The organism is Streptomyces sp. NPDC052064 (assembly GCF_055585925.1).
The window spans coordinates 54,856-148,385 of record NZ_JBVJJE010000018.1 but is presented as its reverse complement, the minus strand read 5'-3'; the positions used below and the strand labels follow the sequence as shown (position 1 = coordinate 148,385).

The following is a 93,530-nucleotide window of genomic DNA, read 5'->3' as shown; positions in this document are numbered from 1 at the left end:
CCCACTCGTCATCTGTCAGATCGCCCCGCCCCATGCCCACCACAACGACCCGGGCACGAGGCGGTCACATGATCGCCCGGACAGCTCCTAGGCGAAAATCACAGTCCGCCGCCCATTGAGCAGAATCCTCCGCTCGGCATGCCACTTCACGCCCCGGGCCAGCGCCTGGCACTCCACATCGCGCCCGATCGCGACCAGCCCCTCCGGCGTCACGTCATGCCCGACCCGCTCGACCTCCTGCTCGATGATCGGCCCCTCGTCAAGATCAGCCGTCACGTAGTGAGCAGTCGCCCCGATCAGCTTCACGCCCCGGGCGTGAGCCTGGTGATACGGCTTCGCCCCCTTGAAGCTCGGCAGGAACGAGTGGTGGATGTTGATGATCCGCCCGGCCAGCGCCTTGCACAGGTCGTCCGAGAGCACCTGCATGTACCGGGCGAGAACGACCAGCTCGACACCCTCCTCACGCACGATGTCGAGCAGCCGCGCCTCCGCCTCCGGCTTCGTGTCCTTCGTCACCGGGATGTGGTGGAAGGGGATGTTGTACGAGCCCACCAGCTCCGCAAAGTCCGTGTGGTTGGACACCACACCCGCGATCTCCACCGGCAACGCCCCGGTCCGTGCCCGGAACAGCAGGTCGTTCAGGCAGTGCCCGAACTTGCTGACCATCAGCAGAATGCGCATCTTCTCGTCGGCCCGGTTGATCTGCCAGTCCATCTGGAAGGAGTCACCGATCGCCGCGAAGCTGGCCCGCAGCTTGTCCAGGCTCACCGGCGCCTCCGCCGAGAAGTGGACCCGCATGAAGAACAGGCCCGTGTCGTGGTCGCCGAACTGCTGGCTGTCCTCGATGTTGCAGCCGGTCATGAACAGATAGCTCGACACGGCGTGCACGATGCCCTTCCTGTCCGGACAGGAGAGGGTGAGGACGTACTGGTCGGCCGGGGCCTCGGCGCGGGTGGACTGCTCATTCATGCAGGACAGGTTCCCACAAGGACCGACACGACCGGCAATCGTCCCGCTAGGCGGACCTGGTCATGATCTGCAGTACTTCCAGGCTCCGCGGCGGCGTGTCCGGCTCCTCGCCGTCGCTCGCGGCCAGCCGCACATGCGCGTCCCGGGCCGCCCGCACCGCCTCCGGCCACGCCTGGTGCTCGAGGTACGTGGCGACCGGCGCGTCCGGCCCGACCTGGTGCATGATCCGCAGCACCCGCAGCACGGCGGTGTCGACGAGGGCCGCCTCCTGCGAGTCGCGGAAGATCGTGCCGACGTACTTCTCGGCGGACCAGTGATCCAGCCACGTGTCCTCCACCAGCCGGTACACCGCGTCGGTCACGTCGCCGTAGCCGTCCACGCCGGCCAGCCAGACGTCCCGCTGGAACACGGGATCGGAGAGCATGTGCAGCGCCGAGCGCACGTTGCTGCGCCAGCGCCACCACGGCATGTCATTTACGGGCATGCCGCCCATGGTGGATGAGCGACGGCCACGACGGGAAGAGTTCTCCGAAGCTTGCACGGTCATCGATCGTACGTTCCCCTCCACATCGGTCACACCGACCCCTGCAATTCACGTGTGCGTCACCAATTGTTGCCCTGAGAACACTCGCGGGTTAGCCATGTGGCGGAATCGTGCGGGGTCATGACCGGCAGGCGACACACCCGCAGCACATTCCTCCCCGGCCTCCTCACCCGTCACGCCAAAAACGGCGTCCTCTCCGCGGGCACGGCGGTCGCGTGCGCGGCTCTCGTCGCCGGCTGCGGGGTCGTCCCCGGTGTCACGGGGGGTGCCGGGGGCGACCCGATCACCGTCATGACCTGGGCGCCGCAGGACACCAAGGCCACCAACAAGCCCGGCATGCCCGCCTTCGCCCGCGCCTACGCCCGCTGGATCAACGCCAAGGGCGGGATCAACGGGCGCAAGCTCAACGTGCTGACCTGCAACGACCACAACGACAGCGTGGCCGCCGCCAAGTGCGCCCGGCGGGCGGCCAAGGAGAACGTCGTCGCGGTCGTAGGATCCTACAGCCAGTACGCCGACTCCTTCTTCCCGTCCCTGGAGGGCGCGGGCATCCCGTACATAGGCGGCTACGGCATCACCAACGCCGAGTTCACCAGCCCCCTGTCCTACCCCGTCAACGGCGGCCAGCCCGCGCTGCTCGCCGGTCTCGGCAGCGCCCTGGCCGGCTGCGGACCGGTCGCGCTCATCCGCCCCGACACCATCGCGGGCGACCAGCTGCCCCCGCTGCTCGACTCCGGCCTGAAGGCGGGCGGGCACTCGCCCGCGAGGGATCAGCGGGCGGCGGAGGACGCCACCGAGTACGACGGTCACGCCGATCTGGCGCTGCGGACGACGACCAGGGACGCGGGGGACGAGGGGTGTGTGGTGCCCGCGCTCGGGGACCGCAACGGCACCTTCATGGACTCCTTCCGCCGGGCCCGCGAGGACTACCCCGACGTACGGACGGCCACCGTGCTCGGCAGCGTCGACCAGACGGTGATCGACGCGACCGGCGGGGCGTCGGGGCCGTACGAGGGCTCGTACATCACCGGCTGGTACCCGGTGGCGAGCGATCCGCGCTGGGACGGGATGAAGCGGGTGATCAAGGAGGAGGCCTTCGACGACAACCGCATCGACCCCGCGGACGCCGGCGTGCAGACCACGTGGATCGCCTACACCGTGTTCCGCAGGGTCGTCGAGTCGCTCGGCGACGGGGAGGTGACCGCCGACACGGTCACGGGGGCCCTCGACGACGGCCTCAGGATCAGCACGGGCGGGCTCACGCCGACGCTTCGGTGGCGGTTCCAGGACAAGCTCGCCGCCGTCGGCTTCCCGCGCCTGGTCAATGCGAACGTGACCCTTCAGGTGGTGCGGGAGGGACGGCTGGTGTCGGCGCGGAAGGGCTTCGTCGACACGACGAAGCCCCTTGAGAACGCCGACGTGAACTACTGAGCCCCGGCTCAGCACTTCACGCCCGGGTCGGATCACCTCACAGCTGCGTCGGCTGTCGCTCGGTCAGGCCGTACGTCTTCGCGATGCCGTTCCACAGCTTGGCCGCCTTGGCCTTCTCGGCGCTCGCGACACCACTGGCCCGGTTGCCGGCCTGCGTCTGGCCGGTGACGCGGGCCTGGCCCTTCTTGCAGCCCTTCTTGCCGGCGGTCTGGTCGGCCCAGGCCGCGTAGTGGTTGTCGGCCGAGGCGGAGGCTTGCCACGCCTTGGTGAGGGCGGTGGTCAGCGCGGCGTGGTCGGGCAGCTTGTCGACGGTGATGCCGGAGAGCCGGGTGACCAGCCGGCTGCGCTGCTCGGCCGCGCCGCGCAGGTCCTTGGCCGCCTGGGCGAGGTTGTCGCAGCCCTTGACGTCGGCCACCGCGTTGATCACGGTGCTGCGGCTGTTGCCGCTGTCGGCGAGCAGCTTGTCCAGCTCGACCGCCTGTGCGCGGGCCGGGTCGGCGGACGGCGAGGCGGAACCGTCCTTCGCGGGCGCCGAGGCGGCCACGGTCTTGTTGTCGCCGCCCTCGTCGTCACCGCCTCCGCCGCCGGCGAGCAGCGCGCCGGCGCCGACGCCGAGGACGGCGATGCCGATACCGACGGCCGCGATGACCGGCACGCGCGAGCCGGTACGGCCACCGCGACCGGACCGGCCGCCACCGGAGGGATCGCCACCGGAGGGGCCGCCACCGGGCGGGGCGTAGGAGGGCTGGTGCTGCGGCTGCTCGAAGCGGGGCATCTGCTGGGTGGACGCGGCCGGGCTCTCGGCGCCGTGCTCGCTGCGGAAGAGGTTCTCGAACCCGGCGGGCGGCTGCTGGTCACCGCCGGTCACCGGCGCGATGTACTGCGTCGCCTCGGCGTCCGGGTTCGAGGCGGGCGGCAACGGCCCGGTCCCCAGGAACCGCGTCGCCTCGGAGTCCTGCTCGGCGGGCATCTCGGGCGGCAGCGCGCCCGGGCCCACCGGGGGTATGTACTGCGTCGCCCCCTCGTCGGCAGGGGCGGCGGCGACGGGCGGCAGGTACTGGGTCGCCCCCTCATCGGCGGCCGGGGGCAGGGGCGCACGTCCGGCAGCGGGGCCGTGTCCGTCGGCGGCCGGCGGCTGCGGACCACCCGCGGCGGCGGTGGACCCGTACGCGTCACTCTGCTGGGGCAGCTGCCCGCCGGCAGGCCCGTACGCACCGGAGGCCGGCGGCAGGCCGCCCCCGGCGGGAGAGCCGTACTGGGGGTCGCCCGCGGGCGCACCGTACGGACCGGCCTGCTGCGGCAACTGCTGCCCGGCGGCGGGGCCGGTCCCGTACCCACCGGTCCCCTGGGGGCCCGCTGCCCCGGCAGGGGCGTTGTACGCGTCGGCGCCCTGCGGCAGCGAACCACCCTCACCGGCGGGACCGTACGCACCGGAGGCCGGCGGCAGACCGTCCCCGGCCGCATTCCCGTACACGTCGGATTGCTGCGGGAGCTGCCCGCCCGCGCCCTCCGGAGGCAGCGGGGCTCCGCCCGCGGGAGCGCCGTACTGTCCGGCGTCGGCGGGCGGGAGCGCCGTGCCCGGGGCTTCGTACGTACCGGCGCCCGGCGCGCCGTACGGACCGGCGTACGGGTTCGGGGGCTGGGTGCCCTCCGGGGGCAGCGCGCCCGGGCCCGGTGTGCCGGGGGTGGAGTGCTGGGCGTCCCATGCCGGTGGCTCCGTCCATGGCTGGGGCGGTGGGGACTGCCAGCTCTGGCCGGGCTGCGCGGGCGGGGTCTGCTGGTCGGGGCCCCACGGCTGACCCCAGGTCTGGCCCTCGGCGGGCGCGGAGGCCGGGGCCTGGCCGGTCGGGGGCGGGCCGGGCCGACGGCCGGCGGGCGCGTCACCGGGTCCGCCCGTCATGCCCGGCAGCAGGGGCTCGCCACCGTCGGAGGGCAGCACGATGCCTTCGCGCGCGGGGCGCGCCGAGGGCTCCTCGCCCTGTCCACTCTGCGTCACCGGGACTCCTACTAATGGGGGACCTTGTGAATCGTCGGGTCACGCTACCGGGTCCCCGGAGCCCGGTGCCACGCAGCACAGGACGTGACCTCCTGCCCTGTGAGCGCGGTAACAAAACCGGGTCACGGCACGCCGCTCATGTCACCTCCTGCGCGTCAAGCGGCCGTTTCCCGCACGGTCACGCATTCGCAGACTCTGTGTTCACGCCGCCGTCTGAAGGTCCAGCCGCGCGCCGAACTCCCTGACCACCGCCTCGTCCCGGTACGGCTCCAGCCGCTGCTGGAAGTCCTCCAGATACTCGGCGCCCCGGTTGGAGCGCAGCCGCTCCAGCAGTTCGACGGCCTTCATGCCCGTGCTGCACGCCTCTTCGATCTCGCGCTGCTGCACCTGCGCCGTGGCCAACAGCACATAACCGATGGCCCGGCGGCGCGCCCGCGTCTCGGGATGCCCCGACAGCGACTCCTGCGCACACCGCGCCGCCGCCTCGGCCTGCCCCAGGTCCCGGTGGCAGTGCGCCAACTCGTCGGCGAGATAGGCCTCGTCGAAGTGCGCGATCCACGCCGGGTCGTCCCCGGTGTCCGGGTCGGCCGCCTCCAGGGCGCTCACCGCTCGCCCGGCGCTGGACTGAGCGGCGCGCGCGTCGCCCAGCAGGGCGTGCCCGCGCGCCTCCGCCGCGTGGAACATCGACTCCGCACGGGGCGTCACGCGCCCCCGCGCCCCCTCCTGCGCCGCCCGCGCCAACTGTGCGATCTCCCGCGGATTCCCGAGCTGCGCGGCGAGATGGCTCATGGAGGCGGCGAGCACGTACCCGCCGTAGCCCCGGTCCCCGGCCGCCTGGGCGAGCCGCAGGGCCTGGATGTAGTAACGCTGGGCCAGACCGGGCTGCCCGGTGTCCACGGCCATGTATCCGGCGAGCTCCGTCAGCCGGGCCACCGCGGCGAACAGGTCCCGCCCCACCGCCTCCCGGTACGACCCCGCCAGCAGCCCCGAGACGACGCTGTTGAGGTAGTGCACGACGACCGGCCGCACATGCCCGCTGCCGTACTGGTGGTCGAGGTCCACCAGCGCCTGCGTCATGGCCCGTACCGCCTGCACGTCGGACTGCCCGACCCGTGGCCCCGCCGAGCGCGACACCTGGCCGTCGGGTGCGGAGATCAGCCAGTCACGGCTGGGCTCGACCAGCGCGGACGCGGCGACGGAGGAGCCGGCCAGGAAGTCCCGCCGCCCCACGTCACTGCGCCACAGCTCGCAGACCTGCTCGATGGCTCCCACCACCGTCGGCGAGAACTGCAGACCGACGCCCGAGGCGAGGTTCTTGCCGTTGGCCATGCCGATCTCGTCGATCGTGACCGTACGGCCGAGCTTGCGGCCGAGCGCCTCGGCGATGATCGCCGGAGCCCGCCCCCGTGGCTGCTGCCCGCGCAGCCAGCGCGCCACCGACGTCTTGTCGTAGCGCAGGTCGAGCCCGTGCTCGGCACCGCACATGTTGACTCGGCGGGCGAGGCCGGCGTTGGAGCATCCGGCTTCCTGGATGAGCGCCTGGAGCCGTTCGTTCGGCTGCCTGGCGACGAGCGGCCTTGCGGCCATGGCGTACCCCCTGTGGCTGCGGTGCCTGCCCACGCACCGAGTTGACGTGTCTTCCGCGGCCGAGCCCCTTCACGTCCCAGCGAAAGGATCCGGCCGTGAAGATCAATGCCCCGCCGACCAGGCGAAAATGCGAGGCATGTGAGGATTGCCGGGGTAACGGCTGCTGCCGGCCCCACTCGTGGCTACCCAGCCCCGGCCACGGTTCCTCCTGCGCGCCCCCGCACATGCACCCATGCGCCCCGGCCCCAGGGGCGATGCTCCTCCCCGCGCACGCGGGCGGGCGTAACCCCTGGTGACGACCAGAGTTGTGTTCATCGTGGAAGAGACGATCGCCGGCACCGAAGCCGCTCAGATCCCGAAGCAGCGCGGGGAATCGCTGCTGGAGACCGCTGTCCGCTACGCCGAGGAGCGCCACTGGGACGTGTTCCCCGGCACCTGGCTGGAAGCCGCCGACGGCGCTCAGCGCTGCTCCTGCGGTGACGCCGCGTGTCCGGCCCCGGGATCGCACCCGGCGCGCCCGGACTGGGAGTCGCAGGCGACGGGCAGTGCGACCGTCGCGCGGCGGATGTGGCAGAAACAGCCGACGGCGTCGATCCTGCTGCCGACGGGGCGTACGTTCGACGCGGTTTCCGTGCCGGAGACCGCCGGGTTTCTCGCGCTGGCGCGGATGGAGCGGATGGAGCTGACGCTGGGGCCGGTGACGCTCACGCCGGATCGGCGGATGGAGTTCTTCGTGCTGCCGGGGGCGTCGGTGAAGGTGCCTGACCTGGTGCGCAAGCTGGGGTGGTCGTTGTCGTCGCTGGATCTGACGGTGCTGGGTGAGGGCGCGTACGTGGCTGCGCCGCCCACGCGGTTCGGGTCTCGGGGGGCTGTGCAGTGGGCCTGCCGGCCTACGCCTGCGAATCGGTGGTTGCCGGATGCGGAGGAGTTGATCTCGCCGTTGGCTTATGCGTGCGGCAGGGATCGCTAGGCGCCCGTTCGTCTGCCCGGTTGCCGTTGTGTGGCGGCTGCGGGTTGTCCGTGGTTGATCGCGCAGTTCCCCGCGCCCCTGAAGAACGCCACCGTAGGGTTCAAGGTGACGGAGGGAGATGCGGTGGGATCCAGCGCTGTGCGTGTACAGGGGCTCTGGAAGCGGTTCGGGCAGCAGGTCGCTGTTGCCGGGGTCGATCTGGAGTTGCCCGCGGGCAAGTTCATCGGGCTGGTCGGGCCGAACGGGGCCGGGAAGACCACCACGTTGTCGATGGTGACCGGGCTGCTCAGGCCCGACCACGGGACCGTCGAGGTGGTCGGGCACGACGTGTGGCGGGACCCCGTCGAGGTGAAGGCGCGGATCGGGGTGCTGCCGGAGGGGCTGCGGCTGTTCGAGCGGCTGTCGGGGCGGGAACTGCTGGCGTACACCGGGCGGTTGCGCGGACTGCCCGGTGCCGAGGTCGACAAGCGGGCCACGCAGCTCCTCGACGTCCTCGATCTGGCGGGGGCGCAGCACAAGCTCGTCGTCGACTACTCGACCGGCATGCGCAAGAAGATCGGGCTCGCCGCGGCTCTCCTCCACAATCCCGAAGTGCTGTTCCTGGACGAGCCGTTCGAGGGCGTCGATCCCGTCTCCGCCCAGACCATCCGGGGCGTCCTGGAGCGGTACACCGCCTCGGGCGCCACGGTCGTGTTCTCTTCCCACGTCATGGAGCTCGTCGAGTCGCTGTGCGACTGGGTGGCCGTCATGGCCGCCGGGCGGATCCGTGCGCACGGGACGCTGGCGGAAGTGCGCGGCGACGCGCCCTCGTTGCAACGGGCGTTCCTCGAACTCGTCGGGGCGCAGAGCCGGGACGCCGGGTCCGATCTCGACTGGCTGGGCGGCGGGTCCCGGTGAGCGACTCCACGATCACACCGGTCTTCGTACGGCTGAAGCTGTCGCTGCTGCGCAACGGGCTGCGGCAGTCCGGCGGGCGGAAGGCCGCCTACATCGCGTCGGCCGTGTGTGCTCTGTTGTTCGCCGCACTGCAACTGATCGGCCTGATCGCGCTGCGCGGGCACGCGCACGTCGAGTCGCTGGTCGTGCTGGCGGCGGCGGTTCTGGGGCTCGGCTGGGCGGTGATGCCGCTGTTCTTCCCCAGCGGTGACGAGACCCTCGACCCGACCCGGCTGGTGATGCTGCCGCTGCGGCCCCGGCCGCTGGTGCGGGCCCTGCTCATGGCGTCGCTGGTCGGCATCGGGCCGCTGTTCACTCTGTGCCTGCTGATCGGTTCCGTGGTGGCGGTGGCCCGGGGCGGGGCGGCGTTCGCGGTGGGGGCCGTCGCCGTCGCCCTGGCTCTGCTGGTGTGCGTGGCTCTCGCGCGGGCCGTCGCCGCCGCCAACGTACGACTGCTGACCAGCCGCAAGGGGCGGGACCTCGCGGTCCTGAGCGGACTGGTCATCGCGATCGGGGCGCAGGTCGTCAACTTCGGCGCGCAGCGGCTCGGGGCGTCCGGGCTGGGCGAACTCGACCCGGCGGCGGACGTGCTCCAGTGGGTGCCGCCCGCGTCGGCCATCGGGGCCGTGCACGCGGTGAGCGAGGGGTCGTACGGTCTCGCCGCCGCGCAACTGGCGCTGACCGCCGGCGCGCTGGCCGCGCTGCTCGCCGTGTGGTCACGGCACCTGACCCGGCTGATGACCTCGCCCGACGGGTCGACGCTGCCGGCCGCCGAGTCGGCCGCCCGCGAGCGGACGTCGACCGGGCTGGGGCGGCTGCTGCCCCCGGGCCGTACGGGCACGGTCATGGAGCGCAGCCTGCGGTACGTGTGGCGCGACCCCAAGACCAAGGCGGCCTGGGTGACATCACTGGCCATCGGGCTGATCGTGCCGGTGTTCAACGCCTGGCAGGGCACCGGGTCCGTGTACTTCGCCTGCTTCGCCGCCGGGATGCTCGGCATCCAGATGTACAACCAGTTCGGGCAGGACACCTCGGCGTTCTGGATGGTCGCGATGACGATCTCGTCGACCCGCGACGCCTATGTCGAACTGCGCGCCCGCGCGCTGGCCCTGCTGCTGATCACCCTGCCGTACGCCACGCTCGTGACCGTGGTGACGACCGCCATGCTCGGCGACTGGCGGCGGCTGCCCGAGGCGCTGGGGCTGTCCTTCGCGCTGCTCGGCGCGATGCTCGCGACCGGGGCGTGGACGTCCGCCCGCTTCCCCTACTCCATCCCGCAGGAGGGCTACAAGAACGTCGCCCCCGGGCAGACCGGGCTCGCCTGGATCTCCATCTTCGGCGGGATGATGGCCGCCGCCGTGCTGTGCGCGCCCGTCATCGCGCTCACGATCTGGCTGAACGTGAGCGCCGAGGGCGACGACTGGACGTGGCTGCTGCTGCCGGTGGGAACGGGGTACGGAGCGGTGCTCGCGGCGGTGGGACTGCGGCTGGCCGCTCCACGGACGGCCCGGCGGTTGCCGGAGATCCTCACGGCGGTCAGCAAGGGGTGACCGCGGGGCGTCAGTCGGTCCCGAGGGCGTCCAGGAACGGTTCGATCGCCGCGCGCCAGGCCTCCGGCTGGTCGTAGTGGACCAGGTGGCCGGCGTCGGCGACCTCCGCGTACTGGCCGCGGGGCAGGACGCGGACCATCTCCTGGGCCTCGGCCCGGCCCAGCTCGCCGTCGAGGCCGCGCACCACCAGGGCCGGGCACCGGACCTGGGCCAGCTCCTCCCAGTGCGCGTCGTACACCCAGGTCTCGCGGGAGCGGAGCATCTGCTCCGGGTCGAAGACCGGACGCCAGCCGTCCGGGGACTCGGCCATCACCTCGGCGTAGAACTCGCCGCGGGCCGGGTTGGGCCGCTCCACCCACGGGTCGTCCTCGCCGAACCACTTGCGGACGTCGGCGAGCGTGGCGAACGGCAGCGGCCAGGACTTGAACCACTGGTCCCACTCGCGCTGCGAGGCGGCGCCGAGCGCGGAGGCCCGCATGTCGCAGATGATCAGGCCACGGACCAGATCGGGGCGCTTGGCGGCGAGCTGCCAGGCGGTCAGCGCGCCCATGGCGTGGCCGATGAGGACGACCGGAGCGAGGCCGAGCTGTTCGAGAGCGGCTTCGGCGTCGTCGACGTAGGCGTCACGTGTGAAGGAGCCCTGCGGGGGCTTGTCGCTACGGCCGTGGCCACGCTGGTCGAGGGCGACCGCCCGGTACCGGCCGGAGAGCCAGCGGGCGGTGGACGCCCAGTGTGAGGCGCGGCCCATGAGGCCGTGGAGTAACAGCACGCCCGGGGAGCCGTCCGGCACGTCCCGCGCCGGATCGGATCCGGCCGGATCGGTCTTGGGCGGGTCGCCGAACTCCCAGGCCGCGAGGCGTACGCCGCCCGTCCCGGTCACGTCGATGCGTCGCGCCATGCCCTGGCACCCCCCAAGCTTCGCGCGGACCGTGGCCGTCTCGGGCCGGTCGGTCCTGTGAACCGTGTTCTGTCGCTGTGCCTGTTGCCGTTCCTTGTGGTTCCTGTCGGAGTGCACATCCCTGTAGCGCGCATTCCGGTTGGTTCGTCACCCGCAGGTTATCGAATGGCTATTCGAGGAGGCCGTTCTCGCGGGCAACACCCCTCGTTCGAGTGACCGCCCGCAAGGATTGATCGCCTCCACCGAGGGGAGATCTTCAGCGGGAGGCGGACCGCTCGGGGAAACCGGTCCGAGGGGAATGACCCTGAGAGCTCGGGGCTCCGGGTCAACACAGGGGAGGACAGGCCCCGGCGCCACACGGCGCCGGGGCTCTCCGCATCTCCACGGCACATCCTTCCGCCCCTTCCCCGGCCGGGCGACAACGCTGTCGGGCCGCGGCCAAGAGCCCTCAGGTCATATGCCTCACGCGACAGCGTCGCACGGGAAGCGAGCGAGCGCTGCCATTCGACGGACTGAATACCGGATTCGACGGGATCACGCCATCGCCACAACCGCCCCACCGGCAACGGAAGTTGGCGACCACCCCGGGACCGGCCGGCGACCGATCGGCTCGGACCGGGCTCGGGGCCGGGCTCCGGACCGGGTTCGTGGCCAGGCTCAGGGCTTGGCGACGAACACGTGGGAGGCGACGTCCGACTCCAGCTCGGCCGCCTCGCCACCGCTGCCGACCAGCACACCGCCCGCCGACTCCGTCACGCTCACCACCGAGCCGGGCTGCACCCCCGCCCGCCGCAGCGTGTACATCAGCTGCGCGTCCGTCTGGATCGGCTCGCCGATACGGCGCACCACGACCGTCTTGCCCTCGGCGCCCGGGTCCAGACTCGCCAGCGACACCATGCCCTCGTCCAGGAACGGGTCGGCGCCGTCCTTCTCGCCGAGCTCCTCCAGACCCGGGATCGGGTTGCCGTACGGCGACTCCGTCGGGTGCCGCAGCAGCTCCAGAACGCGGCGCTCCACGGCCTCGCTCATCACGTGCTCCCAGCGGCACGCCTCGGCGTGGACCTGCTCCCACTCCAGACCGATCACGTCGACGAGCAGACACTCGGCGAGGCGGTGCTTGCGCATCACGCGCGTGGCGAGACGGCGGCCCTCGTCGGTGAGCTCCAGGTGCCGGTCGCTGGCGACGGACACCAGACCGTCGCGCTCCATCCGCGCCACGGTCTGGCTGACCGTCGGGCCGCTCTGGTCCAGCCGCTCGGCGATACGGGCGCGCATGGGGACCACACCCTCTTCCTCCAGCTCGAGGATGGTGCGGAGATACATCTCCGTGGTGTCGATCAGTCCGGACATACGTGCCCCTCGAATGAGATCTGCCGGAGGCTGGACGGCTCACCGGCGTGTGCGCTGGCCCTGCACCCAATTCTGCCGGATACCACCGACAACCGTGCCGCAGGAGGGAAAGCGGGGATTACCCGAGCCCGCGGAGGGGTACAACAGAGCCTTTCACAGCCGTACGGAGCGCTCTCACCGCCCTGCCGAGCTTTTCACGTCCGTATTGACACCACACTGGTCCAGACCGCACCGTGATGCGCGACACTCGCCCTGGGCCAGCCTGAAGGGACTCCCGATGAGTGACCGTGCGCCGGCCGGCCAGTTCCTCGACGCCGCGATCGGTCTGCTGCGGCGGGTCCGCGACGAGGAGGCCGCCGGCATCGCGGCGGCCGGGACGCTCCTCGCCGACACCGTCGAGAGCGGCGGCCGCCTCTTCGCCTTCGGCGCCGGGCACTCCTCCCTCGCCGCGCAGGACCTCGTCTACCGCGCCGGCGGTCTCGCCCTGATGAACCTGCTCGCCGTGCCGGGTGTCGTCGGCGTCGACGTCATGCCCGCGCCGCTCGGCTCCGCCCTGGAACGCCTCGACGGCCTCGCCGGCGCCGTCCTGGACAGTTCCCCGCTCCGCGAGGGCGACGCCCTGCTGATCATCTCCCTCTCGGGGCGCAACGCCCTTCCCGTGGAGATGGCCATGAACGCGCGCGCCCTGGGCGTCAAGGTCATCGGCGTGACCTCGGTGGCGTACGCCTCGGAGACGAAGTCCCGGCACGCCTCGGGGACGTACCTCAAGGACCACTGCGATCTCGTCCTCGACTCGAAGATCGCGGTCGGCGACGCGGAACTCACCCTCGACAACGTGCCCGCCCCCTTCGCCCCCGCCTCCACGGTCGTCACCTCGGCCCTCCTCCAGGCCGTCATGGCGGCGACGGCCGCCACGCTCGCCGACCGCGGCGTCGAACCCCCGCTCCTGCGCTCCGGGAACGTCGACGGGGGCCACGACTGGAACGGGCGGGTGATGGAGCGGTACCGGGACCGGATCTTCTACCGGCACTGAGGCCAGATGGGCGTCGGCACGCCCTCACGCCTCGTCCGACAACCCCGCGAGATCCAGCGCCCCGGCGATCCGGACCGCCACGTCCTCCGCGTACATCGCGTCGGACCGCTCGAAGGCGCTGCGCCCCGCGCCCCTCAGGAACGTCACGACACCCAGTGTCCGCCCCCGGCTGCGCAGCACCGCGCACAGGGCGTGCACGGCGTCCGGCGGCCACTGGCGGGCCAGGGCCCACTCCCGGGCCTGCTCGGGCGAGACGGCGCCCGCGCTCGCCCGCAGCGCGCCGACCCGCTCCACGCACTGCAGGGCCGGATGCCCCTCGGCGTACCGCACGGGCAGGCCCGCGCGGTCGGCGAGCTTGCTCGGCCCCGGCGCGCCGGAGGGCGTCGCGGCGACCCGCACCAGCCGTACCGGCCCCTCGGTCTCCGTGTCGGTGAGCGCGCCGCCGGCCACCCGGTCGATCAGCGCGTGGTCGGCGAAACCGGCCAGGGCGAAGTCCAGGTGGATCGTCGCGGCCTCCGCCGGGGCCTCGCACTCGGCGGCGGCCCGCGACGCCCGGTGCAGCTGCTGCATACGGAACCGCAGCAGCGACGCCTCCTGCTCGGCCTGCTTGGCCTCCGTCACGTCCTGGAACAGCCAGCCCACGCCCAGCGGAACCGGTTCCTCGGCGAGCGGCGAGGCCAGCCGCAGGAAACCGCTGCGCCAGCACCGCCGCCGCTCCCCCTCGGACGTACGCACCGTCACCCACACCTCGGCGGGCGCGGGCGGCGCGCCCTCCGCCAGCACATGCTGAAGCGCGCTCTCCAGCTCCTCCACGCCCTGCGAGAGCAGCTCCCCGAGCGGACGCCCGAGCACGGACGTACGCCCCGTGCCCAGCGCCCGGGCCGCGTGCGCGTTCACCACGGCGGGCCGCAGGTCGACGTCCACGAGCACGACACCCCAGCTGGCGTCCTCGAACAGCGCCTCGCTCAAGGCGATCGACCGCTCCAGATCGATCTGCGCGTGCACCTCGCTGAAGGCGCAGTACACACCCGCGGGCTTTCCGTCCGGACCCCGCACGGCCGCCGACTGCGTCCGTACGAGCACCCGCCCGCCGTCCTTCGTCAGCAGCGCGAACTCGTGCACCTGGCGGCCCGGCGCGTGCATGGCGGACAGCAGCCGCCCCTCGACCTCCTCGGCGTCCGCGCTGCGCACGGCCCACCCTGCAAGGCCCCGCCGCCCCACGGCCTCGTCCGCGCCCCACCCCAGAATCCGCTCGGCCTCGCGGTTCCAGTGCGTCACGACCCCGTCGGCGTCGAAGGCGCACAGCGCCGCGTCCATACCGTCCAGCAGCGCGGCAAGCAGATCCGAACCATCCGAGCCGTCCCGCTCGGGCTCGGGCTCGTTCGGCCCCAGCTCGTCGGTGGTCCCACTACGCCGGGAAGCACTCACCTGGACCCCCTGCAGGCTGCGTCCGCACGTACGGCACGTCGGTTCGCTCCTTGCAATCATTCAACTGGAACGTGACCCAGCGCACACCGGGTTCCCGCAACATTGAAGGAATCGTTGTACGGCGGCGATCCCCACGTCAACGCCCGGAGGGCGCCCTGCCGCGGACTCAGTCGATCAACGACAAGGCCCCAGTACCACTCCCGCGCCGCGCGTACACCTCGATCTCGATCTTCATCCGGGGATCCGCAAGGCCGCACACCAACATCGTCGCGGCCGGCCGCACCTCACCGAAGCACTTCCGCAGCACCGGCCAGCACGGTTCGAAGTCCTCCCGCTCCGGAAGCAGGTACCGCACCCGCACGACGTCCGCGAACGAACACCCCGCCTTCTCCAGCGCCGCCCCTATGTTCCGCAGACACTGCTCGGCCTGCTCCACGACATCGCCGGAGATCGTCATGTCCGAGTAGTCGAACCCGGTCGTGCCCGACACATGCACCCAGTCCCCGTCCACCACGGCCCGGGCGTACCCGATCCGCTCCTCGAACACCGAACCGCTGAGAATCGCCTGTCGCTGCTTCATGGGGGTCAAGGTCTCAGAAAAACGGTTGCTCCGAGGGCGGACGGTTTCCTAGGGTTTCCGGTACACGAGAGAGGAGGTGGTTCGGCAGATGTATGAATACCGGACGCGTGAGGTGGCTGCGGGCTAGCGGCCCGACACCACACACAGTGCGGTGCCGGACCAGCACGCGAGCGAAACGTGCAGCCGGCCCAATCTCCAGCAGTCACCCGACCCGCGAGTCGCCGGTACGTCCGGCCGGCTCCTCCTTTGGAGGACCAGGCTCGCGGGTCGTCTGCGTTTTCGGGAGGGGGCGGTGGTGGGCGAGTGGCGCGACGATCGGATCGGCAGCGCTCTGCGGGGCGAGAATCCGGCCGTGATGCGGAGGCTGGACGCCGGGTTCGCGGTGATCGGCGATGTGCAGTTTCTGCCTGGCTACTCGGTGTTGCTGACTGATGATCCCGCGGTGGAGCGGCTGTCGGACCTGCCGCGGGGCAGGCGGCTGGCGTTTCTGGGGGACATGGAGCGGCTGGGGGAAGCCGTCGAGCGGGCCTGTCGGCGGGTGGAGTCGGGGTTTCGGCGGGTGAATCTGGAGATTCTCGGGAACGCCGACGGATTCCTGCACGCGCATGTGTGGCCGCGGTACGACTGGGAGCCCGAGGATCTCGTGCGGCTGCCCGTGTGGCTCTATCCGCGGGAGATGTGGAGCGAGGAGCGGTATGCGCTCGGGGCACGGCATGCCCCGTTGCGGGAGGCGATCGGTGAGGAGCTGGACCGGCTCGGCGGGTGAAAACGTACGGACGGCCGCCGCGCGGAGCCGGAGTCGCTCCGCGCGGCGGCCGTGAGGTGCTTTGGATCAGTGGGCGATGCCCTCGTAGCCCTCGATCTCGCGGGGGTCGCGGGAGCCGGGGCCCGTGTAGCGGGCCGAGGGGCGGACCAGGCGGCCCGTGCGCTTCTGTTCGAGGATGTGGGCCGACCAGCCGGCCGTGCGGGCGCAGGTGAACATGGAGGTGAACATGTGGGCCGGGACCTCGGCGAAGTCCAGGACGATGGCTGCCCAGAACTCGACGTTGGTGGCCAGGACCCGGTCGGGGCGGCGGGCGTGGAGTTCCGCCAGGGCCGCCTTTTCCAGGGCCTCGGCGACCTCGAAGCGGGGGGCTCCGAGTTCGCGGGCCGTGCGGCGGAGGACCCTCGCCCTCGGGTCCTCGGCGCGGTAGACGCGGTGGCCGAAGCCCATGAGGCGTTCGCCCTTGTCGAGGGTCTGCTTGACGTAGGCCTCTGCGTCGCCCGTGCGCTCGATCTCCTCGATCATGTGCAGGACGCGGGAGGGGGCGCCGCCGTGGAGCGGGCCGGACATCGCGCCCACCGCGCCGGAGAGCGCGGCCGCGACGTCCGCGCCGGTCGACGCGATGACCCTCGCCGTGAACGTGGACGCGTTCATGCCGTGTTCCGCGGCGCTCGTCCAGTACGCGTCCACCGCCGCCACGTGCTTGGGGTCCGGCTCGCCGCGCCAGCGGATCATGAAGCGCTCGACGACGGAGTGGGCCTTGTCGATCTCACGCTGCGGGACCATCGGCAGGCCTTGGCCGCGGGCCGACTGGGCGACGTAGGACAGAGCCATGACGGCCGCCCGGGCCAGGTCCGCGCGGGCCTGCTCGGCGTCGATGTCCAGCAGGGGTTTCAGGCCCCACACGGGCGCGAGCATGGCCAGGGCCGACTGGACGTCGACGCGGATGTCGCCGGAGTGGACGGGGATGGGGAACGGCTCGGCGGGAGGCAGGCCCGGGTTGAAGGCACCGTCGACGAGCAGGCCCCAGACGTTGCCGAAGGAGACGTGCCCGACCAGGTCCTCGATGTCGACGCCCCGGTACCGGAGTGCGCCGCCCTCCTTATCCGGTTCGGCGATCTCCGTCTCGAACGCGACGACTCCCTCGAGCCCGGGTACGAAGTCGGACATCAGGCGGCTCCTCGTGATGTAAGCGACAGATGGTGTTGTGGGGTGAGCGAAAGAACCATGTGTCAGTCAGCTTGCGAAGCGGGCGGCCGTCCAGTGGATCCACGGTCATGTGCGGCGACTCGCGGTCCTGGCCGGTCTCCCCTGTGATGCCCCGTGCGGCTGGCGGTCACCCAACCGGAACGGCACGGAAACGATATCCCCGAGTGCCACCGTTGGGGAGGGTTCGCGGCACTCAGTGCCAGGCAGTGACGAAGGACACCGTCCATACGGCAAGATGACCGGGTGACCGACCGCGACGCCGTCCCCTTCGACCTGGCCTCGATGCGCAAGCAGTACCGGGCCGAGGGCCTCTCCGAGACCGAGCTGGCCGCCACCCCCGTCGAGCAGTTCGCGCGCTGGTTCAAACAGGCCGCGACGGACGGCGGGCTGTTCGAGCCGAACGCCATGATCGTCTCGACGGCCGACGCCGAGGGGCGGCCCAGCGCCCGCACGGTGCTGCTGAAGCACTTCGACGAGCAGGGCTTCGTCTTCTACACGAACTACGACTCCCGCAAGGCCCGTGACCTGGCGGAGAACCCGTACGTCTCGCTGCTGTTCCCCTGGCATCCGATGGCCCGGCAGGTCATCGTGACCGGGGTCGCACGGCGTACCGGGCGGGACGAGACGGCGGCGTACTTCCGCACCCGTCCGCACGGCTCCCAGCTCGGCGCGTGGGCCAGTGCGCAGTCCTCGGTGATCGCCACCCGCGCCGACATCGACGGGTCGTACGCCGAACTGGCCGCCCGCTATCCCGAGGGCGAGCAGGTACCCGTGCCGCCGAACTGGGGCGGTTTCCGGGTCGCCCCGCAGACCGTGGAGTTCTGGCAGGGCCGCGAGAACCGGCTGCACGACCGGTTGCGGTACGTGGAGCGGGCCGACGGGAGCTGGCGCGTGGAGCGGCTCAGCCCCTAACGGCTGCCCAGCGCCTCCTCCAGCAGCCCCGCCCACTGCTCGACCACCCGTTCCCGGCGCGCCGCGTCGTCCGTGAGGAGGTTGGCGAGGCCCAGGCCGCGGGCCATGTCGAGGAGGCCCTGGACGGTTTCGCGGACGCCGGGGACGGATTCGTCGGCGGCCAGGAGGTCGACGGCTATGCGGTGGGTCTCGCGGCCCACGCGGGATTCGAGTTCGGTGACGCGGGGGCGGAGCTGGTCCTCGTTGGAGGCGGCGACCCAGAGGTGGAGGGCCGCGCGGAACAACGGCCCGGTGTAGAGGTCGACCAGGGCCTCGACGACCGCGTGGCGGTCTCCGGACGCACCCTCGGGGAACAGGGCCCGCAGGGCCGTGGAGCGTTCCTCGGCGACGTATTCGACGGCCGCCGTGAAGAGGTCCTCGCGGGTCGGGAAGTGGTGCTGGGCGGCGCCGCGGGAGACGCCGGCGCGTTCGGCGACGACGGAGACGGTGGACCCTGCCCAGCCGTGTTCGGCGAGGCAGGCCACGGCGGCTTCCAGGAGCCGCTTCCGGGTGGCCCGGCTGCGGTCCTGCTTGGGGACTCTCTCCGCGCGGTCGACCGTGCTCACACCGCCCATGTCCTCACACCACCCATGCCGGATCCCGTCGTTCGAGGAAGGCCGTCATCCCCTCACGGGCCTGCGGGGAGGAGAACAGCCGGGCCGAGAGCGCGGTCAGGCCCGCCGCGTTCCTGTCGAAGGCTTCCAGCACCCTAGCCGTGAGCAGCCGTTTCGTCTCGGCCAGGGCCTCGGGGGCGGATCTGCGCAGGCCGTCCAGGATGGGGGCCAGTGCCGTGTCCACGTCGTCGGCGTGGGTGGTGAGCAGGCCCGTGCGGGCTGCCTCCGCCGCGTCGAACCGTTCGCCGGTGAGGTAGTGGCGGGCCAGCGCGCGCGGGTCCGTGCGCGGGAGCAGCGGCAGGGAGATGACCGCGGGGGCGACGCCGATGCGTACCTCCGTGAAGGCGAAGGTGGCCTCGGTGGAGGCGGCCGCGATGTCGCAGGCGGCCAGCAGGCCGAGGCCGCCCGCGCGGACGTGGCCGGTGACGCGGGCGACGACCGGCTTGGGCAGTTCGACGATCTGCCGCAGCAGGCCGACCAGCGCTTCCGGGGGCGGGGGGTCACGGAGGTCGGCACCCGCGCTGAAGGTGTTGCCCGTGTGGGTGAGGACGACCGCGCGGACGTCGGTGTCCTGGCCGGCGTCCGTGAGCGCGCCGGCCAGTTCGCCGACGAGGGCCGCAGACAGGGCGTTGCGGTTGTGGGGTGAGTCGAGGGTGAGGGTTTCGACGGCACGTGCGCGTGCCCGGCTGACCAGGGTCATGGGCGCTCCCTGAGCTGTCGGCGGAGGATCTTGCCGGAGGCCGCCCGGGGGACGCCGTCGATGAAGGTGACGTGCCGGATCCGCTTGTCGGGGGCCACGCGCTCGGCGACCTGCGTCATGCCCTCTCCCTCGGTGAGGTCGAGGCCCTCGGGTGACGGTCGACGTGGCGCTCCGGGGCTGACCGCCGGATCGCCGGTCGCGCTGTCGCACACGAAGATCTCGCGTACGCCGCCCGCGAGTTCGGCGGCCCGGCGCGCGATGTCCAGCAGCGGTGAGACGGTGAACATGGTTCCTCCTCGCGCGCGGTCCGTCTCAGTACGACTTGGGCAGGCCCAGGGTCTGGTGGGATACGTAGTTGAGAATCATCTCCCGGCTGACCGGGGCGATACGAGCCACGCGCGCGGCCGTTATCAGCGAGGCAAGACCGAACTCGCGGGTGAGGCCGTTGCCGCCGAGGGTGTGCACGGCCTGGTCCACGGCCTTCACGCAGGCCTCCCCCGCCGCGTACTTGGCCATGTTGGCGGCCTCGCCGGCCCCCATGTCGTCGCCCGCGTCGTACAGCTCGGCCGCCTTCTGCATCATCAGGCGCGCGAGTTCGAGGTCGATGTGCGCCTGGGCCAGGGGGTGGGCGATGGCCTGGTGGGCGCCGATGGGGGTGTTCCAGACCTGTCGGTCGCGGGCGTACCCGACGGCCTTCGCCAGGGCGTAGCGGCCCATGCCGATCGCGAAGGCGGCCGTCATGATGCGTTCGGGGTTGAGGCCGGCGAAGAGCTGGAGGAGCCCTGCGTCCTCGTCGCCGACGAGTGCGTCGGCGGGCAGCCGTACCTCGTCCAGCGTCAGCTCGAACTGCTTCTCGGCGGCGTCGAGCTCCATGTCGATGGGGTGCCGGGTGAAGCCGGGTGCCTCGCGCGGGACGATGAACAGGCAGGGCTTGAGGCGGCCGGTGCGGGCGTCCTCGGTGCGGCCGACGATGAGGGTCGCGTCCGCGATGTCGACACCGGAGATGAAGACCTTGCGGCCGGTGAGGATCCAGTCGGAGCCGTCTTTTCGTGCCGTGGTGGTGATGCGGTGGCTGTTGGAGCCGGCGTCCGGTTCGGTGATGCCGAAGGCCATGAGGCGGGAGCCGTCGGCCAGGGCGGGGAGCCAGTGTTGTTTCTGGGCGTCCGTTCCGAATCGGGCTATTACCGTGCCGCAGATGGCCGGTGAGACGACCAGCATGAGGAGGGGGCAGCCCGCTGCGCCGAGTTCTTCGAGGACGATGGAGAGTTCGGAGATGCCGCCGCCTCCGCCGCCGTATGCCTCCGGCAGGTTGACGCCGAGGTAGCCGAGCTTGGCCGCCTCGGACCAAAGTGCTTCGCGGTCGTAGGCGCGGCCGTGGCGCTTGCCGAGTGCGGCGACGGCCGATCGGAGGGCCTTGTGCTCGTCGGTTTCGACCGTGGGCATGTGACTCCTTCGTCGTGGCTGGTCGCGCTCGCGCGGCGGTAGCCGCACATTGATACAGCCCCGCGCCCCTAAAGGGCCGCCGTCACCACCGCCAGGAGCGCCCCCGGCTCTACCTGTTGTCCGGGTACGACGCACAACTCACTCAGCGTTCCCGTGGTTGGTGCCGTGATTTTGTGCTGCATCTTCATCGCCTCCAGCCAGAGGAGGGGGGCTCCCGCCTTTACGGGCGTGCCTGCCGTCAGACCCTCGGCCACTCGGACGACCGTGCCCGGCATGGGGGCCAGGAGGGAGCCGGGGGCGTGCTGGGTCGTCGGGTCGGGGAAGCGGGGCAACGCCGTCAGGGTGGTGTTGTTCACGTGGATCCGGTCGCCGTAGGTCGCCACCCGGAACTTGCGCTGTACGCCGTCCACTTCGAGGACCACGAGGTGCGCGGCGGCGTGTACCACCCGTACGCCGTCCGCCTCCAGGCCCGTGCGCGTGTGCCGGTAGCGGACCTCGTGCTCCTGCCCCGCCATCGCGTACCGCTTGGTCTGCGGCTGTGAGGGGACGTTGCGCCAGCCGCCGAAGCGGGAGCGGCCCTGGGCGTCGGCGAGGGCGGCTGCCAGGGGGGCGTGCGGGTCGGGGGACGGCTCGGTCAGGTCCGGCAGGTGGCGGTCGTAGAAGCCGGTGTCCATGCGGGCCGCGGTGAACTCCGGGTGGCGCAGGGAGCGGACCAGGAGGTCGCGGTTGGTGACGGGGCCGTGGATCACGGCCCGTTCCAGGGCGGAGGCGAGCTTGCGGACGGCCTCCGTCCGCGTGGGGGCGTGCGCCACGGCCTTGGCGAGCATGGGGTCGTAGTGGACGCCGATGTCGTCGCCGTCGGTGTAGCCGGTGTCGAGGCGGATGCCTTCCGGTACGGACAGGCGGTGCAGGTGGCCGGTCTGGGGTGACCAGTCGCGGGACGGGTCCTCGGCGTAGAGGCGGGCCTCCACGGCGTGGCCACGCGCGTGTGGCGGGGTGTTTTCGAGGGGGTGGCCCTCGGCGACGCGGATCTGTTCGGCGACCAGGTCGAGTCCGAAGACGGCTTCCGTCACGGGGTGTTCGACCTGGAGGCGGGTGTTCATCTCCAGGAAGTGGGCCCTGCCGTCGGCGACGAGGAACTCGACCGTACCGGCGCCCACGTAGTCGACGGCTCGGGCGGCCCGTACGGCGAGGGCGCTCACCTCCTCCTGGAGTTCCCCGGAGAGCCCGGGCGCGGGAGCCTCCTCGACGACCTTCTGGTGGCGGCGCTGGAGGGAGCAGTCGCGGGTGCCGAGCGGCCAGACGGTGCCGTGGGTGTCGGCGAGGATCTGCACCTCGACGTGGCGGCCGTTCTCCACGTACGGCTCGACGAAGACCTCGCCGTCGCCGAAGGCACTCGCCGCTTCGGCGCGGGCGGCGGCCAGTTCGGCGTCCAGGTCCGCGAGGTGCCGTACGACGCGCATGCCGCGGCCGCCGCCGCCCGCTGCAGCCTTCACCAGGACCGGGAGGTCGGCCTCGGTGACGTCGGTGAGGGGCTTCAGTCCCATGAGCCGCTTGGCGCGGGTCTTGGACGCCATCGCCTCGATGGCGGCCGGGGGCGGGCCGATCCAGAGCAGGCCGGCGTCCAGGACGGCCCGGGCGAAGCCGGCGTTCTCGGAGAGGAAGCCGTAGCCGGGGTGCACGGCGTCCGCGCCGGAGGCGACGGCGGCCTTCACGATGAGGTCGCCGCGCAGATAGGTGTCGGCGGGCGCGGCCCCCGGAAGCCGTACGGCCGTGTCGGCCATGCGCGCGTGGAGGGCGTGCCCGTCGGCGTCCGAGTGCACGGCGACCGTGCGGATGCCCAGTTCGCGACAGGTGCGGAAGACACGGCACGCGATCTCGCCCCGGTTGGCGACGAGCACAGAAGTGATCACTGAAGGGCCCCTCACAGCATCGGTCACTGGTTCCCTCACATCCGGAAGACGCCGAAGCCGCCGCGCGCGCCCTCGTAAGGGGCGGTGTGGATGGCGGAGAGGCAGAGGCCGAGGACGGTGCGGGTGTCGCGTGGGTCGATGACGCCGTCGTCGTACAGCCGCCCGGACAGGAACATCGGCAGCGACTCGGACTCGATCTGCTGCTCCACCATGGCGCGCAGAGCGGCATCCGCCTCCTCGTCGTACGGCTGCCCCTTCGCGGCCGCCGACTGGCGGGCGACGATCGACAGCACACCCGCGAGCTGCTGCGGACCCATCACGGCCGACTTGGCGCTGGGCCACGCGAAGAGGAAGCGCGGGTCGTAGGCCCGGCCGCACATGCCGTAGTGGCCGGCGCCGTAGGAGGCGCCCATGAGGACGGAGAGGTGCGGGACGCGGCTGTTGCTGACCGCGTTGATCATCATCGCGCCGTGCTTGATGATGCCGCCCTGCTCGTACTCCCTGCCGACCATGTAGCCGGTGGTGTTGTGCAGGAAGAGCAGCGGGATGTCGCGCTGGTTGGCGAGCTGGATGAACTGGGCGGCCTTCTGGGACTCGTCGCTGAAGAGGACCCCTTGGGCGTTGGCCAGGATGCCGACCGGATAGCCGTGGAGCGTGGCCCAGCCGGTGGTCAGGCTCGTCCCGTACAGCGGCTTGAACTCGTCGAAGTCGGAGGCGTCGACGATGCGGGCGATGACCTCGCGAGGGTCGAACGGGCTCTTCAGGTCGCCGGGGACGATGCCGAGGAGTTCGTCGGCGTCGTACGCGGGGGGCTCGGCCGGGCCGGGATCGCCGTGCGCCTTGCGGTGGTTGAGGCGGGCGACCACGCGGCGGGCCTGCCGGAGCGCGTCGTGCTCGTCGACGGCGAAGTGGTCGGCGAGGCCCGACACGCGCGCGTGCATTTCGGCACCGCCCAGGGACTCGTCGTCGCTCTCCTCCCCCGTGGCCATCTTCACCAGCGGCGGACCGCCGAGGAACACCTTGGCCCGCTCCTTGACCATGATCACGTGGTCGGACATGCCGGGGATGTAGGCGCCCCCGGCGGTGGAGTTGCCGAAGACGACCGCGAGGGTGGGGATCCCGGCGGCGGACAGCCGGGTCAGGTCCCGGAAGATGGCGCCCCCGGGGATGAAGATCTCCTTCTGGGACGGCAGGTCGGCGCCCCCGGACTCGACCAGGCTGATGCAGGGCAGCCGGTTGGCGAGGGCGATGTCGTTCGCGCGCAGGGCCTTCTTCAGCGACCAGGGGTTGCTCGCTCCCCCGCGCACGGTCGGGTCGTTGGCGGTGATCAGGCATTCCACTCCCTCGACGACACCGATGCCGGTGACGAGGGAGGCGCCGACGGTGTGGTCGCTGCCCCAGGCGGCCAGCGGGGACAGCTCCAGGAAGGGCGTGTCGGGGTCGAGGAGCAGCTCGATGCGTTCGCGGGCGAGGAGTTTGCCGCGTCGCCGGTGCCGCTCGACGTACTTCTCACCGCCGCCCGCGAGGGCCTTGGCGTGCTCGGCGTCGAGTTCGGTGAGCCTGGCGAGCATGGTCTCGCGGTTGGCCCGGTGCTCGGGGCTGCTCGGGTCGAGCGCGGAGGTCAGGACGGTCACAGGAGGGCCTCCGGTATGTCCAGGTGGCGGGAGCGCAGCCATTCGCCGAGGGCCTTGGCCTGAGGGTCGAAGCGGTGCCGGTCGGCGACGCCCGCGCCGAGGAGCCCTTCGACGACGAAGTTGAGGGCGCGGAGATCGGGCAGGACGTGCCGGGTGACCTTCAGCGGCCGGCTCTCGGGGATCAACTCCCGGAACCGGTCGGCCGTCAGCTCGTGCGCGAGCCAGCGCCAGGCCTCATCCGTGCGGGCCCACACCCCGACGTTGGCGTCGCCGCCCTTGTCGCCGCTGCGGGCGCCCGCGACGAGCCCGAGGGGGGCGTGCCGGGTGGGCCCGGGCGGCAGCGGCTCCGGCAGGGGCGGCTCCGGCACCTCGTCGAGCACGGCGGTGTCGTGGGCCGGTGGCACGGGGACCCGGCGCCCGTCATGGAGGACGGCCACATGGTCGACGGCCCCATGGGGGACGTACACATCCTCGAAGACCCCATAGGGCGAGCCCTTTCCGGGTGGCGCAAGCACATGGAAGCCGGGGTAACTGGCGAGCGCCAGCTCCACGGCCGCCCCGCTCAGGGCCCGCCCGACGACCTCCTGGTCGGGGTCCCGCACGACGAGCCGCAGCAGCGCGCTCGCCGTCTCCTCGCTCGGGGCGTCGGGCCGGTCGGTGCGGACCAGCTCCCAGCGCACGTCGGCGGCCTTGCCGAGGGCGGGTTCCAGCTGCTCCCGCACCAGGGCGGCCTTGGCCTCGACGTCGAGGCCGGTGAGCACGAAGACGACCTCGTTGCGGAAGCCGCCGAGCCGGTTGAGCCCGACCTTGAGGGTGGGCGGCGGGGCCTGACCGCGCACGCCCTCGATCCGCACCCGGTCGGGCCCGTCCTGCCCGAGCCGCACGGTGTCGAGCCGGGCGGTGACGTCCGGCCCCGCGTACCGGGCGCCGGCCGTCTCGTACAGCAACTGGGCGGTGACCGTGCCGACGTCGACGAAGCCGCCGGTGCCGGGGTGCTTGGTGATGACGCAACTGCCGTCCTCGTGGAGCTCGGCGAGCGGGAAGCCGGGCCGGCGGACGTCGCCGTCCCGGAAGAAGGCGTAGTTGCCGCCGGTGGCCTGCGCCCCGCACTCCAGCACATGCCCGGCGACGACGGCCCCCGCGAGCCGGTCGTGGTCCGTCTCCCCCCACCCGAAGTGGGCGACGGCCGGCCCGGTGACGAGTGCCGCGTCCGTCACCCGCCCGGTGACGACGACGTCGGCGCCCGCCCGCAGGCAGGCCGCGATCCCGAAGCCGCCGAGGTAGGCGTGGGCGGCGAGGCTGTGGGGGTGGGCGGCGGTGAGGTCGTCGCCCTCGACATGTGCGACGCGTACGGGGACGCCGAGCCGGTCGGCCAGCGCCCGTACGGCATCGGCGAGTCCGCCCGGGTTGAGCCCGCCGGCGTTGGTGACGATCTTCACGCCACGCTCGTGGGCGAGCCCCAGGCAGTCCTCCAACTGCCGCAGAAAGGTGCGGGCATACCCGGCGGCCGGGTCCTTCAGCCGGTCGCGCCCCAGGATGAGCATCGTGAGCTCGGCGAGGTAGTCGCCGGTGAGGACGTCCAGGTCGCCGCCGGTGAGCATCTCGCGCATGGCGTCGAAGCGGTCGCCGTAGAAGCCGGAGGCGTTGCCGATGCGGAGGGTCACGGTGCGGCCCCTTTCGGGGAGCGGCCGCTGCCCGGCGGGCCCGCGAAGGCCTGGGCGATGTCCAGCCAGCGGTCGGCGTCGGGGCCGTCGGCGCGCAGGGCGAGGTCGGTGCGGTGGGCGCGCCGGGTGACCAGGAGGCAGAAGTCGAGGGCGGGCCCGGTGACGCGTTGCGGGGCGTCCTCGGGCCCGTACGCCCACACGTCGCCGGAGGGCGCGTCGAGTTCGACGCGGAAGGGCTCGGCAGGCGGAGTCAGCCCGTGCACACCGTAGGCGAAGTCCCGGGTCCGTACCCCGAGCCAGGCCACATGCCGCAGCCGGTCGGTGGGTGGGCGCACCACACCGAGTGCGTCAGCCACATCCTGCCCATGGGCCCAGGTCTCCATAAGGCGGGCCGTCGCCATGGAGGCCGCCGACATGGGTGGGCCGTACCAGGGGAAGCGCGCCTTGGGCGGGGCGGCCCGCAGCGCCTCCTCCAGCGCCGTACGGCCGTCGCGCCACCGCGCGAGCAGGTCGGCGGGCGGGAGTCCGGCGTCCTCCTCGGCGCCCTCGTCGACGAAGGAGCCCGGTGCGGCGAGGGCCTTCTCGACCAGGGCGCGGAAGCCGTCGGCGTCCGTGACGGCGAGCAGGGCCGAACGGTCCGTCCAGGCGAGGTGGGCGATCTGGTGGGCGACGGTCCAGCCGGGTGCCGGCGTGGCGAGCGTCCAGCGCGGCGTGCTCAACCCGGCCACGAGGCGGTCGAGTTCCTCGCTCTCCTCGCGCAGGTCGTTGATCACGGACGTCGGATCGGACACGGGCGCTCCCCTCGGGGCACGGCGGTGTGCGGGGTGGTGCGGCGTGCTGAGGAGCATGGCAGCGAGGCCAGAAACAATCAAGCGTGCTTGCATGAAAATGCGGGGGGCGACCGGAACCGGGCGGGCAGCCGCCGTAGACCGGCGCGGCGTGCAGCCCCACCCCGCCCTTTCCGGGCCTACCTGTCGACGTCGAGCACCGTCCCGTACAAGCGGTCCACACGACTTCGCCGCCCGCTCAGAAATTTCACGGCCGGCATCCGACCACCGTTAGTGTGGCTCGGCATGGGGGTCGGCGTGGGCATGGGGAACGAGATGGTTGCCGTCCCGTCAGGGCGGGTGACGCTGTCCGACCGGCGGACGCAGCGGAGTTGGGCGGTCGAGGTCGCGCCCTTCCGGCTGTCGGCGCTACCGGTCACTCAGGCGTGGTATGCCCAGGTCACCGGTGAGCGGCCGAGTGCCGTTCGCGGCGAGCGGCTGCCCGTCGAGGGCGTGTCGTGGTGGGACGCGGTTCGGTTCTGCAATGCGCTGTCCCGGGCGGAAGGGCTGACGCCCGCGTATCGCCTGGGCGGTGACTCCGGGACGGTCGACTGGGACGTCTGCGGTGACGGGTACCGGCTGCCGACCGAGGCCGAGTGGGAGCATGCCTGTCGGGCCGGCAGCAGTGGGCCGCGGTACGGGCGGCTCGATGAGGTCGCCTGGTATCGCGGCAACTCGGAGGAGCGGATCCGTTCCGTGGGCGGCAAGCGGGCCAACGCGTGGGGCCTCTACGACATGCTGGGCAACGTCTGGGAATGGTGCTGGGACGTCTACGACGCCGAGGTCTATGGCACCTACCGGGTGCTGCGGGGCGGTGGCTGGGCCGACGAGCACTGGAGTTGCCGTGCTTCGGTTCGGCGCCGCAGTCATCCGACGTTCCGGATCGACGACGTGGGATTTCGCGTGGCGCGGGCGTACCAGCCGCGTTGAAGGCGCCTTGGGCTATCCCTCCAGCCCCGTGCCCTCCAGCGCCGCCGTCTTCCGGCGGCCGCGGCCGACCTGGGTCCGTACCGCCCCCATGCTCGCCGCGATGACGAGGGCGATCGCGGCGGCCTCCATGGCGGTGAGGGTCTGGTCGAGGAGGAGGAAGCCGGCCGTCGCGGCGATGGCCGGTTCCAGGCTCATGAGGATCGCGAAGGTGGAGGCGGGCAGGCGGCGCAGGGCGACCAGTTCGAGGGTGTAGGGCAGGACCGAGGAGAGCAGGGCCACCGCCGCGCCCAGGCCCACCGTCACCGGGTCGATCAGCTTCGTACCGGACTCGGCGATGCCCAGGGGCAGGAACAGCACCGCCCCCACCGCCATCGCCAGGGCCAGGCCGTCCGCCTGCGGGAAGCGGCGGCCCGTACGGGCGCTGAAGATGATGTAGGCCGCCCACATGGCGCCGGCACCCAGGGCGAAGGCCGCTCCTGTGGGGTCGAGGCCGCTGAAGCCTCCCCCGCCGAGGAGGAAGACGCCGGCGAGGGCGAGTGCCGCCCAGACGACGTTGATCGCACGGCGGGACGCCAGAACCGACAGGGCGAGCGGGCCGAGGACCTCCAGGGTGACCGCGGGGCCCAGCGGGATACGGGCGACGGCCTGGTAGAAGAGGCCGTTCATGGCGGCCATGGTGATGCCGAAGACGACGACCGTGCCCCAGTCGGTGCGCGAGTGGCCGCGCAGCCCCGGACGGCAGACCAGCAGCAGGACGACCGCCGCCACGAGCAGCCGCAGCGCCACCACCCCGAGGGCACCCGCCCTCGGCATCAGCATCACGGCCAGCGCACCACCGAACTGCACCGAGATCCCGCCCGCGAACACCAGGCCCACCGGCCCGAGCGAGCCCAGTCGGCCCGGCCCGGCGGCCGGTGCGGCGGCAGCGGCGGTGGTGGTCGCGGGCTGGTGCGTGGTGACGCTGTCGGGGGTGGTCACGGGCGGTCCTGTGCTCGGCTCGGCGGCGTACTCGGGCTGCGTACGTACACCGTCTTGCGTGCTCATGTGCATCACGATGTACTGTCGAGTCCAGAGTAATGGACTCGGTCAGGCGCGTAAACCGCTTATGCCACTGTCTCGGAATGCGGATTCTCAGCGGCGGGCGAGGTACAGGTTCAGCGCCTTGTACAGCAGCCGGTTGAGCGGGAAGTCCCACTCACCGAGGTACTCGACGGCCTCGCCGCCGGTGCCCACCTTGAACCGGAGCAGGCCCAGCAGGTGGCTGGACTCGCCCAGGGTGTCGGTGATGCCGCGCAGGTCGTACACGGCGGCTCCGAGTTCATGGGCGTCCGTCATCATGCGCCACTGCACGGCGCTGCTCGGCTGGACCTCGCGTCGCCGGCTGGTGGAGGCGCCGTAGGAGTACCAGACGTGGTCGCCGACGGTCAGCATCGTCGCGGCGGCGAGCACCTCGCCGTCGTGGTACGCGAGGTAGAGCCGCATCCGGTCCGGGTGCTCGGCGGTGAGCGCGCTCCACATGCGCTGGAAGTAGGGCAGCGGGCGCGGGATGAAGCGGTCCCGCTCTGCGGTCTCGCAGTACAGCTCGTGGAAGGCGGGCAGATCCTCGTAGCCTCCGCGTACGACCTTCACGCCGGCCTTCTCCGCCTTGCTGATGTTGCGCCGCCACTGCTGGTTCAGGCCGCCGCGGATGTCGTCCAGCGACCGGCCGGCGAACGGCACCTGGAAGACGTACCGGGGCTGTCCCGCGGCGAAGCCGTCCTCGCCGCCGGGTTCGGTCTGCCGCCAGCCCATGCGACGCAGGGTGTCCGCGACCTGGCCGGCACGCGGTTCGAACGACGTCGCCCGCACGTCGCGCAGCCGCCGGGCGGCCGGGTCCGCGATCGCCGCCTTGACCGCCTCGGCGCTCCAGCGGCGCACCACGACCGGCGGGCCCATCCGCACCGCGAAGGCGCCCCGTAGCCCGAGGTGGGCGACCATCGGCTCCAGCAGACGTTCGAGGCCGGGCTCGTGCCAGTCGATGAGCGGGCCCTCGGGCAGGTACGCCAGGTACCGCGGCAGTCCGGGCAGCTTCGGCCCGGGCAGCGGGCGCAGCAGCACCAGTCCCGCGCCGACGAGCTGCCCGGCCTCGTCGAACCAGCCGAGGCTCTCCGCCCGCCAGTCGGGCTTCACCTCGCCCCAGGAGGGGATCTGTGTGTGGCTGGCGGAGGGGCGGGCCGCGACGAACGCGAGATGCTCGTCGCGGGTGATCGGCTGGACGCGGACGCTCATGCGCGGGCTCCTTCGAGTGGCTGGTGGCGTGAGCCTAGGAGCGGCTCCGCCCCTCCCCCGGCTCAGACACTCGGGTCCGCCCGTCCCGTGGCCCGAACGCCTCAAGCGCGTCCACGCCGCCCGCGCGGGCGTCGAGGTGGTGGTCGGCCCAGGCGGCCGGGTCCGGGTACGGCCACGGTTCACCGCTCGCCCCCCGGGTCATTCCCTGCTCCTCCCTCCAGCGCCGCCGCCAGCACCTCCGCCAGATGCCTCCCCCGCACGCCCGCCAACTGCTCCAGCTGCGTGCGGCAGGAGAAGCCGTCCGCCAGGACCAGCGTGCCGTCGGGGGCGTCCCGTACCGACGGCAGGAGCTGTTCCTCCGCGCAGGCGGTGGACACCTCGTAGTGGCCCTTCTCGAAGCCGAAGTTTCCCGCGAGACCGCAGCAGCCGCCGCTCAGTTCGCCGGAGAGCAGAGCGGCTCCGCGCAGCCGGCGGTCGGCGGCGTCGCCCAGCACCGCGTGCTGGTGGCAGTGGGTCTGGCCGGCCACCGGGCGGTCGACGCGCGGCGGTGTCCAGCCAGGGGCGTGGCGTTCGAGGGTCTCCGCGAAGGTGAGGACCTTGGCGGCGAGGCGGGACGCGCGCGGGTCGTCGTGCAGCAGCTCGGGAACGTCCGTGCGAAGCGCCGCGGCGCAGCTCGGCTCCAGGACCACGACCGGGGCGTCGGTCTCCAGCACCGGTTCCATCAGGTCGAGCGTGCGGCGCATGACCGCTCGGGCACGGTCCAGCTGCCCCGTCGACACGTACGTCAGCCCGCAGCAGACGCGCCCCCGGCCCCGCAGCAGGGACAGCGGGTCGAGCGCGACCGTCCTGCCGTCGCCCACCGGCGGTTTCGCCAGATGCACGGTCGGCGGAAGCGCCACCCGCAACCCGGCCGCCTCCAGCACCCGCACGGCGGCCTGCCCCACGGAGGGCGAGAGGTACTCGGTGAAGGTGTCGGGCCACAACACGACGAGGTCGCCGCGCCCGGCGGCAGCCCCCTCCCTCCGCCGCCGTTCCCACCACCGGCTGAACGTCCGTGTCGCCACCCGTGGGATCTCCCGCTCGGGGGCGATCCCGCCCAGCCGTTTCGCCGCCCAGGCGAAGGGGCGCATCCGGGCGAGGGCGTTGACCAGCGGCGTCGTGTGCGTACGGGTCACGGCCCGGAGCCACACCGGCAGCCGGCCCATCGCGTAGTGCGCGGCCGGGCGGCGCCGGCCGGCGTAGTGGTGGTGGAGGAACTCCGCCTTGTACGTGGCCATGTCGACCTCCACCGGGCAGTCCGACCGGCAGCCCTTGCAGGACAGGCACAGGTCCAGCGCGTCCCGCACCTCCGTGGAGCGCCAGCCGTCGGTCACCACCTCACCGGCGAGCATCTCGTGCAGCAGCCGGGCACGCCCGCGCGTGGAGTGCTGCTCCGCGCCGGTCGCCCGGAAGGACGGGCACATGACGGAGGAGCCGGATGCCGACTCCGTGCGGCACTTGGCGACGCCCACGCAGCGCCGCACCGCCGCCGAGAAGTCACCGCCGTCGGAGGGGTAGCCGAAGACGACGTCGACGGGCTCGCGGGGGAGGACGGAGAAGCGCAGGCCGGCGTCCAGGGGCGCGGGGCGGACCAGCATGCCGGGGTTGAGGAGGTCGTCCGGGTCCCACACCCCTTTCACCCGCTCGAACAGGCCCACCATCTCCTGCCCGTACATCTTCGGCAGCAGCTCCGCCCGTGCCTGCCCGTCCCCGTGTTCCCCGGACAGCGAGCCGCCGTGCGCCACCACCAGCTCCGCGAGCTCCTCCGAGAAGCGGCGGAAACGGGCGATGCCGGGCTCCGTCAGCAGGTCGAAATCGATACGGACATGGATACAACCGTCCCCGAAGTGCCCGTACGGCGTGCCGCGCAGCCCGTGCGCGCCGAGCAGCGCCCGGAAGTCCCGCAGATACGCCCCGAGCCGGGCGGGCGGCACCGCGCAGTCCTCCCACCCGGGCCACGCCTCCCTCCCGTCCGGCATCCGCGTCGCCGTACCGCTCGCGTCCTCCCGGACGCGCCACAGCGCGCGCTGCCCCGCCGGGTCGGTGACCACCAGGGCGTCCACGACATCGGCCGCCCGCACGATCGCCTCCGCACGCGCGCGTGCCTCCTCGGCCGACTCCCCGCCGGTCTCCACGAACAGCCAGGCCCTGCCCCGCGGCAGCGCTGCCGCGGACGGCACCAGGTCCGCCGCCATGCCCTCCACCGTCAGCGGCCCGAACGGCAGCAGCCCGGCAGCGGCCTCCGCCGCCGCGCCCTCGTCGGCGTAGCCCAGCACGGCCAGGGCACGCGCGCGTGGTGCCTCGACCAGTCGTACGACCGCCTCCGTCAGCACGCCCAGTGTGCCCTCGGAACCGCAGAAGGAGCGGGCCACGTCGGCGCCCCGCTCGGGCAGCAGGGCGTCCAGCGCGTACCCGGAGATGCGGCGGGGCAGCTCCGGGAAGCCCGTGCGCAACCGGGCCAGTTCGCCGTCCACCAGCTCCCGCAGGCCGTCCGGCGCGCCGGCCCAGTCCTGCCCGAGCCGCAGCCGCCGCCCGCGCGCGGTGATCACGTCCAGCTCGCGCACACTGTCCGCGGTCGTCCCCCAGGCCACCGAGTGCGAGCCGCACGAGTTGTTGCCGATCATGCCGCCGAGCGTGCACCGGCTGTGCGTCGACGGATCCGGCCCGAACCGCAGCCCGTGCGGAGCCGCCGCCTCCTGGAGCCGGTCGAGCACCAGCCCCGGCTGCACGACGGCCGTACGCGCCTCGGGATCCAGCGACACGAGCCGGTTCATGTACCGGGTGAAGTCCAGCACCACCCCGGTGCCGGTCGCCTGCCCGGCGATCGACGTCCCGCCGCCTCTCGCGACGACCGGCACCCCCCGCTGCCGGCACACCTCCAGGACGGCCGCCACGTCGTCGGCGTCACGGGGAGCGACCACACCCAGCGGCACCCGCCGGTAGTTGGAGGCGTCCATGGTGACCAGCGCCCGGGAGGTGGCGTCGAAACCCACGTCACCCCGGACGGCCCGGCGCAGCTCCGCCTCAAGGGCAGCCAGATCCCCGACATCCGTCATGCCTCCAGCATGCACCCGGACACTGACAGTGACGGACCGGGGCGATGCTCCCCCGAGGTCTCAGCCCTTGACGGCGGAGCTGGCCACGCCCTCGACGAACCAGCGCTGGAAGAACGCGAAGACGATCAGCACGGGCAGTACCAGCAGCACGCCGAAGGCGAGGATCTGGCCCCAGTCCGGGGGCTGCTGCCCCTGGAAGACGCTCATCTCCAGGGGGAGGGGACGCACCGACGGGTCGGACACCATCAGCACCGGCCACAGGAAGGAGCCCCACTGGATGAGGAAGGTGAGGATCGCGACCGAGGCGAACACCGGCCGGGACATCGGCACGATGATCGCGAAGAAGGTGCGCCAGGGTCCCGCGCCGTCCAGCCGGGCCGCCTCCTCGATGCTCGGCGGGATCTTCTTGAAGAACGTGTGGAACTGGTAGATCGCGAAGGCGTTGGCGACGAACGGCAGCGCCTGGATGAACAGGGTGTTGCGCTGGCCGTTGAACATGTAGAACAGCGGCACCGCCACCGACTCGAACGGGATCAGCATCAGCAGCAGGACGAGGGTGAACACCGCGTTCTGCCCCCGCCACTTCAGTCGCGTCAGTCCGTACGCGGCCATCGAGTTGACGATCAGCCCGCCCGTCACCACCACGAACGACAGCAGCACCGACACGCCCATGAACTGCCAGAAGTAGCCGGTGCTGTCGGAGTTCAGGCTGTCGAGGACGGCTGCGTAGTTGTCGAAGGAGAGGTGGGTGGGCAGGAAGCCGGACAGGCCGTTCAGGACCTCGTCCGACGGCTTGAGGCTGCCGAGGAAGAGGTAGAGCGCGGGGAGGGCGAAGACGAACGCCAGGACGCTCAGGACGGTGTAGTCGAGGACGCGGCGTACGGGCGTACGGGTCATGGCCATGATGGAGTCAGTCCTCGTTGTCGGGCCGGACGACGCGGCGCTGGACGATCGTCAGGGCGACGACGATCAGGAAGAACACCACCGTGACGGCCGAGGCCTGGCCGATGTTGTTCTGGTCGAAGGCCGTGGTGACGGCCTGGTACATCACCGTCCGGGTGGCGTCCTCGTCCAGGCCGCCGCCGCGGATGAGGATGTACACCTGGTCGAAGACCCGGAAGGACAGCACCGAGGTCAGCATCGCGACGAACACGAGGGTGCCGCGGATGCCGGGCAGGGTGACGTGCCGGAACTGCTGCCAGCGCGAGGCCCGGTCCAGCTCGGAGGCCTCGTAGAGCTCGCCCGGGATCTGCTGGAGGCCGGCCAGCAGGATGACCATCTGGAAGCCGACGCCCTGCCACACCGACAGCACGATGATCGAGCCCATCGCGGTGAGACCGTCGCCGAGCCAGTCGAAGGCACCCCAGTTGCCGAAACTCACCGTGTCCAGCATGGAGTTGAGCAGACCCTGCTCGCTGCGGGCGAGGATCAGCCGCCAGATCACGGCGACCAGCGCCATCGGGAAGACCACCGGCATGAAGAAGAAGGAGCGGAACAGGCCGATGGCCTTCAGCTTGCGGTTGAGCAGGATGGCCAGCGCCAGCGCGAGACCCGTCTGGAGCGGTACGACGACCGCGGCGAAGGTCAGGTTGTTCAGCAGCGCTCGCAGGAACGGGCCGGACAGGTCGGGGTCGGTGAACAGCCGCCGGTAGTGCTCCACGCCGAAGAAGGTGGGTTCCAGGGGGGAGCCGAGGCGGACGTTGTAGAAGGAGAGCACCACGGCGTAGCCGAACGGGATGCCGACGAAGGCGATCAGCCCGCCGACGGCCGGGGCGGACATCAGCAGCCCGTGCAGCCGGTCGCGGTTGCCGCGCGACGGACGCCAGGGCTTCGCGGAGGGCGTGGACGAGGCGGCCTGCGCCCGGCCAGGGGCCGCGGGGTGCGCGGGTTCCACGGTTTTCACGGGAGGGTCCTCTTCCCGGCGGGGCGGGCTCGGTCGGTACCTGGCTGCTCGTTGCGTCGCCACGTCGCCGACGGCCCGCCCGGGCCGATGCGTCCTGCGGGTTACGGGATCTCGTAGCCGGCGTTGTCGGTGAAGTCCCGGTCGATGGCGCGGGCGGCCTTCTGCAGGGCTTCCTTGGGGTCGGCACCGCCGTAGATCGAGTTCAGGGCCGTGTTGAACTTGGCGGTGACCGTGGGGTACCCGGCGGTCACCGGGCGGGTGACGGCGACGCAGGAGGCGGTGATGTCACTGTCGCCGCAGGGCTGGGCGAGTTGGTCGGCGAAGAGCTGGAGCGGGCCGCCCTTCTTGTACAGCTCGCTCTTGGCGAGTGCGGACTCGGTGGCGGGCACCGCGCCGTTGGCCTTCGTCATCGCGCCGATGTTGGTGTCGTTCAGCAGGTAGTCCAGGAAGGTGCCGGCGGCCTTGCCGTTCTTGCTGTCTGCGCCGATGCCCCACGCCCACGAACCCTGGCCGGTCTTGGGGCCGTTGCCGAAGTCCGGCAGCGGCAGGACGACGAGGTCGTCACCGAGGGCCTTGCTGTAGGCGGGGTAGTTCCAGTGGCCGACCCAGCTCAGCGCCACCTTGCCCTTGGCGAAGGCGTTGCCGTCGGTGTTGGGGTCGACGTAGGTCTTCCAGGACTGGAAGGTCTTCATCGCGGAGACGACCTTCGGGCTGTCGAGGGCGCCCTCCGCCTTGCCGTCCTTCAACAGGCCGCCGCCGGCCGACCAGACGATCGGGGAGAAGCCGAAGGTGCCCCACTCGGAGGCGAGGCCGTACTGCTCCGATATGTCGAGGACCTTGCCGTCGGAGTCCTCGCCCTTCAGCGCCTTGAGCGCCTTGCCGAACTCCTCGGCCGTCCAGGCGTCGTCCACGCTCGTCGGGTACTTCACGCCGGCCGCGTCCAGCAGCTTCTTGTTGGCGTACATCCCGAGCCCGGCGTCGAACATGCCCAGGCCGTAGTGCTTGCCGTCGATCTCGCCCTGCGCCTTGATCGCGTCGGTGGCGTTGCCGAGGGTCTTGGCGGAGACGTGGCCGTCGACCGGGGCGAGCTTGCTGTTGTAGACGAAGTTCGCCATCGTCGGGCCGTCGAACTCCAGCACGTCCGGCAGTTCGGAGGCGTCGGTGGCGGTGATGGTCTTGGTGTAGTCGTTCTCGGGGATCAGCTTCAGCTCGGCCTTGACGGCGTTCTGCGAGGAGTTGAAGGACTTCACCGCGCTCTGCAGCGCGGCCGTCTCGCTCGCCTGGCCCTGGTGGGCCCAGACGCTGATGGTGCCCTTGCCGCTGCCCTCTTCGGCGGAGGTGTCGCTGCCGCCGCCCCCGCCACAGGCGGCCAGCGCGGCCAGGGGCAGCAGAGCGAGGGCTGTCAGGCCCGTACGACGGTGTTTTCTGGGACTGGTGATCATGGTGGTGCCTCCGTGCGGATATGGGTGGGTGCGCGGGCTGTCGGGGCCAGGGCAGGAACGGCCCTTCGGTGACGGGCGGTTGAAGGGAGGGGTTCGGCTACCGCTGCCGGCCGCTGTGCGGCGGAGCGGTGGTCTCGCGGAGGACGAAACGGATGGGCATCTCGACGGGGTGCGGCGGCCCGGCTTCCGGATCGTCCAGCCGCGCCAGCAGCAGCCGGGCCGCCTCACGGCCCTGGGCCGCGACCGGCTGGGCCACGGTGGTCAGCCCGACCACCTCGGACAGTTCGTGATCGTCGAAGCCGACGACGGACACGTCCTCCGGAACCCTCAGCCGGTGCCGGCGCAGGGCGCGCAGCGCGCCCATCGCCATCTCGTCGGACTGGGCGAACACGGCGGTCGGCGGGTGACGCAGCGCCAGCAGCTCGGTCATGGCCCGCTCACCGCCCTCGACCGTGTAACCGCCGTCCGCCTCCAGTGCGGGGTCGGGCTCGATCCCGGCGTCGGCCAGCACGTCCAGGTAGCCCTGCCGGCGGTCGAGGGGCGTGGTCCAGTGCAGCGGCTCGCTGGCGCCGGAGATCATGCCGATCCGCCGGTGGCCGAGGTTCACCAGATGACGTACGGCGCTCTCCGCCCCGCCCCGGTCGTCGATGCCGACCGCCGTGAAGCCGGGCCGGGCGCCGCCGACCGTGGTCGCCAGCGGCACGTCGAGGGACCTCAGGGCGGCGGCCTCCTCCGGGTCCGGGATCAGCAGGGACAGCACGGCGTCGACCCGCTTGCGGATCGGCAGCTTGGTGAAGAAGCGCTTGCGGGCCTCCGGTGAGCCGAGGTTGTACAGCAGGACGTCGTAACCGGCGGCGCTGAAGACCTTCTCGGCGGAGTCCAGCACGGTGCCGAAGAACCAGCGGCCGACGTACGGGACGACGACGCCGATGGTGTAGGTGCGCCCGCTGGCCAGGCTGGACGCCGAGCGCGAGGCGGTGTAGCCCAGTTCGGCGGCGGTCTCGACGATCCGGGCCCGCATCTCCTCCGACACCCCGGGACGGCCGCGCAGGGCGCGGGACACGGTGGACGCCGAGACTCCGGTGGCCTCGGCGACATCGGTGATGCTGACCGTCACGGGACGCTCCTTGATCGGGTGCACGCCGCGTGGCCGGGGTCCGGAAGCACGTCGGCGTGAGGGGGAGTGACGAGACCGTAAACCCGCCCACCTGGTTGCGCAAGCGTTTGCGTTCAGATTTACTTCGGCTGACTCTCAGAGGAATTCTCACCAGCCAGAGCACAGCGCACGCGCTTGAGTGCGGCTGTCGGAAGACAGGACCTGTCCATGCGATACGCGCCGCCCGGCCTCTGCGTGAACGACTTCGACCTCCTGCGCCACGCGGACGGCACCTACACCGCGCTGCACCTGCAGGGTCCGTGGACGGCCGAGTTCGACCACCTGCGCATGGAGACGTCCTACGGCCGGGCCACCTCCACCGACCTGGTCCACTGGGAGCCGCAGGGCACGGCCTTCGGCAACGGTCTGCCGGGCCGCTTCGACCAGCAGGCGGTGTGGACCATGCACGCCTTCCCGCACGGCACCGGCATGGCGATGCTCTACACCGCCGTCTCCGGACTCACCCCCGACGGCTGGCCGCTGCAGTCGGTCGGCCTGGCCCACTCCGACCGCACCGACGGCACCGGCTGGCGCCGCCACGGCACGGGGCCGGTCGTCGAGGCCGACCCGCGCTGGTACCGCACCGGCGAACGCATGGGCTGGCGCGACCCCTTCGTCGTACGCGACGACGAGTCCGACGGCTGGGTCATGGTGGTCTGCGCCGCCGACGCCTCCCTGCCGGTCGAGGTCAGCGGCTGCGTCGCCTGGGCCACCTCCGACGACCTGGAGCACTGGACCGTCCGCCCGCCGCTCATCTCACCCGGCGACGTCGACGAGTTGGAGTGCCCGGTCCTCGAACGCCTCGACGACGGCAGCTGGCTGCTGCTCGGCTCCATCGGCGCCACCCGGGGCTTCGAGGCGTGGACCGCGCCGCGCCTGCGCGGCCCGTGGACCCGCCGCGGTCCGCTCGGCCCGACGGGCGCGTACGCCCCGCGCGTCGCCGCGGCCCCCGACGGCTCCCGCGTCGTGCTGCACACCACCCCGCGCCGCGTCGGCCTCACCGACACCGGCGACCGCTGCCGCGGCATGCTCGCCCAGCCCAAGTCCCTCGTCGTCCCGCAGGACGCGGCGCCCCGCCTGGAATGGTGGCCGAGCCTGGACCCCTGGCTCGGCGAGGAGACGTACGACGCCCCCTTGCACGCGGTCGGCGACGTCGACCTGTCCGGCCGCACCGAGATCACCCTGCGCACGCATGTCCCCGACGAGGGCCGGCCCGCGCTCACCGTCGGCTGCGACGGCAAGAACCTCCGGGTCACCGGCCCCGATGGCGCCCCGCTCGGCGAGACCCTCCTGCCGGAACCCGCCGCCTCACTGCGCATCCTCACCGTCGGTGAGTACGTCGAGGTCTACGCCGACGGCGTCTTCGTCCTCACCACCCTGTGCTACTCCGGCCGCCCCGCCCCCTGGACGGCCGCCGCCGAGGGCCGCGTCCGCCCTGTTCCCGTCCGCCCGGTCCGGCTGCCGGCCCCGCACCGCGACGACGCCTCGGCCGTCTGGCCCGGCCCGTCGCCGCACTGACGGCCGCCGGAACACCGTCTCACCCGACGGACGACGTTTCGCCCGCGTTTCTGGAAACGGCTACGCTCCCTTTCGTGGCTGAGATCCGGATTCCCTCTGACATCAAGCCCGCGGACGGTCGTTTCGGCGCGGGTCCCTCCAAGGTGCGGACGGAGGCGCTGGACGCCCTCGCCGCCAGTGGCACCTCCCTCATGGGCACCTCCCACCGCCAGGCCCCCGTCAAGAACCTGGTCGGCAAGGTGCGTGAGGGCATCCGCGAGCTGTTCCAGCTCCCCGACGGTTACGAGGTGATCCTCGGCAACGGCGGCTCCACCGCGTTCTGGGACGTCGCGACGCACGGTCTGATCGAGAACAAGTCGCAGCACCTCAGCTTCGGCGAGTTCTCCTCCAAGTTCGCCAAGGCCGCCAAGCTCGCGCCCTGGCTGGCGGAGCCGGACGTGATCTCCAGCGCCCCGGGCACGCACCCCGAGCCGGTCGCCGAGGCGGGCGTCGACGTCTACGCCTTCACCCACAACGAGACCTCGACCGGTGTCGCGATGCCGATCAAGCGCGTGGCCGGCGCCGACGAGGGCGCCCTGGTCCTCGTGGACGCCACCTCCGGCGCCGGCGGACTCCCCGTCGACATCGCGGAGACGGACGTCTACTACTTCGCCCCGCAGAAGTCCTTCGCCTCCGATGGCGGCCTGTGGATCGGCGTCTTCTCCCCCGCCGCGATCGAGCGCGCCGAGCGCATCCACGCGTCCGGCCGCCACGTCCCGGAGTTCTTCTCGCTGCCGACGGCGATCGACAACTCCCGCAAGAACCAGACGTACAACACCCCGGCCCTCGCCACGCTGTTCCTCCTCAACGAGCAGCTGGAGTGGATCAACGGCCAGGGCGGCCTGGACTGGTCGGTCCGCCGCACCGCCACGTCCGCGCGGACGCTGTACGGCTGGGCCGAGGACGTCAAGTTCGCGAACCCCTTCGTCACCGACCCGGCCAAGCGCTCCCAGGTCATCGGCACGATCGACTTCACGGACGAGGTCGACGCCGCCGCCGTCGCCAAGGTCCTGCGCGCCAACGGCATCGTCGACACCGAGCCCTACCGCAAGCTCGGCCGCAACCAGCTGCGCGTCGCGATGTTCCCGGCGATCGACCCGGCGGACATCGAGGCCCTGACGAAGTGCGTCGACTACGTGATCGAGAAGCTCTGATCTTCTCCCGTACGTGACCCCGTACGACGCAAGGGGCGCCCGGTACGTACCGGGCGCCCCTCACGTCACGTCAGACGATGCTCACGCAAGCACGCTCAGACCCCGGATCCCAGGATCCCGCGCAGGGTGTTGCCGACCGTCTCGACGGCCGACTGGCCCGTGCTCGGCGTCTTCCCCGCCGTGGCCTGCGGCTTCGGGTCGGGCAGCTTCTTGCAGACCGCGTCGGCCACGCCGCTGCCGTGCGGCACCTTGCCGCTGGTGAGGTACGTCGCCAGGTGCTTGTCGAGGCAGGCGTTGCCGCTCAGCGAGATGCCGTGGTTGCCGCCGCCCTGCTCCACCACCAGGCTGGAGCCCTTCAGCAGCCGGTGCATGGTGACACCGCCCTGGTACGGGGTGGCCGCGTCGTCCGTCGCCTGGAACAGCAGCACCGGCGGAAGCTTGGCGTTGGCCACGTTCACCGGCTTCAGCGACTTCGTCGGCCAGAACGCACACGGCGCGTTGTACCAAGCGTTGTTCCAGGCCATGAACGGCGCCTTCTCGTACACCGCCCAGTTGTCCTTGCGCCACTGCTTCCAGTCGCGCGACCAGGACGCGTCACGGCACTGCACCGAGGTGTAGACGCTGTAGCCGTTGTCGCCGGAGGCGTCGATGGCGGCGATGTTGTCGTACGCCTTGACCAGCGCGGCGGTGTCCTTCTTGTTGACGTACGCCGCGAACGTCTGGGCGAGGGTGGGCCAGTAGGCGTTGTTGTAGCCGCCGGGTATGAAGATGTCCTCCAGCTCGGAGGCGCCCACCTTGCCGCCCGCCGGCTTCTTGGCCAGGGCCGCACGCATGGCGTACCACTTGGCCTCGACCTTCTTCGGGTCGGTGCCGAGCTTGTACGTGGAGTCGTACTTGGCGATCCACGCCATCAGCGCCTTGTGGCGCTTGTCGAAGGCGTAGTCCTGCTTGATGTTGGCGTCGTACCAGACCCCGGTCGGGTCGACGATCGAGTCCAGCACCAGGCGCCGCACCCGCTCGGGGAACAGCTTGGCGTAGACCGCGCCGAGGTAGGTGCCGTACGAGTAGCCGAAGTAGTTGATCTTCTTGGCGCCGAGGGCCTTGCGGATCGAGTCCATGTCCTTCACGGCGCTGACCGTGTTGATGTACGGCAGGACGTCCGCGTACTTCTTCCCACAGGCCCGGGCGAAGGACTTGGCGCGATCGAGGTTGGCCTTCTCGATCGCGGGCGTGCTGGGCACGGAGTCGGGGCGCACCGGGTCGAAGTGGCCCGGCTTGCAGTCCAGGGCGGGCTGGCTCTTGCCCACTCCGCGCGGGTCGAAGCCGATGACGTCGTACTGGGCGGCGACCTCCTTCGGCAGGGAGGACGCGACGAAACCGGCCAGCGTCAGGCCACTGCCGCCGGGGCCACCCGGGTTGACCAGCAGCGGGCCCTGGTACTTCTGCGCGGTGTGCGGCACGCGGGACAGCGCCAGCGTGATCTGCTTCCCCTGCGGCTTCGCGTAGTCGAGCGGCACCTTCACCGACGCGCACTGGAGCGTCGGGGTGTCCTCCGTGCCGCACTTCTTCCAAGTGACCTTCGCGGCCTGGGCGGTGTTCGCGGAGTGCGACGCGCTGGCGTTGGCGGGGACGGCGGTGAGTGTCCCGGCCAGTACGACAGTCGCGCCGCACAGGACGGCTGCGCTTCTTCTCATGGAGTTCTCTCAGAACGGTGAGGGGGGTCAGGACCGCGTGTCACACGGTCCGTGCCGCATCGTTTCGGAAGAGCACGCCCCGCGCGTACGTTTTCGACCAAGACTTGACCGAATCGAGTCATCGGACGGGCTGATGTGCCTTCAGAAACAGGGCTGTTCCGGTGATTTACGGCACGCCTCCCCCCTCACCTCACCTCACCTCACTTCGCGGTCAGGTCGCCGTACAGCTCACGCTCGGCACACCCCCGCCCCCGGGCGCGCCGCCCAGACCGAAGCTCGCCGAACCTCCCGCCGGCACGCTCCCGTTGTGTGCGGCGTTCACCGCCGTGACGGTCGCGCCGCTCTGGGTGTGCGACGCGTTCCACATGCTGGTGACCTTCTGGGAGCCGGTCCAGGTCCAGCTCACCTTCCAGGACTTGAGCGGAAGGCTGCCCGTGTTGGTCACCTTCACCTCGGCGTTGAAACCGCCCCCCCAGTCGCTGCTGAGGGTGTAGGCGGCGCTGCATGCTGCCGCGCCCCCACCCGGACCGCCCGGATCGGGCCCGTTGCCGCCACCCTCGAACCCCGGCGCCTTGACGGCCGCCAGGTATCCGTCCTTCACCGTGTCCACCGTCTGCCAGTCGTCCTTCAGGATCCCGCCCGTGTCACCGGAGTTGGGGTTCCAGGACCAGAACGTCCAGTGGAAGCCGTCGGCGCCGTGCGCCGACGTCGACCGCAGGTACTTCACCAGCTCGGACAGCCACTTCTGGTCCACCGCCGGCTGGAGCGTCGTACCGAACTCGCCGAGCCACACCGGCGCGATGTTCTGCTTGAAGACGTAGCCCCAGTACTTGTCCCAGATCCCCGGCATGTTGGCGGGGAAGGACGGGTCGCCGAACCACGGCTGCCGGGCCACCGACGTGGCGTAGTCGTGGGCCGAGTACACCAGCCGGTTCGGGACGTCCAGCTGGACCGGGTGCTCGGCGACGCCCATGAGGTTGCCGCCCCACCAGCCGTTGACGCCGTTGTACGACTGCACGCCCTCGACCATGATCAGCAGCTCGGGGTTGACCGACAGCACCGCGTTGCCCGCGCGCTGGGCGGCCAGACGCCAGTCCCGGGCCGTGTCGCCGCAGCCCCAGCAGGCGGGGTCGTGGGGCTCGTTGTGCAGGTCGATGCCGACGACCGTGGGATTGCCCTTGTAACGCGTCGCGAGGGACTTGAGGTTGGCGATCCAGGTCGACTCGGGCACCGACGCCGTGTACCAGAGCGCCGACTGGCCCGCCGCGTCCGGGCGGTGCCGATCGAGGACGATCTTGAGACCGGCCTGACCGGCGTACGCCACGATCCGGTCCAGTACCTGCAAGGAGGTCAGCCCGCGCAGGTCGGTGTTCCTGCCGTCGTGGTTGATGCTGTCGGGCATGGTGCCGGGCTTGAGGATGTCGTCGCTGTAGGGCATCCGGATGGTGTTGTAGCCCAGCGACTTCATCTGGTCGATCATGCTCTTGTAGTCGCGGGCCCACAGGCCGTGGACAACGTGGTTCGCGGTCTCGAAGCCGAACCAGTTGATGCCGGCGATACGGACCGGCTGCCCGGCCGCGTCCAGGATCTGCCGGCCGCTGGTGTGCCAGTAGCCGGCGCCGGCCTGCGTGTCGACGTCGGCGTGTGCCGACTGAGTACCGGCCAGGGGCAACAGGAGCGCCGCGGCGACGCACAGCGCTCTTCGCAGAGTGCGGAACATGGCTGCTTCCTCTCGGGGGAGGCGCGGCCCCGGAACACGGATGGGAGCGCTCCCATACCCGCCGCGCACCTCCCAGAAAACTGACGCGCCATGGGCACGTCAAGCCTCTGGGAGGTGCGCGTCCCCCTCGCTAGCGGCTCAGCTTCTTGAACCGCCGCACCGCCAGCGGCAGGAAGACCAGCGTCAGGATCACCGGCCACACCCCGGCCATCAGCAGCGCGTGCTGCTCGACCCAGGTGTCCCCGCCGACCGGCGTGCCGAACAGCTCGCGGGTCGCCGCCGCCGTGGAGGAGATCGGGTTCCAGACCGCCACCCAGCCCAGCCAGTCGGGCATGAGCTGCGGCGCGACGAAGATGCTGGAGATCATCGTCAGCGGGAAGGCGACCGCGAACAGGCCGCCCGCCGCCTCCGGGTTGGGCACGAGCAGGCCGAGCCACACCCCGATCCAGATCAGCGCGAACCGCAGCCAGAGCAGCAGTCCGAACGCGGCCAGGAAGCCGAGGCCACCGTCCGGCCGCCAGCCCATGGCGAGCGCGGTGAGCATCATGATCGCCAGCTCGGCGCAGGCGACGATCAGATCGGTGACGCCGCGCCCGGCCACCACGGCGGAGGAGGCCATCGGCATGGAGCGGAAGCGGTCGATGACGCCCTTGGTGGAGTCGTAGACCACGACGGTCGCCGTGTTGATGAAGCCGAACGCCATGGTCATCGCGAACATGCCCGGCATCAGGAAGTCCTTGTAGTCCCCGCCGCCCGGCACCTTCATGGCGCTGCCGAAGACATAGCCGTAGAGCAGCACGGAGAGGATCGGGAAGCCCAGTTGCCAGGCGATGTTGACGGGCTGGCGCTGGTAGTGGGTCAGGCCGCGGCGGACGATGTTCCAGCAGTCGGCGAGCAGCCAGTAGGTGCGGCCGCGGCCGCTCCGCGCGGTCAGGTCGAGGGTGGTCACTCCGCCGCCTCCTTGGCTTCCGTGCTGTCCGTGCGGTGTCCGGTCAGGCGCAGGAACACGTCATCGAGGCTCGGCCTGCGCAGCCCGATGTCCTCGACGCGGACGCCCTCGTCCTGGAGGGTCCGCGCCACCTCGGTGAGCGCCGTGACCCGGTCGGCGACCGGGGCGTGCACCCGCAACTCGGTCTCGTCCGCCTCGGGTTCGCCGTCCGTGACCCGGGCGACCACCTTCACCACCCGTGGGATCTCGGCCCGCTCGGCGACCACGACCTCGATACGGTCGCCGCCGACCAGGTTCTTCAGCCCGTCCGGGGTGTCGTCGGCGATGGCCCGCCCCTGGTCGATGACGGTGATGCGGGAGGCGAGCTTGTCGGCTTCCTCCAGGTACTGCGTGGTCAGCAGCACGGTCGTGCCGCCCGCCACCAACGCCCGCACCGACTCCCAGACTTCCCCGCGGCTACGGGGGTCGAGACCGGTCGTCGGCTCGTCGAGGAAGAGGACGGCCGGGGCGAGGATCATCGACGCGGCGAGGTCGAGACGGCGCCGCATGCCGCCGCTGTACTTGCCGACGCCCCGGTCGCCGGCGTCGGTCAGGTCGAACTGCTCCAGCAGTTCGGTCGCCCGGAGCCTGGCCCGCCTGCCGCCCAGGTGGAACAGCCGGCCGAACATCTCCAGGTTCTGCCGGCCGGTGAGCACCTCGTCCACCGCCGCGTACTGCCCGGTGAGCCCGATCCGGGCCCGCACCTCGCGCGGCTGCCGGGCCACGTCCAGGCCGGCGACCGTCGCCCTGCCCCCGTCCAGCCGGATCAGCGTGGACAGGATGCGGACGGCGGTGGTCTTGCCCGCCCCGTTCGGCCCGAGCAGGCCGTGCACCGTGCCCTCGCGTACCGCCAGGTCGAAGCCGTCGAGGGCGCGTTTCTCGCCGTACCGCTTCTCCAGCGCCTCGGCCCGCACCGCGTATCCGTCCATGCCGCCCCTCCCGTGTGCTCGTGCCCTGCGTCCGGCACCGAACTGGGTACAGCGTACCCGATTGTGCGTACGCCGTACCCAGTTTTTCGCCGGGGACCTAAGCTGGGCTCATGGAGAGCGGCACGAGCGGTACGAGCGGCACAGGCAGTACAGGCGGTACGGGCAGTACAGGCGGTGCGGGCAGTACGGAGACCAGCGGCAGCGGCGATATCGCCCGCACCCTCGAACTGCTGTGGGACACCGGCCGGCGTCCCAGCCGCGGCCCCAAGCCGACCCTGACCCTGGACCGGATCGTGGAAGCCGCCGTCCATGTCGCGGACACGGAAGGTCTGGAGGGGCTCTCCATGCGCCGCGTCGCCGCCGAACTCGGCACCGGCACCATGTCGCTCTACCGGTACGTCCCCGGCAAGGGCGAGCTGCTCGACCTGATGCTGGACCGGGTCCAGCGCCCCTCCGAGAATCCGGCCGACCTGGGCGACGGCGGCTGGCGCGCCGCCCTGGAGGCCATGGCCCGCGAGACCCTGGCCCTGTACCGCCGTCACCCCTGGCTGCTCCAGGTCAACCAGTCCCGCCCGATTCTCGGCCCGAGCGCCATGGACGGCATGGAGAAGGTCCTCACCCTGATCCGCCCGATGGGGCTGACCGACCCCGAACTCGTCTCCGCGATCATCATGATCGACGGGTACGTCGTCGGGGCCGCGCGCACGCAGCTCTACCAGCAGGAGGCGGAGCGCCGGACGGGCCTGACGGACGCGAAGTTCTGGAAGGCACAGGTGCCAGTGCTGGAGAAGGTCCTGGCGTCGGGCCGCTACCCGGTCATGGCGTCGCTCTCCGAGGACACGTTCGGGCCCGACTTCGACCACTTCGGGTTCGGACTCCAGCGGATCCTGGACGGGTTGGAGGTACTCGTCACGCAACGCCGAGGCGAGTCGGCCTCGTAAGCCGTCGCCTCCGGCTGCTACCGGCGCCGCCTCAGCCCGCGCAGGCCGAGCAGAGCGGCGCAGGCCACGGCCACGGCGATGGCGCCGGTCTTGAGGTTGCCGCCGAGCCCCTCGCCGCTGTCGCCTTTGCCCTCCGCGGACGAACTCCCGCTGCCGGAGGAGGATCCGGAGCCACCGGGCGCGTCCTGCCCCTCCACCGAGCTGTCGGCCCCCTCGGCGCCGTACATGAGCCTCGTCCCGTCGGCGGTGTAGGTGACGGACTCCCCCTGGCCGAGGAACGGCACGCCGAGCCGCTCCTTCCGCTTGATCTTCCCGCCGTTCCAGTCGTACGCGATCGCACCGAAGTAGCTGCGTACGACGAGGTGTTGGCCGTCCGGGGAGAGCGTGGCGTCGGTGGCCTCCAGGTCGGGCACGGCGGCCACGGGCCGGAAGACGTTCGTGCCGGACGCGGAGAGCTCGGCGGGCCCCTCGTACAGGTGCCCGCCCTTCTCGTTCTTGTCGACGATGTAGACCCGGCCGGTCTTCGGGTGCACGACGAGGGACTCGGCGTCGCGGGCCCCGTCGGAGTACTTCACGACGTACTGCGTGGCCCGGATCGTCTGGTCCTTCAGCGTCTTCGGCTCGGGCAGCTCGTAGATCCACACGTGGGGCCAGCTGCCGCCGAGGTTGTCGCCTGTGTCGCCGACGTAGATCCGGTTGTCCGGGCCGATGGATATGGCCTCGACGTCCCGGGGCGTGCCGACGCCGGTGAGGGTGAGGCGGGCGACGGTCTCGCCCGTCCTGCTGTCGACGGCGTAGATGTAGGGACCGTCGTCGCTGTCGTTGTGCGTCCAGTAGATGCCGGGGTGGAGGCGGGAGGCGGCCAGACCGCTGGACTCGGTGATGCGCGGATCCTTGATCGTGAAGTCCTCGTCGCCGTCGGCGGCGGAGGCGGGCACGGCGAAGGCGCCCACGAGGAGGGCCGCGGCGAGGATGGCGAACGGTCGGCGCATGCCCCCAAGCCTGCCATCCCGCTCGGCGGTTCATCGCGGGTAACGGATCACGAGGGTTGGCGGGTTGTGGGGTTGTCCACGGCGGGTGGCCCGACTCACACCCCGCCGGGCGGTCTGATCGTTCATGATGAGCGGATGCTCAGGTTCATGCCCGTCGGTGACTCCATGACGATCGGAAGCGCGGGCGAACACACGTGGCGCTACCGGATGTGGCAGCACCTGTGCCGTTCCTACGGCGGTTCCTTCACCCTCGTCGGCCCGCGCGAGACGCTCCACGACAAGCTCGCCGACGCCCCGACCTCGTACGCGTACGCCGACCCGGACTTCCCGCGGGCGCACCTGGCCGGCTGGGGCGAGGGCTGGCTGCACATGGCGCCGCTGATCGGCGAGGCGGTGCGGTCGTGCCGCGCGGATGTCCTTCTGGTCTCCCTCGGCCTGATCGACCTGGGTTTCTACACGAACGCCGAGCAGACCGCCGAGAACGTCCGGGCCTTCGCCGCCGAGGCGCGGGCGGCGAACCGGCGGGTGCGGATGGTGTGGCTGCCGGTGACCCCGAACGTCCGGGCCGAGTCCGACCCGGCCTTCGCCGCCGAGGTCGCCCGCTTCAACGAACTGCTGGCGAAGACGGCCGCGGACCTCGACGAGCCCGGCTCGCCCGTCCTCCTGGCCTCGACCCCGCCCTCCTACGACATCCACGCCGACACCTACGACGGCACCCACCCCAACGACAGCGGCGAGCACAAGATCGCGGCGGCCTTCGCCGAGGCGATGTACCAGGCCTGGGACCTGGGCGAGCCCTACGAGGAGTGACTCTCGGTGATCATCCGGGTCAGGAACTCCGCACAGGGCCGGGGCGCCAGGTCGTCCCAGCGCTCTTCCTCCACCCCCAGGTAGACGGCCCGGGCGCGGGCGAGGACAGGCCGGTGCTCGGCGGGGAGCCGGTCGAGCGCCCACTCGGCCGCCGCGTCCTTCGAATGGACGGTCCCGGTCGTGAGGGTGATCCAGATCCGGGCGAGGGTGAGCAGCACGTTGCGGGTGTCGGAGTCCAGCTCGGCCATCAGCTCCGGCACGCCGGCGACGATGGCGCGCCTGAGGTCGTCGTGCGGGACGGGGTCGAGGAGCTCGGCGGGCGGCGGCCCGTGGAGCGGGGCGTCGGCGCGCAGGACCATCGTGAGGAGAGGCGCGAGATCGGGGGTGGGCTCGGGGGCCGGGGTCCCTCCGCGCTCGTAGTCGTCCCGCAGCCAGTCGCCGTAGAGGAAGTCGCAGGTGGGCGGGTAGCGCCAGGGCCGTACGTCGTCCTGTACGACGACGATCAGCTCCACGTGCCGCCGCCCGTCCACGCCGGACACCTTGAGCAACTCCTCCACCAGGGCCCGGCGTTGGGCGTGCGTCGTGCGGTCCCGTACGACGGCCAGGACGTCGATGTCGCTGTGCGGGCGGAGGCCGCCGAGGGTGGCGGAGCCGTGCAGGTAGATGCCGAGGACGGAGTCGCCGAGGGTGGTGCGGAGGAGCTGGACGAGGTGGTCGGTGGCGGGCTGCTCTGGCACATGCGCTCCTCCCGAGCGTCGAACTCACCATCACGGACATCGGCCTCATCCTCAAGACCGACGAGCTCCCCCGCGACTGACTTCCCAGCCGGTCCGCCACGGCGGTGCCGAGGTCGACGAGCACGTGCCGTACAGCCGTAGGGAAAACGTGGAGGAAAGCACGCTTCCCCAGGTACCTGCTTGCTTGGAGCGCACTTCAAGACGTTGGCTTGGGCAGCATGGAGTACACGCAGCTCGGACGTACGGGACTCAAGGTCAGCCGGCTCGTCCTCGGCACCATGAACTTCGGCCCGCAGACCGACGAGGCCGACAGCCACGCCATCATGGACGCGGCGCTGGACGCGGGCATCAACTTCTTCGACACCGCCAACGTCTACGGCTGGGGCGAGAACAAGGGCCGTACCGAAAGCATCATCGGCAACTGGTTCGCCAAGGGCGAGGGACGGCGCGACAAGGTCGTCCTGGCCACGAAGGTGTACGGCAACATGGGCGCCGACGGCCCGGCCTGGCCCAACCACGACAAGCTCTCCGCCGTCAACATCCGGCGGGCCGTGGACGCCAGCCTCAAGCGGCTCCAGACCGACTACATCGACGTCTACCAGTTCCACCACATCGACCGGGACACCCCCTTCGAGGAGATCTGGCAGGCGATCGACGTCCTGATCCAGCAGGGCAAGATCCTGTACGTCGGGTCGTCGAACTTCCCCGGCTACAAGATCGCCCAGGCCAACGAGATCGCCGCCCGGCGGGGCGGGACCATAGGGCTGGTCAGCGAGCAGTGCCTGTACAACCTCGCCGAGCGGCGCGCCGAGATGGAGATCATCCCGGCCGCGCGGGACTACGGGCTGGGCGTGATCCCCTGGTCGCCGCTGCACGGCGGTCTGCTGGGCGGTGTGATCAGGAAGGAGGCCGAGGGTGGACGCCGCACCTCCGGCCGCGCCGCCGACGCGCTCGCCGACCCCGCCACCCGCGCGCAGATCCAGTCCTACGAGGACCTGCTCGACAAGCACGGCATCGAGCCCGGCGAGGCCGCGCTGGCCTGGCTGCTCACCCGCCCCGGCGTGACCGGCCCGATCGTCGGCCCCCGCACGGCCGAGCAGCTCGCCTCCGCGGTCCGCGCGGCCGAGCTGGAGCTGTCCGAGGAGCTCCTGACCGGCCTGGACGAGATCTTCCCGGGGCCGGGCCCGTCACCGGAGGCCTTCGCCTGGTGACGCCGTGAGGGCAAGCGCCCCGTCAGGGGCGCGGGGAACTGCGCGACCGGCCCCCACCGGCCCGCAGCCGAAGAGCAGCCGTCCGCAGTTCCCCCACCGCCCTACCTCCCGAGCACGGAAGCCAAGGCGACGACGAGAAACATCAGCACGAGCACACCGGCCATGATCCGGTTGCGGGTTTTCGGGTCCACGCCACCGAGCCTAACCGGCGCCGCCGAGCGCCCAGCGGCCGACCGCCTCGTACCGGGGCTGCTCGCCCGGAACCCCCGACGTCGGCAGATTGCTCCGCACCAGCACCAGCTCGTCCACCGTCCAGGTTCGGCCCGTGAACCCCGCCAGGGCGTCCACATACGCTCGCACGTCCCCTGCCTCCCGGCTCCGTGCCACCGACAGGTGGGGCTTGTACCGGCGGTTCTCCCCCATCGGCACACCCGCCTTCCGCCCCGCCGCCTCCGCCCGTTCGGCCAGCAGCCGCAGGGTCGCCAGGTCACCTTCGGCCCCGGCCCACAGTGCCTTGCCGTGCCCGAACTGACCGCCACCCCGCATGGCCAGCGGGAAGGGTGCGGTACGGCGCGCGGCGCGCTCGAGGCGGGCCGACAGCTCGGGGACGAGGTCGTCGTCGACCTCACCGTAAAAGGCGAGCGTGAAGTGCCAGCCGGGACGGCCGGTCCAGCGCATCCCGTCGGCACCGGGCAGCTTGCGCAACTCGTCGACCACTGCGCCGAGTTCACGACGCACCTCGTCAGGGGGCAGCACGGCGGCGAAGAGTCTCATACGGCCAGTCTGCCGCCCCCGCCCCGCCCTACGCCGCCGGAGCCAGTACCTCCTGCTGCTCCCTGGGGACGAACCGCACCCGCGGGTGGCCACGGTGCCAGCCGACCGACAGGCGGAGGTTGCCGACGCGGGCCAGGATCAGGCCGATCACGGCCGCGGCGACGGCCGCGACGGCACCGCCGGCCGCGAGGCCGACCCGGGCGCCGTACGTGTCGGTGACCCAGCCGACGATCGGCGCGCCGACCGGGGAGCCGCCGAGGAAGACCATCATGTAGAGGGCCATGACACGGCCGCGCATGGCCGGGTCGGTGGACATCTGGATGCTGGTGTTCGTCGTGACGTTGACCGTCATGCCGAACAGGCCCAGCGGGACCATGAGCAGGGCGAACATCCACAGCGTCGGTGTCGTGGCGGCCACGATCTCCAGCGCGCCGAAGACCATGGCCGCCGCGATCAGCAGCCGCAGCCGGGCCGTGCCTCGCCGGGCCGCGAGCAGGGCGCCCGCGACCGAACCGACCGCCATCAGCGTGTTGAACATGCTGTACGCGCCCGCGCCCGCGTGGAACACGTGCTCCGCGAAGGCCGAGAGGTAGACGGGGAAGTTGAAGGCGAAGGTGCCGACGAAGCCGACCAGGACGATCGGCCAGATCAGCTCCGGGCGGCCGGTGACGTAGCGGACGCCTTCGCGCAGTTGCCCCTTGCCGCGCGGGGCGCGTTCGACGGCGTGCAGCTCGCGTGCGCGCATCAGCAGCAGGCCGGTGAGCGGCGCGATGAAGGACAGGCCGTTGAAGAGGAACGCGTAGCCGGTGCCGACGCCGGTGATCAGCAGGCCCGCGACGGCGGGGCCGACCAGGCGGGCGGACTGGAAGTTCGCGGAGTTCAGGCTGACCGCGTTCTGCAACTGCTTCGGGCCGACCAGCTCGGAGACGAAGGACTGCCGGGCCGGGTTGTCGACCACCGTGGCGAGACCGACCGCGAAGGCGGCGACGTACACGTGCCACACCTGGACATGGCCGGTGAGCGTGAGGACGGCGAGGGCGACGGCGGTGAGGGCCATCGACGACTGTGTGACGAGCAGGGTGGGCCGCTTGCGCAGCCGGTCGACGAGGACACCGCCGTAGAGCCCGAAGAGCAGCATCGGCAGGAACTGGAGTGCCGTCGTGATGCCGACGGCCGCGGAGGAGCCGGTGAGGCTGAGCACCAGCCAGTCCTGGGCGATGCGCTGCATCCAGGTGCCGATGTTGGAGACGACCTGTCCCATGAAGAACAGGCGGTAGTTCCTGACCTTCAGGGAGGAGAACGTCGAGGACTTGCGGACCGGCCGGGCGTCGTCGGAGGGGCGTGTGTCGGAGGTGGGCGGGGAGTCGTGGGGATCAGGTGCGGGGACGGAAGCTGCTCCGGGTCCCGTACTCAAAAGGGTTCGCCTCCTTGCGACGACTACGGCTTACAGATGCGCGAGCTTCTCCAGCACGGGGGCGGCGGCGCTCAGTTTCGCCCACTCGTCCTCGTCGAGGTTCTCCACCAGCGAGGCCAGGAACGCGTTCCGCTTGCGGCGGCTCTCCTCGAGCATCGCTTCGGCCTGCTCGGTGCGCGTCACGACCTTCTGGCGCCGGTCCTCGGGGTGCGGCTCCAGACGGACCAGTCCCTTGGACTCCAGCAGCGCCACGATGCGGGTCATCGAGGGCGGCTGGACATGCTCCTTGCGGGCGAGCTCGCCCGGTGTGGCCCTGCCGCACAGGGACAGGGTGCCGAGCACCGACATCTCGGTGGGGCTGAGCGACTCGTCGACCCGCTGGTGCTTGAGCCGACGGGACAGCCGCATCACGGCGGATCGGAGGGAGTTCACGGCGGCTACATCGTCGCCATGGCTGAGGTCCGGCATGTTCTTTAGCGTAACTCATTACTCTCGCTAAGGACTACCCGGGACACGCACGAATGCCCGTGACGCTGGCCACTGAAGCGTGACATCACTCATATGGGTGATCCGGCGGCGGAACGTGACACACCGCACCGAAGGGTGCCGCGACCCTCATGACCATGGGGACCAGTGTGCTCAGCCTGCGAATAGACCACGAGCTGCTCGAACGGCTCCGGCACCATGCCGCGAAAAGGGGAATGAGCGTCCAGGACTACGTCGTCCGGACGCTCGTTCGAGATGACTTCGACGAACGGTTCCAGACCGCCGTCGAGGAGACGGAGAGGTTCTACGGGGTCACGTGATCGCGCCCCGGATCGGCTCAGGTCAGGCCCAGCGCCGGCATCAGGTAGTAGAACGCGAACACCGCCGCCACCGCGTACATCGCCGTCGGCACCTCACGGCCCCGCCCGGCCGCCAGGCGCAGCACGGCGAAGGTGATGAAGCCCATGCCGATGCCGTTGGTGATCGAGTACGTGAACGGCATCATCAGCATCGTCACGAAGGCCGGGATGGCGATCGTGTGGTCCGCCCAGTCGATCTCCCTGACCGAGCCGGCCAGGATCAGGAAGCCGACCGCGAGCAGGGCCGGGGTGGCCGCCTGGGAGGGCACCATCGTGGCGACCGGCGTCAGGAAGAGGGCGACGGCGAAGAGACCACCGGTGACGACGTTCGCGAGGCCGGTCCGGGCACCCTCGCCGACACCGGCCGTGGACTCGACGAAGGCGGTGGTCGCCGAGGAGGAGCTGGCACCGCCGGCGGCGACCGCGAGACCGTCGACGAACAGCACCTTGTTGATGCCGGGCATCTGCCCCTGCGCGTCGGTCAGCTTCGCCTCGTCGGAGACGCCCATGATCGTGCCCATCGCGTCGAAGAAGCACGACAGCAGCACGGTGAAGACGAACAGCACACCGGTCAGCACGCCGACCTTCTCGAAGCCGCCGAACAGGCTCACCTGGCCGACCAGCCCGAAGTCGGGACTGGCGACCGGGTTGCCGGGCCACTTCGGGGTGGTGAGACCCCAGGTCGGCACCTTGGCCACGGCCTCGATGACCACGGCCACGACGGTCATGGCGACGATCGAGATCAGGATCGCGCCGGAGACCTTGCGCACGATCAGGGCGAGCGTGAGCAGCACGCCCAGCACGAAGACCAGCACCGGCCAGCCGTTGAGGTGACCGTCACCGCCGAGCTGGAGCGGGACGGTGGTCCGGGCGGCGTCCGGGATACGGGAGACGAAGCCGGCGTCGACGAGCCCGATCAGCATGATGAACAGGCCGATGCCGATGGAGATGGCCTTGCGCAGTCCGTAGGGGACGGCGTTCATGACGCGCTCGCGCAGGCCCGTGGCGACCAGCAGCATGACCACGAACCCGGCGAGGACCACCATGCCCATCGCGTCCGGCCAGGACATGCGCGGGGCGAGCTGGAGGGCGACGACGGAGTTCACACCGAGGCCGGCGGCGAGCGCGATCGGGACGTTGCCGATGACGCCCATGAGGAGGGTGGTGAGCGCGGCGGTGAGGGCCGTGGCGGTGACCAGCTGTCCGTTGTCGAGCTGGTGACCGTACATGTCCTTGGCGCTGCCGAGGATGATCGGGTTCAGCACGATGATGTAGGCCATCGCGAAGAAGGTGGCGAGGCCGCCCCGGACCTCACGGGACAGCGTGCTGCCCCGCTCGGAGATCCGGAAGAAGCGGTCGAGTGCGCCGTACGTGGGCCCGGCTCCCGGCTGTTCAGGGGCGGGGACCTTGGCGGGAGCCGAGGAGGACATGTGTTTGGTGTTTCCTACGAAGAGAAGTGGTCAGACACAAACCGTTTCAGTATGAACATATAAGGCCCCGATCGCACATCTCCGCGCGTAGACCTGATCGCCTCGTAAGCTGTCCCCATGGCGAAATGGACCCCCCGACACGAGGCGCCGGAGCCCCTGGAGGGCCCCGTGGTCGCCACCGTCACCGGCGGCACGATCCTCTGGTTCGTCCTCTTCCTGGTCCAGCTTCCCTTCTACGGCTGGTTCGAGGACCACGGCCGCACGTGGTGGCTGTGGACCTGCCTGGCCGGCGGCGGTCTGGGGCTGATCGGCGTCTGGTACGTCCGTAAGCGCGATGCCGCGATCAAGCGGGCGGCGACCCAGCAGGACGTGACGCCGGCTCCGTCGGCCGAGTAGGCGCGTTTCCCGCCCGCTTCCCGGCGAGACACTCCCGCGTCCCCTCCCTACGCTCGGAGGGAGGCGGCGAAATGCCCGAAACCGTCGCGGCTGCCGCCCACCGGTGAGGAGCGCAGCCATGACGACGCAGAAGAGCGCGACCGAGGCGGACCGGGCTCTGAAGGCCAAGCACCGGGCGATGTGGGCGCAGGGCGACTACCCGTCCCTGGCCGCCGAGGTGATCCCCGGTCTCGGGGCGGTCCTGGTCGAGGCGTGCGGGGTGCGCTCCGGCCGGCGGGTGCTGGACGTGGGCGCCGGCACCGGCAACGCCGCGATCCCGGCGGCCCTGGCCGGCGCGGACGTGGTCGCCTCGGACCTGGCTCCGGAGCTGTTCGAGGCCGGCCGGCGCGTGGCCGCGCAGCGGGGCGCGGAGCTCAGCTGGCAGGAGGCCGACGCCGAGGCCCTGCCCTTCGGCGACGCGGAGTTCGACACCGTGCTGTCCTGCGTCGGTGTGATGTTCGCACCGCACCACCAGCGGGCCGCCGACGAACTCGTCCGGGTCTGCCGACCGGGCGGCACCATCGGCCTGCTGAGCTGGACGCCGCAGGGCTTCATCGGCCGGATGTTCGCCACGATGAAGCCGTACGCGCCACCGCCTCCGCCCGGCGCGCAGCCGCCCCCGCTGTGGGGAGACGAGGACCATGTGCGCGCGCTCCTCGGCGACCGGGTCACGGACGTGCGCGCCGAGCGCCGGACCGTCCAGGTCAGTCGCTTCGAGACGCCCGAGGCGTTCCGCGACTACTTCAAGGAGCGCTACGGACCCACGATCACCGTCTACAAGAACATCGCCGGCGACCCCGAGCGCACCGCCGCCCTCGACCGCGACCTGGCGGACCTCGCCCGCGACGGGGGCCTGGGGACAGGCGGGGGCGGGACCGTCCTGGAGTGGGAGTACCTGCTGCTCACCGCGCGCCGGGCGGGCTGACGCCGAGGGTGGCACCGGGGTCCGAGGGGGATCCGAGGGACGTACAACTGCCGTACGACCAGGGCACGACGCCCGTCCTTCCCAGGTCGGATCTTCCCCACATTCGGCAGGTGAAGCGGCAAATCCGCACGTACTGTCGAATGCATGACGCATCTCGACGCGGGTGCCCGGCCGGACTCCGTACGGCCGGCGACGGTCACCTCACGCGAGACCGGCCTGACCAGGGCTCAGGTCGCCGAGCGGGTGGAGCGCGGCCAGGTCAACGACGTGCCGGTGCGCAGCAGCCGCTCCACCGTCGACATCGTCCGCGCGAACGTCTTCACCCGCTTCAACGCGATCATCGGCGTGCTGTGGCTGATCATGCTGGTCGTGGCGCCGATCCAGGACAGCCTGTTCGGCTTCGTGATCCTCGCCAACACCGGTATCGGGATCGTCCAGGAGTGGCGGGCGAAGAAGACGCTGGACTCGCTCGCGCTGATCGGTGAGGTGCGTCCCACCGTCCGCCGGGACGGGGCCTCCGGCCAGGTCAGCACCTCCGAGATCGTCCTCGACGACCTGATCGAGATCGGGCCCGGCGACAAGGTCGTCGTCGACGGTGTCTGTGTCGAGGCCGACGGGCTGGAGATCGACGAGTCGCTGCTCACCGGCGAGGCGGACCCGGTCGTCAAACCCCCCGGCGACCAGGTGATGTCGGGCAGCTTCGTGGTCGCGGGCGGCGGGGCCTTCCAGGCCACGAAGGTCGGGCGGGAGGCGTATGCCGCGCAGCTCGCCGAGGAGGCGTCCCGGTTCACCCTCGTCCACTCCGAGCTGCGCTCCGGCATCTCCACGATCCTCAAGTACGTCACGTGGATGATGGTCCCGACCGCGATCGGCCTGATCATCAGCCAGCTGTTCGTGAAGGACAACGCCTTCAAGGACTCCGTCGCGCGGACGGTCGGCGGCATCGTCCCGATGGTCCCCGAGGGGCTGGTCCTGCTCACCTCGGTCGCCTTCGCCATCGGCGTCGTCCGCCTGGGCCGCAAGCAGTGCCTCGTCCAGGAGCTGCCCGCGATCGAGGGGCTGGCCCGGGTGGACACGGTCTGCCTCGACAAGACCGGCACCCTCACCGAGGGCGGCATGGACGTCACCGAGCTGCGGCCCCTCCAGGGCGCCGACGAGACGTACGTAGGCGAGGTGCTCGGCGCCCTCGGCGCGTCGGACCCCCGGCCGAACGCCTCCCTCAAGGCGATCATCGACGCCTGGCCGGCCGCCGAGGACTGGCGCTGCGTCCAGGCACTGCCGTTCTCCTCCGCCCGCAAGTACAGCGGCGCCGCGTTCGCCGAGGCCGGCGGGGAGACGAGCGCCTGGCTGCTCGGGGCGCCGGACGTCCTGCTGCCCGACGACGCCCCGGCCCTCGCCGAGACCGAGCGGCTGAACGAGCAGGGCCTGCGGGTGCTGCTGCTCGCCCGGGTCGACCGGGACCTCGACGACCCGGAGGTGGCCGAGGGAGCGAAGCCCACCGCCCTGGTGGTCCTGGAACAGCGGCTGCGGCCGGACGCGGCCGACACGCTGCGTTACTTCGCCGACCAGAACGTGGCCGCCAAGGTCATCTCCGGCGACAACGCGGTGTCGGTCGGCGCGGTCGCGTCCAAGCTGGGGCTGTCCGGCACCACCGTGGACGCGCGCCGGCTGCCCGCCGAGCAGGAGGGGATGGCACGGGCCCTCGACGACGGCACGGTGTTCGGGCGGGTCACCCCGCAGCAGAAGCGGAACATGGTGGGCGCGTTGCAGTCCCGCGGGCACACGGTCGCGATGACGGGCGACGGCGTGAACGACGTCCTCGCCCTGAAGGACGCCGACATCGGCGTCGCGATGGGCTCCGGCTCGGAGGCGACCCGGGCGGTCGCGCAGATCGTGCTGCTGAACAACAGCTTCGCGACGCTGCCGTCGGTGGTGGCGGAGGGCCGCCGGGTCATTGGCAACATCACGCGGGTCGCGACCCTGTTCCTCGTCAAGACGGTCTACTCGGTGCTGCTGGCGATCCTGGTGGTCTGCTCGCAGGTCGAGTACCCGTTCCTGCCGCGCCACCTGACGCTGCTCTCGACCCTGACGATCGGCGTCCCGGCCTTCTTCCTCGCGCTCGCACCCAACAAGGAGCGCGCGAAGCCGAACTTCGTGCGGCGGGTGATGCGGTACGCGATCCCGGGCGGCGTGCTGGCCGCGGTGGCGACCTTCGCGACCTACCTGATCGCCCGGCAGCACTACACGGGCGCGGGCGCGCTGGACGCCGAGACCAGCGCCGCGACGCTCACGCTGTTCCTCATCTCGATGTGGGTCCTGGCGATCATCGCCCGCCCCTACACCTGGTGGCGCGTCGCCCTGGTGGCGGCGATGGCCGGGGCGTTCCTGCTGGTCCTCGTCGTGCCGTGGCTCCAGCACTTCTTCGCACTGAAGCTGGTCGGGATGACGATGCCGTGGATCGCGGTCGGCATCGCGGTGGTGGCGGCGGCCACCCTGGAACTCCTGTGGAGGTGGGTGGACCGCCGCTTCCCGGCGTAGCCGGGGTTACTTCACGTCGACGTAGTCGCCCGTGGCGCTGACCGCCGGGGTGGTCGTCGTGCCGGCGAAGCTGAAGCGCCAGTAGCCGTCGTACTGGGCGGTGGCGGTGGCCTTCAGGTTGCCGTACTGGTCGGAGTACACCGTCTTGACCGTGGTGTACGTGCTGGTGCCCGCCTTGCGGAACTGGAGCTTGACCGGCTGGTTGGTGTAGCCGTGGTAGGCGTTGTCCTCCCAGTTGGCGCGGGACAGCTTGCCGGTGGACGTGATGGTCTTGCCCTTGTACACGGGCTCGGGGCCGGCGTTGACGGTCAGCTTGGAGTAGCGCTGCACCTTGGTGGTTCCGAGGCCGCCCTGCTCCTTCTCGTCGCCGTTGCTGGTGACGGCGAGGGCGCCGGCGCCCCAGGTGCCGGCGTCGGAGTTGAACAGGTCGCCGTCGGCCGGGCGGATGCTGATGACGCCCTTGCAGTCGAGGACGGTCGACGAGGCGGCGGTGCAGGTGGCCGGGTCGTCGCTGATGAAGACGTTGTCCGCGGTGTCCACCGAGGAACCGTGGTAGATGAGCGGGCCGGTGGCGAAGTTGTCGGAGCTGGTGTCGAGGTCCGCGGCGTGGGTCACGGTGTAGGTGACGGGGAAGCTGACCACGTTCGTGGTGCCGACGACGATGTTCTTGCCGCTGTTGACCTTCATGTCGGAGAAGGTGACGTCGAGGGTCGCGGTGGTGCCCGAGTCGGCGTCGGCCGAGGCGGAGCTGAAGGCCGCCTTGCCGGACGGCGCGTCGGCGGCCTGCGCGGCCGGGACGACGAGGGCGGAGAGGGCCAGGGCGCCGGCGACGGCGGCCACGGTGGCTCGGATGTGCATGTGTTCCCCAAGGTGGAGAAGTGATCTAGGAGTCTGTTGACTCACGCGATCAGATCCACGAGCCCGGGAACAGGTTGTACGACCCGGTCCGGGTTTTGCCATCTCATCCGCAATGTTTGACACACCCGGAGACATGCGGCACCGCCGGCCCCGGAACGGATCCCGTGGCCGGCGGTGTCGTCCGCGTGGGGACGGTGTTATCGCACGTCGACGAAGTCACCCGTGGCGTTGACGGCCGGGGTGGTCGTCGTGCCCGCGAAGGAGTAGCGGAAGTAGCCGTCGGTGGAGGCCTTGACGGTGGTCTTCAGCTCGCCCGTGGAGTTGGACTTGATGGTCTTCAGCGTGGTGTAGGTGTCCGAGCCCTTCTTGCGGAACTGGAGCTTCACCGGCTGGTTGGTGTAGCCGTGGTACTTGTGGTCGTCCCAGTTGGCGCGGGACAGCTTGCCGGTGACCGTGATGGTCTTGCCCTTCGTCACCGGCTCCGGGGAGGCGTTGACGGTGAGCTTGGAGGCCCGCTGGACCTTGGCCGTCTTGAAGGCCTCGCGGATCACGTAGTCGTCGTCGTTACCGGCAGCACCGGCCCACACCTTCCAGGTGCCGGCCAGGATGTTGCTGTAGATGTTCTCGTTCGGGTCGGCGATCAGCGTGACCTTGCAGGTGGCGGTGGTCGGGCTGGAGTTGGTGCAGGTGCCGACCTGCTCGTCGTCCAGGTTCTCCGGCACGATCGCGCCGTCGGCGTTCTCGACGTCCGGGCCGTGCCACAGCATCGCGAAGGCGTCGTGGATGCCTGCCTGGTCGGTGGCCGTCACGGAGACGGTGAAGGCCTTCTTCTGCGTGGTGCCGACCACGATGTTCTTGCCGCTGTTGACGGTCACGCTCGTGATCTTGGTGTCGCCCACGCCCTCGTCCGCCGGGGCGGCGGCCGCGAACGGCGTGGCCTTCGAGGTGGACGGGACCAGGGAGGCCAGGCTCGGCATGTGGTCGTCCGCCTGCGCGGCGGGAACGGCCAGGGCGGAAAGGGCCAGGGCGCCGGTGACGGCGGCCACAGTGGCTCGGATACGCATGCGTTCTCCAGGTGGAGAGGGGCCCCGGCGCTCGTCGTCGGCTCCTGGGGCCCAAGTGATCGTGGAGTCTGTTGACTCACGTGATCAGATTCGCGAGCAAGGCGCTTGGTTGTACGAGAAGTGAAAAATTTGTGCGGGAGTTTTCACCGAACAATCAGACGCCACCGCACGCTTCAGTCGAACCACCGATCCCGCGCCAGCTCCTCCGTCCGCGACGGATCCTCCAGCAGTGCCGCCACCTCGAACCGCCGCGGCCACTGCCCCGCCGCCCAGGCCAGGCCCGCGGCGACGCCCTCCAGGGTGGCGGCGTGCAGGACGTCGTCGTCCGTCAGGCGCCAGTCGATCTCCACGCCGTCGACGGCGAGTTCCTCGTGCTCGATGTAGAAGGAGGGGGTGCGGGGCCCGAGCAGGACGCGGACCGAGTCCGGGACTTCGTGTTCGGTGCCCTCCGAGGTGACCTGCCCGGTGACCGACTCGCTCAGGCGCCGCACCTGGAAGAGTTCGGCCAGTTCGGCGGCCCGGGACGGGCGGACCGGCAGCAGGGAGATGCCTTCGGTGAAGGGCAGCAGGTCCGGTGAGTCGCACACCACGGCGTCGGCCGCGTCCACGACCTCCACCCGGCCGTCGATGACGGCACGCAGCTCGTCCGGCAGGGTCACCTGCTCCGGGTCCAGTTCGGCCAGGGCCCCGTACAGCGCGTGCAGTTGGGCGTCCGTCACCTCGCGCTCCGGGTCGGCGAGCCGGTCGAGGAGTTCGGCGGCACCGCCGGGCTCGTCCAGCAGCGCGGCGACGGACGTCCGTACGCCCAGCGCCCGCAGTACTTGCTCGTCGTCAAAACCGGTCGCGTCGGCCTCCTCGTAGAGACCGCGCAGGAGCGGGTCGCCGCCGGCGGCGCGCAGGCCCGCGGGGCGGCGGCCGTCCAGGACCGGGTTCCCGCGCAGCCACCACGCCGTGTACGGCCGTACGACCTCGTGCGTGCCGTCCGGCAGCAGGACGCGCACGGGCTGGACGATCGCGTCCCGCAGGGGCGGCTGCGACAACAGGGACAGGGCCTGGGACCACTTGTCCTCGTCGACCAGATCCAGATCCCGTACGGCGACGATCTCGGTCGCGACCGGCGGCACCGGGCTGTCCGGGAAACGGTCGAGGACGTCCTCCGCCCACACGTCGACCGCGTCCAGCAGGCCCGCGTCGTCGGGCTCGGCGAAGTCGCCCTCCCGGGGCTCCAGTTCGTCGGGGTCGAGGACGACGTCGGTGGCGCGGACGAGCGCGAAGTTCACCAGCACCCCGCAGGCCGCCAGCGGCTGCTCGCCCCACTTCGAGGCCAGCTCGGCGTCCACCGCGGCCAGTTCGCCCTCGCGCATGACCTGGGCGAACGGGCCGCCGGGGAAGACGAGTTCGCAGGCCGGAGCCGGTTCGCCGTCCTCGTCGGGCAGGGCGAGCGCGCCGAGCCAGGGCTCGTCACCGGGCTCCAGCCCGGCGTCCCGCACCAACGCGAGGACGGTGTCGGCCAGTTCCTCCGCGTCGAGGGCGTCCTCCTCCCACAGCACGCCGCCCTCGTCGTCCAGCGACGCGGCGACGGCGGCCCTGACCTGCGGGGTGGTGAGCACGGCGCGCGGGGTCGCGGGCAGGGCGCCCAGCTTCTCCAGGATCGGGTGCGCGGCGTCCGGATGGGCGACCTTCAGTCCGAGCCGGGCCAGGGTCTCCGGGTCGATACCGGTGGCGTCCGGGCCGGGCAGCAGGACCTGCCGGGGGCCGATCGTCGTACGGCCGTCCGCGAGCGGCACCGGCAGGCCCGACAGCCGGTCCGGGTCGACCCCGGCCAGGCTGTCGTAGAGCCGCCGCCACCAGCCGGGGTCCTTCTCCAGCCCGGCCAGCCGGTCGATCGCGTCGGTCAGCGGCACGCGGGCGACGCCCAGCGTGCGCAGCTCCGCCCGGCGTTCGAGGCCGGCGGGCAGCAGCGTGGGAAGCACCTCTGCGAGCACCCGCACCGTGTCCGCGCCCGCGCCCTCGACGACCTCGGCGTCCCGGGGCCGCAGCGACTCGGGCAGGTCATCGCCGTCGTGCTCGCGGCGCTCGGCGGCGGGCGGCAGGAAGGAGGTGCGCGGCAGCCGCTCCAGGATCGCCTGGCGCAGGGAGCCGTCCAGCTCGCCCCTGCCGAGCGGGCCGGGCACGAGGTCGATGAGCCCGGCCGTCACCGGCCGCCAGTCGCCGAGGAGTTCGGCGTAGGAGTCGGCCGCGCGCTGGATCAGGAAGTCGGTCAGCGGGCCGGGGGCGGCGTGCCGGCGGGTGGAGTCCAGCGGGAACGAGGCGATGAGCAGGGCGGGGACGCCGAGCGGCTCGTCGCTGGGGGTGGGGGCGTGCACGACCGGGCTGGTGCGGGGCCGGGCCGGGCTGCCGTCGGAGTCCACGGGTACGGCCCAGGTGACCGACCAGTGGGGGCGCAGCCGCTCCTCGACCGGTCGGCCGGTGAGCAGCTCGGGGGTGAGCGGGCCGTGGGCGGCGGTGGTGCGCCAGTAGGTGACGCCGTCACCGGAGTCGTCGATGACGGTGAAGGGGCCGTCGGTGCGGCGGGAGATGGTGCGGGGGCTCTCGCCGTTGATCTCGACGACGACCTCTTCGAGGCCGGCGAGGGTGAGCAGCAGCGCGTCGTCGACCGCCCGCAGCAGGCGTTCGGCGAGGTCGGCGGCGGGGGTGTCGCGCAGCGGGAGGATGACGGCGGTGTCGTACGGGTCGGGGGCGGTGCCCTCGGCGGCGAACGGCAGCCGCAGCAGCGGTACGTGACCGTCGCGCCGCCGGACCTCGTCCCCGAGGCCGGGGCTGTGCCGGGCGGCGTCGGCGGCCAGTTCCCGGGCCTCGGCGAGGGACCAGCGGACACCGCCGTGCCGGCCGACGACGGCGGGCTCGTCGGTGACGGCGAGGACGGCGGCGAACCCGACGCCGAACCGCCCGACGGCCTGCTCGTGGGTCTCCCGCTTCGCCGAAGCGCGCAGGGTGGACAGCGACTCGACCCCGGCCGCGTCCAGCGGCGCGCCGGTGTTGGCGGCGACGAGCACACCATCACGGAGGGTGAGCCGCAGCCGTCCGGGCACACCGGCCCGGGCCGCCGCGTCGGCGGCGTTCTGCGCGAGTTCGACGACGAGCCGGTCCCGGTAGCCACCGAGGACCAGGTCCTCCTCGGCGTTGGCGTCCTCACGGAACCGGGCGGGGCTGGTGGCCCAGGCGTCGATGACGCCGCGCCGCAGACGTGCCGTACCGAACGGGTCGGCGCCCTCGGCGGCGGGCCGCACGAACTTGCTGCTCACGTTCCTTCTCCTCATCGACGAGAGGACGAAGGTACCGCCTGCGGAGCGGGGGTGTGCGCCCCGCCCGGCTCCGGTCAGCTCTCGGACGCGTACGTCACGAAATCCACCCATGCGGCGGGAGCGACGGCGAGCCGGGGACCTTCGGTGTGCTTGGAGTCCCGGATGTGGACGGTGGCGGGGGTGGTGGCGACCTCGACGCAGGAGTCGCCCTCGCTGCTGCTGCTGTAGCTGCTCTTGAACCAGCTCAGCGCCACCTCGACGCAGGAGTCGCCCTCGCTGCCACTGCTGTAGCTGCTCTTGAACCACACCAGGTCTATGTTGCGGATCATGTTTCCCCCAGCAGGTGCTCGATGAAGGCCGTCGACTCACGTGGAGTGAGAGCCTGTGCCCGGATGATGCCGTACCGCAGTTCCAGGATACGGAGCTGCCTCGGCTCGGAGACCGGCCTGCCGTTGGTCACCACCGGCGAACGACCCACCACCGAGCCGTCCTCGAACTTCAGCACCTCGATGCCACCGGCCAGTCCGGCGTGCTCCTCCCGGTCCATCGGCATCACCTGAAGCTCGACATTGCGCAACTGTCCTGCCTCCAGCAAGTGTTCCAGCTGGCGGCGCAACACCGTCCTGCCTCCCAGGGGACGCCGCAGCGTCCACTCCTCCAGGACGAAGCTGATCTCGGGCGCGGGATCCCGCTCAAAGACGGCCTTGCGGGCCACGCGCGCCGCGATGAACCGCTCCACCTCCTCCTCGGTGTACGCGGGGCGCCGCATCAGGAGCAGCCCGCGTGCGTACTCCGGCGTCTGCAACAGGCCGTGGATGTTCAGCGGATCGTAGAGCTGAAGCTCGACCGCCTTGGCCTCCATCTGCGCCAGGTCCCGCACCTTCTTCGGATACCGGACCTTCTTGACGTCCTCCCACGTCGCGGCGATGAGCCCACCCGCGTCCAACACCTCGTCGGCCTTGACCAGGTACTCCTGGCGAGGAATCCGCTTCCCGCCCTCGATCTTGTAGACCAGGTCCTCGCCGTACCCGACGGCCGTTCCGAACTCGGCGGCCCGAATCCCCACCGCCTCCCGCCGCAGCTTCAGCTGCCGCCCCACCGTGGCGATGACCGCGACGCCCCACTCGTCGTCGGGATCCACCTCCCAACCCGGCTCGTCCGCCTCGGTCCTGAGCCGACCCGCCTCTGCCTCGACCGTCATGCCGTATCCCTCCGTCGTACGCCACCGGAAACCGACCGCCCGGGCTCCGGTGCCGCGGGCGGTCATCCCAAGGACCACAACGGTGAAAGAACCTCACCAAACCCCACCCTCGGCGCCCGCTCACTCGCCCGGGTGAACCTCGCCAACTCGGCTGGCGTGGCGTCTGGTTGTCGGCCCTACGCTCGGCGCAACACAACCGCAGACATGCGACGGCCCCCGCCGGGACGGCAATCCCAGTGCGAGGGCCTGACCACCGAGGAAGAAGAGCCTTCCTGATGGATACGCAGAACCCTAGCGCGCCCCCGCACGCCCATACCCGCGTTGCCGGGAAGAAGCACCCGAACCGGCACCCGCACGCCGGCCTGGTTCACGACAACACCCGCCACACCACCCGCTTCACGGTGATCGGCAACCACCTCGCGCAGCACCCGGAGCTGTCGCTGCTCGCGATCGGGCTCGGCACGCACATCCAGTCCCTCCCGGCCGGCGCCCGTATCGACATCAAGACCCTCGCCGCCCGCTTCCCCGAGGGCACGACCCGTATCGCCGCCGCCCTGCGCGAGCTGGAAACCCACGGCTACCTTCGGCGAGAGCGCGAACGCGTCCCCGACGGCCGGATCATCACCCGCACGATCTCCTGCAACCAGCCCGGACACCGGACCACCGACGACCGGACCCTACGACGAGCGCACCCGGCTCCGAAGAAGCGAGCCCCACGCAAACCCCTCCCCGCCGTACCGCGGCCCTCCTCCCCGTCCCCCGCCCTCCTCCAGCAAGCCACGGACCTCCTCGCGGACCTCCGCCGCCACGACCCCCGTCTGCTCCTCTCCGCCTGCGACACCGCCCACCTGGCCCCAGGCGTCGCCGCCTGGCTGGAGCGCGACGTCACCCCCAGGGCCGTACGAGACGCCCTGACCACCGACCTGCCACCCGAGGGCCCACGCCGCCCCCGGCCGCCCTCCTGGCCCACCGCCTCACAGCCCAGCTACCGCCCCCACCGCCGTTCCGCGCCCCCGCTCCAGCACCGACCGCCCGGCACCCACTCCAGACCTGCGACGGCTGCGACCGCGCCTTCCGCGCCCCCGAGCCCGGCCACTGCCGCGACTGCCGTACCGGCGCACCACCCCGACGAAAGGCCTGACACCACCCCATGGTCAGCTCGTCCCACGAGGCGATGCACCGCATCTTCCAGGACCACCCCGGGCTGTTCTCCCGGGTCTCCGAAGTGTTGGGCATCGACTTCGCCCCACCCACGTCGGTCACCGTCCTGCCCACCGACCTCACCGAGGCCCGTCCGCTCGAACGCCGCGTCGACACCCTGCTCCGGCTGGAGACCGAGGACGACGAGCCGTTACTGCTCGCGGTCGAGGCGCAGGGCAAGAAGGACCCGGACAAGCCCGCGAGCTGGGCGTACTACGCCTCGTACCTGCTCACGAAATACCGGCTCCAGCCGCTGCTCCTGGTCGTCTGCCAGGACCGCGCCACCGCGGAATGGGCGGCGCGCCCGGTCAGCTTCGGCCCTCCCCAGTGGCCCCTGCTCACCCTGCGCCCGCTGGTCGCGGGACCGCACAACATGCCGGTGCTCACCGACCCGGCCGAGGTCCGCAAAGACCTCGCACTCGCCACGCTGTCCGCCATCACCCACGTCAAGCATCGGGACATCGGGGCCATACTCAAAGCGGTGACAACCGTCCTGCGGGACACACCGCACCCCATCGCCGACCCGATCGTCGAACTCATCGCACAAGGCCTGGGCAAACACCCAGCCGCGGAACAGTGGAGGAACCTGGTGGCCGTGGACCTGTCCTTCTACAAGTCGTACATCTCGGAAGAAATCCGCGACGAAGGCCGTGAAGAAGGCCGCGCCGAGGGCGAGGCCCGGCGAGCCGCCGAAGACGTCCTGGAGGTTCTGGATGTCCGCGGCATCGATGTCCCCGAAGCGGTCCGCGAGCGCATCGTCAGCTGTGGTGACCCCGAGACTCTGCGCCGCTGGCACCGGCGCGCCGTGATCGCCCCCTCTGCCGAGCAGATCTTCTCGGACGAGCAGGGCGAGTAGTCGATCGCCGACAGGGCGGGGACACGGCTACGAGTGGCCCAGCTCCTCCGTGTCCTCGTCCGCCGCCACCGGCACCGAACCCGAGTCCGGGGCCGGGCGCAGCGGGAAGGGGTCCACCCGGGTCTCGTCGATGACCGGCGCGGCCGGCTGCGGCGGCTTGGGCATGACCGCGGCCTCGGAGTGACCGCCGCAGCCGTAGGCCAGGGAGACGACCCGCCCGTCGGCCGGTGAGAACTCGTTGGCGCAGACGCCGAAGGCCTGACTCAGGGAGCCACCGATACGGACCAGGAAGCCGCAGCTCACACAGGCTGCGGGGGCCGCCTGTGCCATCGGGGTCTTGGGGCCGAACGCCTCTTCCCAGCGGTCGGCGGCGGTGTGCAGGCCGTAGCGGGAGAGCACCCGGGCCCGGCGCACGCCGAGTTCCTCGGCCACCGCCGCGATCGAACCGCGGGTGGGAACCGCCAGGGGCCCCGCGGTGACCTCCGCGTCCTCGGCCTCGGCCAGGGCGGCCATCTCCGCGGAGACGACGGAGTTCGGCGGCGGCTCGTCCTCGCCGGTCCAGCCAGGCTCCAGGCGCAGATCCTCGGCGTCCGTGGGCAGCAGGTCGCCCGGCCCCATGTCGCCCGGGCGCAGCCGCTCGCTCCACGGCACCCATTCGGGCGCGAGCACCGCGTCCGGGCCGGGCAGCAGCACCGCCTCGTCCACCGTGACGATCTTCGCCCGGGACGCCCGGGCCACCGTCACAGCCCAGCGCCAGCCCCGGTACCCGAGCTCCCGGCACTCGAAGAAGTGCGTGACAACGCGGTCCCCCTCGGAGACCGTCCCCACGTGCTCGCCGACGATCCCTGGCGCGGCGGCCTCCTCGGCTGCGGCGCGTGCGAGGTCGACGGCCTCGGCGCACAGACGGTCAGGGGTGCGGCTTCGCGTTGTCGCTGCGCTCACAGGTATCGCTTCTCTCCATACGCCGTCTCACGAGTGCGCCACTCCCAGCGCCTGGGGCGGACGGAGCGGACCAGGGGACCGCGTCGACGTCCTTCATCCATTTTGCGGGATGGCTGAGGTAGGCACGCTACCCTTCCGCCCCACTTCGCGTACACCGACGGTCCTGACCGATGGCTCCGACCACCGTGTCGATCGGGCCCCGCGCCCCGGACAGTCACCCCACAGGCCCTATACGAGCGGTAATGGCACTACCCACAGCCATCTCGGGGCACTATGACGTCGTGGCAGCCGCGAGGACGCCCCAGGGCCACACCGGGACCGGTGGGTCGAAAAGGGTCAAGGGAAACAGCCGACTGAGCGGGCCGGGCCGTTCGGGCGGCTCCTTCCGCTCAGTCGGCCGTGCCCTGCACCTCCCCTTCACCGGCACCGCCCGCGGCATCCGCAAGGCCACCCATGCGCACGGCGCCGGAGAGTCCGGCCTCGGCAAGCTGATCGAGCTGCACGGCGTGAACGGCGCCGGAGACGTGATGATCACCGTAGCCCTCGCGTCGACGGTGTTCTTCTCGGTGCCGACCGACGAGGCCCGGGGCCGTGTCGCGCTGTACCTCGCCATCACCATGGCGCCCTTCACCCTCCTCGCGCCGGTGATCGGCCCGCTCCTCGACCGCCTCCCGCACGGCCGCCGGGCCGCGATGGCCGGGGCGATGCTGGCCAGGGCGCTGCTCGCGCTCATCCTGTCCGGCGCGGTCGTCAGCGGCAGCCTCCAGCTGTATCCGGCGGCGCTCGGCGTCCTCGTCGCGTCGAAGGCGTACGGGGTGGTCAGAAGCGCCGTCGTGCCCCGGCTGCTGCCGCCCGGCTTCTCCCTGGTGAAGGCCAATTCGCGCGTCACCCTCGGCGGGCTCCTCGCCACCGGCATCGCCGCGCCGATCGGCGCCGGACTCCAGCAGATCGGTCCGCGCTGGCCGCTGTACGGCGCCTTCGTGATCTTCGCGGCAGGGACGTTTCTGTCGTTCACGCTGCCGCCGAAGGTCGACTCCGCCAAGGGCGAGGACACCGCCCTGCTGGCTGCGGACGAGGAGCACCTGCACGGGCCGCACCGCCGCCCCGTCAAGCGCCCCGGGCTGCGCACGGTCGGCCCGGCCGTCACTCACGCCCTGGCCGCCAATACCTCCATCCGCTGCCTCACCGGCTTCCTGATCTTCTTCCTCGCCTTCCTGCTGCGCGAGCACCCGATCTCCGGCCAGAGCGCCGCCGTGTCCCTGGGGATAGTGGGTGTGTCGGCGGGGGTCGGCAACGCGCTCGGTACGGCCGTGGGGGCGTGGCTCCGGTCCCGGGCGCCGGAGATCATCATCGTGACGGTCGTGGCGTGCGTGCTGGGCGCGGCGATCACGGCCGCGCTGTTCTTCAGCGCGGTCCTGGTGGCCGGCCTGGCCGCGATCGCCGGCTTCGCGCAGGCCCTGGCCAAGCTCTCGCTCGACGCGCTGATCCAGCGGGACGTGCCCGAGCTGGTCCGTACGTCGGCCTTCGCCCGCTCCGAGACGCTGCTCCAGATGTCCTGGGTGCTGGGCGGGGCGGTCGGCATCGCGATGCCGCTCAACGGCACGCTCGGGCTGGCGGTGGGCGCCGCGATCGTCGGCACGGGCTGGCTGACGACCGTACGGGGGCTGATCGGCTCGGCCCGGCGCGGTGGTGCGACACGGCCGCGCGTGGCCTAGCCGTACGGGCACGCCGTACCCCGCGTGGGCGGTCCGACCGGCAGGCCAGATAGCCTTCGCCCATGACCACGCTGCAATCCGCTGTGCGACGCCGCCGCGCCGTCGCCGCCGCCGGCGTCGTATCCGCCGGACTGCTCGTCCTCTCGGCCTGTGACAAGCCGACGCCGATGGCCACGGTCACCGTGGGCCACGACTCGGTGAACTCCGAGGCCACGTGTGGCGGCGAGGGCGACGCCCTGAAGCCGTCCGACCTCACGCAGTGCCTGAAGGACAAGGGCGTCAAGACCATCTCCGTCGACCCGGACGAGACCGTGCGCTTCGGTGTCGACCCGGAGATCGCGGACAAGGGCTGGACGATCCTGATGAACGGTCAGCCGCTGACCGACTCCAGCACGAAGACGTACCGCACCATTCCGGGCAGCGTGTTCTTCAACGCCCAGTACGGGGCGCAGGGCAACTCGACGCTGGTGTCCATCAAGGAGGGCGAGAAGGACACGTCGGGGCTGTGGAACTTCAAGCTGGAGAAGGACGCGTAATCGCTGCCGCTGGGCTGGGCAGGGTGCTTGTCGCCACCGCGGTTCCTGTGGAGAGGGACGCGGTGGCTTCGGCCTTCGGGGCGCTGTCCCTGGGGTCCGATGAGACGGCACTCGGCGTTGCAGGCGGTGCCCACCCTCCCCCAAGCTCTCGGCTTCGCTCGAGCAGGGGGGACCCCCATCGCCCCAGCGGAACGACTGCCCACGGTGGTGCGCTCGAGCTCCAGGTGATCGCTGCCGGTGTAGGGCCCGCCCTCGCCGCCGCTTCCACCGCTTCCGCCCTCACCACCGCCGCCCTCCAGGGCGAGCCCTACGACCTCGTCGTCTCCGCAGGGATCGGCGGGGGTTTTCAGCCCGAGGCGAGCGTGGGCTCGCTCGTCGTCGCCGATGAGATCGTCGCGGCCGATCTGGGGGCCGAGACCGAGGACGGGTATCTGCCGGTCACGGAACTCGGGTTCGGGACCGTACGTCACCATCCGCCCGAGGACCTCGTACGGCTGGTCGCCGACGCCGTCGGGGCCCGTACCGGGGCCGTGCTCACCGTCTCCACCGTGACCGGGACCGCCGCCAGAGCCACTGTGCTCCGCGAACGTCACCCCACAGCCCTCGCCGAGGCCATGGAGGGCTTCGGTGTGGCCGAGGCCGCCGCCGCGCACGGGGTGCCCGTGCTGGAGGTCCGGGCGATCTCCAATCCCGTCGGGCCGCGCGACCGCGCCGCCTGGCGCATCCCCGACGCCCTGGCGGCCCTCACCGAGGGTTTCGGGAAGCTCGTGCCCGTACTGGAGAGTTGGAACCGGCATGACCAGTGAGCAGCTGAAGATCGCCTACTCCCCCTGCCCGAACGACACCTTCGTCTTCGACGCCCTGGCCCACGGCCGCGTCCCCGGCGCCCCCGCCTTCGACGTGACCTTCGCCGACATCGACATCACCAACGGCATGGCCGAGCGTGGCGAATTCGACGTGCTGAAGGTGTCGTACGCCGTGCTGCCGTACGTCCTCGACGAGTACGCCCTGCTGCCGTGCGGGGGTGCGCTGGGGCGGGGGTGCGGGCCACTGGTGCTGACGCGGGAGGCGGACGTCGACCTCGCCGGTCGCACGGTCGCCGTGCCCAGTGAGAAGTCCACCGCCTATCTGCTGTTCCGGCTGTGGGCCGCGGACACGCTGAGCGACGGGGTCGGCGAGATCGTCGTCATGCCGTTCCACGAGATCATGCCGGCCGTGCGGGACGGGAAGGTCGACGCGGGGCTCGTCATCCACGAGGCGCGCTTCACGTACCGCGACTACGGCCTGCACAAGCTCGCCGACATGGGCGAGCACTGGGAGAACACCACCGGGCTGCCGATCCCGCTGGGCGCGATCATCGCCAAGCGGTCGCTGGGCGAGCAGCGGCTGCGGTTGCTCGCCGACTCCATCCGGACGTCGGTACGTGCCGCCTGGGACGACCCCGAGGCGTCCCGGCCGTACGTCATGGAGCACGCCCAGGAGATGGACCCGGCCGTCGCCGACCAGCACATCGGGCTGTACGTCAACGAGTTCACCGCCGACCTCGGCGAGGACGGCTACGCCGCCGTGCGCGGACTGCTGACACGCGCGGCGGCCGAGGGGCTGGTGCCGCCCCTCGGCCCGAACGCGCTGCGTTTCCCGTGAGCGGCTCAGACGTCCAGCTGGTCGGCGACCGCGCGCAGCAGGCCCGCGATCTTCTTGCCGGCGGTCTTCTCGGGGTAGCGGCCCCGCTCCAGCATCGGCGTGATGTTCTCCAGGAGAGTCGTCAGGTCCTGGACGATGGAGGCCAGCTCGTCCGGCTTCTTGCGGGTCGCCGCCGCGACGGACGGTGTCGGGTCCAGGATCGTCAGGGACAGCGCCTGGTCGCCGCGCTGTCCGGCGACGACTCCGAACTCCACCCGCTGTCCCGGCTTGAGCGTCTCGACTCCGGCGGGGAGGACCGAGGAATGGACGAAGACGTCACCGCCGTCGTCGCGGGAGAGAAAGCCGAAGCCCTTCTCGCTGTTGAACCACTTGACCTTGCCGGTAGGCACGTCTGTCCTCGTCCTCGTACTCGTCGGAAAACTGCTTCTGGAAACGGCTCTTGATAGCACTCGGGCGGGCCGTACGGACCCGCCGGTACCAAGGCTAATGCTCTTCAGGCCGGTGACAAGACGTCACCCGGTTGTTCCTTCGCGCTGGGAACTACCCTGGTCGGGTGCGTGACAAAACCCAAACGAATTCCGCCGCTCCCGGTGACCGTCTGGTCCGTGCCGGAGCCGTCGTCTTCTTCATCGGCGCCGTGGCCACACTGGTCACGGTCGCCCCGCTGTTGCTGGGTACGGCTCCCTTTCCGACGTATATGTTCGGACTGAGCATGCTCATGGCAGTCGGATTCTTGATGGCCGGTGCCGGAGTGCTGCGTTCCGTTGCGGCGGGCCGGCGTCAGGCGCGTGCGGGACGGTAGTCCGAAAACCACCCGGGGAATTCCGTCAGGTCGGTGAGGACGACGTCCGCGCCCGCCGCGCGCAGTTCCTCCGGGGGGCAGGGGCCGGTGGCCACCGCGACCGACAGCGCGCCGGCCGTCCGGGCGCCGCGTACGTCCCCGACGTGGTCGCCGACGTAGACACCCGCGTCGTGCTCGCGCAGCGCCTCCGCCTTCTGCTCGGCCCACAGGTCGCCGATGACGGCGTCGGGCTCGATGCCGAGGTGGGCGAGGTGCAATTTGGCGTTGGGCTCGTACTTGGCGGTGACGACTATCGCGCGTCCGCCGGCCTCCCGTACGGCCGCGATGGCCTCGCGGGCGCCGGGCAGCGCCGGGGTCGCGGCGATCGCGATGGTCGGGTAGATCTCCCGGTAGACGTCGGCCACGGTCTCGACCTCGTCGGCCGGGAACCAGTTGATCAGTTCCTCGGCCAGCGGCGGTCCGAGCCGCGTGACCGCCAGATCGGCGTCGATGTACGTCCCCGTCCGCTCGGACAGTGCCTGGTAGCAGGCGCGGATGCCGGGGCGGGAGTCGATGAGGGTCATGTCGAGGTCGAAGCCGACGGTGATTGCCATATGGGCCATTGTGCCCAGGCCGTACGACCGGCAGACGTCCCACCCGGGCGACGGGCGGCGTGGGGGCGGTGCCGACGCCGGCGTCGCTAGCTCCGGCGCTGTGAGCGCCAGACCAGGAACAACGCCGACGCCACCGCCGCACCCCTGACCACCCACGGCCAGGTCTCCGCCACCGCGTCGTTCATCCGGCCCTCGACGATCGGGGTGCCCCAGCGGTCGTTCATCCTGCCCCACAGCCAGAGAATGCCGGCCGCGACGGAGAAGCCGGGGAGGATCACGACCGCCCACTTCGTCTCCGCCGGGCTCAGGCGGCGTGAGGCGTAGGCGATGAGCCAGCCGAGGATCAGCACGAACCAGTTGCCGAGTACGGCGCCCGCGACGAGGAGACCGGCGGCGACGAGGAGGAGCGGGTTGCTCCAGCCGCCCGCGGGCAGGCGCGGGAGACGCCGGCGGCTCGCCTTGCCGGCCGTCTCCTCCGGCACCCCGGCGGCCTCGGCAACCGGCGCTGTCTCCTCGTCGGCCGCCGGCTTCTCCAGCTCCGGCTTCCTCGGCTTCGGCGGCTTCAGCAGGTCCGGCAGCTCCACGCCGCCCACGAAGCCCGGCACGTCGTCGCCCGCCCCGAAGGGGCTGCTGTCCACCCGCCACCAGTCCGGCTGGACGGCGCTGTCCCCGAGCTCGTGCCCGGCGGCCAGGTGCGGCGGGGCCGCGCCCTCGGCGGCGGCGGGACGCGGTTCCTCGGCCGGCCGGGCCGGGCGGGGACGCGGCACGACGCGCCGCAGGACCCCCTTCGGCCGCTCGCCCGGCTCGTCCGGCTCGCGGGCCTCGCGCTGTACGGGCACGGCCGCGGGGGCGTTCTGCGTCGTACCACCGCTGCCCGTGCCGTCCGCGGCCGACGCCACGACCTCGTCGGGGCTGCCGAGGCGGGACAGGATGCGGCGGACGGCGGCGGGCGAGTCGACGGTGGCCTTCGAGCGGCGCCGGTCGATCTCGTTGCGCAGGTCCGCGACCAGACGCATGCGGGCTGCCGACGACAGCTGCCGCTGCTGGGCCACGTCTCCGACGCGGCTCAGATACTCGTAAACGACCTGGTCGCTCTCAATCCCCACGAAGTCCCCTCCGGGGCGTGTGCGTTGGCTGACGCCGTCGGTCGACGGTACCGCGAGTACGAGCGGGTGCCCCACATGCCCGCCCCGGCACCGGCCCCCGCCCACCCGCGCGCAGTCGGGCCGACCGCCGGAGGCGACCCGCTACCGTGGACCGGATGAGCACCGAGGACAGGCCTCCGGCCCCCCGTTCCCTCGCGGAAGCGCTCCGCGGGCGGGACGACGTCTCGCTGGGCGCGCTCCTGCGCAGCCGTCCGGATCTCATCACACCCGTGCCCACCGACCTCACGCAGCTCGCGACCCGCGCCGGCACCCGGGCCTCGGTCGTGCGGGCCCTGGAGCGGCTGGACCGCTTCGCGCTCCAGACGGCGGAGGCGCTGGCCGTGGCGTCGGATCCGGCGACGTACGACGAACTGCTCGGGCTCATGGCCGGGGACGACGCCGACCCGGCCGTCGTCGCGGCCCTGCCGCACGCCCTGGGCATCCTGCGCGAGCAGGCTCTGGTCTGGGGCGGCGACGACCGGCTGCGACTGGTCCGCACGGCCCGTGAGCTGCTCGCGCCCTCGCCGCAGCACCCCTCGCCGACGGGGCTCGGTCCGACGGTCCAGGAGGCCACCGCCGGGATGTCCCCGGGGCGCATCCAGGAGATCGTCACAGCCGCCGGGCTGGCCTCGACCCACGACTCGGTCTCCGCGGTGACCGCCCTGACCGAGCTGTTCACGGACCGGGGCCGGATGGCCGCGCTGCTCGCCGAGGCCCCGGCCGACTCCCTCGATGTGCTGGAGCGGCTGGTGTGGGGGCCGCCGTACGGGCAGGTCACGGCCGATCCGGCGCCGCGGCTGCGCTGGCTGCTGGACCGGGGGCTGCTGCTGCCGACGGCGCCCGGGACGGTCGTGCTGCCGCGCGAGGTCGCCCTGCACCTGCGGCGGGGGCTCGCGCACCGGACGCCGGAGCCGGTGCCGCCGGCGGTCGAGGCCGCCGCCGTTCACCATCCACAGGTTGTGGACAGCACCGCGGCCGGGCAGGCGTACACCGCGCTCGCGACCGTCGAGGAGCTGCTGAAGGACTGGGACGAGGGCGGGCCGGCGGTGCTGCGGGCCGGCGGGCTGAGTGTGCGGGACCTGAAGCGGACCGCCGTCGCCCTCGACGTGCCCGAGCCGGTCGCCGCGTTCTGGGTGGAGCTGGCGTACGCGGCGGGCCTGATCGCCCCGGACGGGGAGGCCGACGAGCGGTACGCGGCGACCCCGGCGTACGACGAGTGGCAGGAACTGCCCCCCGCCGAGCGCTGGTCGCGGCTGGTCACGGCGTGGCTCGCGGCCACCCGCACGGCCGGGCTGGTGGGCGGGCGGGACGCGAAGGACCGCACGCTGTCGGCGCTCGGGGCGGGTCTGGACCGTTCGGCGGCGCCGGAGGTACGGCACCGGGTGCTGGCGCTGCTGGCCGGGCTGCCGGAGGGCGCCGCGCCGGCCGCCGAGTCGGTGCCGGCCCGGCTGCGCTGGGAGCGTCCCCTGCGCGGTGCCCAGCAGGAGGACGACCTGCGCAGCCGGCTCGCCCAGTGGGCCCTGTCCGAGGCGGAGCTGCTGGGCGTCACGGGCAGGGGTGCTCTGTCGGCCCACGGCAGGGCCCTGCTGGGTGCGCCCGCGGCTCCCGCGCAGAGCCCGGAAGCGGAGCCCTCCGGTCCAGGGGACAAGCTCCCGGTCCACCACCGGCCCGCTCACCTCACCCCCCTCTCCCCCGCTGAACAGGCCGTCGCCTCCGCCGCCGCGGCCCGGCTTCTCACGCCCCTGCTGCCCGAGCCGCTGGACCACGTGCTGCTCCAGGCCGACCTGACGGCGGTGGCGCCCGGGCCCCTGCGGCGACCGCTCGCCGACATGCTGGGCGTGCTGGCGGACGTCGAGTCCAAGGGCGGGGCCACCGTCTACCGGTTCACGCCCGGCTCGGTGCGGCGCGCCCTCGACGCCGGGCAGAGCGCCTCGGACCTGCACGCCTTCCTCGCCGCGCACTCCCGCACGCCGGTGCCGCAGCCGCTCACCTACCTGATCGACGACGTGGCCCGCAGGCACGGCCATCTGCGCGTGGGGGCGGCCTCGGCGTATGTGCGCTGCGACGACGACGCGGTGCTCAACGAGATCCTCGCCGACAAGCGGGCCACCGCCCTGGGGCTGCGCCGGCTCGCCCCGACCGTGCTGGCCGCGCAGACCGGCCCGGCGGGGCTGCTGGAGGGCCTGCGGGCGATGGGGTTCGCGCCGGCCGCCGAGTCCGCCGAGGGCGATGTGCTGATCACCCGCGCGCACTCGCACCGCACCCCGCCCCGTACGGCTCCCGAGCCGGTGCCGGACGGCCCGCCGGTCCCTGACGACACCCTCCTCACGGCGGCACTGCGCGCCATCCGGGCCGGGGACCTCGCCTCCACGACCCCGCGCAAGCCCGGCACGGCTCCGGAGGTCAACGGCGAACTGCCCCGGACCAGTTCGGCCGAGACCCTCGCCACCATGCAGGCCGCCGTCCTGACCGGCGAGGCCCTGTGGATCGGCTACGTCAACGCCGAGGGCGCCGCCAGCCAGCGCGTCATCGCCCCGATCCGCGTCGAGGGCGGCTTCGTCACGGCGTACGACCACACGGCGGACGAGGTCCGTACGTACCCGCTGCACCGGATCACCGGGGTCGCGGAGCTCGCCGACGACGCGGGCTGACGGCCGGTTCTGCCTGGGCGTCGTCTCACCCGTTCGGGTGCACGCCGGCGTTCATGCACGCCACGCCGGGGATTTCCCACCCTTGGGGGACATCGCCGGGCGGGCCGCATTCCGCCGTTCGCGCGGGGGCAGCCACCGGGTGTCCTGTGAGCCTTGCCGAAAGGAAGTCCCAGCATGCGCGCTGTTCGTCGAGTCGCCGCCGTCCTGGCCACCGCCGCCCTGATGACGTTCGGGGGGCTGGCCACTCCGGCCGCCGCGGTGGGCATCGATGTCGCCGGCCTCGTCGTCGAGACACCGCAGGTCTGATCCGCCCCCCGCGCACCCATGGGCCGGCCCCGGTGTCCCCGGGCCGGCCCACGGTGGGGTGTCCCTCGTCTCCCGGTACGTGAAAGGCCCTGTCGTCCCCATGCGTGAAAAGCTCCCCGCCGTCGCTCTCTGCGCCGTCGCACTCGTGGGCGTGCTCGCGCCCTCAGCCGCCGCGGCCCCGCCCGCGCTGCCGCTGCCCCTGCCGGCCGCCGGCGCCGAGCCCCTGGTCTCCGAGGGGGTCGGCGTCGAAGGGCCGCTGATCAACAACGTCAATCTGCCCACGCTGAAGTAACGCGGCGCGTCCGGTAGCTGTCCCCGTCCAGCCGGACGATCTCGGCGTGATGGGCGAGGCGGTCCACCATCGCCGCGGTGGAGGCGCCGCCGAAGACCTCGTCCCAGCGGCCGAGCGGGCGGTCGCTGGTGACGATCAGCGAGGCACGCTCGTAGCGGTGCGCCACCAACTGGAAGAACAGGCCGGCGGTCGCCGCGTCGAAGGGCGTGTAGCCGACCTCGTCGACGATCAGGAGGGGGTGTTCGTCGAGAGCGGCCAGCTCCGCTTCGAGCCGGCCCGCGGCCCGGGCGTCTGAGAGCCGGGCGGCCCACTCGGCGGCGGTCGCGAACAGCACCCGGTGCCCGGCCTGGCAGGCGCGCACGGCGAGGCCGATGGCGAGGTGGGTCTTGCCGGTGCCGGGCGGGCCGACGAGGACCACGTTGCGCCGGGCGGCGACGAAGTCCGCCTTGCCGAGCCGGGCCACGGCCTCCCGGTCGAAGCCCCGGGGGTGCTCCTGGTCGAAGTCCTCCAGGAGCTTGCGGGCCGGGAAGCCGGCCGCGCGGATCCGGGCCTCGGCGTCCGCGTCCGGGGCCGGCTGCCGGGGAACGGCGGGCGTGGCCGGCGGTGCCTCCTGTTCCGCGTTCCCGTGCCGCTGGTCCCCGTGGTCCTGCTCCGCCTGGGGAGGCCTCGCCGGCGCGGGCCCGGCCTGCGGGCGCTCGGCATGTCCGCGGTCCCCGTGCGCGGCCATCGGCCCCGACATGTAGGCGAGGATCGCCGCCGAGACGATGAACGCCATGTGGATGGTCGTGCCCCAGAGCAGGGCGTGGCGGGAGGTGTGGTGGACGTCCACGAACATCTGGAGCAGATGGACCGAGGAGATGCCCACGATCGCCGTGGCGAGCTTGACCTTCAGCACGTTGGAGTTGACGTGCGAGAGCCATTCGGGCTGGTCACGGTGGCCCTGGAGGCCGATGCGCGAGACGAAGGTCTCGTAGCCGCCGACGATCACCATGATCAGCAGGTTCGCGATCATGACGACGTCGACCAGCTTGAGCACCGCGAGCATCACGTACGTCTCGGTGGCGTGTCCGCCTACGCACATCTGGATTAAGGTCCAGAGCTCCTTGAAGAACTTGTAGACGTAGACGCCCTGGGCGGCCACCAGCCCGAAGTACAGCGGGGCCTGGAGCCAGCGGGTGGCGAACAGGGCGTATCCGAGCGTGGTGGTCGTTGGGTTCCGCACGGTTCGCCATTCTTCGGGGCCGCCATGGAAAAACTGAATTCACACCACACGTTGGGATGAAAAGGCATTCAGTAGGACCGGAGCCGGTCAGGTCCCGCGCAGATCACACCCTCCGGACGGCGACGATCAGGCACACTGGACGTTTGGCCGAGTCGTTCGAGCCGTCCGAGCCGTCCGGCCGTGGGAAAGGGTGCCACGCGTGAATGGTCCGCTGATCGTCCAGTCCGACAAGACCCTGCTCCTGGAAGTCGACCACGAGCAGGCCGACGACTGCCGTCGGGCCATCGCCCCGTTCGCGGAGCTGGAGCGAGCGCCGGAGCACATCCACACCTACCGCGTGACCCCGCTGGGCCTGTGGAACGCCCGGGCGGCGGGCCATGACGCCGAGCAGGTCGTGGACGCGCTGGTGCAGTACAGCCGCTACCCGGTGCCGCACGCGCTGCTGGTCGACATCGCCGAGACGATGGACCGCTACGGGCGGCTCACGCTGTCCAAGCACCCGGCGCACGGGCTGGTCCTGACCACCACCGACCGTCCGGTGCTGGAGGAGGTCCTGAAGTCGAAGCGGATCGCGCCGCTGGTCGGCGCCCGCATCGACCCCGACACGGTCGTCGTGCACCCCTCCGAGCGGGGGCAGATCAAGCAGACGCTGCTGAAGCTGGGCTGGCCGGCCGAGGACCTCGCCGGGTACGTCGACGGCGAGGCACACGCGATCGAGCTGGCCGAGGACGGCTGGGCGCTGCGGCCGTACCAGAAGCAGGCGGTGGAGAACTTCTGGCACGGCGGGTCGGGCGTGGTCGTCCTGCCCTGTGGCGCGGGCAAGACGCTGGTCGGCGCCGGGTCGATGGCGCAGGCGAAGTCCACGACCCTGATCCTCGTCACGAACACGGTCTCCGCCCGGCAGTGGAAGCACGAGCTGGTGCGGCGGACGTCGCTCACCGAGGACGAGATCGGCGAGTACAGCGGGACAAGGAAGGAGATCCGACCCGTCACGATCGCCACGTACCAGGTGCTGACGACCAAGCGGAAGGGCGTCTATCCGCACCTGGAGCTGTTCGACTCCCGGGACTGGGGTCTGATCGTCTACGACGAGGTGCATCTGCTGCCGGCGCCGGTGTTCAAGTTCACGGCGGATCTCCAGGCGCGGCGGCGGCTGGGTCTCACGGCCACGCTGGTGCGTGAGGACGGGCGCGAGTCGGACGTGTTCTCCCTGATCGGGCCCAAGCGGTTCGACGCGCCCTGGAAGGAGATCGAGGCGCAGGGCTACATCGCGCCCGCCGACTGCGTGGAGGTCCGGGTCAATCTGACGGACGCGGAGCGACTCGCGTACGCCACGGCCGAGGCGGAGGAGAAGTACCGCTTCTGTGCGACGACGGACACCAAGCGGAAGGTCACGGAGGCGATCGTCCGCCGCTTCGCCGGGCAGCAGATCCTCGTCATCGGCCAGTACATCGACCAGCTCGACGAGCTGGGTGAGCACCTCGGCGCGCCCGTGATCAAGGGCGAGACGTCGAACGCGCAGCGGGAGAAGCTGTTCGACGCCTTCCGGGAGGGCGAGATCAGCGTGCTCGTCGTGTCGAAGGTCGCGAACTTCTCGATCGACCTGCCGGAGGCGACGGTCGCGATCCAGGTGTCCGGCACGTTCGGGTCGCGCCAGGAGGAGGCCCAGCGGCTGGGCCGCGTGCTCCGCCCGAAGTCCGACGGTCACCAGGCCCACTTCTACTCGGTGGTCGCCCGGGACACCATCGACCAGGACTTCGCCGCGCACCGCCAGCGCTTCCTGGCGGAGCAGGGGTACGCGTACCGGATCATGGACGCGGACGAGCTGCTCGCGGAGAGCTGAGGCCGGGCGGCTGCTCGTGTGCGGCGGGGCCGCTCACTTGCGGCGGACCACGCCCACTTCCTCGCCGTACTGGCCGAGGATGATCACGTCGAAGGCGGCACCTGCGAACACCTTGACGGCGCGCAGGGCACCGCCGAGGAGATGACGGTGGTCGCTGCCTGCCATAGCGGTGGCGCCGGGCGGGCGGCCCTGCGCCGGGGCGGGGGAGAAGGTTGCTGCGCTCATGTCTCCATGGTGCGTTTCCGCACGTAAAGTCCGCGTCGGCCTGAGGACCGAACCCGCGTACTCCGCACGTACGCCTGCGGACCGACCCCTGCCCCTCAGGGAGGAGGGGCTCATCCCCTAGGGGATGAGGAACAGGGGACGGGAAAACCGTTGGCGGTCGCCTCCCCCGTTCCTCTAGGATCTCCGCTCTTGCCCGCCTCCCTCACGGAGTGCCGCCGACCGGACGGAAACCGGCCGGCATCTCACCGCCGTCCCTTCAGCAGGTCCTCCGGAGGCACCCCCTTGTCCACGCCCGTCGACGACCCGCTCTCCCGTGAGCGCTCCCACCTCGCCGCGTCCCGTTCCGCCCTGCGTGCCATGCGCGAGGACGTCGAGGCCCTCGACATCAGCGACGTCACCGCGAACTGGGTCAACGCCGAGGTGCTGGCCCACCAGATCGAGGAGCGCGTCAAAGCCCTGGCCGACCTCAGCGACACCCCGCTGTTCTTCGGTCGGCTCGACTATCTGCACGCACCCGGCGCCGCGGAGGCGGAAGGGGCGGAAGGGGAGCGCTTCTACATCGGGCGGCGGCATGTGCACGACCACGACGGCGACCCGATGGTCATCGACTGGCGCGCGCCGGTCTCGCAGCCGTTCTACCGGGCCTCCAAGAAGGACCCGATGGACATCGCGCTGCGCCGCCGCTTCGGCTACACCGGCGGCGACCTCACCGCGTACGAGGACGAGCACCTGTCGGACCCGGCCGAGGCGGCGCGGACCAGCAAGCTCCTCCAGCAGGAGATCGAGCGTCCGCGCGTCGGCCCGATGCGGGACATCGTCGCGACGATCCAGCCCGAGCAGGACGAGATCGTCCGGTCGGGACTCTCCGGCACGGTGTGCGTGCAGGGCGGCCCGGGCACCGGGAAGACCGCCGTCGGCCTGCACCGGGTCGCCTACCTCCTCTACGCCCACCGCGAGCGCCTCGCCCGCACCGGCACGCTCGTCGTCGGACCGAACCGGTCCTTCCTGCACTACATCGAGCAAGTGCTGCCCGCACTCGGCGAGTTGACCGTCCAGCAGGCCACCGTCGAGGACCTGGTGGCCCACGTCGAGATCAAGGGGACGGACGACGCGACGGCCGCGGTCGTCAAGGGTGACGCCCGCATGGCGCAGGTGCTGCGCAGGGCCCTCTACTCGCACGTCACGATGCCCACCGAGCCGGTCGTGGTCGTGCGCGGCTCTCGCCGGTGGCGCGTGGCGGCGTACGAACTGGAGGACATCGTCCGCGAGTTGCTCGACCGCGACATCCGCTACGGTGCCGCCCGCGAGGCCCTGCCGCAGCGCATCGCGCACGCCGTGCTCGTGCAGATGGAGCGGTCGGGGGAGGCACCGGACGACCGGGTGCAGGACGCGGTGGCCCGCAACAGCGCGGTCAAGGCGGCGGTCAAGGCGGTCTGGCCGGCCGTCGACCCGGCGAAGCTGGTGCTGCGCCTGCTGTCGGACGCGGACTTCCTCGCCGAGCACGCGGAGGGAATTCTCGACGAGGAGGAGCGGAAGGCGGTGCTGTGGGCGAAACCGGCGCGCAGCGTCAAGTCCGCCCAGTGGTCGGCCGCCGACGCCGTCCTCATCGACGAGGCCACCGATTTGATCCAGCGCACGCACTCCCTCGGCCATGTCGTCCTCGACGAGGCGCAGGACCTCTCCCCCATGCAGTACCGCGCGGTCGGCCGCCGCTGCACGACCGGCAGTGCGACGGTCCTCGGCGACCTGGCGCAGGGCACCACACCGTGGGCGACCCGCGGCTGGCAGGAGGCGCTGGCCCACCTGGGCAAGCCGGACGCGCTGGTGGAGGAACTGACGGCCGGTTTCCGCGTGCCGACGGACGTCATCACCTACGCCTCCCGGCTGCTCCCGCACATCGCGCCGGGGCTCACGCCGGTCGTGTCGATCCGTGAGAACCCGGGCCACTTCGAGGTCCGGGAGGTCACCGGCACCGCCGACGTGGTCCACGCCTGCCGCGAGTCGCTGCGCCACGAGGGCTCGACCGGCCTGATCGCGGCGGACGCCCGGATCCCGGAGCTGGCGCGGGCTCTGGCGGAGGCCGGGATCCCGTACCTCGCCCCGGGCGAGGAGACGACCCAGGAGACCCGCCTGACCCTGGTCCCGGCGTCGCTCGCGAAGGGTCTGGAGTACGACTACGTCGTCCTGGACGAGCCCCAGGCCGTGGTCGACGGCGAGCCGGACGAACGGACTGGTCTGCGGCGCCTGTACGTGGCGCTGACACGAGCGGTGTCGGGGTTGACGGTGACGCATACGGCGCCGCTGCCGCCGCAACTGGCCTAGCGGCGGGCAGTCGTGCCGACGTAGCGGCGGGCAGTCGTGCCGCCAGGGGCGGCACGGGTGGGCGCAGCGGGACCTCGTAGCGCCGAGCCGCGCCCCCACCCGCTCCCAGCCACGACAGCCCTCTGCCTGTCAGGCAGCGTCCACCGCAGCCCGCCACTCAGCCACCGCCCCCACCGCCACCGGCTCCCCCCAGCCCCCCGGCCGTACCGCCCCACCGATGTGAAACGCATCCACCCCCGCCCCCCGCAACACCGGCACATGCTCCAACCGCAACCCACCCCCCACCAGCAACCGCTGCTCATACCCCGGCTCCCCGGCCCGCCCGGCCTCCGCGAGCAGCACAGCAAGCCCGTCATCGACCCCACCCGCCGACCCGGCCGTCAGGTACGTGTCCAGCCCCGGCATCCCGTCCAGCTGCTTGCGCAGGGCGTCCCGGTCGGCGGCCCGGTCGATGGCCCGGTGGAAGGTCCAGGGGCAGCCGTCCAGCACGCCGACAACACGCTCCACCGCCGCCAGGTCCACCTCGCCCTCCGCATCGAGGAACCCGAGCACGAACTCCTCTGCCCCGGCCTCCCGCAGGCCGGCGGCCACGCCGACCAGCCGGTCGACATCCCCGGCCGCGAAGCCGTCGGCGAGCCGCAGCATCACCCGCAGCGAGATGTCGACGGCACGGCGGATCCCGGCGACGGTGGCGGCCGGCGGGGTGAGTCCGTCGGCCGCCATGTCGGTGACCAGCTCCAGGCGGTCCGCGCCTCCGGCCTGGGCGGCGACCGCGTCCTCGACACCGAGGGCGATCACCTCCAGGACTGCACGCTTGCTCATGGGGCCCCTTCGTCGGCATGGCGTCGGCGTTCGGCGACAGGTCTAGTCCAATCAAAGACTACGCTGCCCGCTCCCGCCGAATCCCAAGCACCCTGCCGGGCCCGGAACCCCTCATCCGAAGATGTTCAGGTCCTTCGCCTCCACCCCGACCAGCTCGAACGCGGGCGCCCCGTCGACCGGCCGCCCCGTGTACAGCCGCACCAGCGTCGGCCCGTCCCCGATGAAGCGCCCCGGGGGCCGTTCCCCGCCGCTCTCCCCGAGTCGCAGCGGTTCGTCCAGGTCGTCGAGGTCGGCGTGCAGGGGCACGTGGCCCCGCTCGCGAGTGATCCGGGCGAGCAGCGCCAGCGCGTCCGGCAGCCCGGCCCCGCCGTACGCCCCGGGCTCGCCGAAGGCCTCGCGCACGTCCCCGGCGTGCACCCACTCCCCCAGCGCGAGACCGTCCAGTTTCCCGTCCGCCCGGGCGATCACCGACCCGGCCTCGGTCATCCCGCGCTCCAGCTCGTCGACCACCCGCGCGTTGCTCCAGCCGTCCCGCTCGGCGATGTCCCGGTCGTTCGACTCGGGCGAGAACACGCCCGGCTCGAACCTGCCCTCCGCCACCCGCGTCAGGGCGGCCGAGCAGTGCGCCAGCACGTCTCGCACCGACCAGCCCGGACACGCGGCGACGGACCGCGCGAAGTCCTCGTCGGCCCTGCCCCGCAGCAGCGGAATCAGCGCGTCACGCTCGATCGTCAGCAGCCGCCCGGGCTGCTCGGGGTCCCGTACGTCGTGCACATCAGCAGGAGTCGTCATAGGACCCACGCTAGGTCCCACGTCCCGTTCAGCGGGAGAATGCCGCCATGGCCGATCTCGACGCCCTCCGCGCCCGCTTCGTCCGCACCCTGGAAGCGGCCCGGGGCCCGGCCGCCGGCCCGGACCCGGTCCTGTACGCCGACGACCTGCTCGGGCGCTGGCAGGAGCCCCAGCGCCGCTACCACACGGTCGGGCACCTCACGGCGGTCCTGGACCACATCGACGTACTGGAGACGTACGCGCACGACCCGGACGTGGTCCGGCTGGCCGCCTGGTTCCACGACGCCGTCTACCTCCCCGACCGCTCCGAGAACGAGGAACGCTCCGCCCGCCTCGCCGAGCGCGCCCTCCCCGAGGCCGGCGTGTCCGCCGCCCGGACCGCCGAGGTGGCCCGTCTGGTGCGCCTCACCGTCGGCCACGACCCCGCCGACGACGACCCCGACGGCCAGGTCCTGTGCGACGCCGACCTGGCGATCCTCGCCTCGCCCCCGTCGGCGTACGCCGCCTACACCGCCGCCGTCCGCGAGGAGTACCACTTCGTCCCGAACGACGCCTTCCGCACGGGCCGCGCGGCGATCCTGCGCCAACTCCTCGACCTGCCGAGGCTGTTCAGGACGCCGTACGGAGCGTCGGAGTGGGAGGCGACGGCCCGCTACAACCTCACCGCCGAGCTGGAAATGCTGTCGCTTCCACCCGACGACGCCTCGTAGCCTGCCCGGCATGTGGACAACGGGTGCGGAACAGGTGGAACAGGCCGTCGCCGAGTGCGTGGGCCTGCTGGGGGCGGTCACCGACCGGGACTGGGAGGCGGTGCGCGCCGGGCGGCTGGAGTGGAGCTGCCGGGAGACGGCGGTGCACATCGCCGAGGACCTCATCGGGTACGCGGGGCAGCTCGCGGGGCGCGAGCCCGAGGGGTACACGCCGTTCGAGATCTCACTGGAGGAGGGAACGGACAACGCTGGTGCGCTGCGGGTGATCCACACCATGGGCGCCCTGTTCGCCGCCGCGATCCGCACCACCCCGCGCGAGGTCCGGGCCTTCCACCCGTATCCGTTCCGCAGCGCCAACCGTGAGGGGTTCGCCGCGATGGGCACGGCCGAGGTGCTGCTGCACACCCACGACATGGCCGAGGGCCTGGGCGTGGCGTACGAACCGGCCCCCGAGCTGTGCGACTTCGTCCTCACCCGGATCTTCCCGCACGTCCAGCCCGGCCCCACCCCCTGGCGGACCCTGCTGTGGGCCACCGGCCGGGGCGACCTGCCCGGCCGCGCGCCGGTCACCGAGTGGCGCTGGTCCAACAACCTCGTCCTCCCGGCCGAGCGCCTCACTCTTCAGGGCGTCACCCCGGCGGCGGCCGACGATCTGGCCTCGGTCGGTGACGGCGGCTTCGAGTGGCTCGACGGCGGGCCGGTCGAGGGCACCCGGGTGGGCGCCGGGCTGGTGTTCAAGCAGTACGAGGACGGCGTCCACCGGCCGGAGTGGGGCATGTACGTCCTGGTCCGGCGCGAGGACGGCCGCGCGCTCGGCGCCATGGGCTTCCACGGCGTCCCGGACGAGTCGGGGCGGGTGGAGGTCGGCTACGACCTGGTCGAAGCGGCCCGTGGCCACGGTTACGCCACCGAGGCGCTGCGCGCGCTGTCGGCGTGGGCGCTGTCCCGGGACGAGGTACAGACCGTCGTCGCGAACGTCGAGCGGGACAACACGCCCTCGCACAACGTCCTCGCCCGCGCCGGATTCAAGGCCGTCGCGGAGGACACCGAGCAAGTCACCTACGAACTGCGCGAATCCCGCGACTGAGCCCGCCCCTTCGGCCGCCGCAGCCCCGCCCCGTGCAGCAGCCGCACCACCTCGCGGCTGCTGACCTCCACGGCCCCGGCGTCCACGGCGTCCGCGTACCGCTGGGCGGGGATGTCGTAGTGGTCGCGTTCGAAGGCGCGCCGGGGCACGCCGAGGCGTTCGGCGAAGGTGTGCAGTTCCTCGTACGAGACGTCGCTGATCAGGTGGGACCACATGCGGCCGTGGCCGGGCCAGGTCGGCGGGTCGATGTAGACGGTCACGAGGGCGCCGCTCCGCCGAGAGCCTCGCCCAGCGATCCCAGCGCCGCGACCTTCACGCCCGCCTCGCTGCACACCCAGTGCGGGTCGGGCCCCAACACCGGTTCCACGTCCAGCGCGTGCGGGTCGCCGGTGCCGCACACCGGGCACAGCGGCCAGCGGCCGTAGCGCTCCAGCAGGGCGTCCTGCACGTCCTGCGCGACCAGACCGGCCACGTACTGTGCACCCTCCGGCCACTGCTCGACCCACCACCGCCGCTGCACGACGGACTCCTCGACCAGGGACACGACGTCCGCCTCGGCGACGCGTCCCGCGACGAGGTCGGCCAGCACGAGGGCGCGCGCGGCGTGCAGCGCCTGCTCCAGGGGGTTGATGGGGTCCATGCCCCCATTGTGCGCACTCTTGACCACAACGCCGAGCCGAAAATATCTTTCAGATGTGACCCGAAGAGTGAAGGAAAGTTTCTCCGGTGAACGCAGCGGCGGCACGGGTGCCATGGCCGGCACGCTCGGCACCCCACCGGCCCCCGCCGCCCTCGCGGCCAAGGTCCGCACGCTGGGCCCGTCGATGACGCGTTCCATGCAGCGCGTGGCCGAGGCCGTCGCGGGCGACCCGGCCGGCTGCGCGGCCCTCACGGTCACCGGTCTCGCCGAACTCACCGGCACCAGCGAGGCGACCGTCGTACGCACCGCCCGGCTGCTGGGCTATCCGGGTTACCGGGACCTTCGCCTGGCCCTCGCCGGCCTCGCCGCCCAGCAGCAGTCCGGCCGCGCCCCCGCCATCACCACGGACATCGCGGTCGACGACCCGATCGCCGACGTGGTCGCGAAGCTCGCCTACGACGAGCAGCAGACCCTCGCCGACACCGCCGCCGGCCTCGACACCGTCCAGCTGGGCGCGGCGGTCACCGCGCTGACCAGCGCCCGCCGCACGGACGTGTACGGCGTCGGGGCGTCCGGGCTGGTCGCCCAGGACCTCACCCAGAAGCTCCTGCGCATAGGACTGGTGGCGCACGCCCACAGCGACCCGCACCTGGCCGTCACCAACGCCGTGCAACTGCGCGCGGGCGACGTCGCGATCGCCATCACGCACTCCGGGTCGACGGGCGACGTCATCGAGCCGCTGCGGGTCGCCTTCGAGCGCGGGGCGACCACGGTGGCGATCACCGGCCGCCCCGACGGCCCGGTCTCGCAGTACGCCGACCACGTCCTCACCACGTCCACTGCCCGGGAGAGCGAGCTGCGTCCCGCGGCGATGTCGTCCCGGACCGGTCAGCTTCTTGTGGTGGACTGCCTGTTCGTGGGGGTGGCGCAGCGGACGTACGAGACGGCGGCGCCGGCGCTCTCCGCGTCGTACGAGGCGCTGGCCCACCGGCATCGTTCCTGAGCCAGCCCCGGCCAGCACCGGAAAGACACGGAAAGAGCCGTCCCATGACCTCCACCTCCGACCCCCGTGATCTCAGAGCCGCGTTGGAGTCCCTGACCACCGAGGCGTTCCGGCCGGAACTCGCCGGCATCGACCGGCTGCCCACCCTCGACATCGCGCGGCTCATGAACGGCGAGGACGCCACCGTGGCCGGGGCGGTCGCGGCCCGGCTGCCGGAGATCGCCGCCGCGATCGACGCCGTGGCGGAGCGAATGGCCCGGGGCGGCCGCCTGGTCTACGCGGGTGCCGGCACGGCCGGCCGGCTGGGCGTCCTGGACGCCTCCGAGTGCCCGCCCACCTTCAACACCGACCCCTCCCGGGTGGTCGGGCTGATCGCGGGCGGCCCGCAGGCCATGGTCACCTCGGTCGAGGGCGCGGAGGACTCCCGGGAACTGGCCCGTGCCGACCTGGAGCCCCTCGCCCTGACCCCCGACGACACGGTGGTCGGCATCTCGGCCTCCGGCCGCACCCCGTACGCCATCGGCGCGGTCGAACACGCCCGTGCCCACCGCTCCCTCACCATCGGCCTCGCCTGCAACTCCGGCAGCCCGCTCGCGTCCGCCGCCGAGCACGGCATCGAGATCGTCGTGGGCCCCGAACTGCTCACCGGCTCCACCCGCCTGAAGGCCGGCACGGCACAGAAGCTCGTCCTCAACATGCTCTCGACGATCACGATGATCCGCCTGGGCAAGACCTACGGAAACCTGATGGTCGACGTCCGCGCCTCCAACGACAAACTGCGTGCCCGCTCCCACCGCATCGTCGCCCTCGCCACCGGCGCCGGCGACGAGGAGATCGAACGGGCCCTGGCCGCCACCGACGGCGAGGTGAAGAACGCGATCCTGACCATCCTGGCCGAGGTGGACGGCCCGACCGCGGCGCGCCTGCTGGAGGAGGCCGACGGGCACCTGCGGGCGGCGCTGGCGGCGGCCGGCTGACTCACCGGCCCCGGCGGCGCTGACCTCCGTAGAAGGTGCCGCCCGCGAGGAGCAGGGTCAGTCCGGCGGTGACGGCGAGGGTGATCTCCGTGGTGTTCCGCTGATCGGGACTGTCGGGCAGCCTGGGATCGAGCAGCCCGAGTGGGTCCTCGCGGATCTCGACGCGGTCGCCGGGCTCGGCCTGGCCGAAGCAGTTCTCCTGCTGGGACACCTCGTACGTCCTCCGGTCCCCGCCGAGCTCCCGGACCGTGCAGAACATGTCCGGCCCGCGGCGCTGGTCCCGGTCGACCACCCGGGTCACCACGGCGTCGACGGGCTCTCCCACGGTCTTCATGTACGCCTCGTACACGGCGGGCCCGGCGAACAGCATCAGCGCGAATCCGCCGAAGGAGACGAGCGTCGCCGCCCCGGCCCGGTGCCAGGAACCGCCGATGACACCGGCGGCGACCGCGATGGTCGCCATGGCGACGACGACCCCGAGCCAGGTCACCCACTGTCCGACCGCAGACCCGAGCAGCAGCAGGGCGGGCACCAGCACGGCCCACAGCACGGAACTGACGGCCTTGCGCACGCCGGACAGGGCCGGCCGTGAACTGCCCGTCCCGCTGGTGCCGTCGGCCTCCACAGCCGTCCCGGACGCGCTCATGTCCTTCGAACCCCTGTCACCGGCACGTTCATTTGCGCCCGCCACGATATACAGCGGCGCGACGCCCCGGTTCACCGGAACCGGGCGATGTACTCGACCACCATTACTTCACCGTGACTTCGGCTCACGGTTGACCTGCCTCACCCGCGCCCGCAGCGCCTCCCTCACAGGCAGCGAGCGCAGTACGTCCGTCAGATGCTCGGCCGTCCTTACGTTGCACCGCCCCAGATCGACCAGGGCGAACGGCTCGGCGCTCGCACCGGTCACCGGGTCGACGCCCAGCGACGGCAGCACGACCCCCACTCCCGCGAGCGCGTCCCGCAGCGACTCCACGATCTCTTCGGTCGAGCGCACCTTTTCCTACCTCCACGCTGAGTTTGCGATTCACCACACAGCGTGGCCGACGCGCCTCTAACCTGGCGATATACGGCGGCCCAACAACCCGATGTGTGCGACAGGGAGTTGCCCATGCCCGGATCCAGGGACCTCGACCCGTCCTCTTCCCCGCGAGCCCTCCTGGGCGCCGAACTCCGCCACGCCCGCGAGAAGGCCGGCCTCAGCCAGGAGGAACTGGGCCAGCGGCTGTTCGTGAGCGGGTCGTTCATCGGGCAGCTGGAGGCGGGTACGCGCAGGATGCAGCGGGAGTACGCGAGGCTGCTGGACGAGGTACTGGGGACGGGGGACTTCTTTCAGCGGAACTGCGGGGCGGCGGCGAAGTCGAAGTATCCGGAGCATTTTGCGGAGGCGGTAGAAGCCGAGGCGCTGGCTACGGAGATCCGGCAGTATTCGCCTCTCCTGATTCCTGGACTGCTGCAAACGCCCGCATACGCACGGGCCGTGTTCCGCGCCTACCGGCCCACAGCACCGGCAGAGGTGATCGAGGAGTTGGTGACGGCTCGTGTGGACAGGAGCCGCATCCTCGACGATCCAACAAGCCCGTTGTTGTGGACCGTACTTGACGAGGCCGCACTGCGTCGGCACACCGGTGGCCGGGAGGTGATGGCAGAGGCCTTACGCCACGTCACTGCTCTGATTCGCCGGAACCGGATCATCGTGCAGGTGCTGCCGCTACGCGCGGGCGCCCATGCATCAATGGAGGGCTCCATGAAGCTGATGGATTTCGAGGACGCCCCTCCGCTGCTCTACTTCGAGGGGGTCGGCACGGGACGGCTGGAGGACGACCCGTCAACCGTCCGGTACCAGCGGCGCACCTTCCAACTCCTCACAGCGTGCGCCCTCTCCCCGGACGAGTCCTTGGCTCTCATCGAGGACATCGCGCAGGATTACGACCATGAGGAGCATCCCTGAGCACGACCTGGACGCCGCGGCCTGGCACAAGTCCAGTTACAGCGGCGGCAGCGGCGGCGACTGCCTGGAAATAGCAGGCAACCAGCCCACCCTCGTACCCGTACGCGACTCCAAGGCACCCCACGGCCCGAAGCTCGTGTTCCGGGCCACGGCCTGGGCCGCCTTTGTGGCAAACCTCAAGGACGGCACCGCCTGAGCTTCGGGATCCGGGCTTCGAGCTCTCTTTTCAAGGAACGGGTAGAGGGCCTCAACCCGCCCTCCCACCCCGCGTGTTGACTTGACGCGTTCGGCTTGCCACGGACAGTGACAGGCCTCTAACGTTCACGCACAAGCAACAGCCCCCGCCCGGTGCGCCAACACCTGCGGGGGCTTAACCAACGAGATCGAAACGACCGATCCCATGGCTGAAGCCAACTTTAGTGCTGCCTCCCTGTCCGCGCACCCATCCGCGCACCCGATGGCGAACCCGGGCTACGGCAAGCGCTCCGCCCCTGACCAACTCCCGCGCTCGAACCACGACTTCGCCCTGCTCCCACCCCGCGAAGCCGCCATCGCCGCCTACCTGGACCGGCTCCCCGACGGCGCAGACATCTCCGTAAAGACGCTGGCCAAGCACCTCCCGTACGGACAGTGCGCCCTCGGCACCGCCCTCAACCGCATCCAGCAGGCAGGACACCTGCGCCGAGGCCGGGAGTGCGTGACGGCGGACGACGGCAGTTCCCGCTGGATCACCCGATCGTGGTGGTCCCGCACCGCCCGGGACGATGACTGGTGGGCGGCCTTCACACGCGGCGACGTACCGAAGCAGCAGCGTCCTACCCGTTCCCGCGCCCACATCCTCCTGGCCGCCCTCGGCCGCACGGCGCCCGTCCTGTCCCTCTCCCAGGCCGACTGCGCGACGCTCGCCCCGCTGGTGACGGAGTGGTTCGAGCGGGGCGCCTCGGAGGAGGACGTACGGCGTGCGCTCACGGCTGGCCTGCCGACCCCCGTCCACCACCCCGCGGCCCTGGTCCGCAACCGCCTGACCAGCAAACTCCCGCCCCCGCCTGCCCCGCGTCCGCCATTGAGGGTCCTGGAGTGCGCGAACTGCGGCGTCCCGGGACGTCCGGAAACCCTGCCAGGGGGCCGTTGCAGCGCCTGCCGGGGCGAACGCGCCCCCGCGCAACCCCCTGCACTCCTTTCCGCCCCCACGGTCCACACCCGCGCGGCCGAGATCCGCGCCGCAATGGCCCAACGACGCCGAGAGAAGGCATCCACATGACGGCTCCTACGGTCCGGCTCCACCAGCCCGGGGCACGATGGAGGGAAGGAGGCGAAGCCATGACCCGAGACACGACCGACCGCCCGCAGATGGATGTCGAGGACTTCGACGAACTCGTGAGCAGGGCTCCGAGGGAGATCCGGAACAGGCTGGAGTTCCTGGGCGGGCGACTGTGCATCCGGCACGGCCCGCTCGACGTAGACGAGTTCGAGGAGCTTGCCGCAGCGGCGCCCGAGGCAGTGCGGCTTGAGTACATCAATGGAAAGGTAGAGGTCAAAGCCATGCAGGACGGCAACCACACGTCGATCTTCCTGTGGCTGTCGCGCCAGTGCATGCAGCATCGACCCGACTTGGATCTCGCACCGGAGCGGGGCGTCAAGGCAGAGGCTTACCGCAAGGGCCGGGCACGCACGGATGGGTTCCTGGCACCAGTGGATCACTTCAAGGGCGACCGAGAGTGGTCCGACCCCGACGGTGCCCTGATGGCCGTAGAAATCACTTCCCACGACCGCGATACCGACCAACGCGACCGCATCGACAAGCCCGTCGGCTACGCAGCGGCCGACATCCCCGTATACCTCCTCATCGACCGCGACAACAACACACTCACCGTCCACAGCGAACCGAAAGACGGCCGCTACCAGCAGATCTCCCGACACCCCTGGGGCGCCACCGTCGAGCTCC

Annotated in this window: 87 protein-coding genes and 1 pseudogene (1 of these 88 running past the window's edge); 37 read left to right on the top strand and 51 right to left on the bottom strand. The window is 71.6% G+C overall.

All coding sequences use genetic code 11. The features are described from left to right. Positions 1-87: 87 nt before the first annotated feature. Both purU and ACZ6TU_RS36565 read right to left on the bottom strand, forming a co-directional pair. Positions 88-969 carry a formyltetrahydrofolate deformylase gene (gene purU / locus ACZ6TU_RS36570; RefSeq protein WP_469553107.1) on the bottom strand — a complete coding sequence of 294 codons (882 nt, stop codon included), beginning with the start codon at positions 967-969 and terminating at the stop codon, positions 88-90. A 46-nt stretch (positions 970-1,015) separates the two neighbouring features. Then, the gene (locus ACZ6TU_RS36565; RefSeq protein ID WP_467672843.1) at positions 1,016-1,516 is read right to left on the bottom strand and encodes an SCO4402 family protein; all 501 of its coding nucleotides are present in this window, start codon (positions 1,514-1,516) and stop codon (positions 1,016-1,018) included. Positions 1,517-1,633: 117 nt separating this feature from the next. Between ACZ6TU_RS36565 and ACZ6TU_RS36560 the strand changes: the two genes are divergently transcribed. Continuing rightward, the gene (locus ACZ6TU_RS36560; protein ID WP_467672841.1) at positions 1,634-2,944 is read left to right on the top strand and encodes an ABC transporter substrate-binding protein; all 1,311 of its coding nucleotides are present in this window, start codon (positions 1,634-1,636) and stop codon (positions 2,942-2,944) included. Positions 2,945-2,981: 37 nt separating this feature from the next. On the opposite strand, the gene ACZ6TU_RS36555 is transcribed toward ACZ6TU_RS36560, so the two are convergent. Further along, positions 2,982-4,940, bottom strand: a complete 1,959-nt coding sequence (locus ACZ6TU_RS36555; RefSeq protein ID WP_467672839.1) for a hypothetical protein — start codon at positions 4,938-4,940, stop codon at positions 2,982-2,984. Between the two features lie 201 nt (positions 4,941-5,141). Further along, complete coding sequence (locus tag ACZ6TU_RS36550; RefSeq protein WP_467672837.1) at positions 5,142-6,527, bottom strand: transcriptional regulator; 1,386 nt, start codon at positions 6,525-6,527, stop codon at positions 5,142-5,144. 307 nt (positions 6,528-6,834) lie between these two features. Here ACZ6TU_RS36550 and ACZ6TU_RS36545 point away from each other — a divergent pair, with 307 nt between their 5' ends. From ACZ6TU_RS36545 to ACZ6TU_RS36535, 3 genes are all read left to right on the top strand, one after another. Beyond that, entirely contained in the window at positions 6,835-7,497 is a 663-nt protein-coding gene (locus tag ACZ6TU_RS36545) for a bifunctional DNA primase/polymerase (protein WP_467672835.1), read from the top strand. Positions 7,498-7,602: 105 nt separating this feature from the next. Then, on the top strand, positions 7,603-8,394 hold the full coding sequence (locus ACZ6TU_RS36540) for an ABC transporter ATP-binding protein (RefSeq protein WP_338780226.1): 792 nt from the start codon (positions 7,603-7,605) through the stop codon (positions 8,392-8,394). Next, positions 8,391-9,983 carry a transporter gene (locus ACZ6TU_RS36535; RefSeq protein ID WP_467672832.1) on the top strand — a complete coding sequence of 531 codons (1,593 nt, stop codon included), beginning with the start codon at positions 8,391-8,393 and terminating at the stop codon, positions 9,981-9,983. The genes ACZ6TU_RS36540 and ACZ6TU_RS36535 overlap by 4 nt, the downstream gene beginning before the upstream one ends. 10 nt (positions 9,984-9,993) lie before the next feature. Here ACZ6TU_RS36535 and ACZ6TU_RS36530 read toward each other — a convergent pair whose 3' ends face one another. Together ACZ6TU_RS36530 and ACZ6TU_RS36525 are read right to left on the bottom strand one after the other, a co-directional pair. Continuing rightward, a complete protein-coding gene (locus ACZ6TU_RS36530) occupies positions 9,994-10,881 on the bottom strand; it encodes an alpha/beta fold hydrolase (protein WP_467672830.1) in 888 nt (295 codons plus the stop codon). 657 nt (positions 10,882-11,538) lie between these two features. Further along, complete coding sequence (locus tag ACZ6TU_RS36525; protein WP_010035781.1) at positions 11,539-12,231, bottom strand: metal-dependent transcriptional regulator; 693 nt, start codon at positions 12,229-12,231, stop codon at positions 11,539-11,541. A gap of 277 nt (positions 12,232-12,508) precedes the next feature. Here ACZ6TU_RS36525 and ACZ6TU_RS36520 point away from each other — a divergent pair, with 277 nt between their 5' ends. Then, positions 12,509-13,264 carry an SIS domain-containing protein gene (locus ACZ6TU_RS36520; protein WP_467672828.1) on the top strand — a complete coding sequence of 252 codons (756 nt, stop codon included), beginning with the start codon at positions 12,509-12,511 and terminating at the stop codon, positions 13,262-13,264. 24 nt (positions 13,265-13,288) lie between these two features. Here ACZ6TU_RS36520 and ACZ6TU_RS36515 read toward each other — a convergent pair whose 3' ends face one another. Both ACZ6TU_RS36515 and ACZ6TU_RS36510 read right to left on the bottom strand, forming a co-directional pair. Further along, positions 13,289-14,692: a PAS domain-containing protein gene (locus tag ACZ6TU_RS36515; RefSeq protein ID WP_467672826.1), complete on the bottom strand. Its 1,404-nt coding sequence runs from the start codon at positions 14,690-14,692 to the stop codon at positions 13,289-13,291. A gap of 166 nt (positions 14,693-14,858) precedes the next feature. Beyond that, positions 14,859-15,272 (bottom strand): RidA family protein, encoded by a 414-nt coding sequence (locus ACZ6TU_RS36510; protein ID WP_467672824.1) that lies wholly within the window; start codon positions 15,270-15,272, stop codon positions 14,859-14,861. Between the two features lie 292 nt (positions 15,273-15,564). Here ACZ6TU_RS36510 and ACZ6TU_RS36505 point away from each other — a divergent pair, with 292 nt between their 5' ends. Continuing rightward, positions 15,565-16,038 carry a diadenosine tetraphosphate hydrolase gene (locus tag ACZ6TU_RS36505; protein ID WP_467672822.1) on the top strand — a complete coding sequence of 158 codons (474 nt, stop codon included), beginning with the start codon at positions 15,565-15,567 and terminating at the stop codon, positions 16,036-16,038. Positions 16,039-16,104: 66 nt separating this feature from the next. On the opposite strand, the gene ACZ6TU_RS36500 is transcribed toward ACZ6TU_RS36505, so the two are convergent. After that, the gene (locus tag ACZ6TU_RS36500; protein ID WP_467672820.1) at positions 16,105-17,205 is read right to left on the bottom strand and encodes a citrate synthase 2; all 1,101 of its coding nucleotides are present in this window, start codon (positions 17,203-17,205) and stop codon (positions 16,105-16,107) included. Positions 17,206-17,487: 282 nt separating this feature from the next. On the opposite strand from ACZ6TU_RS36500, the gene pdxH reads away from it, so the two are divergent. Beyond that, positions 17,488-18,156, top strand: coding sequence for a pyridoxamine 5'-phosphate oxidase (pdxH, locus tag ACZ6TU_RS36495; RefSeq protein ID WP_469553099.1), 669 nt, complete (start codon positions 17,488-17,490; stop codon positions 18,154-18,156). Here pdxH and ACZ6TU_RS36490 read toward each other — a convergent pair. From ACZ6TU_RS36490 to ACZ6TU_RS36455, 8 genes are all read right to left on the bottom strand, one after another. Further along, positions 18,153-18,770, bottom strand: coding sequence for a TetR/AcrR family transcriptional regulator (locus ACZ6TU_RS36490; RefSeq protein WP_467672816.1), 618 nt, complete (start codon positions 18,768-18,770; stop codon positions 18,153-18,155). The genes pdxH and ACZ6TU_RS36490 overlap by 4 nt on opposite strands. Positions 18,771-18,774: 4 nt before the next feature. After that, entirely contained in the window at positions 18,775-19,509 is a 735-nt protein-coding gene (locus tag ACZ6TU_RS36485) for an enoyl-CoA hydratase family protein (protein WP_467672814.1), read from the bottom strand. Then, a complete protein-coding gene (locus ACZ6TU_RS36480; RefSeq protein WP_467673549.1) occupies positions 19,506-19,796 on the bottom strand; it encodes a hypothetical protein in 291 nt (96 codons plus the stop codon). Before ACZ6TU_RS36480 ends, ACZ6TU_RS36485 begins: the two co-directional genes overlap by 4 nt. A gap of 25 nt (positions 19,797-19,821) precedes the next feature. Next, positions 19,822-20,952: an acyl-CoA dehydrogenase family protein gene (locus tag ACZ6TU_RS36475; RefSeq protein WP_467672812.1), complete on the bottom strand. Its 1,131-nt coding sequence runs from the start codon at positions 20,950-20,952 to the stop codon at positions 19,822-19,824. A 68-nt stretch (positions 20,953-21,020) separates the two neighbouring features. Further along, entirely contained in the window at positions 21,021-22,865 is a 1,845-nt protein-coding gene (locus ACZ6TU_RS36470; RefSeq protein WP_467672810.1) for an acetyl/propionyl/methylcrotonyl-CoA carboxylase subunit alpha, read from the bottom strand. A gap of 35 nt (positions 22,866-22,900) precedes the next feature. Next, complete coding sequence (locus ACZ6TU_RS36465) at positions 22,901-24,499, bottom strand: acyl-CoA carboxylase subunit beta (protein WP_469553095.1); 1,599 nt, start codon at positions 24,497-24,499, stop codon at positions 22,901-22,903. Beyond that, on the bottom strand, positions 24,496-26,163 hold the full coding sequence (locus ACZ6TU_RS36460) for an acyclic terpene utilization AtuA family protein (protein WP_469553093.1): 1,668 nt from the start codon (positions 26,161-26,163) through the stop codon (positions 24,496-24,498). The genes ACZ6TU_RS36465 and ACZ6TU_RS36460 overlap by 4 nt, the downstream gene beginning before the upstream one ends. Beyond that, a complete protein-coding gene (locus ACZ6TU_RS36455) occupies positions 26,160-26,954 on the bottom strand; it encodes a TIGR03084 family metal-binding protein (protein ID WP_467672804.1) in 795 nt (264 codons plus the stop codon). The genes ACZ6TU_RS36460 and ACZ6TU_RS36455 overlap by 4 nt, the downstream gene beginning before the upstream one ends. A 282-nt stretch (positions 26,955-27,236) precedes the next feature. Between ACZ6TU_RS36455 and ACZ6TU_RS36450 the strand changes: the two genes are divergently transcribed. Then, positions 27,237-27,920 carry a formylglycine-generating enzyme family protein gene (locus ACZ6TU_RS36450; RefSeq protein ID WP_469553090.1) on the top strand — a complete coding sequence of 228 codons (684 nt, stop codon included), beginning with the start codon at positions 27,237-27,239 and terminating at the stop codon, positions 27,918-27,920. A gap of 12 nt (positions 27,921-27,932) precedes the next feature. Here ACZ6TU_RS36450 and ACZ6TU_RS36445 read toward each other — a convergent pair whose 3' ends face one another. From ACZ6TU_RS36445 to ACZ6TU_RS36415, 7 genes are all read right to left on the bottom strand, one after another. After that, positions 27,933-28,898 carry an EamA family transporter gene (locus ACZ6TU_RS36445; protein ID WP_469553115.1) on the bottom strand — a complete coding sequence of 322 codons (966 nt, stop codon included), beginning with the start codon at positions 28,896-28,898 and terminating at the stop codon, positions 27,933-27,935. A gap of 153 nt (positions 28,899-29,051) precedes the next feature. Beyond that, entirely contained in the window at positions 29,052-30,188 is a 1,137-nt protein-coding gene (locus ACZ6TU_RS36440) for a lipid II:glycine glycyltransferase FemX (protein ID WP_469553088.1), read from the bottom strand. A 179-nt stretch (positions 30,189-30,367) separates the two neighbouring features. After that, a complete protein-coding gene (locus tag ACZ6TU_RS36435) occupies positions 30,368-33,265 on the bottom strand; it encodes an FAD-binding and (Fe-S)-binding domain-containing protein (RefSeq protein WP_469553113.1) in 2,898 nt (965 codons plus the stop codon). A gap of 78 nt (positions 33,266-33,343) precedes the next feature. Next, a complete protein-coding gene (locus tag ACZ6TU_RS36430) occupies positions 33,344-34,186 on the bottom strand; it encodes a carbohydrate ABC transporter permease (RefSeq protein WP_062927522.1) in 843 nt (280 codons plus the stop codon). A 7-nt stretch (positions 34,187-34,193) separates the two neighbouring features. Then, complete coding sequence (locus tag ACZ6TU_RS36425; RefSeq protein ID WP_467672799.1) at positions 34,194-35,186, bottom strand: carbohydrate ABC transporter permease; 993 nt, start codon at positions 35,184-35,186, stop codon at positions 34,194-34,196. A gap of 101 nt (positions 35,187-35,287) precedes the next feature. After that, positions 35,288-36,628, bottom strand: a complete 1,341-nt coding sequence (locus tag ACZ6TU_RS36420) for an ABC transporter substrate-binding protein (RefSeq protein ID WP_467672797.1) — start codon at positions 36,626-36,628, stop codon at positions 35,288-35,290. 97 nt (positions 36,629-36,725) lie between these two features. Then, positions 36,726-37,745 (bottom strand): LacI family DNA-binding transcriptional regulator, encoded by a 1,020-nt coding sequence (locus ACZ6TU_RS36415; protein ID WP_467672795.1) that lies wholly within the window; start codon positions 37,743-37,745, stop codon positions 36,726-36,728. 207 nt (positions 37,746-37,952) lie between these two features. On the opposite strand from ACZ6TU_RS36415, the gene ACZ6TU_RS36410 reads away from it, so the two are divergent. Together ACZ6TU_RS36410 and serC are read left to right on the top strand one after the other, a co-directional pair. Then, a complete protein-coding gene (locus ACZ6TU_RS36410; protein ID WP_469553085.1) occupies positions 37,953-39,302 on the top strand; it encodes a glycoside hydrolase family protein in 1,350 nt (449 codons plus the stop codon). Between the two features lie 74 nt (positions 39,303-39,376). After that, positions 39,377-40,495 carry a phosphoserine transaminase gene (gene serC, locus ACZ6TU_RS36405; RefSeq protein WP_467672791.1) on the top strand — a complete coding sequence of 373 codons (1,119 nt, stop codon included), beginning with the start codon at positions 39,377-39,379 and terminating at the stop codon, positions 40,493-40,495. Between the two features lie 95 nt (positions 40,496-40,590). Here serC and ACZ6TU_RS36400 read toward each other — a convergent pair whose 3' ends face one another. The 4 genes from ACZ6TU_RS36400 to ACZ6TU_RS36385 form a co-directional block, all read right to left on the bottom strand. After that, on the bottom strand, positions 40,591-42,189 hold the full coding sequence (locus tag ACZ6TU_RS36400; protein ID WP_469553082.1) for an alpha/beta hydrolase: 1,599 nt from the start codon (positions 42,187-42,189) through the stop codon (positions 40,591-40,593). A gap of 211 nt (positions 42,190-42,400) precedes the next feature. Beyond that, on the bottom strand, positions 42,401-43,909 hold the full coding sequence (locus ACZ6TU_RS36395; RefSeq protein ID WP_467672787.1) for a cellulase family glycosylhydrolase: 1,509 nt from the start codon (positions 43,907-43,909) through the stop codon (positions 42,401-42,403). Positions 43,910-44,039: 130 nt separating this feature from the next. Further along, the gene (locus tag ACZ6TU_RS36390) at positions 44,040-44,858 is read right to left on the bottom strand and encodes an ABC transporter permease (protein WP_467672785.1); all 819 of its coding nucleotides are present in this window, start codon (positions 44,856-44,858) and stop codon (positions 44,040-44,042) included. Continuing rightward, positions 44,855-45,826 (bottom strand): ATP-binding cassette domain-containing protein, encoded by a 972-nt coding sequence (locus ACZ6TU_RS36385; RefSeq protein WP_469553080.1) that lies wholly within the window; start codon positions 45,824-45,826, stop codon positions 44,855-44,857. Before ACZ6TU_RS36385 ends, ACZ6TU_RS36390 begins: the two co-directional genes overlap by 4 nt. A gap of 110 nt (positions 45,827-45,936) precedes the next feature. Between ACZ6TU_RS36385 and ACZ6TU_RS36380 the strand changes: the two genes are divergently transcribed. Continuing rightward, the gene (locus ACZ6TU_RS36380; protein ID WP_467672781.1) at positions 45,937-46,767 is read left to right on the top strand and encodes a TetR/AcrR family transcriptional regulator; all 831 of its coding nucleotides are present in this window, start codon (positions 45,937-45,939) and stop codon (positions 46,765-46,767) included. Positions 46,768-46,784: 17 nt separating this feature from the next. On the opposite strand, the gene ACZ6TU_RS36375 is transcribed toward ACZ6TU_RS36380, so the two are convergent. Then, positions 46,785-47,759, bottom strand: a complete 975-nt coding sequence (locus ACZ6TU_RS36375; protein ID WP_469553077.1) for a WD40 repeat domain-containing protein — start codon at positions 47,757-47,759, stop codon at positions 46,785-46,787. A 135-nt stretch (positions 47,760-47,894) separates the two neighbouring features. On the opposite strand from ACZ6TU_RS36375, the gene ACZ6TU_RS36370 reads away from it, so the two are divergent. After that, positions 47,895-48,569 (top strand): GDSL-type esterase/lipase family protein, encoded by a 675-nt coding sequence (locus tag ACZ6TU_RS36370; protein ID WP_467672777.1) that lies wholly within the window; start codon positions 47,895-47,897, stop codon positions 48,567-48,569. Here the strand turns inward: ACZ6TU_RS36370 and ACZ6TU_RS36365 are convergent. Next, positions 48,557-49,306 carry an aminoglycoside adenylyltransferase family protein gene (locus tag ACZ6TU_RS36365; protein WP_467672775.1) on the bottom strand — a complete coding sequence of 250 codons (750 nt, stop codon included), beginning with the start codon at positions 49,304-49,306 and terminating at the stop codon, positions 48,557-48,559. The two genes, ACZ6TU_RS36370 and ACZ6TU_RS36365, sit on opposite strands and share 13 nt — an antisense overlap. Positions 49,307-49,524: 218 nt before the next feature. Between ACZ6TU_RS36365 and ACZ6TU_RS36360 the strand changes: the two genes are divergently transcribed. Then, on the top strand, positions 49,525-50,517 hold the full coding sequence (locus tag ACZ6TU_RS36360; RefSeq protein WP_469553075.1) for an aldo/keto reductase: 993 nt from the start codon (positions 49,525-49,527) through the stop codon (positions 50,515-50,517). 201 nt (positions 50,518-50,718) lie between these two features. Here the strand turns inward: ACZ6TU_RS36360 and thpR are convergent, their stop codons facing one another. From thpR to ACZ6TU_RS36345, 3 genes are read right to left on the bottom strand one after another with little or no spacing between them, the layout of a single operon-like run. Continuing rightward, positions 50,719-51,291, bottom strand: a complete 573-nt coding sequence (gene thpR, locus ACZ6TU_RS36355) for an RNA 2',3'-cyclic phosphodiesterase (RefSeq protein ID WP_467672772.1) — start codon at positions 51,289-51,291, stop codon at positions 50,719-50,721. A gap of 28 nt (positions 51,292-51,319) precedes the next feature. Further along, a complete protein-coding gene (locus ACZ6TU_RS36350) occupies positions 51,320-52,705 on the bottom strand; it encodes an MFS transporter (protein ID WP_469553072.1) in 1,386 nt (461 codons plus the stop codon). A 30-nt stretch (positions 52,706-52,735) separates the two neighbouring features. Further along, positions 52,736-53,173 carry a MarR family winged helix-turn-helix transcriptional regulator gene (locus ACZ6TU_RS36345; RefSeq protein WP_392039989.1) on the bottom strand — a complete coding sequence of 146 codons (438 nt, stop codon included), beginning with the start codon at positions 53,171-53,173 and terminating at the stop codon, positions 52,736-52,738. 155 nt (positions 53,174-53,328) lie between these two features. Between ACZ6TU_RS36345 and ACZ6TU_RS36340 the strand changes: the two genes are divergently transcribed. Continuing rightward, entirely contained in the window at positions 53,329-53,511 is a 183-nt protein-coding gene (locus ACZ6TU_RS36340) for a ribbon-helix-helix protein, CopG family (RefSeq protein WP_467672768.1), read from the top strand. 17 nt (positions 53,512-53,528) lie between these two features. On the opposite strand, the gene ACZ6TU_RS36335 is transcribed toward ACZ6TU_RS36340, so the two are convergent. Beyond that, positions 53,529-54,980, bottom strand: a complete 1,452-nt coding sequence (locus tag ACZ6TU_RS36335) for an NCS2 family permease (RefSeq protein WP_467672766.1) — start codon at positions 54,978-54,980, stop codon at positions 53,529-53,531. 117 nt (positions 54,981-55,097) lie between these two features. Here ACZ6TU_RS36335 and ACZ6TU_RS36330 point away from each other — a divergent pair, with 117 nt between their 5' ends. The 3 genes from ACZ6TU_RS36330 to ACZ6TU_RS36320 all read left to right on the top strand — a co-directional run bounded on the left by ACZ6TU_RS36330 (position 55,098) and on the right by ACZ6TU_RS36320 (position 58,878). After that, complete coding sequence (locus ACZ6TU_RS36330; RefSeq protein ID WP_467672765.1) at positions 55,098-55,376, top strand: DUF2530 domain-containing protein; 279 nt, start codon at positions 55,098-55,100, stop codon at positions 55,374-55,376. A gap of 118 nt (positions 55,377-55,494) precedes the next feature. Then, a complete protein-coding gene (locus tag ACZ6TU_RS36325; RefSeq protein WP_467672763.1) occupies positions 55,495-56,340 on the top strand; it encodes a class I SAM-dependent methyltransferase in 846 nt (281 codons plus the stop codon). A 144-nt stretch (positions 56,341-56,484) separates the two neighbouring features. Next, the gene (locus ACZ6TU_RS36320) at positions 56,485-58,878 is read left to right on the top strand and encodes an HAD-IC family P-type ATPase (protein ID WP_469553067.1); all 2,394 of its coding nucleotides are present in this window, start codon (positions 56,485-56,487) and stop codon (positions 58,876-58,878) included. Positions 58,879-58,884: 6 nt separating this feature from the next. Here the strand turns inward: ACZ6TU_RS36320 and ACZ6TU_RS36315 are convergent, their stop codons facing one another. The 5 genes from ACZ6TU_RS36315 to ACZ6TU_RS36295 all read right to left on the bottom strand — a co-directional run bounded on the left by ACZ6TU_RS36315 (position 58,885) and on the right by ACZ6TU_RS36295 (position 65,306). Next, a complete protein-coding gene (locus ACZ6TU_RS36315) occupies positions 58,885-59,736 on the bottom strand; it encodes a hypothetical protein (protein WP_469553065.1) in 852 nt (283 codons plus the stop codon). A gap of 197 nt (positions 59,737-59,933) precedes the next feature. After that, positions 59,934-60,800 carry a DUF5707 domain-containing protein gene (locus tag ACZ6TU_RS36310; protein WP_469553063.1) on the bottom strand — a complete coding sequence of 289 codons (867 nt, stop codon included), beginning with the start codon at positions 60,798-60,800 and terminating at the stop codon, positions 59,934-59,936. A 173-nt stretch (positions 60,801-60,973) separates the two neighbouring features. Beyond that, positions 60,974-64,120 (bottom strand): sacsin N-terminal ATP-binding-like domain-containing protein, encoded by a 3,147-nt coding sequence (locus ACZ6TU_RS36305; protein WP_469553061.1) that lies wholly within the window; start codon positions 64,118-64,120, stop codon positions 60,974-60,976. A 59-nt stretch (positions 64,121-64,179) separates the two neighbouring features. Continuing rightward, complete coding sequence (locus tag ACZ6TU_RS36300; RefSeq protein ID WP_469553058.1) at positions 64,180-64,434, bottom strand: DUF397 domain-containing protein; 255 nt, start codon at positions 64,432-64,434, stop codon at positions 64,180-64,182. Continuing rightward, entirely contained in the window at positions 64,431-65,306 is an 876-nt protein-coding gene (locus tag ACZ6TU_RS36295) for a helix-turn-helix domain-containing protein (RefSeq protein ID WP_469553056.1), read from the bottom strand. The genes ACZ6TU_RS36300 and ACZ6TU_RS36295 overlap by 4 nt, the downstream gene beginning before the upstream one ends. 275 nt (positions 65,307-65,581) lie before the next feature. On the opposite strand from ACZ6TU_RS36295, the pseudogene ACZ6TU_RS36290 reads away from it, so the two are divergent. Then, positions 65,582-66,447, top strand: a pseudogene (locus ACZ6TU_RS36290) (helix-turn-helix domain-containing protein). A 9-nt stretch (positions 66,448-66,456) separates the two neighbouring features. Further along, positions 66,457-67,362 (top strand): hypothetical protein, encoded by a 906-nt coding sequence (locus tag ACZ6TU_RS36285; protein WP_467672747.1) that lies wholly within the window; start codon positions 66,457-66,459, stop codon positions 67,360-67,362. A 27-nt stretch (positions 67,363-67,389) separates the two neighbouring features. Here ACZ6TU_RS36285 and ACZ6TU_RS36280 read toward each other — a convergent pair whose 3' ends face one another. After that, the gene (locus ACZ6TU_RS36280) at positions 67,390-68,304 is read right to left on the bottom strand and encodes a DUF3027 domain-containing protein (protein WP_467672745.1); all 915 of its coding nucleotides are present in this window, start codon (positions 68,302-68,304) and stop codon (positions 67,390-67,392) included. A gap of 281 nt (positions 68,305-68,585) precedes the next feature. Between ACZ6TU_RS36280 and ACZ6TU_RS36275 the strand changes: the two genes are divergently transcribed. The 4 genes from ACZ6TU_RS36275 (at position 68,586) to ACZ6TU_RS36260 (ending at position 72,199) form a co-directional block, all read left to right on the top strand. After that, positions 68,586-70,019 (top strand): MFS transporter, encoded by a 1,434-nt coding sequence (locus ACZ6TU_RS36275; protein ID WP_467672743.1) that lies wholly within the window; start codon positions 68,586-68,588, stop codon positions 70,017-70,019. Positions 70,020-70,081: 62 nt separating this feature from the next. After that, positions 70,082-70,555 carry a DUF2771 domain-containing protein gene (locus ACZ6TU_RS36270; protein ID WP_467672741.1) on the top strand — a complete coding sequence of 158 codons (474 nt, stop codon included), beginning with the start codon at positions 70,082-70,084 and terminating at the stop codon, positions 70,553-70,555. Next, a complete protein-coding gene (locus tag ACZ6TU_RS36265; protein ID WP_469553053.1) occupies positions 70,525-71,361 on the top strand; it encodes a futalosine hydrolase in 837 nt (278 codons plus the stop codon). The genes ACZ6TU_RS36270 and ACZ6TU_RS36265 overlap by 31 nt, the downstream gene beginning before the upstream one ends. Then, positions 71,351-72,199 carry a 1,4-dihydroxy-6-naphthoate synthase gene (locus tag ACZ6TU_RS36260; protein ID WP_469553050.1) on the top strand — a complete coding sequence of 283 codons (849 nt, stop codon included), beginning with the start codon at positions 71,351-71,353 and terminating at the stop codon, positions 72,197-72,199. The genes ACZ6TU_RS36265 and ACZ6TU_RS36260 overlap by 11 nt, the downstream gene beginning before the upstream one ends. 5 nt (positions 72,200-72,204) lie before the next feature. Here the strand turns inward: ACZ6TU_RS36260 and ACZ6TU_RS36255 are convergent, their stop codons facing one another. Continuing rightward, complete coding sequence (locus ACZ6TU_RS36255; protein WP_010035896.1) at positions 72,205-72,588, bottom strand: cold-shock protein; 384 nt, start codon at positions 72,586-72,588, stop codon at positions 72,205-72,207. A 164-nt stretch (positions 72,589-72,752) separates the two neighbouring features. On the opposite strand from ACZ6TU_RS36255, the gene ACZ6TU_RS36250 reads away from it, so the two are divergent. Further along, complete coding sequence (locus ACZ6TU_RS36250; RefSeq protein ID WP_467672735.1) at positions 72,753-73,001, top strand: hypothetical protein; 249 nt, start codon at positions 72,753-72,755, stop codon at positions 72,999-73,001. Here the strand turns inward: ACZ6TU_RS36250 and ACZ6TU_RS36245 are convergent. Then, positions 72,980-73,603, bottom strand: coding sequence for an HAD family hydrolase (locus ACZ6TU_RS36245; protein ID WP_467672733.1), 624 nt, complete (start codon positions 73,601-73,603; stop codon positions 72,980-72,982). The genes ACZ6TU_RS36250 and ACZ6TU_RS36245 overlap by 22 nt on opposite strands. Before the next feature lie 77 nt (positions 73,604-73,680). Further along, positions 73,681-74,700 carry a hypothetical protein gene (locus ACZ6TU_RS36240; RefSeq protein ID WP_469553048.1) on the bottom strand — a complete coding sequence of 340 codons (1,020 nt, stop codon included), beginning with the start codon at positions 74,698-74,700 and terminating at the stop codon, positions 73,681-73,683. A 155-nt stretch (positions 74,701-74,855) separates the two neighbouring features. Here ACZ6TU_RS36240 and ACZ6TU_RS36235 point away from each other — a divergent pair, with 155 nt between their 5' ends. From ACZ6TU_RS36235 to ACZ6TU_RS36225, 3 genes are all read left to right on the top strand, one after another. Then, positions 74,856-77,390 (top strand): helicase-associated domain-containing protein, encoded by a 2,535-nt coding sequence (locus ACZ6TU_RS36235; protein ID WP_467672729.1) that lies wholly within the window; start codon positions 74,856-74,858, stop codon positions 77,388-77,390. Positions 77,391-77,564: 174 nt separating this feature from the next. Continuing rightward, a complete protein-coding gene (locus ACZ6TU_RS36230) occupies positions 77,565-77,696 on the top strand; it encodes a hypothetical protein (protein WP_467672727.1) in 132 nt (43 codons plus the stop codon). 100 nt (positions 77,697-77,796) lie between these two features. Beyond that, complete coding sequence (locus ACZ6TU_RS36225; RefSeq protein ID WP_467672725.1) at positions 77,797-77,988, top strand: hypothetical protein; 192 nt, start codon at positions 77,797-77,799, stop codon at positions 77,986-77,988. Here the strand turns inward: ACZ6TU_RS36225 and istB are convergent. Then, entirely contained in the window at positions 77,966-79,210 is a 1,245-nt protein-coding gene (istB, locus tag ACZ6TU_RS36220) for an IS21-like element helper ATPase IstB (protein WP_469553045.1), read from the bottom strand. The genes ACZ6TU_RS36225 and istB overlap by 23 nt on opposite strands. Before the next feature lie 199 nt (positions 79,211-79,409). Here istB and ACZ6TU_RS36215 point away from each other — a divergent pair, with 199 nt between their 5' ends. Further along, entirely contained in the window at positions 79,410-81,053 is a 1,644-nt protein-coding gene (locus tag ACZ6TU_RS36215; RefSeq protein WP_467672721.1) for a DNA repair helicase XPB, read from the top strand. 33 nt (positions 81,054-81,086) lie between these two features. Here the strand turns inward: ACZ6TU_RS36215 and ACZ6TU_RS36210 are convergent, their stop codons facing one another. Continuing rightward, positions 81,087-81,278 (bottom strand): hypothetical protein, encoded by a 192-nt coding sequence (locus tag ACZ6TU_RS36210; RefSeq protein WP_467672719.1) that lies wholly within the window; start codon positions 81,276-81,278, stop codon positions 81,087-81,089. Between the two features lie 282 nt (positions 81,279-81,560). Between ACZ6TU_RS36210 and ACZ6TU_RS36205 the strand changes: the two genes are divergently transcribed. Continuing rightward, on the top strand, positions 81,561-83,600 hold the full coding sequence (locus ACZ6TU_RS36205) for a HelD family protein (RefSeq protein ID WP_467672717.1): 2,040 nt from the start codon (positions 81,561-81,563) through the stop codon (positions 83,598-83,600). A 129-nt stretch (positions 83,601-83,729) separates the two neighbouring features. On the opposite strand, the gene ACZ6TU_RS36200 is transcribed toward ACZ6TU_RS36205, so the two are convergent. Together ACZ6TU_RS36200 and ACZ6TU_RS36195 are read right to left on the bottom strand one after the other, a co-directional pair. Further along, on the bottom strand, positions 83,730-84,422 hold the full coding sequence (locus ACZ6TU_RS36200; RefSeq protein WP_467672715.1) for a copper homeostasis protein CutC: 693 nt from the start codon (positions 84,420-84,422) through the stop codon (positions 83,730-83,732). Positions 84,423-84,533: 111 nt separating this feature from the next. Next, complete coding sequence (locus tag ACZ6TU_RS36195) at positions 84,534-85,214, bottom strand: maleylpyruvate isomerase family mycothiol-dependent enzyme (RefSeq protein WP_467672713.1); 681 nt, start codon at positions 85,212-85,214, stop codon at positions 84,534-84,536. 47 nt (positions 85,215-85,261) lie between these two features. Between ACZ6TU_RS36195 and ACZ6TU_RS36190 the strand changes: the two genes are divergently transcribed. Beyond that, positions 85,262-85,924 (top strand): HD domain-containing protein, encoded by a 663-nt coding sequence (locus tag ACZ6TU_RS36190; protein ID WP_467672711.1) that lies wholly within the window; start codon positions 85,262-85,264, stop codon positions 85,922-85,924. Between the two features lie 10 nt (positions 85,925-85,934). Beyond that, positions 85,935-87,011 (top strand): GNAT family N-acetyltransferase, encoded by a 1,077-nt coding sequence (locus tag ACZ6TU_RS36185; protein WP_467672709.1) that lies wholly within the window; start codon positions 85,935-85,937, stop codon positions 87,009-87,011. On the opposite strand, the gene ACZ6TU_RS36180 is transcribed toward ACZ6TU_RS36185, so the two are convergent. Together ACZ6TU_RS36180 and ACZ6TU_RS36175 are read right to left on the bottom strand one after the other, a co-directional pair. Further along, the gene (locus ACZ6TU_RS36180) at positions 86,984-87,271 is read right to left on the bottom strand and encodes a DUF4031 domain-containing protein (RefSeq protein ID WP_467672708.1); all 288 of its coding nucleotides are present in this window, start codon (positions 87,269-87,271) and stop codon (positions 86,984-86,986) included. The genes ACZ6TU_RS36185 and ACZ6TU_RS36180 overlap by 28 nt on opposite strands. Then, positions 87,268-87,651, bottom strand: coding sequence for a hypothetical protein (locus ACZ6TU_RS36175; protein ID WP_467672706.1), 384 nt, complete (start codon positions 87,649-87,651; stop codon positions 87,268-87,270). Before ACZ6TU_RS36175 ends, ACZ6TU_RS36180 begins: the two co-directional genes overlap by 4 nt. Positions 87,652-87,706: 55 nt before the next feature. Between ACZ6TU_RS36175 and ACZ6TU_RS36170 the strand changes: the two genes are divergently transcribed. Together ACZ6TU_RS36170 and murQ are read left to right on the top strand one after the other, a co-directional pair. Then, entirely contained in the window at positions 87,707-88,654 is a 948-nt protein-coding gene (locus tag ACZ6TU_RS36170; RefSeq protein WP_467672704.1) for a MurR/RpiR family transcriptional regulator, read from the top strand. A 44-nt stretch (positions 88,655-88,698) separates the two neighbouring features. Next, positions 88,699-89,631, top strand: a complete 933-nt coding sequence (gene murQ, locus ACZ6TU_RS36165) for an N-acetylmuramic acid 6-phosphate etherase (RefSeq protein WP_467672702.1) — start codon at positions 88,699-88,701, stop codon at positions 89,629-89,631. Position 89,632: 1 nt separating this feature from the next. On the opposite strand, the gene ACZ6TU_RS36160 is transcribed toward murQ, so the two are convergent. Both ACZ6TU_RS36160 and ACZ6TU_RS36155 read right to left on the bottom strand, forming a co-directional pair. Continuing rightward, positions 89,633-90,277 carry a hypothetical protein gene (locus ACZ6TU_RS36160; protein ID WP_467672700.1) on the bottom strand — a complete coding sequence of 215 codons (645 nt, stop codon included), beginning with the start codon at positions 90,275-90,277 and terminating at the stop codon, positions 89,633-89,635. Between the two features lie 108 nt (positions 90,278-90,385). Continuing rightward, positions 90,386-90,631: a hypothetical protein gene (locus ACZ6TU_RS36155; protein ID WP_467673547.1), complete on the bottom strand. Its 246-nt coding sequence runs from the start codon at positions 90,629-90,631 to the stop codon at positions 90,386-90,388. 114 nt (positions 90,632-90,745) lie between these two features. Between ACZ6TU_RS36155 and ACZ6TU_RS36150 the strand changes: the two genes are divergently transcribed. The 4 genes from ACZ6TU_RS36150 to ACZ6TU_RS36135 all read left to right on the top strand — a co-directional run. Further along, positions 90,746-91,585, top strand: coding sequence for a helix-turn-helix domain-containing protein (locus ACZ6TU_RS36150; RefSeq protein ID WP_467672698.1), 840 nt, complete (start codon positions 90,746-90,748; stop codon positions 91,583-91,585). Then, positions 91,569-91,781, top strand: a complete 213-nt coding sequence (locus ACZ6TU_RS36145; protein ID WP_467672696.1) for a DUF397 domain-containing protein — start codon at positions 91,569-91,571, stop codon at positions 91,779-91,781. Before ACZ6TU_RS36150 ends, ACZ6TU_RS36145 begins: the two co-directional genes overlap by 17 nt. A gap of 261 nt (positions 91,782-92,042) precedes the next feature. Then, entirely contained in the window at positions 92,043-92,846 is an 804-nt protein-coding gene (locus tag ACZ6TU_RS36140; RefSeq protein WP_469553042.1) for a hypothetical protein, read from the top strand. 59 nt (positions 92,847-92,905) lie between these two features. Further along, a protein-coding gene (locus ACZ6TU_RS36135; protein WP_467672693.1) for a Uma2 family endonuclease crosses the window boundary here: on the top strand, positions 92,906-93,530 show its 5' portion. 56 nt of this gene lie beyond the right edge of the window; 625 of the gene's 681 nt are visible here — the first part of the coding sequence; it begins with the start codon at positions 92,906-92,908; its stop codon lies off the right edge, out of view.

Bases quoted from the DNA above. Each gene is read 5' to 3' on its own strand.
- purU (WP_469553107.1), bottom strand. From the start codon at position 969: ATGAATGAGCAGTCCACCCGCGCCGAGGCCCCGGCCGACCAGTACGTC.
- ACZ6TU_RS36565 (WP_467672843.1), bottom strand. From the start codon at position 1,516: ATGACCGTGCAAGCTTCGGAGAACTCTTCCCGTCGTGGCCGTCGCTCA.
- ACZ6TU_RS36560 (WP_467672841.1), top strand. From the start codon at position 1,634: ATGACCGGCAGGCGACACACCCGCAGCACATTCCTCCCCGGCCTCCTC.
- ACZ6TU_RS36550 (WP_467672837.1), bottom strand. From the start codon at position 6,527: ATGGCCGCAAGGCCGCTCGTCGCCAGGCAGCCGAACGAACGGCTCCAG.
- ACZ6TU_RS36530 (WP_467672830.1), bottom strand. From the start codon at position 10,881: ATGGCGCGACGCATCGACGTGACCGGGACGGGCGGCGTACGCCTCGCG.
- ACZ6TU_RS36525 (WP_010035781.1), bottom strand. From the start codon at position 12,231: ATGTCCGGACTGATCGACACCACGGAGATGTATCTCCGCACCATCCTC.
- ACZ6TU_RS36520 (WP_467672828.1), top strand. From the start codon at position 12,509: ATGAGTGACCGTGCGCCGGCCGGCCAGTTCCTCGACGCCGCGATCGGT.
- ACZ6TU_RS36510 (WP_467672824.1), bottom strand. From the start codon at position 15,272: ATGAAGCAGCGACAGGCGATTCTCAGCGGTTCGGTGTTCGAGGAGCGG.
- ACZ6TU_RS36500 (WP_467672820.1), bottom strand. From the start codon at position 17,205: ATGTCCGACTTCGTACCCGGGCTCGAGGGAGTCGTCGCGTTCGAGACG.
- ACZ6TU_RS36490 (WP_467672816.1), bottom strand. From the start codon at position 18,770: ATGGGCGGTGTGAGCACGGTCGACCGCGCGGAGAGAGTCCCCAAGCAG.
- ACZ6TU_RS36485 (WP_467672814.1), bottom strand. From the start codon at position 19,509: ATGACCCTGGTCAGCCGGGCACGCGCACGTGCCGTCGAAACCCTCACC.
- ACZ6TU_RS36480 (WP_467673549.1), bottom strand. From the start codon at position 19,796: ATGTTCACCGTCTCACCGCTGCTGGACATCGCGCGCCGGGCCGCCGAA.
- ACZ6TU_RS36475 (WP_467672812.1), bottom strand. From the start codon at position 20,952: ATGCCCACGGTCGAAACCGACGAGCACAAGGCCCTCCGATCGGCCGTC.
- ACZ6TU_RS36450 (WP_469553090.1), top strand. From the start codon at position 27,237: ATGGGGGTCGGCGTGGGCATGGGGAACGAGATGGTTGCCGTCCCGTCA.
- ACZ6TU_RS36440 (WP_469553088.1), bottom strand. From the start codon at position 30,188: ATGAGCGTCCGCGTCCAGCCGATCACCCGCGACGAGCATCTCGCGTTC.
- ACZ6TU_RS36430 (WP_062927522.1), bottom strand. From the start codon at position 34,186: ATGGCCATGACCCGTACGCCCGTACGCCGCGTCCTCGACTACACCGTC.
- ACZ6TU_RS36420 (WP_467672797.1), bottom strand. From the start codon at position 36,628: ATGATCACCAGTCCCAGAAAACACCGTCGTACGGGCCTGACAGCCCTC.
- ACZ6TU_RS36410 (WP_469553085.1), top strand. From the start codon at position 37,953: ATGCGATACGCGCCGCCCGGCCTCTGCGTGAACGACTTCGACCTCCTG.
- ACZ6TU_RS36400 (WP_469553082.1), bottom strand. From the start codon at position 42,189: ATGAGAAGAAGCGCAGCCGTCCTGTGCGGCGCGACTGTCGTACTGGCC.
- ACZ6TU_RS36395 (WP_467672787.1), bottom strand. From the start codon at position 43,909: ATGTTCCGCACTCTGCGAAGAGCGCTGTGCGTCGCCGCGGCGCTCCTG.
- ACZ6TU_RS36385 (WP_469553080.1), bottom strand. From the start codon at position 45,826: ATGGACGGATACGCGGTGCGGGCCGAGGCGCTGGAGAAGCGGTACGGC.
- ACZ6TU_RS36380 (WP_467672781.1), top strand. From the start codon at position 45,937: ATGGAGAGCGGCACGAGCGGTACGAGCGGCACAGGCAGTACAGGCGGT.
- ACZ6TU_RS36375 (WP_469553077.1), bottom strand. From the start codon at position 47,759: ATGCGCCGACCGTTCGCCATCCTCGCCGCGGCCCTCCTCGTGGGCGCC.
- ACZ6TU_RS36370 (WP_467672777.1), top strand. From the start codon at position 47,895: ATGCTCAGGTTCATGCCCGTCGGTGACTCCATGACGATCGGAAGCGCG.
- ACZ6TU_RS36360 (WP_469553075.1), top strand. From the start codon at position 49,525: ATGGAGTACACGCAGCTCGGACGTACGGGACTCAAGGTCAGCCGGCTC.
- thpR (WP_467672772.1), bottom strand. From the start codon at position 51,291: ATGAGACTCTTCGCCGCCGTGCTGCCCCCTGACGAGGTGCGTCGTGAA.
- ACZ6TU_RS36345 (WP_392039989.1), bottom strand. From the start codon at position 53,173: ATGCCGGACCTCAGCCATGGCGACGATGTAGCCGCCGTGAACTCCCTC.
- ACZ6TU_RS36340 (WP_467672768.1), top strand. From the start codon at position 53,329: ATGGGGACCAGTGTGCTCAGCCTGCGAATAGACCACGAGCTGCTCGAA.
- ACZ6TU_RS36335 (WP_467672766.1), bottom strand. From the start codon at position 54,980: ATGTCCTCCTCGGCTCCCGCCAAGGTCCCCGCCCCTGAACAGCCGGGA.
- ACZ6TU_RS36330 (WP_467672765.1), top strand. From the start codon at position 55,098: ATGGCGAAATGGACCCCCCGACACGAGGCGCCGGAGCCCCTGGAGGGC.
- ACZ6TU_RS36325 (WP_467672763.1), top strand. From the start codon at position 55,495: ATGACGACGCAGAAGAGCGCGACCGAGGCGGACCGGGCTCTGAAGGCC.
- ACZ6TU_RS36320 (WP_469553067.1), top strand. From the start codon at position 56,485: ATGACGCATCTCGACGCGGGTGCCCGGCCGGACTCCGTACGGCCGGCG.
- ACZ6TU_RS36315 (WP_469553065.1), bottom strand. From the start codon at position 59,736: ATGCACATCCGAGCCACCGTGGCCGCCGTCGCCGGCGCCCTGGCCCTC.
- ACZ6TU_RS36310 (WP_469553063.1), bottom strand. From the start codon at position 60,800: ATGCGTATCCGAGCCACTGTGGCCGCCGTCACCGGCGCCCTGGCCCTT.
- ACZ6TU_RS36305 (WP_469553061.1), bottom strand. From the start codon at position 64,120: ATGAGGAGAAGGAACGTGAGCAGCAAGTTCGTGCGGCCCGCCGCCGAG.
- ACZ6TU_RS36300 (WP_469553058.1), bottom strand. From the start codon at position 64,434: ATGATCCGCAACATAGACCTGGTGTGGTTCAAGAGCAGCTACAGCAGT.
- ACZ6TU_RS36295 (WP_469553056.1), bottom strand. From the start codon at position 65,306: ATGACGGTCGAGGCAGAGGCGGGTCGGCTCAGGACCGAGGCGGACGAG.
- ACZ6TU_RS36285 (WP_467672747.1), top strand. From the start codon at position 66,457: ATGGTCAGCTCGTCCCACGAGGCGATGCACCGCATCTTCCAGGACCAC.
- ACZ6TU_RS36270 (WP_467672741.1), top strand. From the start codon at position 70,082: ATGACCACGCTGCAATCCGCTGTGCGACGCCGCCGCGCCGTCGCCGCC.
- ACZ6TU_RS36260 (WP_469553050.1), top strand. From the start codon at position 71,351: ATGACCAGTGAGCAGCTGAAGATCGCCTACTCCCCCTGCCCGAACGAC.
- ACZ6TU_RS36245 (WP_467672733.1), bottom strand. From the start codon at position 73,603: ATGGCCCATATGGCAATCACCGTCGGCTTCGACCTCGACATGACCCTC.
- ACZ6TU_RS36235 (WP_467672729.1), top strand. From the start codon at position 74,856: ATGAGCACCGAGGACAGGCCTCCGGCCCCCCGTTCCCTCGCGGAAGCG.
- ACZ6TU_RS36230 (WP_467672727.1), top strand. From the start codon at position 77,565: ATGCGCGCTGTTCGTCGAGTCGCCGCCGTCCTGGCCACCGCCGCCCTG.
- ACZ6TU_RS36225 (WP_467672725.1), top strand. From the start codon at position 77,797: ATGCGTGAAAAGCTCCCCGCCGTCGCTCTCTGCGCCGTCGCACTCGTG.
- ACZ6TU_RS36210 (WP_467672719.1), bottom strand. From the start codon at position 81,278: ATGAGCGCAGCAACCTTCTCCCCCGCCCCGGCGCAGGGCCGCCCGCCC.
- ACZ6TU_RS36200 (WP_467672715.1), bottom strand. From the start codon at position 84,422: ATGAGCAAGCGTGCAGTCCTGGAGGTGATCGCCCTCGGTGTCGAGGAC.
- ACZ6TU_RS36195 (WP_467672713.1), bottom strand. From the start codon at position 85,214: ATGACGACTCCTGCTGATGTGCACGACGTACGGGACCCCGAGCAGCCC.
- ACZ6TU_RS36190 (WP_467672711.1), top strand. From the start codon at position 85,262: ATGGCCGATCTCGACGCCCTCCGCGCCCGCTTCGTCCGCACCCTGGAA.
- ACZ6TU_RS36185 (WP_467672709.1), top strand. From the start codon at position 85,935: ATGTGGACAACGGGTGCGGAACAGGTGGAACAGGCCGTCGCCGAGTGC.
- ACZ6TU_RS36175 (WP_467672706.1), bottom strand. From the start codon at position 87,651: ATGGACCCCATCAACCCCCTGGAGCAGGCGCTGCACGCCGCGCGCGCC.
- murQ (WP_467672702.1), top strand. From the start codon at position 88,699: ATGACCTCCACCTCCGACCCCCGTGATCTCAGAGCCGCGTTGGAGTCC.
- ACZ6TU_RS36160 (WP_467672700.1), bottom strand. From the start codon at position 90,277: ATGAGCGCGTCCGGGACGGCTGTGGAGGCCGACGGCACCAGCGGGACG.
- ACZ6TU_RS36150 (WP_467672698.1), top strand. From the start codon at position 90,746: ATGCCCGGATCCAGGGACCTCGACCCGTCCTCTTCCCCGCGAGCCCTC.
- ACZ6TU_RS36145 (WP_467672696.1), top strand. From the start codon at position 91,569: ATGAGGAGCATCCCTGAGCACGACCTGGACGCCGCGGCCTGGCACAAG.
- ACZ6TU_RS36140 (WP_469553042.1), top strand. From the start codon at position 92,043: ATGGCGAACCCGGGCTACGGCAAGCGCTCCGCCCCTGACCAACTCCCG.